Origin of the sequence: Bradyrhizobium sp. SZCCHNR1053 (genome assembly GCF_032381235.1) — a bacterium.
Lineage (GTDB): Bacteria > Pseudomonadota > Alphaproteobacteria > Rhizobiales > Xanthobacteraceae > Bradyrhizobium.
In genome coordinates this window covers 346,028-461,370 of the sequence record NZ_JAUHJM010000004.1, presented here as the reverse complement: position 1 = coordinate 461,370, position 115,343 = coordinate 346,028, and the positions used below count along the sequence as shown (strand labels likewise).

General features: G+C 65.5%; 93 protein-coding genes (1 of these 93 cut by a window edge). 40 read left to right on the top strand and 53 right to left on the bottom strand.

Features of this window, described 5'->3' with window-relative positions; all coding sequences use genetic code 11:
* Nucleotides 1-100 precede the first annotated feature (100 nt).
* Complete coding sequence (purL, locus tag QX051_RS14080) at nt 101-2,308, bottom strand: phosphoribosylformylglycinamidine synthase subunit PurL (RefSeq protein ID WP_315776527.1); 2,208 nt, start codon at nt 2,306-2,308, stop codon at nt 101-103.
* 196 nt (nt 2,309-2,504) lie between these two features.
* Between purL and QX051_RS14075 the strand changes: the two genes are divergently transcribed.
* Complete coding sequence (locus tag QX051_RS14075; RefSeq protein ID WP_315776526.1) at nt 2,505-2,987, top strand: PaaI family thioesterase; 483 nt, start codon at nt 2,505-2,507, stop codon at nt 2,985-2,987.
* Between the two features lie 99 nt (nt 2,988-3,086).
* On the opposite strand, the gene QX051_RS14070 is transcribed toward QX051_RS14075, so the two are convergent.
* From QX051_RS14070 to purC, 5 genes are all read right to left on the bottom strand, one after another.
* Entirely contained in the window at nt 3,087-3,824 is a 738-nt protein-coding gene (locus QX051_RS14070) for a tetratricopeptide repeat protein (protein ID WP_315776551.1), read from the bottom strand.
* Between the two features lie 237 nt (nt 3,825-4,061).
* Complete coding sequence (locus QX051_RS14065) at nt 4,062-5,267, bottom strand: DUF1236 domain-containing protein (RefSeq protein ID WP_315776550.1); 1,206 nt, start codon at nt 5,265-5,267, stop codon at nt 4,062-4,064.
* A 198-nt stretch (nt 5,268-5,465) separates the two neighbouring features.
* On the bottom strand, nt 5,466-6,167 hold the full coding sequence (gene purQ, locus QX051_RS14060) for a phosphoribosylformylglycinamidine synthase subunit PurQ (protein ID WP_315737352.1): 702 nt from the start codon (nt 6,165-6,167) through the stop codon (nt 5,466-5,468).
* A 188-nt stretch (nt 6,168-6,355) separates the two neighbouring features.
* Nucleotides 6,356-6,598 carry a phosphoribosylformylglycinamidine synthase subunit PurS gene (gene purS, locus QX051_RS14055; protein ID WP_315759032.1) on the bottom strand — a complete coding sequence of 81 codons (243 nt, stop codon included), beginning with the start codon at nt 6,596-6,598 and terminating at the stop codon, nt 6,356-6,358.
* A 13-nt stretch (nt 6,599-6,611) separates the two neighbouring features.
* Entirely contained in the window at nt 6,612-7,379 is a 768-nt protein-coding gene (gene purC / locus QX051_RS14050; protein ID WP_208866972.1) for a phosphoribosylaminoimidazolesuccinocarboxamide synthase, read from the bottom strand.
* Nucleotides 7,380-7,690: 311 nt separating this feature from the next.
* On the opposite strand from purC, the gene QX051_RS14045 reads away from it, so the two are divergent.
* Nucleotides 7,691-8,014: a DUF1476 domain-containing protein gene (locus QX051_RS14045; RefSeq protein ID WP_315776525.1), complete on the top strand. Its 324-nt coding sequence runs from the start codon at nt 7,691-7,693 to the stop codon at nt 8,012-8,014.
* Between the two features lie 74 nt (nt 8,015-8,088).
* Here QX051_RS14045 and cynS read toward each other — a convergent pair whose 3' ends face one another.
* The 7 genes from cynS to QX051_RS14010 form a co-directional block, all read right to left on the bottom strand.
* Entirely contained in the window at nt 8,089-8,577 is a 489-nt protein-coding gene (gene cynS / locus QX051_RS14040; RefSeq protein WP_315776524.1) for a cyanase, read from the bottom strand.
* Between the two features lie 50 nt (nt 8,578-8,627).
* Nucleotides 8,628-9,530, bottom strand: a complete 903-nt coding sequence (locus QX051_RS14035) for an ABC transporter ATP-binding protein (RefSeq protein ID WP_315737348.1) — start codon at nt 9,528-9,530, stop codon at nt 8,628-8,630.
* A gap of 158 nt (nt 9,531-9,688) precedes the next feature.
* Nucleotides 9,689-10,528, bottom strand: coding sequence for a nitrate ABC transporter permease (ntrB, locus tag QX051_RS14030; protein ID WP_315776523.1), 840 nt, complete (start codon nt 10,526-10,528; stop codon nt 9,689-9,691).
* 211 nt (nt 10,529-10,739) lie between these two features.
* Complete coding sequence (locus tag QX051_RS14025; RefSeq protein WP_315776522.1) at nt 10,740-12,125, bottom strand: CmpA/NrtA family ABC transporter substrate-binding protein; 1,386 nt, start codon at nt 12,123-12,125, stop codon at nt 10,740-10,742.
* Between the two features lie 106 nt (nt 12,126-12,231).
* Nucleotides 12,232-13,107: a sulfurtransferase gene (locus tag QX051_RS14020; protein ID WP_315776521.1), complete on the bottom strand. Its 876-nt coding sequence runs from the start codon at nt 13,105-13,107 to the stop codon at nt 12,232-12,234.
* 50 nt (nt 13,108-13,157) lie between these two features.
* Complete coding sequence (locus QX051_RS14015; RefSeq protein WP_315776520.1) at nt 13,158-14,279, bottom strand: acyl-CoA dehydrogenase family protein; 1,122 nt, start codon at nt 14,277-14,279, stop codon at nt 13,158-13,160.
* Between the two features lie 34 nt (nt 14,280-14,313).
* Nucleotides 14,314-14,856 (bottom strand): OsmC family protein, encoded by a 543-nt coding sequence (locus tag QX051_RS14010; RefSeq protein ID WP_315737343.1) that lies wholly within the window; start codon nt 14,854-14,856, stop codon nt 14,314-14,316.
* Between the two features lie 257 nt (nt 14,857-15,113).
* On the opposite strand from QX051_RS14010, the gene QX051_RS14005 reads away from it, so the two are divergent.
* Nucleotides 15,114-15,794: a TetR/AcrR family transcriptional regulator gene (locus QX051_RS14005; RefSeq protein ID WP_315759043.1), complete on the top strand. Its 681-nt coding sequence runs from the start codon at nt 15,114-15,116 to the stop codon at nt 15,792-15,794.
* 225 nt (nt 15,795-16,019) lie between these two features.
* Here QX051_RS14005 and QX051_RS14000 read toward each other — a convergent pair whose 3' ends face one another.
* From QX051_RS14000 to QX051_RS13985, 4 genes are all read right to left on the bottom strand, one after another.
* Nucleotides 16,020-16,235 carry a hypothetical protein gene (locus QX051_RS14000; RefSeq protein ID WP_315776519.1) on the bottom strand — a complete coding sequence of 72 codons (216 nt, stop codon included), beginning with the start codon at nt 16,233-16,235 and terminating at the stop codon, nt 16,020-16,022.
* 39 nt (nt 16,236-16,274) lie between these two features.
* Nucleotides 16,275-17,393, bottom strand: coding sequence for a DUF2336 domain-containing protein (locus QX051_RS13995; RefSeq protein WP_315737340.1), 1,119 nt, complete (start codon nt 17,391-17,393; stop codon nt 16,275-16,277).
* A gap of 207 nt (nt 17,394-17,600) precedes the next feature.
* Entirely contained in the window at nt 17,601-18,383 is a 783-nt protein-coding gene (locus tag QX051_RS13990; RefSeq protein ID WP_315776518.1) for a hypothetical protein, read from the bottom strand.
* Nucleotides 18,384-18,690: 307 nt separating this feature from the next.
* Nucleotides 18,691-19,890, bottom strand: coding sequence for a TrmJ/YjtD family RNA methyltransferase (locus QX051_RS13985; RefSeq protein ID WP_315776517.1), 1,200 nt, complete (start codon nt 19,888-19,890; stop codon nt 18,691-18,693).
* Between the two features lie 300 nt (nt 19,891-20,190).
* Between QX051_RS13985 and QX051_RS13980 the strand changes: the two genes are divergently transcribed.
* Nucleotides 20,191-21,405 (top strand): NADP-dependent isocitrate dehydrogenase, encoded by a 1,215-nt coding sequence (locus QX051_RS13980; RefSeq protein ID WP_315759047.1) that lies wholly within the window; start codon nt 20,191-20,193, stop codon nt 21,403-21,405.
* 98 nt (nt 21,406-21,503) lie between these two features.
* A complete protein-coding gene (locus tag QX051_RS13975; protein WP_315774261.1) occupies nt 21,504-22,010 on the top strand; it encodes a DUF3455 domain-containing protein in 507 nt (168 codons plus the stop codon).
* A 6-nt stretch (nt 22,011-22,016) separates the two neighbouring features.
* Here the strand turns inward: QX051_RS13975 and QX051_RS13970 are convergent, their stop codons facing one another.
* A complete protein-coding gene (locus QX051_RS13970) occupies nt 22,017-23,675 on the bottom strand; it encodes a copper resistance D family protein (RefSeq protein ID WP_315776516.1) in 1,659 nt (552 codons plus the stop codon).
* Nucleotides 23,676-23,677: 2 nt separating this feature from the next.
* Nucleotides 23,678-24,043 (bottom strand): copper resistance protein CopC, encoded by a 366-nt coding sequence (locus QX051_RS13965; RefSeq protein WP_315776515.1) that lies wholly within the window; start codon nt 24,041-24,043, stop codon nt 23,678-23,680.
* Between the two features lie 322 nt (nt 24,044-24,365).
* Between QX051_RS13965 and ilvD the strand changes: the two genes are divergently transcribed.
* Together ilvD and QX051_RS13955 are read left to right on the top strand one after the other, a co-directional pair.
* Nucleotides 24,366-26,207 carry a dihydroxy-acid dehydratase gene (ilvD, locus tag QX051_RS13960; protein ID WP_315737333.1) on the top strand — a complete coding sequence of 614 codons (1,842 nt, stop codon included), beginning with the start codon at nt 24,366-24,368 and terminating at the stop codon, nt 26,205-26,207.
* A gap of 216 nt (nt 26,208-26,423) precedes the next feature.
* A complete protein-coding gene (locus QX051_RS13955) occupies nt 26,424-27,389 on the top strand; it encodes an amidohydrolase family protein (RefSeq protein ID WP_315776514.1) in 966 nt (321 codons plus the stop codon).
* A 283-nt stretch (nt 27,390-27,672) separates the two neighbouring features.
* Here QX051_RS13955 and QX051_RS13950 read toward each other — a convergent pair whose 3' ends face one another.
* Together QX051_RS13950 and QX051_RS13945 are read right to left on the bottom strand one after the other, a co-directional pair.
* On the bottom strand, nt 27,673-28,797 hold the full coding sequence (locus QX051_RS13950; protein ID WP_315737331.1) for a fatty acid desaturase: 1,125 nt from the start codon (nt 28,795-28,797) through the stop codon (nt 27,673-27,675).
* A gap of 301 nt (nt 28,798-29,098) precedes the next feature.
* Nucleotides 29,099-30,178, bottom strand: a complete 1,080-nt coding sequence (locus QX051_RS13945) for an AI-2E family transporter (protein WP_315776513.1) — start codon at nt 30,176-30,178, stop codon at nt 29,099-29,101.
* Nucleotides 30,179-30,203: 25 nt separating this feature from the next.
* Between QX051_RS13945 and QX051_RS13940 the strand changes: the two genes are divergently transcribed.
* The 8 genes from QX051_RS13940 to QX051_RS13905 all read left to right on the top strand — a co-directional run bounded on the left by QX051_RS13940 (nt 30,204) and on the right by QX051_RS13905 (nt 38,505).
* Nucleotides 30,204-30,389 carry a hypothetical protein gene (locus tag QX051_RS13940; RefSeq protein WP_315737329.1) on the top strand — a complete coding sequence of 62 codons (186 nt, stop codon included), beginning with the start codon at nt 30,204-30,206 and terminating at the stop codon, nt 30,387-30,389.
* 572 nt (nt 30,390-30,961) lie between these two features.
* Nucleotides 30,962-32,137 (top strand): transporter substrate-binding domain-containing protein, encoded by a 1,176-nt coding sequence (locus QX051_RS13935; protein WP_315776512.1) that lies wholly within the window; start codon nt 30,962-30,964, stop codon nt 32,135-32,137.
* Nucleotides 32,138-32,151: 14 nt separating this feature from the next.
* Complete coding sequence (locus tag QX051_RS13930) at nt 32,152-32,775, top strand: ANTAR domain-containing response regulator (protein WP_231326261.1); 624 nt, start codon at nt 32,152-32,154, stop codon at nt 32,773-32,775.
* A 240-nt stretch (nt 32,776-33,015) separates the two neighbouring features.
* Nucleotides 33,016-33,891, top strand: coding sequence for a nitrilase family protein (locus QX051_RS13925; protein ID WP_315776511.1), 876 nt, complete (start codon nt 33,016-33,018; stop codon nt 33,889-33,891).
* 46 nt (nt 33,892-33,937) lie between these two features.
* On the top strand, nt 33,938-35,098 hold the full coding sequence (locus QX051_RS13920; protein ID WP_315776510.1) for a substrate-binding protein: 1,161 nt from the start codon (nt 33,938-33,940) through the stop codon (nt 35,096-35,098).
* A gap of 62 nt (nt 35,099-35,160) precedes the next feature.
* Entirely contained in the window at nt 35,161-35,997 is an 837-nt protein-coding gene (locus tag QX051_RS13915) for a branched-chain amino acid ABC transporter permease (RefSeq protein WP_315776508.1), read from the top strand.
* Between the two features lie 34 nt (nt 35,998-36,031).
* Nucleotides 36,032-37,807 carry a branched-chain amino acid ABC transporter ATP-binding protein/permease gene (locus tag QX051_RS13910; RefSeq protein ID WP_315776507.1) on the top strand — a complete coding sequence of 592 codons (1,776 nt, stop codon included), beginning with the start codon at nt 36,032-36,034 and terminating at the stop codon, nt 37,805-37,807.
* Nucleotides 37,804-38,505, top strand: coding sequence for an ABC transporter ATP-binding protein (locus QX051_RS13905; protein WP_315737322.1), 702 nt, complete (start codon nt 37,804-37,806; stop codon nt 38,503-38,505). Before QX051_RS13910 ends, QX051_RS13905 begins: the two co-directional genes overlap by 4 nt.
* Here QX051_RS13905 and QX051_RS13900 read toward each other — a convergent pair.
* The 6 genes from QX051_RS13900 to QX051_RS13875 form a co-directional block, all read right to left on the bottom strand.
* Nucleotides 38,502-41,624 carry a CusA/CzcA family heavy metal efflux RND transporter gene (locus tag QX051_RS13900; protein WP_315776506.1) on the bottom strand — a complete coding sequence of 1,041 codons (3,123 nt, stop codon included), beginning with the start codon at nt 41,622-41,624 and terminating at the stop codon, nt 38,502-38,504. The genes QX051_RS13905 and QX051_RS13900 overlap by 4 nt on opposite strands.
* Nucleotides 41,625-41,666: 42 nt before the next feature.
* Nucleotides 41,667-42,905 (bottom strand): efflux RND transporter periplasmic adaptor subunit, encoded by a 1,239-nt coding sequence (locus QX051_RS13895; RefSeq protein WP_409998095.1) that lies wholly within the window; start codon nt 42,903-42,905, stop codon nt 41,667-41,669.
* Between the two features lie 1,140 nt (nt 42,906-44,045).
* Nucleotides 44,046-44,573: an REP-associated tyrosine transposase gene (locus QX051_RS13890; protein WP_316227545.1), complete on the bottom strand. Its 528-nt coding sequence runs from the start codon at nt 44,571-44,573 to the stop codon at nt 44,046-44,048.
* Nucleotides 44,574-44,685: 112 nt separating this feature from the next.
* The gene (locus QX051_RS13885; protein WP_315776502.1) at nt 44,686-48,312 is read right to left on the bottom strand and encodes an error-prone DNA polymerase; all 3,627 of its coding nucleotides are present in this window, start codon (nt 48,310-48,312) and stop codon (nt 44,686-44,688) included.
* 340 nt (nt 48,313-48,652) lie between these two features.
* Nucleotides 48,653-50,236 carry a DNA polymerase Y family protein gene (locus QX051_RS13880; RefSeq protein ID WP_315776501.1) on the bottom strand — a complete coding sequence of 528 codons (1,584 nt, stop codon included), beginning with the start codon at nt 50,234-50,236 and terminating at the stop codon, nt 48,653-48,655.
* On the bottom strand, nt 50,136-50,924 hold the full coding sequence (locus QX051_RS13875; protein ID WP_315776500.1) for a DNA repair protein: 789 nt from the start codon (nt 50,922-50,924) through the stop codon (nt 50,136-50,138). The genes QX051_RS13880 and QX051_RS13875 overlap by 101 nt, the downstream gene beginning before the upstream one ends.
* A 173-nt stretch (nt 50,925-51,097) precedes the next feature.
* On the opposite strand from QX051_RS13875, the gene QX051_RS13870 reads away from it, so the two are divergent.
* A complete protein-coding gene (locus QX051_RS13870) occupies nt 51,098-52,336 on the top strand; it encodes a putative DNA modification/repair radical SAM protein (RefSeq protein ID WP_315776499.1) in 1,239 nt (412 codons plus the stop codon).
* Nucleotides 52,337-52,490: 154 nt separating this feature from the next.
* Complete coding sequence (locus tag QX051_RS13865; protein ID WP_315776498.1) at nt 52,491-53,975, top strand: UdgX family uracil-DNA binding protein; 1,485 nt, start codon at nt 52,491-52,493, stop codon at nt 53,973-53,975.
* A gap of 19 nt (nt 53,976-53,994) precedes the next feature.
* On the opposite strand, the gene QX051_RS13860 is transcribed toward QX051_RS13865, so the two are convergent.
* The 3 genes from QX051_RS13860 to QX051_RS13850 all read right to left on the bottom strand — a co-directional run bounded on the left by QX051_RS13860 (nt 53,995) and on the right by QX051_RS13850 (nt 57,501).
* Nucleotides 53,995-54,735 (bottom strand): methyltransferase domain-containing protein, encoded by a 741-nt coding sequence (locus QX051_RS13860; RefSeq protein WP_315757705.1) that lies wholly within the window; start codon nt 54,733-54,735, stop codon nt 53,995-53,997.
* Between the two features lie 40 nt (nt 54,736-54,775).
* Nucleotides 54,776-56,128, bottom strand: a complete 1,353-nt coding sequence (locus QX051_RS13855) for a coproporphyrinogen-III oxidase family protein (RefSeq protein ID WP_315776497.1) — start codon at nt 56,126-56,128, stop codon at nt 54,776-54,778.
* 170 nt (nt 56,129-56,298) lie between these two features.
* Entirely contained in the window at nt 56,299-57,501 is a 1,203-nt protein-coding gene (locus QX051_RS13850; RefSeq protein ID WP_315772534.1) for a class I SAM-dependent methyltransferase, read from the bottom strand.
* On the opposite strand from QX051_RS13850, the gene QX051_RS13845 reads away from it, so the two are divergent.
* Nucleotides 57,472-58,017, top strand: a complete 546-nt coding sequence (locus tag QX051_RS13845) for a hypothetical protein (protein WP_315776496.1) — start codon at nt 57,472-57,474, stop codon at nt 58,015-58,017. The two genes, QX051_RS13850 and QX051_RS13845, sit on opposite strands and share 30 nt — an antisense overlap.
* Before the next feature lie 53 nt (nt 58,018-58,070).
* Here the strand turns inward: QX051_RS13845 and QX051_RS13840 are convergent, their stop codons facing one another.
* From QX051_RS13840 to QX051_RS13830, 3 genes are all read right to left on the bottom strand, one after another.
* Nucleotides 58,071-59,003, bottom strand: coding sequence for a hypothetical protein (locus QX051_RS13840; RefSeq protein WP_315776495.1), 933 nt, complete (start codon nt 59,001-59,003; stop codon nt 58,071-58,073).
* Entirely contained in the window at nt 59,003-59,923 is a 921-nt protein-coding gene (locus QX051_RS13835) for a DUF692 family multinuclear iron-containing protein (protein WP_315772530.1), read from the bottom strand. The genes QX051_RS13840 and QX051_RS13835 overlap by 1 nt, the downstream gene beginning before the upstream one ends.
* 757 nt (nt 59,924-60,680) lie before the next feature.
* Nucleotides 60,681-61,850 carry a M20 aminoacylase family protein gene (locus tag QX051_RS13830; protein WP_315757710.1) on the bottom strand — a complete coding sequence of 390 codons (1,170 nt, stop codon included), beginning with the start codon at nt 61,848-61,850 and terminating at the stop codon, nt 60,681-60,683.
* Between the two features lie 174 nt (nt 61,851-62,024).
* On the opposite strand from QX051_RS13830, the gene QX051_RS13825 reads away from it, so the two are divergent.
* Complete coding sequence (locus tag QX051_RS13825) at nt 62,025-63,644, top strand: GMC family oxidoreductase (RefSeq protein ID WP_315776493.1); 1,620 nt, start codon at nt 62,025-62,027, stop codon at nt 63,642-63,644.
* Nucleotides 63,645-63,911: 267 nt separating this feature from the next.
* On the opposite strand, the gene QX051_RS13820 is transcribed toward QX051_RS13825, so the two are convergent.
* Nucleotides 63,912-65,084, bottom strand: a complete 1,173-nt coding sequence (locus QX051_RS13820; protein ID WP_315776492.1) for an acyltransferase — start codon at nt 65,082-65,084, stop codon at nt 63,912-63,914.
* 202 nt (nt 65,085-65,286) lie between these two features.
* Between QX051_RS13820 and QX051_RS13815 the strand changes: the two genes are divergently transcribed.
* The 4 genes from QX051_RS13815 to QX051_RS13800 all read left to right on the top strand — a co-directional run bounded on the left by QX051_RS13815 (nt 65,287) and on the right by QX051_RS13800 (nt 68,000).
* Entirely contained in the window at nt 65,287-66,231 is a 945-nt protein-coding gene (locus QX051_RS13815; RefSeq protein WP_315772526.1) for a metallophosphoesterase family protein, read from the top strand.
* A gap of 14 nt (nt 66,232-66,245) precedes the next feature.
* The gene (locus QX051_RS13810) at nt 66,246-66,563 is read left to right on the top strand and encodes a cupredoxin family copper-binding protein (protein WP_315776491.1); all 318 of its coding nucleotides are present in this window, start codon (nt 66,246-66,248) and stop codon (nt 66,561-66,563) included.
* Between the two features lie 97 nt (nt 66,564-66,660).
* Nucleotides 66,661-67,215: a sigma-70 family RNA polymerase sigma factor gene (locus tag QX051_RS13805; protein WP_315737716.1), complete on the top strand. Its 555-nt coding sequence runs from the start codon at nt 66,661-66,663 to the stop codon at nt 67,213-67,215.
* On the top strand, nt 67,212-68,000 hold the full coding sequence (locus QX051_RS13800) for an anti-sigma factor (RefSeq protein WP_315776490.1): 789 nt from the start codon (nt 67,212-67,214) through the stop codon (nt 67,998-68,000). Before QX051_RS13805 ends, QX051_RS13800 begins: the two co-directional genes overlap by 4 nt.
* A 110-nt stretch (nt 68,001-68,110) precedes the next feature.
* Here the strand turns inward: QX051_RS13800 and hpnO are convergent, their stop codons facing one another.
* Nucleotides 68,111-69,502 carry an aminobacteriohopanetriol synthase HpnO gene (gene hpnO / locus QX051_RS13795; RefSeq protein WP_315737300.1) on the bottom strand — a complete coding sequence of 464 codons (1,392 nt, stop codon included), beginning with the start codon at nt 69,500-69,502 and terminating at the stop codon, nt 68,111-68,113.
* Between the two features lie 101 nt (nt 69,503-69,603).
* Between hpnO and QX051_RS13790 the strand changes: the two genes are divergently transcribed.
* On the top strand, nt 69,604-70,230 hold the full coding sequence (locus QX051_RS13790) for a DUF2147 domain-containing protein (protein WP_409997722.1): 627 nt from the start codon (nt 69,604-69,606) through the stop codon (nt 70,228-70,230).
* 62 nt (nt 70,231-70,292) lie between these two features.
* Here QX051_RS13790 and QX051_RS13785 read toward each other — a convergent pair whose 3' ends face one another.
* Nucleotides 70,293-72,893: an MMPL family transporter gene (locus QX051_RS13785; protein ID WP_315776489.1), complete on the bottom strand. Its 2,601-nt coding sequence runs from the start codon at nt 72,891-72,893 to the stop codon at nt 70,293-70,295.
* Between the two features lie 488 nt (nt 72,894-73,381).
* On the opposite strand from QX051_RS13785, the gene ispH reads away from it, so the two are divergent.
* Together ispH and hpnH are read left to right on the top strand one after the other, a co-directional pair.
* Nucleotides 73,382-74,314 (top strand): 4-hydroxy-3-methylbut-2-enyl diphosphate reductase, encoded by a 933-nt coding sequence (gene ispH / locus QX051_RS13780; RefSeq protein WP_315776488.1) that lies wholly within the window; start codon nt 73,382-73,384, stop codon nt 74,312-74,314.
* Nucleotides 74,315-74,348: 34 nt separating this feature from the next.
* On the top strand, nt 74,349-75,497 hold the full coding sequence (hpnH, locus tag QX051_RS13775; RefSeq protein WP_315714889.1) for an adenosyl-hopene transferase HpnH: 1,149 nt from the start codon (nt 74,349-74,351) through the stop codon (nt 75,495-75,497).
* A 108-nt stretch (nt 75,498-75,605) separates the two neighbouring features.
* Here the strand turns inward: hpnH and QX051_RS13770 are convergent, their stop codons facing one another.
* From QX051_RS13770 to QX051_RS13750, 5 genes are all read right to left on the bottom strand, one after another.
* On the bottom strand, nt 75,606-76,370 hold the full coding sequence (locus QX051_RS13770; protein WP_409998094.1) for a phosphorylase: 765 nt from the start codon (nt 76,368-76,370) through the stop codon (nt 75,606-75,608).
* A 344-nt stretch (nt 76,371-76,714) separates the two neighbouring features.
* Complete coding sequence (gene hpnE, locus QX051_RS13765) at nt 76,715-77,965, bottom strand: hydroxysqualene dehydroxylase HpnE (RefSeq protein ID WP_315776487.1); 1,251 nt, start codon at nt 77,963-77,965, stop codon at nt 76,715-76,717.
* Nucleotides 77,965-78,804: a presqualene diphosphate synthase HpnD gene (hpnD, locus tag QX051_RS13760; protein WP_315737295.1), complete on the bottom strand. Its 840-nt coding sequence runs from the start codon at nt 78,802-78,804 to the stop codon at nt 77,965-77,967. The genes hpnE and hpnD overlap by 1 nt, the downstream gene beginning before the upstream one ends.
* A complete protein-coding gene (gene hpnC, locus QX051_RS13755; RefSeq protein WP_315737294.1) occupies nt 78,801-79,679 on the bottom strand; it encodes a squalene synthase HpnC in 879 nt (292 codons plus the stop codon). The genes hpnD and hpnC overlap by 4 nt, the downstream gene beginning before the upstream one ends.
* A gap of 224 nt (nt 79,680-79,903) precedes the next feature.
* Entirely contained in the window at nt 79,904-80,140 is a 237-nt protein-coding gene (locus QX051_RS13750; protein WP_315714894.1) for a hypothetical protein, read from the bottom strand.
* Nucleotides 80,141-80,616: 476 nt separating this feature from the next.
* On the opposite strand from QX051_RS13750, the gene QX051_RS13745 reads away from it, so the two are divergent.
* Complete coding sequence (locus QX051_RS13745) at nt 80,617-81,111, top strand: hypothetical protein (protein ID WP_315737293.1); 495 nt, start codon at nt 80,617-80,619, stop codon at nt 81,109-81,111.
* Nucleotides 81,112-81,411: 300 nt separating this feature from the next.
* On the opposite strand, the gene QX051_RS13740 is transcribed toward QX051_RS13745, so the two are convergent.
* The gene (locus QX051_RS13740) at nt 81,412-83,769 is read right to left on the bottom strand and encodes an efflux RND transporter permease subunit (RefSeq protein ID WP_315776486.1); all 2,358 of its coding nucleotides are present in this window, start codon (nt 83,767-83,769) and stop codon (nt 81,412-81,414) included.
* A 393-nt stretch (nt 83,770-84,162) separates the two neighbouring features.
* Nucleotides 84,163-85,749: a B12-binding domain-containing radical SAM protein gene (locus QX051_RS13735; protein ID WP_315776485.1), complete on the bottom strand. Its 1,587-nt coding sequence runs from the start codon at nt 85,747-85,749 to the stop codon at nt 84,163-84,165.
* 583 nt (nt 85,750-86,332) lie between these two features.
* Between QX051_RS13735 and QX051_RS13730 the strand changes: the two genes are divergently transcribed.
* From QX051_RS13730 to QX051_RS13700, 7 genes are all read left to right on the top strand, one after another.
* Nucleotides 86,333-88,069, top strand: coding sequence for a methyl-accepting chemotaxis protein (locus tag QX051_RS13730; RefSeq protein ID WP_315776484.1), 1,737 nt, complete (start codon nt 86,333-86,335; stop codon nt 88,067-88,069).
* Nucleotides 88,070-88,158: 89 nt separating this feature from the next.
* The gene (gene folE / locus QX051_RS13725) at nt 88,159-88,779 is read left to right on the top strand and encodes a GTP cyclohydrolase I FolE (RefSeq protein ID WP_315776483.1); all 621 of its coding nucleotides are present in this window, start codon (nt 88,159-88,161) and stop codon (nt 88,777-88,779) included.
* A 203-nt stretch (nt 88,780-88,982) separates the two neighbouring features.
* Complete coding sequence (locus QX051_RS13720; protein ID WP_315776549.1) at nt 88,983-89,528, top strand: sigma-70 family RNA polymerase sigma factor; 546 nt, start codon at nt 88,983-88,985, stop codon at nt 89,526-89,528.
* A complete protein-coding gene (locus QX051_RS13715) occupies nt 89,525-90,175 on the top strand; it encodes a ChrR family anti-sigma-E factor (RefSeq protein WP_315737288.1) in 651 nt (216 codons plus the stop codon). Before QX051_RS13720 ends, QX051_RS13715 begins: the two co-directional genes overlap by 4 nt.
* A 486-nt stretch (nt 90,176-90,661) precedes the next feature.
* Nucleotides 90,662-91,945, top strand: a complete 1,284-nt coding sequence (gene nhaD / locus QX051_RS13710) for a sodium:proton antiporter NhaD (protein ID WP_315776482.1) — start codon at nt 90,662-90,664, stop codon at nt 91,943-91,945.
* 13 nt (nt 91,946-91,958) lie between these two features.
* A complete protein-coding gene (locus tag QX051_RS13705) occupies nt 91,959-94,007 on the top strand; it encodes a PQQ-dependent sugar dehydrogenase (protein WP_315776481.1) in 2,049 nt (682 codons plus the stop codon).
* 217 nt (nt 94,008-94,224) lie between these two features.
* A complete protein-coding gene (locus QX051_RS13700; RefSeq protein WP_315776480.1) occupies nt 94,225-95,118 on the top strand; it encodes an SMP-30/gluconolactonase/LRE family protein in 894 nt (297 codons plus the stop codon).
* Nucleotides 95,119-95,850: 732 nt separating this feature from the next.
* Here the strand turns inward: QX051_RS13700 and QX051_RS13695 are convergent.
* From QX051_RS13695 to QX051_RS13680, 4 genes are all read right to left on the bottom strand, one after another.
* Nucleotides 95,851-96,231 (bottom strand): hypothetical protein, encoded by a 381-nt coding sequence (locus tag QX051_RS13695; RefSeq protein WP_315714907.1) that lies wholly within the window; start codon nt 96,229-96,231, stop codon nt 95,851-95,853.
* A gap of 100 nt (nt 96,232-96,331) precedes the next feature.
* Nucleotides 96,332-97,210 carry a transglutaminase family protein gene (locus QX051_RS13690; RefSeq protein WP_315737284.1) on the bottom strand — a complete coding sequence of 293 codons (879 nt, stop codon included), beginning with the start codon at nt 97,208-97,210 and terminating at the stop codon, nt 96,332-96,334.
* Nucleotides 97,207-99,741, bottom strand: coding sequence for a circularly permuted type 2 ATP-grasp protein (locus tag QX051_RS13685; RefSeq protein ID WP_315776479.1), 2,535 nt, complete (start codon nt 99,739-99,741; stop codon nt 97,207-97,209). Before QX051_RS13685 ends, QX051_RS13690 begins: the two co-directional genes overlap by 4 nt.
* Nucleotides 99,742-99,771: 30 nt before the next feature.
* Nucleotides 99,772-103,086, bottom strand: coding sequence for a transglutaminase family protein (locus QX051_RS13680; RefSeq protein ID WP_315776478.1), 3,315 nt, complete (start codon nt 103,084-103,086; stop codon nt 99,772-99,774).
* Nucleotides 103,087-103,520: 434 nt separating this feature from the next.
* On the opposite strand from QX051_RS13680, the gene QX051_RS13675 reads away from it, so the two are divergent.
* Nucleotides 103,521-103,718: a hypothetical protein gene (locus tag QX051_RS13675; protein WP_008964013.1), complete on the top strand. Its 198-nt coding sequence runs from the start codon at nt 103,521-103,523 to the stop codon at nt 103,716-103,718.
* Nucleotides 103,719-103,913: 195 nt separating this feature from the next.
* Here QX051_RS13675 and QX051_RS13670 read toward each other — a convergent pair whose 3' ends face one another.
* From QX051_RS13670 to hpaR, 4 genes are all read right to left on the bottom strand, one after another.
* On the bottom strand, nt 103,914-105,437 hold the full coding sequence (locus QX051_RS13670) for an altronate dehydratase family protein (RefSeq protein WP_315776477.1): 1,524 nt from the start codon (nt 105,435-105,437) through the stop codon (nt 103,914-103,916).
* A 111-nt stretch (nt 105,438-105,548) separates the two neighbouring features.
* Nucleotides 105,549-106,328 (bottom strand): HpcH/HpaI aldolase family protein, encoded by a 780-nt coding sequence (locus tag QX051_RS13665; protein WP_315776475.1) that lies wholly within the window; start codon nt 106,326-106,328, stop codon nt 105,549-105,551.
* Between the two features lie 132 nt (nt 106,329-106,460).
* Nucleotides 106,461-107,546 carry a malate/lactate/ureidoglycolate dehydrogenase gene (locus QX051_RS13660; RefSeq protein ID WP_315776474.1) on the bottom strand — a complete coding sequence of 362 codons (1,086 nt, stop codon included), beginning with the start codon at nt 107,544-107,546 and terminating at the stop codon, nt 106,461-106,463.
* 158 nt (nt 107,547-107,704) lie between these two features.
* Complete coding sequence (gene hpaR, locus QX051_RS13655) at nt 107,705-108,160, bottom strand: homoprotocatechuate degradation operon regulator HpaR (protein ID WP_409977900.1); 456 nt, start codon at nt 108,158-108,160, stop codon at nt 107,705-107,707.
* A gap of 177 nt (nt 108,161-108,337) precedes the next feature.
* Here hpaR and hpaH point away from each other — a divergent pair, with 177 nt between their 5' ends.
* The 5 genes from hpaH to QX051_RS13630 are packed head-to-tail and all read left to right on the top strand — an operon-like array spanning nt 108,338 to nt 113,632.
* Complete coding sequence (gene hpaH / locus QX051_RS13650) at nt 108,338-109,144, top strand: 2-oxo-hept-4-ene-1,7-dioate hydratase (protein ID WP_315776473.1); 807 nt, start codon at nt 108,338-108,340, stop codon at nt 109,142-109,144.
* A 24-nt stretch (nt 109,145-109,168) separates the two neighbouring features.
* Nucleotides 109,169-109,567 (top strand): 5-carboxymethyl-2-hydroxymuconate Delta-isomerase, encoded by a 399-nt coding sequence (locus tag QX051_RS13645; RefSeq protein WP_315737276.1) that lies wholly within the window; start codon nt 109,169-109,171, stop codon nt 109,565-109,567.
* Nucleotides 109,560-111,098, top strand: a complete 1,539-nt coding sequence (gene hpaE / locus QX051_RS13640) for a 5-carboxymethyl-2-hydroxymuconate semialdehyde dehydrogenase (RefSeq protein WP_315737275.1) — start codon at nt 109,560-109,562, stop codon at nt 111,096-111,098. The genes QX051_RS13645 and hpaE overlap by 8 nt, the downstream gene beginning before the upstream one ends.
* 12 nt (nt 111,099-111,110) lie before the next feature.
* Nucleotides 111,111-111,983 (top strand): fumarylacetoacetate hydrolase family protein, encoded by an 873-nt coding sequence (locus QX051_RS13635; protein WP_315776472.1) that lies wholly within the window; start codon nt 111,111-111,113, stop codon nt 111,981-111,983.
* Nucleotides 111,984-112,006: 23 nt separating this feature from the next.
* Nucleotides 112,007-113,632, top strand: a complete 1,626-nt coding sequence (locus tag QX051_RS13630) for a thiamine pyrophosphate-dependent enzyme (RefSeq protein ID WP_315776471.1) — start codon at nt 112,007-112,009, stop codon at nt 113,630-113,632.
* A 15-nt stretch (nt 113,633-113,647) separates the two neighbouring features.
* Here the strand turns inward: QX051_RS13630 and QX051_RS13625 are convergent, their stop codons facing one another.
* Both QX051_RS13625 and alkB read right to left on the bottom strand, forming a co-directional pair.
* Nucleotides 113,648-114,877, bottom strand: a complete 1,230-nt coding sequence (locus QX051_RS13625) for an MFS transporter (RefSeq protein WP_315776470.1) — start codon at nt 114,875-114,877, stop codon at nt 113,648-113,650.
* Nucleotides 114,878-114,951: 74 nt separating this feature from the next.
* On the bottom strand, nt 114,952-115,343 hold the 3' portion of the coding sequence (gene alkB / locus QX051_RS13620; protein WP_315776469.1) for a DNA oxidative demethylase AlkB. Its footprint extends 262 nt past the window's final position; 392 of the gene's 654 nt are visible here — the last part of the coding sequence; its start codon lies beyond the right edge, outside the window; the stop codon is at nt 114,952-114,954.

Sequence of the window (115,343 nt, the reverse complement as noted above, 5' to 3'; positions counted from 1 at the left end):
CCAGCGTGCGTGACAACCGCGGCCGCGGAGTCTGGGTCCCGGATCGGCGCCGCGACGGCGCCTTGCGCCGTCGTGGCTTGTCCGGGACGACAGGGGTGAGTTAGGCGGCCCCGCCCATGTAGCCGGGCAGCCAGCTCTCGAAGCGGGTCTTGAGCGCAGTGACCTCGACCGACGCGTCGCCAGCGATGGCAAGCGCTGTGCCGCCGGTGGTGCCGATGCGGGTGCACGACACGCCGGCGCCGCGCATCTTGGCGAGCACGCGGCCAGCCTCGGTCTCCGGCACCGTCACGAGATAGCGCGCCTGGTCCTCGCCGAACCAATAGGCATGCGGCACGATCGACGCAGGCGCGGCCAGCAGCCGCGCGCCGATCCCGGAGGCCATCGCCATCTCGGCGAGCCCCACCAGCAGGCCGCCGTCGGAGAGATCGTGTGCGGCCGTCGCTGTGCCCGCATGGATCATGCCGCGGACGACATCGCCGATGCGCTTCTCGGCGGCGAGATCGACCGGCGGCGGGGCGCCCTCCTCGCGGCCGCAGATGTCGCGCAGGTAGACCGACTGGCCGAGCCAGCCATGGGTCTCGCCGATCAACAGGATCGCCTCGCCCTCGGCCTTGAACGCGATGCTCGCCGATTTGGTGAAATCATCGAGCAGGCCGACGCCTCCGATCGACGGCGTGGGCAGGATCGCGCGGCCATTGGTCTCGTTGTAGAGCGAGACGTTTCCGGAGACGACGGGGAAGTCGAGCGCGCGGCAGGCTTCCGAAATGCCCTTCAGACAGCCGACGAACTGCCCCATGATCTCGGGCCGCTCCGGGTTGCCGAAATTGAGATTGTCGGTGATGGCGAGCGGCCGGCCGCCGACCGCGGTGATGTTGCGCCAGGCCTCCGCGACGGCCTGCTTGCCACCCTCGAACGGGTCGGCCTCGCAATAGCGCGGCGTGACGTCGACGGTGAGCGCAAGCCCCTTCGGGCCATCCTGCACGCGCACCACTGCGGCATCGCCGCCGGGGCGCTGCACGGTGTTGCCGAGGATCACATGGTCGTACTGCTCCCAGATCCAGCGCTTGGAGCACAGATCGGGCGTTGCGACGAGCTTCTCCAACGCCGGGATGATGTCCATCGGCGACTTGACCTCGCGGGCGTGGATCACCGGCAGCGCCGATGAGGCCACATGCGGACGGTCGTACAGCGGCGCCTCGTCACCGAGCTCCTTGATCGGCAGGTCGGCCATGACGTCGCCGCCATGCTTCACCACGAACCGCTTGCTCGGCGTGGTGTAGCCGACCACCGCGAAATCGAGCCCCCATTTGCGGAAGATCGCTTCCGCCTCCTTCTCCTTCTCCGGCTTCAGCACCATGAGCATGCGCTCCTGGCTTTCGGAGAGCATCATCTCGTAGGCGCTCATGCCGATCTCACGGGTCGGCACGGCATCGAGATCGAGATCGACGCCGAGGTCGCCCTTGGCGCCCATCTCGACCGCCGAGCAGGTCAGGCCGGCCGCACCCATGTCCTGGATCGCAATCACGCAGTCCGCGGCCATGATCTCTAGGCACGCCTCCAGCAGCAGCTTCTCGGCGAAGGGGTCGCCGACCTGCACCGTCGGGCGCTTCTCCTCCGAGGAATCGTCGAACTCGGCCGAGGCCATCGAGGCGCCATGAATGCCGTCGCGGCCGGTCTTGGAGCCGAGATAGACGATCGGCATGTTCACGCCGGAGGCCGCTGCATAGAAGATCTTGTCGGCGTCGGCGAGGCCGACCGCCATGGCGTTGACCAGGATGTTGCCGTCATAGCGGGTGTGGAAGCGGGTCTGGCCGCCGACCGTCGGAACGCCAAACGAGTTGCCATAGCCGCCGATACCGGCCACCACCCCGGACACCAGATGCCGGGTCTTGGGATGCTCCGGCGCGCCGAACGACAGCGCGTTCAGGCAGGCGATCGGGCGCGCGCCCATGGTGAACACGTCGCGCAGGATGCCGCCGACGCCGGTGGTCGCACCCTGGTACGGCTCGATGTAGCTCGGGTGGTTGTGGCTCTCCATCTTGAATACGACGGCCTGGCCGTCGCCGATGTCGATCACGCCGGCATTCTCGCCGGGGCCCTGGATCACCCAGGGCGCCTTGGTCGGCAGTCCCCGCAGGTGGATGCGCGACGACTTGTACGAGCAGTGCTCGTTCCACATCGCCGAGAAGATGCCGAGCTCGGTGAAGGTCGGCACCCGCCCGATCAGCTTCAGGATGCGCTCATATTCATCGGGCTTCAGCCCGTGGGCGGCGACGAGCTCGGGGGTGATCTGCGGTTCATTGCGCATGGAGAAATGCCTTTGCCCGTGGGCCGCTGGTCCCTTGAAGCCTGCTTCATAGAAAGATCGCCAGGGCGGGAAAAGGCCTTTTACGGCCCTATTCCGCCCTGTCCAGAGCTTTGGCCCGGACCGCCAGAAGGGATATTTGCAGATTGGCGACCAATCGGATTTAAGACGGTAAATCAACAGTTAAAGGCCCTGACACGTGCACGACCTGCCCCGTTCCGCCTTCGAGAACCGTCCTGGCATCCACATCGCGACCGACGGCGAGTTCGCCGGCTGGCGGACCTGGATGCGCGACAGCTACGAATCCCACACCGGGCCATTCTGGCACCGGATGGAGGACGATGGCTCGATCCGCTGCGCCTTCCGGGTCGAGAAGAAGCACCTCAACGGCGGCGGCAACGTCCATGGCGGCTGCCTGATGACCTTCGCCGACTACTGCCTGTTCGCCTTCGCCGCGCCGATCATGCAGGGCCCGGGTGTCACGGTCTCGTTCTCGAGCGAATTCCTCGACGCGGCGCGCGAGGGTGAGTTGATCGAGGCCACCGGCGAGGTCACCCGCGCCGGCGCCTCGCTGATCTTCCTGCGCGGCATGCTGCATTCCGGCCCGAGGCCGCTGTTCTCGTTCTCTGGGACCATCAAGCGGGTCAAGCGGCGGACGCCGGAGGCGGCGAACTCGCCGTAGCGGATGATGTCGTAGCCCGGATGAGCGCAACGATATCCGGGGTCTCACGCGCGCTGTCCGTGAACCCGGATATCGCTGCACTCACCCGGGCTTCCGGCGTCACCCCGCGAGCTGCTTCTCGGCGAGGGCGATCCACTCGGCCTGCGCCTTGCGCACATGTCGTGGCGCGCGCTTCATCTGGATCAGCAGCTCGGTGAACACGACCTTGGCCTCATCGATCCGGCCGACCAGCTTGAGCAGCGTGCCGTAGCGGACCTTCGCCTCGCTGCCCGGCGCATAGTCCAGCAGCGCCTGGTACTCCTCGATTGCCTCGTCGGTGCGGCCGGCTTCCTGCAAAGCCCGCGCATAGAGCAGATGCGCCTCGGCCGAATTGTAGTCCGGCCAGGCCTTCTGCAGCTCGTCGAGCGTCGCCAGCGCATCCGTGGGGCGGCGGCGCGCGAACTGCGCCTTGGCCTTGCCGAGCGCGAACAGCGGCTCGTGGCCCATCGGCAGGCTCAGGATGTGATCGTAGTGCTGCTCGGCCTCGTCATAGCGACCGACGGCGACGCATTCCTCGGCCAGCGCCGCGCGGTTGGCGATCGTGTCCGTGATCGCGACACGATCGGACAACTCGCGGTAGTACTTCTCCGGGTCGAGCTTGTTGGCGACGCGCTTGCGCGCCTTCTGGACGTCGTGGCTGCCCAGCCATTCCGGCACCAGCTCGACCACGATGTAGGCGAGCGCGCCGATCAAGGGGACCAGCAAAATGATGAACGCCCAGGGCTGCATCCGCCCGGTACGCGAGGCGTGGTAGATCAGCGAGATCTGAAGAAGTATAATGACGAGTGCAACCGGCACGACGGTCCCCACGGCCAATCCCTACACGCCGACGTTGATAGCGTGGCCGAGCGCGGCCGACAATCCCGCATCCGCCGGCTCAATTGACGATGCCGGTTGGACGCATCGGGACAACGGCCGGTTCAAACAACAGAGCAAGGCTTGTTCAATGGCCGTACGGAAGGCGATCCTGTCGCGCAAAAAGGGCGGAAGCGCGTCGCGCTCCCGCCCTCGAGCCGCCGTCGTATCGCCGCGCCGTTATTGCTGCTGGTCGATGACCTGCACCACCTTCTGATCGCGGGGGTCGACCAGCACGACCTGCTCGCCGATCGCCAGATACTGGTAGTTGGCGAGCTCCGGATTGCTGCGCGCGAGCTCATCGGGCACGCGGCGCAGGCTCAGGCAGCTCGGTCCGGACGAGGTCGATGACGATGTCGTCGAGCCCACAGTGCCTGTCTCGGTGGCGGCGCGGCGCAGGATCTGGCGCTGATCGTCCGACAGCACGATGCGGGTCGAGCTTACGCCGTAGCCACCGCGGTCATAGCCGCGATCGGCGCGCATGCCGTTTTGCGGGATCACGTCGACGATCTCGCGGCTGCGCGGATCGATGATGGCGATCTCGTCATGCACAACCGTGTACTCGTAGCCGCGATATTGCGGAACGATGGTGACGATCTCCGACGGCAGCGGACGCGGCCGCACGCGCTCCGGCAGGCGCTCGCCGATGTTGATCCGGATGTCGATGTCGGTGCGGGCACGATCGAAGTCGTGATCACGCTTGAGCTGGTCGACCACGCGGGTCTTCTGCTGCTCGTTGACCGAAACCTGCGTGCTCGAGCGGGTGCTGTTGGTCTGGGTCTGGTTGCTGGCCTGCCCGGTCGCATCCGGCTTGCCCGCGGTGGCGCCGGCCGGACCGGTCTGCTGGTTCTGCTGCGCGGTCGTGCTCTTGCTGTCCGTTGCGCCCGGCTGATTGGCCTGCCTGCCGCGGTCGGTCTGCTTGTCGGCCGCCTGGTCCGACGTGCCGGCCTTGCGCTCGTCCTGGCTCTGCCGGCTCTTGTCGATGCCGCTGCGATCGGCCTCGCGGTCGGATTTGCGGTCGGTTGCACCCGACTTGCTCTCGGCCGCGCGATCCTCGCCCTTGCGCGGTTCGTCGGCGCGTCCCTGCTGTTGCTTCGACTCGGCCTTGCCCTTGCTGTCAGACTGCTTGCTGTCAGCTTGGGACCTTGTCTCGGCGCTGTCCTTGGCATCGTGGTCGCGCTGCGCCGACGCCGGCCCGCGCTCAGCCTTGCTGTCAGCGCCCTGCTTGGTCTCATGCGCCGAGCGCTCCGAGGCTCGCTCCTGCGCGCTCTGCTTCGCATCGGACCCGGCGCGTTCCGCCGCGGCAGCGCCGCCGCCCTTCGACTCCGCGCCCGGACGGGCCGCCTCGCGCGGCGAGGCCGCCGCCGGGCCACCCTCGTGCTTCATTTCCGATTGCGCTGACGCGGCATTCGCACCCGCGCCGATCGCGAGAATGATGGCGGCAGTTCCCAGCCAATGTTTCGTCGTCATATAAGAACCTCCTTGGTTCATGCCCCATGGAATCGGGCGGACAACGCAAACAGCCGCCCGGTGTTGCCGGGCGGCGCGAGAAAAAAGCTACGGAACGATTTCGATGAACGGCCTTCAGGCCGCGCGATCGAGATGGGCGACGAGGCCGGCAAACAGGCCGCGGCCGTCGGTGCAGCCCATGATGTCCTCGACGTGATTCTCGGGATGCGGCATCATGCCGAGCACATTCCCGTTCTCGTTGACGATGCCGGCGATGGAATGCGCAGCACCGTTGATGTTGCTGATGTCGCCGACCTCGCCATCGGCCGAGCAGTAGCGATAGAGCACGCGACCATCGCCATTGAGGCGCTTCAGGGTCTCCTCGTCGGCCGCATAGTTGCCCTCGCCATGGGCGACCGGCACGCGGATCACCTGGCCGGCATTGTAGCCGCGCGTGAACGGCGAGTCGGAGCGCTCGACCCGCAGATGCACGTCCTTGCAAATGAACTTCAGCTTGTCGTTGCGCATCAGCACGCCCGGCAGCAGGCCGGATTCGCACAGGATCTGGAAGCCGTTGCAGACGCCGAGCACAAGACCGCCTTTGGCGGCGTGGTCGCGCACCGCGTCCATGACAGGTGCCCTGGCCGCGATCGCGCCACAGCGCAGATAGTCGCCATAGGAGAAGCCGCCGGGGACGACGACGAGATCGGTGCCCTTCGGCAGCGCCGTCTCGGCGTGCCACACCATCGCCGGCTCATGGCCGGAGATCATGCGCAGCGCGCGCGCCATGTCGCGTTCGCGGTTGATGCCGGGGAAGACGAGGACGGCGGATTTCATGATCTTACGTGCTTGCTCGAGGATCGCTCCCTCGCGGCCACGCGAGAGTGTTTGAGTCTGACGAGAGCTCCAAATTCAACGCTCGCACACCGGCAAGGAGCTCATCGACCGAATGTTCGACAAGGACCAGATCACGCGAGATCTCCAGCAGTCGCTCGTAGATCTCGCGCTCGGTCACGGCCATTGCCCTATCCCAGCAGCTCCACCCGGTAATTCTCGATCACCGTGTTGGCGAGCAGCTTGTCGGCGGCCGCCTTCAGGGCGGCCTCCGCCTTGGCCTTGTCGGCGCCTTCGAGCTCGATGTCGAACACCTTGCCCTGGCGCACGCTCGCGACGCCGTCGACGCCGAGCGATTTGAGGGCGCCCTCGATCGCCTTGCCCTGCGGATCGAGGATGCCGGATTTCAGCGTCACCGTGACACGCGCTTTCACGTCTTGTTCCCTTTTAGCTCTTGACGAGAACCGGACCGGAGCCCACCGGACGCTCGTTCTCCATCAGGATGCCGAGCCGCTTGGCGACCTCGGTATAGGCCTCCAGAAGGCCGCCAAGATCGCGGCGGAAGCGGTCCTTGTCGAGCTTCTCGTTCGACTTGATGTCCCACAGCCGGCAGGAATCGGGGGAAATCTCGTCGGCGACGATGATCCGCATCATCTCGTTCTCGAACAGCCGGCCGCACTCCATCTTGAAGTCGACGAGGCGGATGCCGATGCCGAGGAAGAGCCCGGTCAGGAAGTCGTTGACGCGGATGGCGAGCGCCATGATGTCGTCGATCTCCTGGGGGGTCGCCCAGCCGAACGCGGTGATGTGCTCCTCCGACACCATGGGGTCGTTGAGCTGGTCGTTCTTGTAATAGAATTCGATGATCGAACGCGGCAGCTGGGTGCCTTCCTCGATGCCGAGGCGCTGCGACAGCGAGCCCGCCGCCACATTTCGAACGACGACCTCGAGCGGCACGATCTCGACCTCGCGAATCAACTGCTCGCGCATGTTGAGCCGGCGGATGAAGTGAGTCGGTACCCCGATGTCGTTGAGGTGCTGAAACAGGTACTCCGAGATGCGGTTGTTGAGGACGCCCTTGCCTTCGATCACCTGGTGCTTCTTGGCATTGAAGGCGGTGGCGTCGTCCTTGAAGTGCTGGATCAGGGTGCCCGGCTCGGGGCCTTCGTACAGGACCTTGGCCTTGCCTTCATAAATGCGACGCCGACGGCTCATTGGGATGTACCGTGTTTTGTTGAAATCCATGAAATGGTGGGCTCCGGATGACTTTGGACAGGACCACGACGGAGCTGCCGCGAGGGCCCGGATGTTAAGGAAACAGAACGAGAACCGGGCCTGTGGGAAACCTATCTCATTGGTGTCCCGAGCACAATCGATCCGGGCCTCGGGAGCGGAGTTTTACCGCCCTTCCCTGCGGCCTCGTACCCGTTGTATTGGCAAGATGTTCCAATTATTTAGGCGTGCGGCCACCGCCCCGCAACCGCCTGCGCGGTTAACCCTCTTCGGCAACACTGGAAGTTCCGACCATGACCACGTTCGACAAGCGCGAGGACGCCTTCGAGAAGCAATTCGCCCATGACGAGGAATTGAAGTTCAAGGCAGAAGCCCGCCGCAACAAGCTGCTCGGCCTGTGGGCAGCCGAAAAGCTCGGCAAGTCCGGCGCTGACGCCGACGCCTACGCAAAGGAGGTCGTCGCGGCCGATTTCGAGGAAGCGGGCGATGCCGACGTGCTGCGCAAGGTGCTGGGCGACCTCACCGCCAAGGGCGCGGCCGTCACCGAGGCGGACGTGCGCGCGAAGATGAGCGAGCTGCTGTCGACCGCCGTCGCCCAGGTCAAGGCGGGACAGTGACAGGCGAATAGCGAATAGGGAGTGGCGAATAGGGATCTCCTGCCCCTATTCGCTACTCGCAATTCGCTACTCGCTTACTCCTCTTTGAATCCATATTCCGGCACGTTGCCGCTGGCGCCGTAATATTTGTACGGCAGGAACTTGCCCGACATCGTGATCTTGACGCGGTCGCCCTTGGCATTGGGCAGACGCTCCATCACCATGTCGAAATCGATCGCCGACATGATGCCGTCGCCGAATTCCTCCTGGATCAGCTCCTTCCAGGCCGGGCCGTTGATCATCACGAGCTCGTAGAAGCGGTAGATCAGCGGATCGGTCGGCGGCATCTGCACGCCCTCGCCGCGCATCGGCGTCTCGTTCAGCATCGCGATCTCGGACTTCGACAGGCCGAACAGCTCGCCCGCATTGGCGGCCTGCGGCTTGGTCAGCTTCATCTGGCCGAGAACGGCGCCGACGATCAGCACCTCGGAATAGCCGCCGATTGTCTCGCAGATGTACTGCCAGCTCCAGCCCTTCTCGCGCTTGATGTCGAGCAGCTTCTCGGTGAGGTCGGATCGCTTCATGCTTGGTCTCCCTTGAGAGTCTTCGTTGATGGGTTTCTTCCGGCGGGGCGTCAGCGGGCGATCGCCTGCGGCGCGTCGTTCTCGACCGGGTTGGACGCGACGATCGTCGGCTCGCTGCGCCCGATCTTCACCACCGGCACCTTGCGCGGGTCGTAATCGGGCGTCTCGGCGGTGAAGGTCTTGCTGCGGCTGACTAGGAAGTCGATGATGTGGTTGCGCAGCGCGTAGTACAGCGGATGGCGGTGCAGGTCGCCGCGCAGCCGGTCCTTCGGCAGCGGGTTCTCGACGATCTCCGCCAGCACCGCGCCCGGCCCGTTGGTCATCAGCACGATCTTGTCGGCGAGATAGATCGCCTCATCGACATCGTGGGTGATCATGAACACGGTCTGGCCGGTCTCGACGCAGATGCGACGGACCTCGTCCTGCAGCGTGCCGCGCGTCAGCGCATCGAGCGCTGAGAACGGCTCGTCCATCAGCATGATCTTCGGCGTGATCGACAGCGCGCGGGCAATGCCGACGCGCTGCTTCATGCCGCCGGACAGCTCCGACGGCCGCTTGTGCTCCGAGCCGGCGAGGCCGACGAGCTCGATATATTTCAGCGCATGCGCCTTGACCTTGGCGCGGTCCCATTTGCGCCACTTCGACGAGACCGCATAGGCGACGTTGCCGAGCACCGTCCGCCATGGCAGCAGCGCGTGGCTCTGGAAGATCACTGCGCGGTCGAGGCTCGGCCCCTCGATCGCCTGGCCATCGACGATGACGGCGCCCTCGCTCGGCACGTCGAGGCCGGCAAGAACATTCAGCACCGTGGTCTTGCCGCAGCCGGAATGGCCGATCACGCAGACGAACTCGCCGCGCGCCATCGCGAGCCACAGGTTCTCGAAGATCGTCGTGCTCCGCGCCCCGTCGTAGCGCTTGGCGATCCCTTCGATGGAGATGAACTTGTCGGTCATAGGAAGGTCTTTCCGTTCCCTCCCCCCTTGTGGGGGAGGGTCAGGGAGGGGGGTCCTCCACGAAGACTCGCGCCTGGGGCACCCCCACCCCTAACCCCTCCCCGCAAGGGGGAGGGGAACGGAGTTGCGCACCTTGCAGCAGTTCGCCTGATCATCCCCTACTCCGGAAACGTCACGAGCCGCGACACACGGGCCAGGATCTGATCCAGCACCATGCCGACGAGACCGATCAGCAGGATCGCGATGATCACGTTGGTGATCGACAGGTTGTTCCACTCGTTCCAGACGAAGTAGCCGATACCGGTGCCGCCGACGAGCATCTCGGCGGCGACGATCACGAGCCAGGCGATGCCGATCGAGATCCGCATGCCCGTCAGGATGGTCGGCGCCGCCGCCGGCAGGATGACGGTGAAGGCGCGGCGGAAATTCCCGACCTCGAGGGTGCGGGCGACGTTGATCCACTCCTTGCGCACGCTGGCGACGCCGAAGGCGGTGTTGATCAGCATCGGCCACACCGAGCAGATGAAGATCACGAAGATCGCCGACAGGCTGGAATCCTTGATGGTGTAGAGCGCGAGCGGCATCCAGGCGAGCGGCGAGATCGGCTTGAGAATCTGGATGAACGGATCGAGCGCCTTGCTCATCAAGGGCGACATGCCGATCAGGAAGCCGAGCGGGATCGCGACCGCGACCGCGATCAGGTAGCCGAGCATGACCCGCCCGAGCGAGAAGGCGAGCTGGATGCCGAGCCCCTTGTCGTTCGGACCATTGTCGTAGAACGGCCGCCGCAGATGCTCCCACAGCTTGGCGCCGACATCGAGCGGCCCGGGCATCGCCGACTTGCCTTGCGTCGCTGTCATGCCCATCAGCTTGGCGTATTCGGGGCTCATGTTGGCAGCCGTGCCCGTGCTACGGGTGGCGATATGCCAGGCGCCGAGGAAGACGGCCAACAAGACGATCGAGACGACGGCGGCGCGCAGGCGGAGCGAGGTGCTCATTCAGCAGCCCCACCACCGCTGTCGTCCCTGCGAACGCAGGGACCCATAGCCACCGTCGGCAGTTGGTGGAAACGATTGTCGCTACCGCCCCTGCCCCAAGACAGGTCACGGCGTATGGGTCCCCGCGTTCGCGGGGACGACACCGGTGGTGTGGTTGGGGGCGTGTTCATCACCATGGGTGGGGTCAGCAGCGTCGCCCTCGTCGCCCCCATCACGACGCCTTCTTGATCTTGAAGCTGGCGACGTAGTCGTCCGGCTTGGTCGGGTCGAACGGCTTGCCCATCACCGAGAACGATTTGTAGGAGTCCTTTGGCGGCGTCAGGCCCATGTCGGTCATGACCTTGCGGGTGTCGGTGGCGAGATAGATCTGCTCGGCGACCGCCTTGTAGTCGACATCGCCCTTGATCTGGCCCCAGCGCTTCATCTGGGTCAGCATCCACACCGCAAAGGACTGCCACGGGAACGGATCGAAATCGACGCGCTTCGGATCGGTCTTCACCCCGCCGAGGCCGTCGGCATAGGTGCCGGTCAGCACCTGCTCCAGCACCGTCACCGGCGCATTGATGTAGTTGGCCGGCGCGATCGCCTCGGCGATCTGCTTGCGGTTCTCGGCCTTCGACGCATAGGCGGTGGCATCGACGATGGCGCGGGTCAGCGCGGCGAAGCTGTTCGGCGCGGCCGTGATGAACTCGCGGCTCGCCGCGAAGCTGCAGCAGGGGTGACCGTCCCAGATCTCCTTCGAGAGAATATGCAGGAAGCCGACGCCGTCAAAGATCGCACGCTGGCAGATGTTGTCCGGCGCGAGGAAGCCGTCGATGTTGTCGGCGCGCAGGTTCGCGACCATCTCCGGCGGCGGCACCGAGCGCAGCTGCACGTCGGTGTCGGGGTCGATGCCGTGCTCGGCGAGATAATAGCGCAGCAGATAATTGTGCATCGAATAGTCGAACGGAATGGCGAACTTCATGCCCTTCCAGTCCTTCGGGTCGCGTTTGTCCTTGTGCTTCATCGCAAGCACGATGCCCTGCCCGTTGATGTTCTCGATCGCGGGCACGGTAAACGGGATCGGCTGCGCGCCGAGTCCGAGCGAGATCGCGATCGGCATCGGTGCCAGCATGTGCGAGGCGTCGTATTCCTTGTTGATGGTCTTGTCACGAATGACGGCCCAGCCGGCGGTCTTCACCACCTCGACGTTGAGCCCGGCCTTGGCATAGAAGCCGAGCGGCGCGGCCATGATGATCGGCGTCGCGCAGGTGATCGGGATGAAGCCGACCTTGAGATCCTTCTTCTCGGGCGCGCCCGCTTCGGCAAAGGCTTCGGTCGCCGTCTTCAGCGGAAAGAATTGTGAGACCGCGGCGAGCGCGGTGGCGGCGCCCACCGACTTCAGGAACGCGCGACGGGTGGCTGCTTCCGGAAACACCGCGCGCAGCACGGCTGACGCGACCACGTTCTCGTAACGCTTCTCGGTGGAGTCCGTCACGGGCTCGCAGCGCAGCGCCAGCACGGCGTGCTCGTGTTCGGCCGGACTGCGATGCTGGCCGCAGATACAACCGGCATTCACGCTGGCCTCGGCATCGAACGGATCATCGAAAATCGACATGTGCTGCGCCCCTTTGTCACACCTGCGCGAACTGCGCCTTCGAACTGCTCATCCGGCCGCATTTTTCAGCGGCCGGACGTGCCCTTGCGAATTTTCTATGCAGCTTTTATGCCGCCTTGCTGGTCATCGCCGGCATCGGCAGACCTTCCTCGATCGGCAGCGACGGGTCGCGCGACCACTCGTTCCACGAGCCGAAATACATCCGCACATCCTTCACGCCGGCGTTCTTCAGAGCGAGGAAGGTGTTCGACGCACGCGCGCCCTTGAAGCAGTAGAGATAGACCGGCGTGTCCTGGGTGATGCCGACGGTGGCGCATTCGGCGAGGATCTCGTCCTTCGACTTGAAGCGCGGACCTTCGGCGGTCGGCTTCATCATGCGGTACCATTCGAGCCAGACGGCGCCGGGGATGCGGCCCTTGCGCGGGCAGAAATCCTTGCCGTAGGGCGAGGAGGAATCGCCGATCCACTCGTCGACATCGCGGACATCGAGAATGGCGATGGCGGGATTGCCGACCGCCGCCAGCATGGCCTTGGCGTCGATCAGGATGCTGCCCGCCTCCGGCACGATCGCGAACGAGGCCTTGGCCGGCGACGGCACGTCGGTCGTCACCGGCATGCCAGCCGCGACCCAGGCATCATAGCCGCCATGCAGCACCTTCACCTTGGGATAGCCGAGCATCGTCAGCAGGAAGTAGCCGCGGCACGACTGGCCGAAGCCGGAGTTCATCGACTGCTCGTAGACGACCGCGGTCTCGGCACCCGACAGGCCGGCGGCGCCGAACGCGTCGGCGAATTTCGTCTTCAGCTCCTCGATGCCTTCCGGCGTCGACGTCGCGAGATAGGTGAAGATCTCATGGACGTTGACCGCGCCGGGAAGATGTCCCGCGCCATAAGCATCCGGATTGCGGGTGTCGATGACGACACACGGTTCTTTCTTGATGAAATCAGCGAGTTCGCCGGCAGTAATCAGAACGTCCGTCATGGCAGGCCTCTCCTGGTCTAAACTTTGTTGGTTTGCCGTTCTCGCCGGCGTCAGCCGTCGGCGAGCATCTTGCGGAGCTGCTTGGTCGCGGGGGTGACGATCGCGACGAAATAGGCCTCGCGCAGGCGACGTTCGGCGCGATTGCCCTTGATGTAACCGCGCGCTCCGCAATGGAGCATCGCGGCGTGAGCCGCAGCCACGCTGGCCTCCCCGGCCCGGAGGCGCAGCGCGACGACCTTGCGCCAGGTGGTCTCGTCCGTGTTGAACGGATCGCTGGCGAGGATCATGGTCTCCCGTGCGAGCTCGTCGGCGAGCGCGCTGAAGTCGACCGGCTGCTGCGGCAGATAGCGGTTGACGTGGCCGAGCGGCGCCTCGACCTCCTGCATGATCTTGATGCAGTCCCTGATCAGGCCGAGCGCCATGCCGGCCTGCAGAAGAATGAAGCCGGCGCGGATCTTCTTCACGAAGGGGCCAGCGGGGTCGGCCAGAATCAGCTCGTCCGGCACGAACAGGTCGCGGAGCTGGATGCCGTAGGTGCCGGTGCCGTCCATTGCGAGAAACTGCTGGCACGGCTGCAGCGTCACCGCCGGGTCCGAACAGTCGACGATGAACATCACGATCTCGCCGGGCGCATCCTCGCGCTCGAAGATCGTGCCGAACATGTGGTCCGGCCCGAGGTTCGAGACCCAGGGCAGCACGCCGCGCACGACGTAGCCGCCCTCCACTTTCCGGCCCTTCAGCTTGAGCTTCTCGATGCCGAAGAAGCTCTTCATCGGGTTGGAAAGGCCGGTGCCGCCGAGCAGCCTGCCGCTCGCGGCATCGTCGAGCAGACGCATTTTGAGCGCCTTGTTGTCCGAATTGGCGATGTACCAGACCAGCGTGTTCTGGCACCACGCCATGAAGGCGGAAGCGCCGCAGACCTCGCCGATCGCCGAGATCGAATCGATGGCGCAGTTGAGATCGGCCTTGCCGCTCTCAGGCACGTGGCTGCTCCACGCACCGACCTCGCCGAAGCGGCGGAGAACGTCAGCCGGATACACCGTTCCGGCGTCGATTCCGCTGGCCAGCGGCGCAAGCTCGTTGCGCGCGATCGCCGCGACCTGCTCCACGGTCGACGGCACGGGCACCACGCCCGCACTGTCGATCGCCAGATGCTGTCCGAGTGAACCCATGACGTCCTCCGCTCCACATGGCCTCGAGCCAGGCTCAGACGCCGACCTCGAGATTGACGGGACGCGTGAAGGTGTTGGCGACGGGCGACCACTTCTTCACGTGGTCGACCAGGGCCTGGACCTCCTCCTTGGAAATGCCTTCGCACTCCATGTCGACCTTGACGCGCACGTCGGTGAAGCCGACCGGCTTCTCGCTGACGTCGCCGGTGCCCCAGACAGCGGTGATGTTGAGGTCGCCCTCGAGCTCCAGCTCGAGCTTGTTGACGGTCCAGCCGCGATGCACGGCATTGGCGTGCAAACCCACCGCAAGGCAGGAGCCGAGCGCGGCCAGCGAGGCCTCCGACGGATTCGGTGCGGTATCGTCGCCGAGCAGACCGGGCGGCTCGTCGACGATATAGGGCGCGAGGTTGCGGATGTAGTTGGCGTGGCGGAACTTGCCTTCCGCCACGGTCTTGCACTTCAGGGTCTTGATGACCTTGGGGTTGGCCTTGCCGTTGACGATGAGCTGTTCGAGCCCGTTCTTATCGATGGGTGCGAGGCAGCCCGTCAGCGCCGTCTTCTGAACCACAGCGGTCATCTCATTTCTCTCCCTGGGATGAGGATACCGAACGGTCTGTATCCTGCACGAAGCGTGCCAGAGAGGCCGAAAATCAAAAGCCGGAATGATCCTCGCGGCTTATGCGATCAGGGAGGCGAGCAGCGCCCCGCCACGACCCAGCCGCTGCCCAAGTGCGATGCAGAATGCCGCCTTCAGCGATCAAATTGAGCGCAACGCTGCCTCGACCGCATCAGCAGCCTTGCTGACTCACGCGCACAGCGATTAAGCTCGTACACATGGGCAAGTCAGCTGCGGGCAAACAAACCGGCAAGAAGCAGGCGATCGCAAGGACGATCGCGGCCAGCGATGACGAATCCGCGCGCGGCCGTCTGCTCGGCGCCGCCACGCGGCTGTTCTGCAAGAACGGCATCAATGCCACCGGCATCGATGCGATCATCAGTGAGGCGGGCACCGCGAAGACCACGCTCTACAAGCTGTTCGGATCAAAGACCGCGCTCGTCACAGCCGTGCTCGAAAGCGAAGGCAAGCAGTGGCGTGAATGGTTCATCGCGGAAATGGAGAGCGGCGGCGGTGACGCCGAGACCAAGCTGGCACGCATCTTTCCGGCGCTGAAGAGCTGGTTCGGCGAGGAGCGCTTCTACGGCTGTCCCTTCATCAATGCAGTCGGCGAGCACGACAAGGACCAGAAGCAGTTTCGCACCATTGCAATGCGCCACAAGAAAGTGGTGCTGGCGCATATCGAGAAGCTCGCCCGTGAGATGGGCGCTGCCGAGCCGGAGAGCTTCTCGCATCAGCTCGCACTGCTGATCGACGGCGCGATCGTGGCGGCAATGGTGTCACGCAATCCCGAGGTCGCGGACACGGCCGGGCTGGCGGCGAAGGCGCTGATCGAGCCGGCGAAGCACAAGACGGGAAAGCGCGTCGGCAAGGCGGACACGCAGCTCGCCGCTGTGTGAAGCGGCCTGCTCGCCCTGAGTCCCACCCACCGTCATTCCGGGGCAAAGCCGCAGGGCTTGAACCCGGAATCTCGATCTTGTCTTGCGTCCATTCCTCACAATCTCGAGATTCCGGGTTCAATCGCCAACGCGCAAGCGCGTTGGCGATTGCCCCGGAATGGACGGGGAGGACGGAGCCGTCAACTCGTGACGCCGCGGAGCGCCCGTGCAAAGCCATCAATCGAACTAACGGAAGTACTCTGTCACAAGCTTCACGTCGGCCTGATCCGCGACTGCGCCGTTCAGGCTCGAATCGATCACGCGGCGGCAGGCGGCGACCGCAGCCTCGTCGCCGAGCTCGTTGGCCGCTTCGAGCACATGCCAGGCCGCATCGACTGCCGCGCCGTCCGCAGGCGCCTCGCGATGGCCGAGCCGTTGCTCTCCGCGAAGAGGAAATCCCATGCCGCTCATCCGCGATCACCTCCGTCCGTCGCTGCAGGTTCAATACGCCGCGGCGCGCGGCGCGGACGCCTTGCCGCCTTTGCCTGGATTCTTGCGGGACTGATAGAATTCGAGCACGCTGCGCGACGTCTGCGACTGGAGCTTGGCATAGTCGCGCTCCAGCTCCTGCAGCTCGCCGGCCGTGATGCGATGTTCGCGGGCGCCGAGGAAGGCGAGCGCCATCATCGTATCCCAGGTAAAGCCAAGCGCCTTGGCGAGCATCAGCAGCATCTCACGGTTACGGTCGAACAAGGCGCGCTCGACGACGTCGACCGGCAGTCCCGACAGCAGCGCGAGGCCGATCGTCACCTCCTCGACCTTGTGTGCCGTCGCATAGCTGGCAATGGTGCTCTCGTGCAGATTGCCGAGGCGGTGCTGGATCGTCACGGTGCGCTTGGCGACGAAGTAGTTGCGCGAGCCGGGGCCGAACTTCGACTGCAGGTCGCCGGCGATGTTGGCGACCGAGCTACTGATCTCGCCAAGCAGCTCCGGCCGCTCCCCGGCCAGCCGCTTGCCGACATCGTCCGAGGCCTTGGCGATCAGTTGCTGGAACAGGTGGCGCGGGATGTCGAGCCGCCGGCCGAGATGCTCGGCGAGGATCGAGTCGTTCTCTGCTCGCTGGACCATGTGCAGGAAACCGGCACCGGAGAACTGGGCGCCCTGATTGCGCGCCACCGCCGTGGCGACGTCACGGTTGCCGCGCGTGGCCAGCACGTCGGTCACCGCCGGGCTCAGCGTTCGGCGTTCGGCGATCGCGAGCAGATGGTCCTGGCTCTTGGTGCTGGCGTTCTCGACCAGCGTGGCGTCATCGAGCCGCTCGGACTCGCGCAGCACTGGACCGGCGACCCAGATCTCGTCGTCGAAGGCCAGCTTGCGGATGACGCTGGCCGGCGAATATTCGATCCTGGCGAGGCGATCCGCAAGCTTGGCGCGCGCTTCGATCTCGATCTCGTCGGCGAGCCGGCCGATCACCTCGCCGAAGGTGGCGATCTCCTCCTCGCAGTAGCGCCCCGCGATCAGCAGGTCGGTCGCATGCCACAGCGCGCGCTCGCGGCTGTCCGCGGTCCCCCGCGCAATCGCATCCTCGAGGTCCCGCAACACCGATCTGGTTTCGTTCATGATGAAAGGCCGCACAGTTGCAACGATGAAAGGGCAATGCGCAGATCATAGCGTTCGAACCCGAGCGTTCCGTAACCCGCGCCGTGCGGATTTGACCGGGCATTTTCACTCAAATGCGCGCGTGCGCGTTAAGCATGCGGCCGGGGATCCGGTCGCGGCGCGATCGCCGCGCCGATCCGTTCTTCCCGCGCGAGCGACGCAGGAGGCCTACGGCATGACGCGGAGCGCGCGCGCCTCGGCCTCCGCGACCGAGCGTTCGCGCGATGTCCACGGGCACTCGGCGAGAGCGCGGTCGATCAATTGCATGGCATCACGCTCACGACTCTGGTCGAGCATCAGCTCGCCGGCGAAGAAGCTCGCCTCGCAACGCCGTGCCCTGCGCGTGGCGGGAGCACCACGGTCGGCCGCCGCAAGCACAGCCTCTGTCGTCTCCTGCCCGAGGAAGAGACGGACGATCGGGGCCGGCCATTTGCCCATGTCGAGCCGCTTCGCGTGGTCGGCGAGCTCGCTCGGCAGGCCGGCGCGGCGGCGGGCCAGATCCAGCCACAGGGCCGCATCGGCATTGTGGGGATCGATCTCGCTGAGCCATCTGAAATCGTCGTGCGACTGCTCCAGAAGACCCGCCTGGAAGCTTGCGATCCCCAGCGCGCGATAGGCTTGCGCCCGGTAGCCGTTGCGCCCGAACGCCCGCCCGAAACCCGACCCCGGCTGCGGCTCGCTCTCGCGCAGATCAGGAGCGGCGCGATCGAATGCGGCAAGAAGACCGGCCGAGGACTGCTCGATGACGATCTTGTAGTCGTCGATCGCATGCTCGACGTCTCCCTTGCGGAAATAGGCTCCGGCGCGCGCGAAACGGGCCTCGATCACCTGCGGCGTCGCCGGCTTGCCGTGCTCGATCACGACAGTGCAACCGGCAATGCGCTCATCGGCGCCGAGATCGGCCGCGGTCGTGCACCGCTTCGCGCCGGCTGCGTGGGCGCTTGCCGACAAGCCGAAGATCGAACCGATGATCAACGCACAACACAGAAACGAGCGCCATCGTCGCGTAGTCATGAATGCCCCCTTGGTCTTGCTCTTTGTGCTGCGATCTAACCAAAACCGATCGGGCAAACCACAATCTGGAATTGCGATCGCAAATCATCCTTCAGCCGGTGTAAACGGGATCGCAGACTCGGCCTGCCCTGGATGTTTGGATCAACTGCTACGGCGGTGTGAGCCACGCGACGGCGCAATCGGCGATTGCGCTCACGCGGGGAGCTGGCAGTCGGCGCCATGCAGCCGGCAATGCGACCGTCAGCTACTTCGTCTCGGCGATGAGCGCCTGCAGCCGCACCAGCTCGGCCTCGAGATTCCCTTCGACATCCGCCGCCTTCACTTCGGTGACGCGGTAGTCGCGGCTTTCCAGCCACGCCCGCCGTGCGCTGCGGTCGGCGACGACGCCCTCGCTCTCGTCGGGGCCCACCAGCTCGATCGCCAGGCGGTGGATGAAAGAGACGAAGTCGGGGATGTGGCGGCCGACCGGGGTCTGGCGCTTGAACTGGCCGGCGAAGCGGCGGTCGCGCGACAGCGCGTGCCACAGCGCGCGCTCGGCGTCGGTCGGGTTGCGGCGGAGCAGCCGCGCCAGCCCGCGCAGCGAGCCGCGCGAATCCGGCAGGTTCGCCACCGTGCCCTGCTCGGCGATCAGGGCGCGCAGACGCGTCGCCTGCTCGCTGTCGAGCACGCCGCCCTTGGCCGGCCCCTTGCGCCCCTCGGCGATCGCCATGACCACGCCGTGCAGGGTGTGGATGTCCTGCCGCGACGGCTCCATGCGGAAGAAGATGTTGCGCAGATTGACCAGCATGGTCTCGCGCTTCTCGGCCGGGCGCAGGAATTCGACCCGGTCGAGCTCGCGCACCAGATTCTCGAAGAACGCCTCCATCTGCTCCTGGGAAGCGCGCTCCGAGCGCTCGGGCATGGCGAAGGGCAGCGCGCCCGCTGTCACCAGCTTGAACCATTCATAGCCCATCAGCAGCACCGCCTGGGCGAGGTTCAGCGAGGCAAAGCCTGGATTGACCGGATAGGTGACGATGCGGTTGGCGCGGGCGACCTCCTCGTTGGTCAGGCCCGCGCGCTCGCGGCCGAACAGGATGCCAGCCCGGCCGCCAGCGGCGATCTGGCCCTGCATCTCGCGGGCGGCCGCTTCCGGCCCCATCACCGGCTTGGCCTGGTCGTGGGCGCGGGCGGTGGTCGCGAAGACGAGGTCGAGGTCGGCGATCGCCTCCGGCAGGGTGTCGAACAGCCGGACATGATCGATGATGTGGTCGGCCCCGGCGGCCGCCCGCTGGGCGGCGATGTTCGGCCAGCCGTCGCGCGGATTGACCAGGCGCAGCTCGGACAGCGCGAAATTGCCCATGGCGCGCGCGGCCATGCCGATGTTCTCGCCGAGCTGCGGCTCGACCAGGATCACCACCGGGCCAGCAATCTCCAATCCCACCTTGGTCTTGTCGGTGCCCGACACGCTCAATCCTCGCCCTCTGAATCCGGTTGAAGCGCCCGCGGCGCGCCCTGCCCGCTCCGTTGACCTGACCGGGGAGAATTCTCAAGCAAAATAATCGGCTTAGCCAAGAATTTTAGGGTTTGCTCGAACCTGCAGGCCGGCCGGCAGCCGCCGTTGCCCACCGCATGAGCGGGCTGCGAAAATCGGCACCGGGCGCATACCGGGTGCGCTTCCGCCCGCGGTGCAGCAGTGCTATGACGCGCTTGATTTCACAAGCGCTTTCCACTCCTGGCGCGCTGTTCCCAAGAGGCCCCATCGATCATGGCAAAAATCAAGGTGACCAACCCGGTCGTCGAGCTCGACGGCGACGAGATGACCCGGATCATCTGGCAGTACATCAAGGACAAGCTGATCAACCCGTTCCTTGACATCGACCTGATGTATTTCGACCTGGGGATGGAAAGCCGCGACAAGACCAACGACCAGATCACGATCGATGCCGCCAACGCCATCAAGAAGGTCGGCGTCGGCGTCAAGTGCGCCACCATCACCCCCGACGAGGCGCGCGTGAAGGAGTTCGGCCTCAAGGAGATGTGGAAGTCGCCGAACGGCACCATCCGCAACATCCTCGGCGGCGTCGTGTTCCGCGAGCCGATCATCTGCAAGAACGTGCCGCGCCTCGTTCCCGGCTGGACCAAGCCGATCATCATCGGCCGCCACGCCTATGGCGACCAGTACCGCGCCACCGACTTCAAGTTCCCCGGCAAGGGCGTGCTGACGATGAAGTTCGTCGGCGACGACGGCACCGTGATCGAGAAGGAGGTCTTCAGGGCGCCCGGCGCCGGCGTCGCGATGGAGATGTACAACCTCGACGAGTCGATCTACGATTTCGCCCGCGCCTCGCTCAACATGGGCCTCGCCAAGAACTATTCGGTCTACCTGTCGACCAAGAACACCATCCTGAAGGTCTATGACGGCCGCTTCAAGGACATCTTCCAGGAGGTGTACGACAAGGAGTTCAAGGACAAGTTCGAGGCCAAGAAGATCACCTATGAGCACCGCCTGATCGACGACATGGTCGCCGCGGCGCTGAAGTGGTCGGGCGGCTATGTCTGGGCCTGCAAGAACTATGACGGCGACGTGCAGTCCGACACCGTGGCCCAGGGTTACGGCTCGCTCGGCCTGATGACCTCGGTGCTGATGACCCCGGATGGCCAGACCGTCGAGGCCGAGGCCGCCCACGGCACGGTGACCCGCCATTTCCGCGAGCACCAGAAGGGCAAGGAGACCTCGACCAACTCGATCGCCTCGATCTTCGCCTGGACCCGCGGCCTGTCGCACCGCGCCAAGCTCGACAACAATGCCGAACTGGCGAAGTTCGCCGCCACCCTGGAGAAGGTCTGCGTCGACACCGTCGAGTCCGGCTACATGACCAAGGACCTCGCGCTCCTGGTCGGCGCCGACCAGCGCTGGCTGTCGACCACCGGCTTCCTCGACAAGATCGCGGAAAACCTCACCAAGGCGATGGCGGCGTAAGTTTCCCCACTTTCGCCTTCTGGTTTCGTCACCTATCAACGGGCCGCGCCACCAGCGTGGCCCGTTTCCGTTTTCCCCTGCCGTCGAGGAACCTGATCATGCGCTTGACCTCATCGCTCGCCCTGCTGTTGCTCGGGGCCCAGATCGGCTCCTCCCACGCCGCAGAGACCACGATTCCCGATGCGCTGGTCGCCGCCGGCGAAAAGGCCGTGCTGACGCTGCATGCCGAGGGCGCGCAGGTCTACGACTGCAAGACCGACAAGGACGGCAAGCTCGCCTGGACCTTCCGTGAGCCGATTGCCACCCTGTTGGCGGACGGCAAGACCGTCGGCCGGCACTATGCCGGGCCGAGCTGGGAGCACCAGGACGGCTCGATCGTCGGCGGCCGGGTGCAAGGCACCGCCATCGGCGCCACCGACAACGACATCCCCTGGCTGAAGCTCGCCGTCATTTCTCACCGCGGCGCTCAGGGCGTGCTCTCCGACGTCACCACCGTGCAGCGGATCAACACCGCCGGCGGCAAGCTGGAAGGCACCTGCGACACCGCCGGGCAATTCCGCAGCGTCGCCTATTCCGCGGATTACGTGTTCCTGCGGAAGGAGTGAGGCTCTTTACGCCTCGCGATAATCCAGCAGGATCAGCCCGACCAGCACGAAGGCCACCGGCCAGACCCAGGCGGCGGCACGGCTGATGCGGCCGTCCAGGCGCAGCTCGAGCCAGCGCGCCCAGCCGGCGGTGATGCCGCACAGCGCCAGCGGCGTGTGGCTCATCTCGATCAGCAGCTGGTCCTTGATGTTGGCGATGGCGTGCGAATGCGTCAGCAGCAGCGCGCCGCCGGCGGCGACCGTCAGCGGAAACACCAGCGCCGCCCGGCCCGCCGCCTGCCCGCGCAGCCGCACCCGCCATTCGAACAGGCCGAACAGAATGATCAGCACCACGAACAGCCGGTGCTGCGCCACTTCGGGATCGCGCAACGAGGCGAAGAAGCCGATCGGGCCGAGCGGCCAGGCCATCTCGTCGGCGCGCAGGAATAGGAACGCCGCCATCCCCAGGAACAACAGCGGCCAGTGCCGGGCCCAGCGGCCCCAGGAGAAGCGCTCGATCAGCGCGAGCACGCCGATCAGCACGACGAAGATGCCCGCCCAATGGTGGTTGTATTCCGACCAGGCGATGTCGGCGGCGCTGCGCGGCAGGATCACGCCCTCGCCGGGGACATAGGCCTGCGGCGCGGTCACGCGCTGCGCGTCGGCGGCATCGATCCTGGCCTGCAGCTGCGAGATCGTGAGCTGGTCGACCGAGGGGCTCGTCAGCCGCGGCCATTGCGGCGCGGCGCGCGCGACGATCTCCTGCCAGCTCAGCCGGTCCTGGCTGAGATCGATGCCCGGCGGCAGCGAGGTCAGCGAGCCCGCGGTGAGCAGCACCGTCAGCCCGATGCCGAGCTCGACCTCGACGAAGCGCCTCATGCGCGAGAGCGGTGCGATGGGATCACGACGGCGCAGCCGCTCCACGGCGAAGAAGTTGGCTGCCCCGAGCGCGAGCAGCATCAGCAGCATCGCGACCTTGGCCGAGGTCATGACGCCGTAAGCGGTGCCGTAGATCGCCGCGAACGCGCCGAGATAGGCGATCGCCATCACAATGCCGCCGATCACGATGGCTGCCACCGAGACCATCGACATCAGCGAGTAGCGCCGGCCGATCAGGCGCTGATCGTCATCCGCCTTGCAGCCGTTCAGCGCCATCATGAAATACGGCAGGCCGCCGATCCAGACGCCGGCGCCGAGCATGTGCAGGAAGTCGGCGGCAAGCAGCGGCCAGCGTACCTCGAGCCGGCTCGCCGCGTGCGTCAGGTTGAGCTGCAGCAGCAGCGCTGAGACGACCAGCACGGTCAGCGCCAGGACGCGCCAGGCGGCCCAACTGCCGGTCCGGGCGAGCACGGCGATGCCGAGCGCGCAGGCGGCAACGGCCATGCCGGAGCGGGCGAAATCCGCGCTCGCCGCCGCGCCGAGCGACAGGTCGAGCGTCCCGATCAGCGCCGCCATGTTGACCGCGAGCGAGGCCAGCACCACCGCGAACCAGCCGAATGCGCTTCGGCGCAGGAAACGCTGGCCGCGCTTGCCGACCACGATCGCGTCAGCGGACAGCCTTTGCTGTAGCGGGCGCAGCAGCAACAGCAGAAATGCCAAGCCGCCGATGGTGAAGGACTGTGCCAGCAGGGTCAGGCCGCGCAGCACCACCGAGAGATAGCCGAAGATGTCGAGCAACAGCGACACGGCTAGCGCACGTTGAAAGGAATGTCGCCACGGGTGATGTGGCCATCGACGCTGAGCACCTGCCATTGCAGATGCCAGGCGCCGGGGCTGAGCGCCTTGGCCTCGGCGTCGATCTCGTCGGCCGGCGCGTCGGCTGCCGGAGTAAGCGCCTGCTCGGCTCCGTCAGGCGCGCGCAGCTTCAGCCGCGAGCGGGCGTGATCGATGCGGCTGTTGAAGCGCAGCCGGATCAGTGTCGCCTGCGTCTCGATGGTGCCGCCCGCCGCGGGCTGCGACGAGACGATGATGGCATGGGCCGAGGCGGCGCCGGGAACGCCCAGAAGCAGCGCGGCAAGGGTCGGCAGGTGGCGGAAGCGGATGACGGACGGCATGGGACGCGCGGGCGGCGAAGGCTGCGGCAGGAACGTTCGAGGACAAGACCGGGACGAACAAAACTCTACCGTTCTAATCTAAGCGACCTTCCTGTTCCCGACGTAGCCACAAACGCGTGACCGGGGCCGGCCGGAACCTGCGGGAGCGGCACGAGGCCCCGGCCCTGCCCGCAGGGCATCCCGGAACAGCGAAATTTAGGGTCGAATCATCAAGCACTTCGCTGTATGCCTCGCCGCATCATTGCCGTCCGTCGGTTGTCGGGACCCTTTCCGCCCGCGGACCAACATTGCCTGATCCCGAGGAACGCCTAAGGAAACCGTCATGCCCGCCTATCGCTCCCGCACATCAACCCATGGCCGCAACATGGCCGGCGCCCGCGGCCTGTGGCGCGCCACCGGCATGACCAACGAGGATTTCGGCAAGCCGATCATCGCCGTCGTCAACTCCTTCACCCAGTTCGTGCCCGGCCATGTGCATCTGAAGGATCTCGGCCAGCTGGTCGCGCGGGAGATCGAGAAGGCCGGCGGCGTCGCCAAGGAGTTCGACACGATCGCCGTCGACGACGGCATCGCGATGGGCCATGACGGCATGCTCTACAGCCTGCCCTCGCGCGAGCTGATCGCCGACAGCGTCGAGTACATGGTCAACGCGCATTGCGCCGACGCCATGGTGTGCATCTCCAATTGCGACAAGATCACCCCTGGCATGCTGATGGCCGCGATGCGGCTCAACATCCCGGCCGTGTTCGTCTCGGGCGGCCCGATGGAGGCCGGCAAGGTCAACATCGCGGGCAAGCTGCGCAAGGTCGATCTGATCGACGCCATGGTGACCGCCGCCGACGACAAGGTGTCGGACGCGGATGTCGAGGTGATGGAGCGCTCGGCCTGCCCCACCTGCGGCTCCTGCTCGGGAATGTTCACCGCCAATTCGATGAACTGCCTGACCGAGGCGCTCGGCCTGTCCCTGCCCGGCAACGGCTCGGTGCTGGCGACCCATGCCGACCGCAAGGGCCTGTTCGTCGAGGCCGGCCATCTCGTCGTCGACCTCGCCCGCCGCTATTACGAGCAGGACGACGCGTCCGTGCTCCCGCGCAACATCGCCAACTTCAAGGCGTTCGAGAACGCGATGAGCCTGGACATCGCGATGGGCGGCTCGACCAACACCGTGCTGCATCTGCTCGCGGCCGCGCATGAGGGGGAAATCCCCTTCACCATGACGGATATCGATCGCCTCTCGCGCAAGGTCCCTTGCCTGTGCAAGGTCGCGCCCGCTGTGGCCGACGTGCACATGGAGGACGTGCATCGCGCCGGCGGCGTGATGGGCATCCTCGGCGAGCTCGCCCGCGCCGGCCTGCTGCACACGGAATTGCCGAGCGTGCATTCGACTTCGCTGGCGGCTGCGCTGGAGCGTTGGGACATCCGCCGGACCGCGAGCGAGAGCGTGAAGAACTTCTATCAAGCCGCGCCCGGCGGCGTGCCGACGCAGGTCGCCTTCAGCCAGGACCGCCGCTACGAGGAGCTCGATCTCGACCGCGAGAAAGGCTGCATCCGCGACATCGAGCACGCCTATTCCAAGGACGGCGGCTTGGCCGTGCTGACCGGCAACATCGCGCGCGACGGCTGCATCGTGAAGACCGCGGGCGTCGATGCCTCGATCCTGAAGTTCTCCGGCCCTGCGCGCGTCATGGAGAGCCAGGACGCCGCGGTCGAAGCCATCCTGACCAACAAGATCAAGGCAGGCGACGTCGTCGTCATCATCTATGAGGGCCCGCGCGGCGGCCCGGGCATGCAGGAGATGCTGTATCCGACCAGCTATCTGAAGTCGAAGGGCCTCGGCAAAGCCTGTGCGCTGATCACCGACGGCCGCTTCTCCGGCGGCACCTCGGGGCTCTCGATCGGCCACGTCTCGCCGGAAGCTGCCGAGGGCGGCCTGATCGGCCTCGTCCAGGACGGCGACCGCATCGAGATCGACATCCCCAACCGCACCATCCATCTCGCAGTGTCGGATGAGGAGCTCGCCAACCGCCGCGCAGCGATGGCGGCGAAGGGCGATCAAGCCTGGAAGCCGAAGACGCGCGCTCGCAAGGTCTCGACCGCGCTGAAGGCCTACGCCGCGTTCGCGTCGAGCGCCGCCAAGGGCGCGGTGCGCATCGTCAAGGAGTAAGACCGATCTGTTCGGTCGGCAGCACCGGTCCTTTCCGACCGGTTGCTGCGGCCGGCGGCCGCGGCCTCACCATAGACTTCCTCGTCTCGCTCTCGTCCTGCGAACAGCCATGCCGCACTTCGTTCTTGCCCACTGACGACAGCGGGTTCAGGCTCCCTTCATCGACAATGAGCGCGTCAGCCACAATGCACGCGCCAAGCCCTGGGAAGGATCGCCATGCTGAACCGCCGCAGCCTGCTGCTCGCCTCGCTTGCCGCCGGAGTGACGATGACCACGACAGCCGCGCGCGCCAAGCCGGCGCAACCTTCGACCCCGGTCGATTTCGACGTGCCGCCACAGGCCTGCGACTGCCACACCCACATCCACGGCGACCCCGAAAAATTTCCGTTTGCGGCGAGCCGGGTCTACACGCCGGAGCCGGCCCTGCCCGACGAGATGGCGGCGCTGCACAAGGCTCTACATATCCAGCGCGTGGTGATCGTGACGCCGAGCGTCTACGGCACCGACAACTCTGCGACGCTGTACGGCATGAAGGCGCGCGGCAATGACGCGCGCGGCGTCGCGGTCATCGACGACAAGACCACCGAGGCGCAATTGGATGCCATGCATGCCGAGGGCTTCCGCGGCATCCGCCTCAATCTCGCGACCGGTGGCATCAACGACCCCAATGTCGGCCGCGCCCGCTTCCATGTCGCGGTCGAGCGGATGAAGGCGCGCGGCTGGCATGTCCAGCTCTACACCAACACGGCGATGATCGCGGCCATCAAGGACCTCGTGATGCAATCGCCCGTGACGGCCGTGTTCGATCATTTCGGCGGCGCGCAGGCTGATCTCGGCCTCGGGCAGCCGGGCTTTGCCGATCTGGTCGAGCTCGTCCGCAGCGGCAAGGCCTATGTAAAGATCTCCGGCGCCTATCGCGCCTCGACCCGCGGCCCCGACTACGCGGACGTGATCCCGTTCGCGAAGGCCCTGATCGAAGCCAACCCCGACCGCATCGTCTGGGGCACCGACTGGCCGCACCCGGATTCGTCGCCGCATCCGGAGCTGAAGGTCACGGATGTCAGGCCGTTCTATCCGATCGACGACGGCCGGCTGATGAACCAGCTCCCGGTCTGGGCCCCGGATGCCGCGATCCGCAAGAAGATCCTGGTCGACAATCCGGCGCGGCTGTACGGGTTTTGATGGCGTTGTTAGTCCGTAGGGCGGGTTAGCGCAGCGTAACCCGCCGCACGATGCTACGCCGCCCATTGGCGGATTACGCTGCGCTAATCCGCCCTACATACTTTGATTGCGAGCGCAGCGGCGCAGCGAAGCAATCGTAGGGTGGGCAAAGGCGCGCTCCACCGCGATCTCGGCTTGCACCGCAGTATCGCGCGCCGTGCCCACCGCCGTCACTGAACGGCGCCGTCGGTGGGCACGCGCCGCCTGACGGCGTCGCTTTGCCCACCCTACGATTCCCGGGGCTCTAGCGCCTCGCCATCCTGGCTTCGCGGAACGACACCAGCCGGCGCTGCGACTCGTCCCACAGCACCAGCCGGACGCAGCGCAGGCTCTCCGGCAGCGTGATGCGGCCGATCTCGCGCAGCTCGGGATGATCGCGCAGCACGACCGGCAGCCGGTAATAGGGAATCCGGCTCGAGAGATGGTGGACGTGGTGGATGCCGATATTGGCGGTCAGCCAGTGCAGCCATCCCGGCAGGTCGTAATGTGAGCTGCCGTAGAGCGCGGCCTGCTGCATCGTCCAGCGCTCGTCCCGCTCCCAGACGGTGTGCTCGAACTGATGCTGGACATAGAACAGCCACACGCCGGCCATGGCGGCGAGCAGCATGATCGGGAGATGCACGACCAGGAACGCCTGGATGCCGATGAGCCACATCAGCCCGGCAACCACCAGGGCAATGCCGAAATTGGTGGCCATCGTGCTGATCCAGGGCGACCAGCCGGCCCGCATGAGACCGAACGGCAGACGGTGCTGCAGGAAGAACAAATACGCAGGCCCTGCCACGAACATGACCAGCGGGTGGCGGTACAGCCGGTAGCGCAGCCGCGCCCAGGCCGACCGCGCCTGATATTCCCGCACGGTCAACGTATCGATGTCGCCGATTCCGCGCCGATCGAGGTTGCCGCTGGTGGCGTGGTGGATCGCATGGGTGCGCCGCCACCAGTCGTAGGGCGTCAGGGTCAGCACACCGAGGACACGGCCGACCCAGTCGTTCGCCTGACGCCCGGCGAAGAAGGTGCCATGGCCGCAATCGTGCTGGATCATGAACAGACGCACCAGGAAACCGCCGGCGGGGATCGCGATGAGCAACGAAGCCCAGGCATGGCCGAGCGAGAACGCGAACCAGGCGGCCGTCCACAGAGCCACCAGCGGCACGGCGGTGATCACCAGCTCGGTCACGCTGCGCAGGCGGTTTGGCGTGCGGTAGCTGCTGAGAATCTGCATCCAGTAGCGGGCATCGGCCGCGGCGCGGCCCTCGTTATCGCCGGCGCGCAGCGTGGCGCGGTCCTTGGGCGGCACAATCGCCATCGCGACTGGCTGATCGAACTGCAATGTCGTCTCCACCTTGTGTTCTTGGCGATCGCGCATGGCGAGACCGCGGCCAAATGGACCCCTGCGGACCGCCGAACAGGCTGCAGGAGTTCGAAATCACGAGCTATCGTCGGTTTAACCGCCGTCGAAGCCAAATGGTTCATCGTGCGCCCGACGATGAACCTCTCTGGAAGAGAAAGTCTGGGACGTGGACGCCCGTCAGGAGACGGGTAAAGAGCGCGTGCGGCGGATCAATGAAACTTAACCCGTCGAACGCCTCATGGCTAGGAGAGGACGGGTTACGATCCGTTAATCCGCCCGATGAAATGCGCGCTCCACATTGTGCACCGCGTTCCCCTCATCCCGTCCCGCGCGTGGCATCCGGCGCCACGGCCCTCTCGCGGCGCGAGGTCGAGAAGATGTCCCAGATCGCGATGAACATTGCCGCGATCACCGGCCCGATGACGAACCCGTTGAGGCCGAACGCCTCGATCCCGCCCAATGTCGAAATCAACACCACATAGTCGGGCATCTTGGTGTCCTGTCCGACCAGGATCGGACGCAGGACATTGTCGACGAGACCGATGACGAGGGCGCCATAGGCGATCAGAACCACACCCTGCCAGATCGATCCGATGGCAAGAAGATAGAGCGCGACCGGAAACCAGACGAGGCCCGCTCCCACTGCCGGAAGCAAGGACAGGAAGGCCATCACGACTGCCCACAGCAGGGGCGCGTTGATGCCGAGGAACCAGAACATCAGGCCGCCCAGCGCGCCTTGCGCCAGAGCGACGAGCAGACTGCCCTTCACCGTCGCGCGGATGACCACGGTGAACTTCCGCAGCAGCGCATCACGTTGCTCCGGGCGCAGCGGAATGGCGCTCTTGATGCGCTCCGATAGCGTCTCTTCGTCACGCAGCAGGAAGAACAGCAGATAGACCATGATGAACAGATTGACGAAGACTTCGAACGTACCCTGTCCGATCACGAGCGCCTGGCTCGCAATGACCTCGCTGCCCTTCAGCAGGACGGCCGACAGCTTGCCCTTCATTCCGGCGAGGCTGCCGAGTCCGAAGCGATTGAGCAGATCGACCACCCATGTCGGAAGCGCGGCCAGCATCTTCTGGAAGTACTGTCCAATGTCGAGCTGACCGGACTGCATCTGTTTGTAGACTCCGGAGGCCTCCTGCGCCAGCGACGCCCCGATCAGCGACAGCGGAAGGATGACGATCACGACGAAGATCAACACCACGACGGCCGCCGCCAGGCCGTGTCGGCCGTGCATCGACCGCGCCAACCAACGGTGCAGCGGAACGAAGACGATGACGCCGATGACGCCCCACAGAACCGCGCCGTAGAACGGCAGCAGGATCCACCCGAACATCAGCGATATCGCGACGAGCAAGAGAAGCAGGGCTCGGTCTTCGAGGCTACGCATCTGGCTTTCCTAGCGGACCGGGACCATGAGTTGGACCGTTCCTTCCTCCACGGCGGACGGTTTGCCGCTTGGTCGCGAAATGGTCAACGTTCGAATTCGACTTTGGCCCCTGCCACGACGCGACATTGCCGGCGAAAACATGCTCCAGAACGCCGAATTTGTCTGCCGTTCCAGCAACAACGCCGATTTCAAGAGCCTGCTCGAAAAATAAAGCGCTTCTGAAAATCAGCAAATCAGGCGTATAAGGTCCGCGTTCCGGTCCGGATGAGGGGCGTACGCGTCGTCACGAGACGTTGGACCGGCAATGCGGTGGACGCGAGGGCATCGGCGCGCATCATGTGTGCGGACGAACGATGGCCTTGCGGACGTGAAATCGCGTGGTCCTGGCCTCCCGGTGCTGAGGCTGGAGGTTGCGGAGTCCTGATGAGCTCTGCGATCGACGGGGTCAATCAAGCCGGTCCCCGGGGAGATCGCGTATAAGCGTTAAAACCTCCGCGCAGGGAATGCCGGGATGTCTCGGCTGACCTGTGGTGACTGCCGCCTGCTTTTTTTCTGCAGGCGGGCCATGGGTGCGGCCAGCGCCCGGCATTCCCTGCGCCCTCATCATTGTCGAGGGCCCGCCTGATGCATGATCCGGACGCCCTGGCGTCGCGGCGATGCTGTGGCTTGCCTGATCGGGATCCCCGCCTGCGGCCCCGCCCCCGGTTGCCAACCGCACGGCGAGCCGCAATAGTCCGCGCTTCCGAGCCGGCCCGACCGGCCCGTTGACCTGGAGGCATGATGATGACGACGAGACCGGCCGCAAAATCATCCGACAAGGATGTCTGGCGCGTCGGCGTGCTGTTCTCGCGCAGCGGCCTGATGGAGGTCACGGAGTCCGAGCACTTCTTCGGCACCGCGCTGGCGATCCAGGAGATCAACCGGGACGGCGGCGTGCTCGGCCGCGAGATCGAGGTCATCGCCTATGATCCGGGCTCGCAGCCGGAAACGTTCCGCAAGCTCGCCGACCGCCTGCTCACCGAGGACGGCGCCTCCGTCATCTTCGGCTGCTCGACCTCGGCCGAGCGCAAGGCGGTGCTGCCGGCGATCGAGCGTCGCAACGGCCTGCTCTGGTACCCCTCGCTCTACGAGGGTTTTGAATATTCGCCGAACGTGATCTACACGGGACCGGCGCCGAACCAGAACGCGTTCCAGCTCGCCGAATACATCGTGCGCAAGCACGGCCCGCGCGTCTATATGATCGGATCGGACTACATCTACCCGCGCGAATCCAACCGCATCATGCGCGACCTCGTCGAGTCCTATGCCGGCCGCGTCGTCGGCGAGCAATATGTGACGATGGAGGCGACCGACGCCGAACTCGCACGCGGGCTCGACTCCATCAGGAACGCCGCGCCCGACGTGGTGTTCTCGACCATCGTCGGCCGTACCGCGCAGCGCTTCTACCGGATGTATGCACAGGCGGGCTTCGATCCGAAGCGGCTGCCCATCGCCAGTCTCACAATGGCTGAAGGCGAGGTCCGCGCCATCGGCGCCGAATACTGCGCGGGTCACCTCACCGCGGCGAGCTATTTCGGTACGCTCGCGCGCGACAGCAACGACCGCTTCAAGGCGGCGTTCGCCGCCGCCTTCGGCCCCGACAAGCCGGTCAGCATGTGGAGCGCCTCGGCCTATGCGCAGATCAAGCTGTTCGCGCTGGCGCTGGCGCAGGCGGGCAGCCTCGACACCCAGAAGCTGGTGGAAGCTGCGCTCGGCCTCAGCCTCGATGCGCCGGAGGGACCGATCCGGATCGATCCCGACAACAACCATGTCTGGGTGACGCCGCGGATCGGGCGCGTGCGCGCCGACGGCCAGTTCGACATCGTCTGGGAGAGCAAGAGCCCGATCAAGCCCGATCCCTACCTCTCGGTGTCGCCGATCGGCGGCCGCTGGCTGAGCGAAGAGGCGCTCTCAGCATGAGGCCGGATGACCGCATGAAGCCCGGCGTGCGCCGGCTCATCGAGGATCTGCGCGGCGCGCGCGTGCTGGTGATTCATCCGCGCGATGCCGAGGGCGACGCGCTGATCGACCAGCTCAAGCGGATCGGCTGCAACGTCCGCGGCGTCTGGCCGCCGCCGGCCGCGATCCCGCACGACATCGACACGGTGTTCCAGCTGATCGAGACGTCGGAGGAAATGATCTTCCCCGAGGGCACCAGCGATCATCCCCTCACCTTCATCGCCATCGTCGACTACGAGAACCCGACCATCCTGAAGCGACTGCTCGACAGCAATGCACATGGCGTCGTCAACAAGCCGATCCGCTCGTTCGGCATCCTGTCGTCGCTGGTGCTGGCGCGCTCGCTGCGCGGCTATACGCGGCGGCTCGAGGGCAAGGTGCAGAAGCTGGAGGAGACCTTGAAGGCGCGGCGCGACGTCGACAAGGCGGTGAAGATCCTGATGGGGCTGAAGCAGGTCGGCGAGGTCGAGGCTTACGAGCTGATCCGCGCGCAGGCGACGCAGAAGCGCGTCGCGATGGCCGACATCGCAATCTCCATCATCAATGCACAGGAGACGCTCGGAGGACTGGGGGTGCTGGATGCGCCGGCCTCGCGCTGAGCGGGTGTTTCCGCGCTCATGCGTTGGGCAGCCGCGGCCCGAAATTTTTGCAGCCGATGGCGTTGACTTCGTATCAAGCATGGGAATTACTTGAGGCCATCGCGGACATCGGATGTCCGCCAATGGCCGGTCGGCCATTTCACATCAGGCTATGCAGCCCTCGCATTGCGCCGCAAGGCGCAGTCGGGGGCTTTTTGTTTGGCGCGCGCGGACCTCGCGAACGCAACGGAGACTCGTGCCTTGACGACGGATGACGACAGCAAAGTGCGGATCGCCTGCATCCAGATGCAGCCGATGGTCGGCGAGTTGGCAACCAACCTCGCCCACAGCCTCGATCTGATCCAACAGGCGGTGGCGCGAGGCGCCAAGCTCGTGGTGCTCCCCGAGCTTGCCTCCTCCGGCTACGTGTTCAAGTCGCGCGAAGAGGCCTTCGCCGCCTCCGAGACTATCCCTGGCGGTCCCGCCGTGACGGCCTGGAGCGAGATCGCGGCCGAGCACGGCCTGCATCTCGTGGCCGGGATCTGCGAGCGCGACGGCGCAAAGCTCTACAACAGCGCGGTGCTGATCGGGCCGAAGGGCTATATCGGCACGTTCCGCAAGGTACACCTGTGGAACGAGGAGAACCTGTATTTCGAGCCCGGCAATCTCGGCTTCCCCGTCTACCACACCGAGATCGGCCGCATCGGCATGGCGATCTGCTACGATGGCTGGTTCCCGGAGAGCTATCGCCTCAACGCGCTGCAGGGCGCCGATATCGTCTGCGTGCCGACCAACTGGGTTCCGATCCCCGGCCAGGTGCCGGGCCGCGAGGCCATGGCCAACATTCTGGCGATGGCGGCGGCGCATTCCAACTCGATCTTCATCGCCTGCGCTGACCGCGTCGGTGTCGAGCGCGGCCAGCCGTTCGAGGGCCAGAGCCTGATCGTCAGCTACACCGGCTGGCCCGTCGCCGGCCCCGCGAGCCGCGATAAGGAGGAGATCGTGATTGCCGACGTCGCGCTCGGCGAGGCCCGCCGCGCCCGCAACTGGAACGCCTTCAACCAGGTCCTGCGCGACCGCCGCTCCGACGTCTATGACGAGATGCTCGGCAGCGAGGTCAAACGGGGTTGGTACTGACTGCTTCACGACAATTTTCATTTCGACCATTCACGGAGGACCATCGATGACGTCGCGTTTGATCACCACCTCGCTGGCGCTCGCCCTTGCGGCAACAGCCCTCTCGCCTGCTCTGGCTGCCGATCCGATCAAGATCGGCGTCCCCGTCGGCCTGTCCGGCGCCAACTCCGTCGTCGCTCCCTCGGTCGTGCAGTCGGCCGAGCTCGCAGTTGAGGAGATCAACGCCAAGGGCGGCGTGCTCGGCCGCAAGCTCGCGCTCGAGGTTGCCGATGACGCCTCGGGCGCCGCCGGCGCGCAGAAGGCATTCGACGCACTGATCTTCCAGAAGAAGGTCAACGTGCTGATCTCGATGGAGACCAGCGCGGCCCGCAATGCCGGCCTGCCGATCGTCGCCCGCGGCAAGACGCCCTACATCTACACCTCGTTCTACGAGGGCAAGTCCTGCAGCCCCTATCTGTATGTCAACGCCTGGGTGCCGGACCAGCAGGTGCCGCCGATCGTCGACTACTTCAACAAGGAGAAGAAGGCGAAGAACTATTTCCTGATCGGCTCCGACTACGCCTTCGGCCGCGGCATGCTCGGCTTCACCAAGAGCTACATCGAGAAGACCGGCGGCAAGGTGGTCGGCGAGGAATATCTGCCGATGGATGGCTCCGACTGGACGTCGATCATCTCCAAGCTCAAGGCATCGGGTGCGGACGCGCTGATCACCTCGACCGCGGGCGGCGCACCAAACGTGACACTGACCAAGCAGCTGCGCGCCGCCGGCGTGAATCTGCCTTACGGCAACCTCGCCGTCGACGAGGGCACCGCCAAGGGCATGGGCGCTGATGCCGCCGGCATCTTCCTCTCCGCCTCCTACGTAACCGGCATCGACACGCCCGCCAACAAGACGTTCCTGGCGGCGATGGCCAAGAAGTTCGGCGCCGAGCTCAAGACGCCGAACGATCTCTCGGTCCCGGAATATGAGGCGGTCTACGCCTACAAGGCGGCGGTCGAGAAGGCCGGCAGCACCGACCAGGACAAGGTCCTGAAGGCGTTGGCCGAGGTCTCGGTCGACGGCCCGCGCGGCACGATCAGGATGGACAAGCAGCGCCATGCGCCGCTGACCATGTATCTCGGCCAGGTCCAGGCCGACGGCAGCGTGAAGGTGATCCAGAGCTTCCAGAACGTCGATCCCGGCGCGCAGTGCCCGGGCAAGTCCTGATCGCGTATGCTCCCGCGGGGCGGACGCGCGTCCGCCTCGCAACCTCTCGACTGGAAATGACCATGCTGACCGTCGCCCTTGATGCCGTCACGACGGCCGCCATGCTCTTCATCATCGCCGCCGGTCTCCTGATCGTGTTCGGCGTCATGAAGATCATCAATTTCGCCCATGCCGCCTTTCTCACCATCGGCGCCTATGCCGCGCTGGTCGGCACGCAGTTGAACCTGCCCTGGTTCCTGATCCTGCCGCTTGCCTTTGCTGCCGGCGCCGTCTGCGGCGGGGTCACCGAGGTCGTGATCGTGCGGCGTCTCTACAAGCGCCCGCTCGATGCGATCCTCGCCACCTGGGGACTCGGAATCGTTCTCGGACAGCTCATTACGTTGATGTTCGGCCGCGAGGTCCAGTTCGTGCAGGCGCCAATCTCAGGCACGATCCATCTGTTCGGGGCGGACTATTCGGCCTACCGGCTGGTGATGATCGTCGCGGCCATCATTGTCGGCCTGCTGTTCACCGCCCTGCTCAACGGGACGCGGCTCGGCCTGTCGACCAAGGCCGTGATCATGAACGAAATGCTGGCGCAGGGCCTCGGCGTCGATTCCTCGCGCGTCAGGCTCATCACCTTCGCGCTCGGCAGCGGGCTCGCTGCGCTTTCGGGCGCGCTGATCACGCCGCTGTCGAGCGTCGATCCGAACATGGGCGTGCCCTGGCTGATCGGCGCGTTCATGCTGGTCATGGTGTCCGGCGGCTCGCTGCTGGCACTGGCCGGCTCCTGTGCCGTGCTCGGCACGCTGCAGGTGCTGGTCTCGACCTTTGTCAATCCGATCCTCGGCGGCCTTACCATTGCGATCTGCGCCGCCATCGTGCTGCGGATCCGGCCGGAGGGTTTTGCCCGTGCCTGATGCGCGCCCCCTCGCCTCGCCCGAGACGCCCGCAATGAGCCGTGCGATGCCGCGCATGATCGTCCCGGTGGTGCTCGTGGCCATCGCGGCCGGCGTGATCGTCATCGCGCCACTGCTGCTCGATACCTACCTCGTGAACATCCTGGTACGTGCCTGCTTCGTCGCCATCGCCGCCATTACCGTCGACATCATGTGGGGCTATTGCGGCACGCTGACCTTCGGCCAGTCCGCGTTCTTTGGCATCGGCGCCTATGCGCTCGCAATCATGTTCACCGAATATGGCTTCGGCACCTGGCAGGTGTGTGCAGCGATCGCCGCCGCGGTTGCCGTCGCTGCGGCGGTGGCTGCCTTCACCGGCTGGCTGTCGTTCTATCCCGGCTCGACACCGCTCTACGCCTCGGTGATCTCTCTGGTGGTGCCGATCGTGCTGGTGCAGATCCTCTATTCCGGCGGCACCTTCACCGGCTCGTCCAGCGGCCTCGTCGGCTTCGAGAGCTTCGATCTGGAGATCGAGACCTGGCTGCGCCTCGCCGGACTCGGGCTGCTTGCCACGGCCGTGCTGGCGCTCATCCTGATGCGCAGCGACACCGGGCGCCTGCTTGCAGCGCTGCGCGACAACGACGCGCGCTGCACCTATCTCGGCATCGACACCTCGCGGCTGCGCATCATCGTACTCGTGCTGTCCGCGATCGTCTCCGCGCTGGCCGGCTTCTTCTATGCCGGATTCGGCGGCGTCGCCGCGCCCGAGAACGCGAGCTTCGCCTTCGGAACCAACCTCGTGATCATGGTCGCGCTCGGCGGCCGCGGCACCGTGATCGGTCCGGTGATCGGCGCGCTTTGCATCGAGGTGGCGAGCGCCTACCTTGCCAATAGCCTCCCCTATGTGTGGGAGCTGATCGTCGGGCTTGCGCTGATCATCGTGATCCTTGTCTTCCCGGACGGCCTGCTTGGCGCTGTGATGCGCCTGTTCAAGCGCGGTGGTTCGGGACGGAGCACTGCGACGACGCTGCGCCCGGCCGCCGCCGCCACGGCGGTCAGCAATCCGGACGCCGTTGCAATCGAAGTTCGCGCACTCGGCAAGCACTATGGCAGTCTCGCAGTGCTGGACGGCGTGCAGTTCACGGCATATCGCGGCGAATTGCTGAGCCTCGTCGGTCCCAACGGGGCCGGCAAGACCACCTTAATCCGTTGCCTCTCCGACGGCCGCGAGCGCTCGACCGGCGACGTCGCGATCGCCGGCCGTGACATTGCGCGACTGCCGCCGGATCGCGTCGTCCGTTTTGGTCTCGGGCGCAAGTTCCAGACGGCTTCGGTGTTCGAGACGCTGACCGTGGCCGAGTGCCTGCGCGTCGCGCGGACACATGCTGATCCTCCTGCAATGACGTCGCGCGCGGTGACGCTGGCGCTGCCGCCTGCAGCCATGTCGGTCGTCGAACGCTCCGGGCTCAGCGAGCGGCTCGATGAGGAAGCGCGCAATCTGAGCCACGGGCTCAAGCAGGCACTCGAGCTCGCGATGGTGCTGTCGCTCGAGCCCGACGTGCTGCTGCTGGATGAGCCAACCGCCGGACTGACGCGCGCGGAACGGCAGAGCTTCGCAGACATCCTCACCGCCCTCGCCCGTCGCGACCGGCTCTGCATCCTCCTGGTCGAGCACGATCTCGATTTTGTCCGCGAGATCTCCTCGCGCATCATCGTGCTGCACCAGGGGCGCCTCGCACTCGACGGCTCGGTCGACGAGGTCGTGAACAGCGATCTGGTACGCGAGATATATACCGGCCAGCACGCGCCGCATGCGGAGGCCACGGCATGAGCGCGACGCTGGAAGTCACCGAGCTGGCGAGCGGCTATGGCTCGTCGGAGGTCATCAGCAATGTCGGCTTTGCACTGGCAAAGGCCGAGACGCTTGCCATCGTCGGCAAGAACGGCATGGGCAAGACCTCGCTGCTCAAGGCCATCGTCGGCTTCCTGCCGGCCTGGCGCGGCCGAGTGAAACTTGCAGGCAAGGACGTGACGCGGGTGGCGCCGCATCTGAAGCGGAAGATGGGGCTGGTCTATGTTCCCCAGGAACATGCGCTGTTCCAGGACCTGTCGGTGCGCGACAATCTCAGACTTGGGGTGCTCACGGACGATGACATGACCGCGCGTTTCGAGCAGGTCGGCGGCTGGTTTCCGGTGCTGACCAAGCGGCTGAGCCAGCGGGCCGGCACGCTGTCCGGCGGCGAGCAGAAGATGCTGATCGTGGCGCGCGCGCTGATGGCGAAGCCCGACGTGCTGCTGCTCGACGAGGTCACGGAAGGTCTGCAGCCGTCCGTCGTCGACCGGCTGTCCGAGGTGCTGGTGCGGGTCCGGCGCGAGATCGGCACCTCCATGATCGTGGTCGAGCAGCATCTGCCGTTCGCGCTTTCGATCAGCGACAGATACCTCGTGTTCAAGCGCGGCGAGATCGTCGATGCCGCCGCAGTCGATCGTGACTCCGCCGCGCGCATCGACGAGCACATGCGCATCTAGTGGACCCGTCGCCGCGAGAACAGCGAGATCAGGACCGGCAGCGTGATGAGGATGACCACCGGCGCCAGCATCATGCCGGTGACCACGACGATCGCAAGCGGCTTCTGCACCTGCGAGCCGATGCCGGTCGACACCGCGGCCGGCATCAGGCCGATGCCGGCGACGACGCAGGTCATCAGCACCGGACGAAGCTGCAATTCGCCGGTGCGGATGACCGCCTCGATGCGGTCGACGCCCTCGTCGATCAGCTGGTTAAACTGCGACAGGATGATGATGCCGTCCATCACGGCGATGCCGAACAGCGCGATGAAGCCGATCGCGGCCGACACGCTGAACGGAATGCCCGACAACACGAGGCCGACGACGCCGCCGAAGATCGCCATCGGGATCACGCTCATCGCCAGCAGCGTGTCGACCATCGAGCCGAAATTGAACCACAAGAGCACGCCGATCAGAGCGAGGCTGATCGGCACCACGATCGACAACCGTTTGATTGCGTCCTGCAGATTGCCGAACTCGCCGACCCACTCGACGCGTGAGCCCGGCGGCAACTGCACCTGCTCGGCGACCTTCTGCTGCGCCTCCTGGATCGCACTGCCGAGATCGCGCTCGCGGACCGAGAACTTGATCGGCAGATAGCGCTCCTGCTGCTCGCGATAGATATAGGCCGCGCCCGAGACCAGCTTGATGGTCGCGACCTCGCTCAGCGGAATCTGGGTGATGCCGTTCGGCCCCTGCGCGCCGATGCGCAAATTCTCGATCGCCTCCGCACTCTTGCGATATTCCGGCGCCAGACGGACGATGATCGGGAAATGCCGGTCGCTGCCCGGCTCGTAGAGATCGCCCGCAGTGTCGCCGCCGATCGCCACCTTGATGGTGGCGTTGATGTCGCCGGGCGCCAGCCCATAGCGTGCAGCCTTGGCGCGGTCGATGTCGATCTGGACCGTCGGCTGTCCGAGCGAGGTGAACACCGCAAGGTCGGTGACGCCCTGCACGGTGGACAGCACCTGCTTGATCTTGTTGGCGGTGTCCGTCAGCGCCTGCAGATCATTGCCATAGAGCTTGATCGAGTTCTCACCCTTCACGCCGGACACGGCTTCCGAGACGTTGTCCTGCAGATATTGCGAGAAGTTGAACTCGACACCGGGAAAGCGGTCGTCGAGCTGCTTCAGCAGCTCCGCAGTGAGCTGGTCCTTGTCCTTGGTGCCGGGCCAGTCCTTGACCGGCTTCAGCGGCGCGAAGAACTCGGCATTGAAGAAGCCCGCGGCATCGGTGCCGTCGTCGGGACGGCCGTGCTGCGAGACCACCGCATCGACCTCGGGCCGCGCGCGGATGATCTTGCGCATCTCGTTGACGTAGGCGTTGCCTTCCTGCAGCGAGATCGTCGGCGGCAGGGTCGCACGGATCCAGAGATTGCCCTCCTCCAGCTTGGGCAGGAATTCCAAGCCCAGCAGTCGGCCAACCACCACCGTCAGCAATACGAGGCCGATCGCGCCGGTCATCACCAGGTTGCGATTGCCGACAGCCCAGCGCAGCACCGGCGAATAGATCGCGTGCAGCAGCCGCATCAGCCGCGTCTCGGTCTCCTCGACATGCGCCGGAAGGATGATCGCACTGAGCGCGGGCGTGACCGTGAAGGTCGCGAGCAGACCGCCGGCGAGCGCATAGGCGTAGGTGCGCGCCATCGGCCCAAAGATGTTGCCCTCGACGCCGCTGAGCGTGAACAGCGGCAGAAACGCGGCGATGATGATGGCTGCGGCAAAGAAGATCGAGCGCGACACGTCCGCCGCGGCCGACAGGATCGCGTGGCCCTTCATGCCCATCATCGTTTCCGGTGAGATGTGGCTCTCCTCGGCTGCCGATAGCGGCGTGGTCTGCGTCAGCCGGCGGAAGATCGCCTCGACCATAATCACGGTGGCATCGACGATCAGGCCGAAATCGATTGCACCGACCGACAGCAGGTTGGCGGACTCGCCGCGCAGCACCAGGATGATGACGGCAAAGAACAGCGCGAACGGAATGGTGGCGCCGACGATCAGCGCGCTGCGCAGATTGCCCAGGAAAATCCACTGCAGCAGCACGATCAGGCCGATGCCGACGACCATGTTGTGCAGCACGGTATGGGTCGTGGTGTCGATCAGGTCCTTGCGGTCGTAGATGCGCTCGATACGCACGCCCGGCGGCAGGATCGTCGAATTGTTGATCTGATCGACCAGTTGCTCGACGCGGGCGATCGTCGGCGAGCTCTGCTCGCCGCGCCGCATCAGCACAATGCCCTGGACGATGTCGTCGTTGTCGTTGAGGCCGGCGATGCCGAGCCGCGGCTTCTCCGCTACCGTGACGTTGGCGACGTCCTTCACCAGCACCGGGTTGCCGCCGCTCTGCGACACCATGGTGTTGGCGAGGTCGTCCATCGAGCGGATCAGGCCGACACCGCGCACGACCGCCGACTGCGTGCCGATCTCGACCGTGTTGCCGCCGACGTTGATGTTGGAGTTGCCGACCGCCTGCAAGAGCTGCGGCAGGGTCAGGCCGTTCGCGACGAGCTTGTTGAAGTCGACCTGGATCTCATAGGTCTTGGTCTTGCCGCCCCAGCCGGTGACGTCGATGACGCCAGGCACCGCGCGGAAGCGGCGCTGTAGCACCCAGTCCTGCAAGGTCTTGAGGTCGAGCACGCTGTAGCCCGGCGGACCGCGCAAGCGATAGCGATAGATTTCGCCGACCGCGCTGAGCGGTGAGATCTGCGGCGTGACGTTGCCCGGCAGCGGCGACAGTTGCGACAGGCGATTCAGCACCTGCTGCAAGGCTTCATCGTAGGTGTAGTCGAACGAGAACTGCAGCTTGACGTCGGACAGGCCGTACAGCGAGATCGTGCGGATGGTGCGCAGGTTCTTGATGCCCGCGACCTGGGTCTCGATCGGGATCGTAATGTAGCGCTCGATCTCCTCGGCCGAGAGGCCGGGGCTCTGCGTCACGATGTCGACCATCGGCGGGGTCGGATCTGGATAGGCCTCGATGTTGAGCTGGCGGAATGCGATCAGACCTCCGATCAGGACGGCGACGAACATTCCGACCATCAGGAAGCGCCGCTGAACGGCGATGGCGACGAGACGGTCCATTCAGATCGGCACTTTCAGGAAGACAGGCAGGAGAAGCGCATGTCAGCTGCCCGAGGCTGCGCGATCGATGAACAGGCTGCCCTTGGTGACGATCTGCTCGCCGGCGCTCAGATTGCTTTCGACCGCGACCTGATCGCCATTGATCAAACCGGTCTTGATCTTGCGCAGCTCGATCGACTTGTCGGGGCGAGCGACCCAGACGCGGACCTGATTGCCTTCGTAGATCAGCGCCTGCCGGGGCACCGCGACCGCGGGCTGTTCGCCTGGCGAATAGATCGTCACGTTGGCGAACATCTCCGGCTTCAGCTGGCCATCCTTGTTGTCGATGGTGGCGCGGACCAGGAGCCGCCGGGTCGCCGGGTCGATCGATGCGGCGACGTAGTTGATGCTGGCCTTGAGCGGCCGGCCGGGCAGCGCCAGCACGTTGACGAGAATCTCCTCGCCGACGTTCACCAGCGCCGCATCGCTCTCGCGGACGAAGGCCGTCAGCCAGACGGTGGAGAGATCACCGATCACGAATACCGGGTCGCTCGCACCGGAATTGACATATTGTCCAGGGCCGACCTTGCGCTGCACGACCGTGCCGGCGATCGGCGAGTAGATGGTGATCTCGCGATCGATCACGCCCTTGCTCTGGAAATCGGTGATCGCGACCTCGGTGAAGCCGAGGATGCGCAGCTTGTTGCGCGCGGCCTCCAGCGCCGTTTGTGACGACCGCATGTCATTCTGAGCCTGAACGGAGGTCGCCTCCGCCTGCTGGAAATCCTTCAGCGGGATCGCCCGGCCTTCGAACAGGTCCTTGGCGCGCTTGTACTGGATGTCGGCGAGGTCGAGGGCAGACTTCGCCTTGTTCATCGCGGTGATGGCGGCGATGAAATCGTTCTGCGCCTGCACGGTGTCGGCGGCCTCGATCACGAACAGCGGCTGGCCCTGGCGCACGGTTTCGCCGGGACGGGCGAGCAGCTTGGTGACACGGCCGGCATAGGGCGAGAAAACCGGTGTCGAACGATCCTCGTCGACGGCAACCTTGCCCTCGGTAATATGCTCGGCACGAAATATCTTCTCGCACACCGGCTCGATCGTCAGCGTCGACCATTCCGCCGCCGATGGCGTGAAGCTGGTGCCGTTGCGTTTGGACTGGCTGGAGAGCTCGATATTGTCCTTCGCAGCCGTTCCCGACCGGAACTGCATGTAGCCATAGCCGCCCGCGCCGGCCATCGCCAGGGCAGCAAGGCCGATCAGCAGCCGCTTGGTGCTGAGCATCTGCGGAGATGGGTTCATGTCAGACGCCATGGCTGGTCAGATCGGCTCGCTTTATCGGTCGACGATTCCGGCTCTGGCGGTCTCATCGTTGCGCTAATAGTGCGGAACTGGAGCTTTAAACAACCTAAAAATCGCCCAACCCGCCTCTGTTTTGCTTTAAAAATTTGAAAGTTGAACGACAGCCGTTCAGCCTGCATTCAGCTGGTTCCGGGCAATCGCGGTTTCACCGCGACGCACCATGGACGCATCGAGCGCGCGGCGGATCGCCGTGACGGTGTTGCCAGTCTGTAGGCCAACCTCCGCGGGTACGCACCTACTCCAGCCTGACGCCCATGCTCCGGATTTGCGTTCCAGCTCGGACGGGCTCGCAACGTTGCGCGTGTCCGCAAAAATCGGGTCATGGTTTCCATGGCCCTGCGATGGGTGATGGTCCATCGTGCGATCATCCGTTGCAGCTTCGATCCGTTGACTGTGACACGCACATGAATACGTCGTCTCGCGGCGCGGATGCGCCCGAGTCTTGCCGATCGTTTCACCCTCTCGTGAAGAGGGCGCAGGGAAGGCCAGGCGCCGGCTGACGCCTGCGAGAAAAAATGCAGGCGGCAGGTACCACAGGTGCAGCCGAGAACGCCCGGCCTTCCCTGCGCGATGGTTTTCACGTTTACTGCGTACTCTCCCCGGTGTCCGGCTTTTAGCCACCGTCGCCGGCGGGATCATCACCCGCGGACTTGGCGCCAGCATCGGGGCGCCAGGACCATACGCCTTCACGTCCGCAAGCCTGCCGTTCGTCCGCGCAAGGCCTCGCCCCACGCTGCGGCATCTCACAGCCATCGCTCCCCGCCCCGCGTGTCGTGACGATCGCGCGCAACGCCCGCTTCTTCGATGGAGCGGGATGGGCGGAATAGAGCATAGTTTCTGAAAAAAAGAAAGTAGAATTTTGGGGCGCGCACGTCGAAATTTCTGGAACTCTGAATCGCGTCGCTGCGCTCCTCCCAGATGACGGTGGGTATCGTACCGCGGCCGGTGGGCACGTCGCGACGCGCGATGCGCGCAGCGTCTTTGCCCACCCTACGCACAGCGGCTCATGATGAAGCCGTAGGGTGGGCAAAGGCGCTTCGGGCGATGCGAAGCATCGCACGAGGTGCCGTGCCCACCGTCTCACTCCCCAAACGAACCAGCAATCTCCTTGACGTCTCCTCCCCAATCCGCAGCGAGCCAGCCGCGCTCGACGAAGCGATGGAAGCTGCTGTGCGGCCAGTCTGCGACCCGGGAGACATGACCATGCTTGACGGGATTGAAATGGATGTAGTCGATATGGCGCGCGAGATCGGCATCATCGCGAATGGCATGCTCCCAATAGCGGCGCTGCCAGATTCCCTTCTCGCGTTTGGCTGAGAGGCTGCGCGAATGCTTCTGAGACTTCAGACCACGAGAGAAGCCGCTCTTGATCAAAGCCCAGCGGATCGGATAATCGGCGTCGTCGTCTGGCAATGCCCAGACCACATGAAGATGATCAGGCAGCACGCAGATTGCGATCGTTTCGAAGGGGCGTCGTTCTTGGGCGACGCGATAGCAAGATCGGAAGCGATCGATCTGTTCGACGAGCAGATGACTCGTGCGATCTTTCAGGACGACGGTGAAGAAGAATAGGCCGCCTTTGATGGACGCTCTGCGATAGTTCGGCATCATCAGCTCCATCTCGCTCTGCGGCCGGTGGGCACGTCACGACGCGCGATGCGCGCCGTGCCTTTGCCCACCCTACGAGATCATGTTCAACCGGAGTGAACACGACAGCACCTCAATGAAAATCCCGCGAGCGCGGCAGGATGCGGACGTTGCGGGGGTGGCTGACGCGCTGGGAGGGAGTGTCGAGGTGATCGCGGCGGTCGTCGTTGAGCGGCTCGGCCGGCATCGGGCCGTGCGGCACGGCACCGAGACGATCGTTCGACAACAAGGCGAGATCGGCGCTGCGGTCGACCAGGCGCTCGGCGACGAGATGCACGACCTTCTCGGGGCTGCTCTGGATGCGGCCTTCGACCAGCACGAGGCGCGCGCCCATCACCTCCTTGCGGAAGGTCTCCATCACCTTCGGCCACACCACGATGTTGGCGATGCCGGTCTCGTCCTCCAGGGTCATGAACACGACGCCCTTGGCGCTGCCCGGCCGCTGCCGCACCAGCACCACGCCGGCGCAACGGACGCGACGGCGGTCGTTGGCGTGGTTGACGTCGCGGCAGGCCAGCACGCCTTCCGTAACGAAGCGCTGGCGCAGGAACTCCATCGGGTGGCCCTTCAACGACAGGCGGATGGTCTGATAGTCCGCGACCACGTGCTCCGGCAGCGGCATCTCGGGCAGCGGCTTGGCGCCCTCGTCCGGCTGCTCGCGGGCGATCGCGGCCTCGAACAGCGGCAGCGGCACATCGTCGGGCAGCCGGCGCACGGCCCAGAGCGCGGCACGACGGTCGAGCCCGAGCGAGCGGAACGCATCGGCATCGGCCAGCAGCAGCAGCGCGCGCTTGGGCAGAGCGGTGTCGCGGGCGAAGTCTTCCAGCGAGGTGAAGGGCCCGCGGGCGCGCGCCTTGATGATGCGGTCGGCCCAGTCGTCGTCCTGGAGAAAGATGCCGGCCTGTCCCTCGCTGTCATTCCTGGGCAACGCGACAGCGTCGAGCGCTCGAAACGTATCAACGGCTTGTGAGTAAAGAACGCCTCCTTCCGCAGCGTCATTCCGGGGCGCCCGGAGGGCGAGCCCGGAATCTCGAGATTCCGGGTTCGATGCCCCGGTCAAAACAGCTTCGCTGTTTTGACTCGTCGCATCGCCCCGGAATGACGGTGGGGAGAGAGCTTGCGCATCATCCTGCAATGACAATGCGGAAGCGACTTGAGCCTCGCTCCGCATCACCTCCGACAATCGCTTGATCCGCTCCTCGTCGCGGTCGATCCAGCGGAAACCGTCGATCTGGCGGAAGCCGAGGCGGACGGCGCAGTATTTGCTACCCATTTCCTCCAGCGTGTTGTCGGCGAAGCTGTGGGACACGTCGATGTTCCGGATCTCGACGCCATTCTTGCGGGCGTCGCCGACGATCTGCGCCGGTGCGTAGAAGCCCATCGGCTGCGAGTTGAGCAATGCGCAGCAGAACGCGTCGGGATGGAAGCATTTCAGCCAGGACGAGACATAGACGAGCTGGGCGAAGCTCGCGGCATGGCTTTCCGGAAAGCCGTAGGAGCCAAACCCCTTGATCTGGTCGAAGCAGCTCTTGGCAAAGGCCGGATCGTAGCCGCGCGCGATCATGTTGCCGACCATCTTCTCCTCGTAGGAGCCGATGGTGCCGACGTTGCGGAACGTCGCCATCGCGCGGCGCAGGCCGTTGGCTTCCTCCGACGAGAACTTTGCGGCCTCGATCGCGATCCGCATCGCCTGCTCCTGGAACAGCGGCACGCCGAGCGTCTTGTGCAGCACCTTGTAAAGCTCGTCTTTCGGGCCGTTTGCCGGCGATGGATAGCTGACCTTTTCGAGACCGTTCCGGCGCCGCAGATACGGATGGACCATGTCGCCCTGGATTGGTCCGGGCCGGACGATCGCGACCTCGATGACGAGGTCGTAGAAGGTGCGCGGCTTCAGCCGCGGCAACATGTTCATCTGCGCCCGGCTCTCGACCTGGAACACGCCGAGCGACTCGCCCCGCTGCAGCATTTGGTAGACTTCGTTGTCGTCCTCGGACCGGATATCGGAAAGCACGTATCGCTGGCCCTTGTGATCGGCGATCAGGTCGAAGCATTTGCGGATGCAGGTCAGCATGCCCAGCGCCAGCACGTCGACCTTCATCATGGACAACGCATCGACGTCGTCCTTGTCCCATTCGATGAAGGTGCGGTCGTCCATCGCGGCATTGCCGATCGGCACGTAGCTGTCGAGCCGGTCCTGGGTCAGCACGTAGCCGCCGACATGCTGTGACAGGTGCCGCGGAAAGGTGATCAGCTCCGATGCCAGCTCCACGGCGCGGCGGATCATCGGATTGGTTGGATCGAGCCCGGCCTGGCGCACCTGCATGTCGGAGAGGCCGTCGCCCCAGCTGCCCCACACGGTGTCGGCGAGCACCGACGTGACGTCCTCGGTCAGGCCCAGCGCCTTGCCGACGTCGCGGATGGCGCTGCGCGGGCGATAATGGATGACGGTGGCGATGATCGCCGCGCGGTGCCGGCCGTAGCGGCGATAGACATATTGCATCACCTCCTCGCGCCGCGAATGCTCGAAATCGACGTCGATGTCGGGCGGCTCCAGCCGCTCCTTGGAGATGAAGCGCTCGAACAGCAGATCGATCTTGGTCGGATCGACCGAGGTGATGCCGAGCACGTAGCACACGGCCGAGTTCGCCGCTGAGCCGCGGCCCTGACACAGGATGCCCTGGCTGCGGGCGTAGCGGACGATGTCGTGAACCGTGAGGAAATAATGCGCGTAGTTGAGCTCGGCGATCAGCGCCAGCTCCTTGTCGAGGACTGCGCGCAGGCGGTCGTCGAGATCATCACCGAAATAGGTTTTGGCGCCGGCCCAAGTCAGGTCCTGCAGATGCCCCTGCGCGGTCTTGCCCGGCGGCACCGGCTCGTCGGGGTACTGGTATTTGAGCTGGTCGAGCGAGAAGACGATGCGGTCGGTGAAGCGGATGGTCTCGGCAATCGCACCGGGATGATCGCGGAACAGCCGCGCCATCTCGTGTCCCGGCTTGAGGTGGCGCTCGGCATTGACTTGGAGCCTTCGGCCGATGGCCTCGATCGAGGCTTTCTCGCGGATGCAGGTCAGCACGTCCTGCAGCATCCGCTGCTGGGGATGATGATACAGCACGTCATTGGTGGCGATCAGCGGCACCTTGACCGATGCGGCGAGACGCGCCAGCCGCGCCAGCCGGCGGCGGTCGTCGCCACGATAGAGCAGGCTGCCGGCGAGCCACACGCCTTCGGCGCGGCTGTCCTTCAGCCGCGTCAGGACTTCGCTGATGACAGCCTCGTCGAAGCGATGCGGCGGCATCAGCACCAGGAGCTGCCCCTCGATTGAATCAAACAGATCCTCGAAGGTCAGGCGGCAATCGCCCTTGGCGACCTTGTCGAGATCGCTGCCGCGCTTGCCGCGGGTGAGCAGCTGGCACAGCCGGCCATAGGCCGCGCGGTCGCGCGGATAAACCAGGATGTCCGGCGTGCCGCAGCTGAAGACGAGCCGCGCGCCGTAGAGCAGCTTCGGCTTGTAGCTCAGCCGGTCATTGCCGAGCTCGCTATAGGCGCGCACGATGCCGGCCAGCGTGTTGTGGTCGGCGATGCCGATGGCTTCGAGGCCGTACGCGGCGGCCTGGTGCACGTAGTCCTGCGGATGCGAGCCACCCTGCAGGAAGGAGAAGTTGGTGGTGATGCCGATCTCGGCATAGGGGACGGGGGTCATGGCGCGACCGCGCAGGCTGTTTCCGTGACAGCGCGTTGCCCGCCTCCTGCAGGTGATTTGCCCCAACGCACCGGCTTGCACAGCTGCCCACCCTCCCCTGGAGGGGGAGGGTCGACGCGCGCAGAGCGCGCGGCGGGGTGGGGTGAGCCCAGCAACCGGTTGTCATTGCGCCAGCTCTTCTCAGCTGCCGGTAAGTTGGCCTCGAGGACAACGGGCAGCGCAAACGCGGATGGTCTGTCACCCCACCCCGGCTCGCATGCACGCATGCGAGCCGACCCTCCCCCTCCAGGGGAGGGTGAGCAGCGGGGTCGGCGCGGGATGTGTGCCATCTCCCCCACCCTCATGCGAACAGACCGTGCATGTACCAGGCGGGCTGTACGGGCAGGCCCTCCTGCTGATCGAGCTCGCGGTCATACAACCCGTCGCGGTAGAGCCAGAAGCGCAGGCCGTGCTCGTCCTCGACGCGGAAATAGTCGCGCGTCAGCCCCTGCCCGTCCGGCCGCCACCATTCCATGGCGATGCGCTCCGGGCCTTCGGCGCGCACCACCGCATGCGCGGCACGGCGCCAGACGAAGCGCGCGGGCGGGCCGTCCGGCACGCCCGCGATCACCTGGATCACTTCGGGGCGCGCGAACAGCCGCAGAGGCCGCAGCGGCGGCTCGCCCTCGCTGCGCTCCGGCCAATCGGCCGCCGTGGCGGCCGCAAGATTCTGCTGCGCCTGTAAGGGCAACGCCGCACGTTCCGGGATGTGGGTGTCGACCGGCAGATGCACGACCACACGCTTGCCGCCGATGCGCGCGGCGATGCGGTCGATCAGCGCCGACAGCTCGTCATTGTCGTGGACATGGGCGTCGAGATCGCGCTGCTGCTGCACCACGATCTCGCTGCGGCTCGCCGACAGCCGGATCATGTCGAAGCCGAAGCCGGGATCGAGCGGATCATTCAGGGCGTCGAGCCGCTCGCGGAACAGACGGTCGATGATTGCGGCCTCGGTGACCGGCTGGCCGGTGTCGACCGCGATGACGCGCACCAGGCCGTCGGTGCGGAAGAAGCAGGCCTCAAGCCGCCGCGCGCCCTTGCCCTGCTGTGCCATCGCCGCCACCAGCATCGCGGCGAGACTGGAGAGACTGGCCGCGATCACCGTGTCGGTCGCGACCGGCTCGGCGAAGCGCTTGTCGACGATGTAGTCCGGCGGGACTTTTCGCGGGCTGATCGGCGCATCGGCCTCGCCCAGCGCCTGGGCCAGCACGCGGGTGAAGGCGACACCGAACCGCGCCGTGATCTCGTTGCGGCCGCGCGACGCGACGTCGCCGATCGTCTTCAAGCCGGCGCGGCGCAGGCCGAGCGTGATCGCCTCGCTGCCGCCGAGCGCGGCCACCGGCAGCGGCGCGACCGCGGCCGCCTCCTCGCCGTCAGGCACGATGCGGCCATGCACCTGCCGGTTCAGCGTGCGCGCACACACGGCGTTGGAGGCGATCGCTGCCGACACGGTGAGACCGTGCGCGGTCAGCGCATCGCAGAGCGACCGCATCAGTTTGGCTTCGCCGCCGAACAGATGCACGCAGCCGGTGATGTCGAGCGAAAGCCCATGCGGCGGATCCAGCGCCACCAGCGGCGTGAAGCGGTCGCACCAGTCGGCGATGCCTTCGAGCATCTTGGCGTCAGCCGCGAGGTCGGCCTCTTGGACGACGAGGTCGGGACAGACCGCGCGGGCGTTCGCCAGCGGCTGGCCGAGGCTGACGCCATGGCACGCCGCCGCCTCGTCCAGCGCATGGATCAAGAGCGCATTGGCGTCCTTGATGACGACGACCTGCGGCAGGTCGTCACGCCGATCGGCGGAGCAGTTTCGCTTGATCCGATCGATGGGCAGGCGCGGCAGCCACAGGCTGAGGATCCGCCGCCGGTTCGCTGAAACGGCACGCATCGGGGGTCCACTCCATGATCCATCGTCCGGTCTGGCCGTGACGATTGCGAATGAGCTCGGCGTCGAGACGCGGCGCGCCCCAGGCCATCCAGGGCGCCGAGGGCAGCGACGGCGCGGTGCGGACGATCCAGCGCGTCTCGGCGGTCGAAGGTTCGGGTGTGGCTGCAATGCGCAACACGAGCGCGGTCACGCCGGACTCCTGCGCGGCCAGGGTCAGCTTGCGGCTGGCGACGAGATCGAGCTTTTGCGTCTCGCCCCACACCTCCAGCATCATCCCGCCCAGCGCATCGCAGGCGAGCGCATCGGCCGCGGTGCGCAAGCCGTGATCGAGATCGGGCGCCCGCACGATCACGATGCGGCGCGGGTCGAGGCCAAGCTCGGCGAGCCCGCTCATCGACAGCGCGCCCATCTCGCGCTCGGCGAAATCCTGCCGGATCCAGATCAGCGGCCGGCGCGCCGCGACGCGCGCCGCGAGCCCGCACAGGAAGCCGGTCGCGGCCGTCGCCTGACGGCCGGTCTCGGCGAACACCTCATGCAGCGCGCCAGTGGCCAGGCCGCCCTGCAGCACGGCGTCGGCCTCGTCATGGCCGAGCGCGACCCGGCGCAGGTCATGTGCGCCATCTCCCGCCTCGAGACGGGCAATGCGGCCGCGCAGACGCGCGAGCGTATCCATGCGTGCGCCGGTCATCCGTCGCCGCTCCTCTTCCATCCATCGTGCGGGCGCTGCCGTTGTTGCAGTTGAACCCACGACGGCCCTCTTTGTTCATGATACGTTCTAATATAAAGCTAACGCCTTCGAGAGAGTCAATCGGGATTGCCCCGGATGTGATTCAGCGAATGGAATCAAAAGGATTCAAAGGTATGGAGCTGCTCCGCAAGCTGGAGATCCTGGCCGATGCCGCCAAGTACGACGCCTCCTGCGCCTCCAGCGGTACCGAGATGCGGGATTCCCGCGACGGCAAGGGTCTCGGCTCGACCGCGCCGGGCATGGGCATCTGCCATTCCTATGCGCCGGACGGCCGCTGCATCTCGCTGCTCAAGGTTCTGCTGACAAACGCCTGCAACTACGACTGCCTGTATTGCGTCAACCGCGCCTCCTCCAACGTGCCGCGCGCGCGCTTCACGGTCGACGAGGTGGTGAAGCTCACCATCGATTTCTATCGCCGCAACTACATCGAGGGTCTGTTCCTGTCGTCCGGCATCATCCGCAGCCCGGACTACACCATGGAGCAGGTCGTCTCGGTCGCGCGCAAATTGCGCGAGGAGCATCGCTTCCGCGGCTACATTCATCTGAAGACGATTCCGGAGGCTGACGAGGCGCTGATCGCCGAGGCCGGCCGCTATGCCGACCGGCTCAGCATCAACATCGAGACGCCGCTGGAGGCGAGCCTCACCAGGCTGGCGCCGGAGAAGGACCAGCGCGCCATCCGCCGCACCATGGGCCGTCTCCGGCTCAAGCTCGACGAGACGGTGGAAGCCAAGAAGACGGTGCGGAAGGCGCGGCCGCCGCGCTTTGCCCCTGCAGGCCAGAGTACGCAGATGATCGTCGGCGCCGACGACGCCAATGACCGCGTCATCCTGTCGACCTCGGCCAATCTCTACGGCGCCTACAAGCTCAAGCGCGTCTATTACTCCGCCTTCAGCCCGATCCCCGATGCCAGCCGCGCGCTGCCGCTGCAGGCGCCGCCCTTGGTGCGCGAGCACCGGCTGTACCAGGCCGACTGGCTGATGCGCTTCTACGGCTTCGACGCCGATGAAATCGTCGAGGAGAGCGAGGGCATGCTGCCGCTCGACATCGACCCCAAGCTCGCCTGGGCGCTGCGCCACCGCGACCGCTTTCCGCTCGACATCAACACAGCAAGCCGCGAGGAGCTGTTGCGCGTGCCCGGCTTCGGCACCCGCACGGTGGAGCGCATCCTCGCGACCCGCCGCACCACCACGATCCGCTTTGCGGATCTGGCCCAGCTCAACGTCATCAGGAACAAGGCGCTGCCGTTCATCGTTCTTTCCGACCACCGGCCACAGCCGTCCCTGCTCGACGGCGCCAGCCTCAGAGCCCGGCTGCGGCCCAAACCGCAGCAGCTGGGATTTGGATTCTAATTGAACGTCGTGGCGAAGAACGAAGCCAGGAAGCAGCCGTCATTCCGGGGCGATGCGAAGCATCGAACCCGGAATCTCGAGATTCCGGGTTCGCCCCTGCGAGGCGCCCCGGAATGACGGCGGCGGCTTTGCTCGCAATGACGAGAGAGGTGAAATGCACGTCGTAACCCTCGACAGCAACACCGATTTCGATGGCTGGCGCAAGGCGGCGCGGGCGCTGGCGATGAACGACGTCAAGCCGGCCGAGGTGAGCTGGCGCGTCAAGGGCGCGGCGGCCGATCTGTTCGACGATGAAGCCGAGACGACGCTGCCCGAGGTGCCGGAGGGCGCGTTCTCGGTGCCGGCGAGCTTCATGGAGCTCGCCGAGAGCGCGATCCTGCACAGTGACCCCAACCGCTTCACCCTGCTCTATCGGCTGCTGTGGCGTCTCAGGACCAACCACCACCTGATGGAGATCACGACCGATCCTGATGTCGCGCAGGCCAACGCGCTGGCGCGAGCGGTGCGCCGCGACGTCCACAAGATGCACGCCTTCGTCCGCTTCCGCGAGGTCGGCCGCGAGCGCGAGGCGCGCTACGTCGCCTGGTTCGAGCCCGAGCACCACATCGTCGCGCGCGCCGCGCCGTTCTTCGCCCGCCGCTTCGCCGACATGCCGTGGTCGATCCTGGCGCCCGAACTCTGTGCGCATTGGGACGGCAGCCGCGTCAGCTTCACGCCCGGCGTGAGCAAGGCTGACGCGCCGTCGGAGGACCGGCTCGAAGAGCTGTGGCTGCGCTATTACGCCAGCATTTTCAATCCGGCACGGCTGAAAGTGAAGGCGATGGAAAAGGAGATGCCGAAGAAATATTGGCAGAACCTGCCCGAGGCGAAGCTGATCCAGCCGCTGATCGCGGCCGCCTCCCGGCGCACCACGGAGATGATCGCCGAGCCCGGCACCTCACCGCACAAGCCGCAGAAACGCGTCGAGGAGAGCGAGATGACCCGCAAGCCAATCACACACGCGCATGCTGCTGAGACCTCACGTGATGTCGAGTCCACCGATCTCGAGACCTTGCATGAAGAAGCCGCCGGCTGCCGCGCCTGCCCGCTGTGGAAGGACGCCACGCAAACCGTGTTCGGCGAAGGCCCCGCGCATGCGCCGCTGATGCTGGTCGGCGAGCAGCCCGGCGACAAGGAGGACCTCACCGGCCATCCCTTCGTCGGTCCCGCCGGCCAGATACTCGACCGCGCGCTGGCCGAGGCCGGCATCGACCGAGCCAAGGTCTACGTCACCAATGCGGTGAAGCACTTCAAGTTCGTGCCCCGCGGCAAGATCCGGCTGCACCAGAAGCCGAACACGCCGGAGATCAAGGCCTGCCGGCAATGGTACGAGCGCGAGCTCGCCACCGTCCGCCCGGCCTTGGTGGTCGCGCTCGGTGCCACCGCGGCGCAAAGCGTGTTCGGCAGGATCACACCGGTCAACAAGAGCCGCGGCCATGTCGTCGACCTGCCCGACGGCCCCAAGGCGATGGTGACGGTTCACCCGTCCTACCTGCTGCGGCTGCCGGATGCCGACGCCAAGGCGCGGGAGTATGAGCGCTTCGTCGAAGACCTGAAGATCGCCGCCGCCGCGATCAAGCGCGCCGCGCACGCGGCATGAGGCTGACCGCAACCGGCCCTTACTTGATCGCCAGGAAGCCCTCGAAGCAGACGTGCTTGTAGATCGTCATCGTGTCCACGAACCCGGCCCGCCGCAGCATGTCGAGATTGCCCTGGGTCGAGAACGGTTCCAGCACGCCCTTGAGGCTGCTGGCCTTGCCCAGCACCTCGTCCGGCGAGTAGCCGTTGTCGAGCTTGTAGTCGATATAGACCGACGTCATGATGTCCTGGAACCGCGCGTCCGGCGCCCTGACCTTCTCGAAGAACAGGAACGCGCCTCCCCAATTGAGCGACCGATAGATCGCATCGATCAGGGTCTGGCGATAGCGCGGCGGCACGAACTGCACGGTGTAGTACGACACGATGAAGTCGCTCGCCTCGTAGCCGACCTCGCAGGCATCGGCCGCCAGGTATTCCACGTTCGCCACATCCCTGCTGTGCGCCCGCGCGTAATCGATCATGGCCCGCTCGGTATCGATGCCGATCCAGCGCGTGCCGTGCGGATGGCGCTTGGCGAGTTGCCGAAGCAGCGTCCCCGTCGACGTTCCGATTTCATAGGCGACGGAATCCCGCTTCACGAAGAAATCGCTGACCTGCTCGACCAGCTTGTGGCCGGCTTCGTAGTTCGGAACCGACCTCGCGACGTGGAGATCGAAGTGCTGAGGCGTGTCGCCGCCGAAGCTCCAGCCGGCACGCGCGGCGCGGATGCCGTCACCGGTCGCGTTGTCCCGCTCGAGGGTTGCTTGCCCAGACACAACCATGACGTTCCTCCCTGGTCGACGACGTGTTGAAACTCCCGATCTAACCGTATTGAAGCGCGCGCTCCGTCACTTTCGGCGACAACGCGTCCTTGACGGCCGGACTGAAGAACAGCGACAGCATCTCATCCTCGAACAGCCGGCCGAGCTCCGAAAGCCGCAGCCCCGCATGGCCGTCGCCATCGCGATACGCTTCCAGGGCGCCGACGCTGCTCAGCCTGGCAACGAGCTTGTCATAATGGGCGGACAGCTCCCAGTTGTCGGCGCGCATGGCGCGGCGATCGGCATCCTCGACCCGGCCGGTCCGGAGCCCTGTGGCATAGGACGTCGCCAGCAATTCCTGCCGGTCGACGGCGCGCCCCGCCGTGATCGGACTGTTGCCAGCCAGGACGGCTTCGACATAGGCGCGCACGTCGGGAACATTGCGGAAGACGTAGCCGCTCTTCGCGGCCCCGGCACTGACATGCGAATACGCGCCCGCACCGATCCCGAGAAGATCCCGTGATGGCGAGGTCCGGATCGTCTTGAACGGATCGGCATAGCGGCGCGCGCGCACGAAGCGGTTGCCGTCGGTCAGGTCATATCCGAGCGCCGCCATCTCCTGCCAGATCAGCATGCGTCCGAACAAGGTCGCGAACTCGCTCTCGAAGCTCGCCTGCTTCAGGTCGGATTTGAGCCAGTGTCCCTGGGGGCGATCGGCAAACCGAGCGTGATACCAGGTGAGGTGCGGGGGCCGGATCTCGGCGACCATCGCCAAATTGTTCCAGGTCTCGGACGGCGACCCCTTGTACAACCCCTGGATCAGATCGAGATTCCAGTTCTCGAAGATGTCGGCGACGATCGAGCACGCGAGAAGTGGAACGTCCCGCTTGTAGCCGCGCGCGGCATATTTGAGCACGGTATCGTCGAACGATTGCACGCCGAAACTGAGGCGCGTGACGCCCTGCTGCTTCAGAGAGCGCAGCTTCTGCTCTCCCTCGGGCGCGGTGATCGTGAGCGGGCTGCCCTCGATGCAGATCTCGGCGCCGGGCCGCACGTCGAACGTATCGCGGATCGTCGCGATCAGATCCGTCAATGCGTCCTCATCGAGAACGAGCGGTGTGCCGCCCCCGATATAGATCGACGACACCACCGTTCCGGATCGGCGCAGCTGCGGCTCCCAGGCCGCCAGCTCGCGCTTGAGCGCATCGAGGTAGCGAACGACCTTGTCGTCGTCCGTGGCGGACTTGCTGTTCCGTCCGGCGTAGTGCTCGACCGTATAGTGACAGAACGTGCAGCGCGTCTCGCAGAACGCGATGTGCACGTAGAGGCTGATCTCGCGGCTCCAGTCGATCCCCCGCTCCAGGCAGGACGGATCGAGCGGCGTCAGCGAGTTGATCGGCGGATAGATGGCCACCGAATGCGAGCCGCCCAGGACCGTCCGGCTGATCCCCACGCCGGCTGCGTGGAGCGCGGGAAGGACGAGCGGAATTCCAAGCCGATGCAACGACGCGCGGGCTCGTTCGAAGGCGGTTTCTTGCGATCGCATATGAGCACCTCGAGCAATCACCTCAATGAAAACGAACGTCAATTTCGTTGCGCAATGATCGTCAGGTAAACGTCGGCACGCGTATCCGGATTCTCGTCCTGTCTGTACGTCACGTCGAAGGGATTGATCAGCCGCGGCATGTATTGCTTGCGCCACAGCGTGGCGTTCTCGCCCACCAGCGACGGCACGATCTGCCCCCATATGCGCTCGGTCACGATCGTCAGCTCCGGCTGCGCGAAGGCTTCGCGCATCCAGGCATAGATCCTGGCGTACTGCACCCAGGGCTGCGCCAGGGCCGACAGCTGCAGCTGGACCAGCCGATGCGTCGCCGCGATGCGGCCGCCGGGACGAACGACCCTGGCCATTTCCCTGACCATGATCGGTCCCATCCCGAGCTCCCAGATGCCGCCGGTCCACTCGTTGACGGCGGCGTCGGCGGTGGCGTCGGGCAGCGGAATGCGCTGCGCCAGGCCGGGACGAAATTGCAGATTGGTGATGTCCCGTTCGCATGCGAAGCGACGAGCCCGATCACTCAGACAGCGGAACATCTCGATGGAGATGACCAGTCCGTCCCTGCCGACGGCGGGCGAAAGCCGCCTCGCAACGCGACCGAGGCCGCCGCACACGTCGACCACGATGCTGCCGGGCTGGAGCTTCAGCAGCTCCGGATGATTGGGCAACAGGTCGTCCCCGGCGCGGACCAGCTTGTCTTCGACTTCGGGCGTCTGGCTCCAGCTATTATCGTTCTCGCAAGACTTGAGCAGAGGCAGGCGCCAGCGCAGATATGACCGCCGAAAACGATCGGCGAGTTCGAGACCAGGACCGGACGGCAGACTCGTCGCCGTGTTTCCGAGCAGCACCTCATCGCTCGGCAGGTTCTCGATCAGAACATCTCCGAACTCGTTCTCGATGATGCTCAGCGCGTCGAAGACGCGGGCAAAGTCGTCGTCGCCGGCATCGCCATCCGGCCATAGCGTCCGCACGTCCAGAACGAGCCGGAGGCCGGAGATGAACCTGGATGCTGCCCAGCCGAGCATCCGGCTTCGCGCCGCCTCGTCGCAGATCGATTGATCCGGCGCCATCAGCACATGCACGGGAATGCAGGCCCGGACGATCTCGTCGAGCCCTGCGATCGGACGATCGGGGACGGGCCAGGCCACGTCCTCGACAGTCACTGACGCGCCGAGATGCAGCAGCGATTGGCGCAATTGGTGATCGGCGACCAGATCGCGCGTCTGCACCACCGTCTGGTGCATCCGCAATGCACCGCCCTGCCGCAACCTTGCCAGTCGATCGAAGCATTTGCGATGGTCCGACAACCTCGAGCAACGCAGCAGAACTTCCGGGGGAAGCGGCTCAGCGCTCAGGCGCTCGGTCAGCTGCTCGATCGATTCCAGAGTATCCAGATCGACGACAATGGACCGGCGCAGCATCGGCTCTCGCATCTGCCATGCCTTGCGCCGAAGAAGCGCGAGCTGTTGCGCCGATGGCGTTTCAGCCGAGGTGACATGCATGAAGCCCTGGCCGTGCAGGGACGCCAGCATCTTGTCGATCATCCCTTGATCGTCATATTGCGCCCGCAGCGCGGCAAGCCTGATCGGCCGCGGCATCAGCGTCGTCACGAAATCGAGCAGACCATCGCCGGGCGGCACGACCATCCCCGCATCGAAATGGCCGTGGCTCAACAAATGATGGCCCGAAACTGTAGCGTCCACCACCTCGACGGCCGGATCCAGCATGACGAAGGTATCGTCTGACAGCCGGCCGGGAAGGCTGTCGGGAGCAGAACGCAAGGGCTTTTCAAGCGGTCTCATGGGACTGGCGCCCATTCGATGCGCGACTGAACTGAACGGTCGGTGCAGCCCTCCATCGTCAGGATGTTTCCCGATGCTAGCCCGTCCGCCCCGCTCGTCAGGACGCCCAATTCCGCCAGCGATCCGACCACGGCCTGCACGTCGTCACGCGAGAGATCGCGCATTTCCAGAGCCAACTCGTCAACGGTCCGCGGCGTGCCGAGCAGGTCGAACGCCCGGGCCCCCCGCTCCGACAGTTCTGCATATTCATGCGCTAGCTCGGGCCCCGGGAAATACACCAGCCAATGGCGCGACGAGGCCTCGAGATCGTCGGACGGATCGAACTCGAATGGGTCCTCGATCCAGGGCGTGAGATCGCAGGATGACGAAACCACGACCGCAGCCGGATTGCGACGGACGCGAGCCGCCTCACCCTCGCTGCGCGCCGCCACGCCCGCGTGGCGGGCCGCGTCGACGGGCCACGCCGGCGGCGCCGACCGGCCGAGCCTGCGCGCCAAGGCGATCGTCGCGTCATCAATCGCCATGACGTCCTGATGGGCGCGGGACGCAAATTCCGGAAGCCTGGTCAGATAGGCGACGAAGCCGGCCGCACAGCGCCAGAAATTCGGTCCGTCGTCCGGATAGCCGGTCGATCTGACGAAATCCTCAGCCACAATGTCGACGTCGCGACCGCTCATGTTCAGAAGGCGGCGTGTCAGCGGCACCAGATCGAGCGCCCCCAACGCATTCCTGACGAGTCCGCGCCGGTACATGCCGATATTGGCGTTCGTGGCCTCCGGCGTGCCCGCGTAGTCAGTGACAATCGCTCTCTCCTCCACAGAGAGGCCATCCGGATCTGCGGTTCGGGCGTCGGATCGGGTGATCCATGTGACGAGACCATCGTCTCTCAACACGCGACGCCAAGTGCTCCATACCAGCTCGGCATTCATCACGCGGCCTCGCTGCGGGTGGTACGGCGGCTCGCCGGTCCATAGGCGCGATCCCAGGCATTCCGCGCCCGCTCCAGGTCGGAGAGGATCAAGTCAGTGGTGCGGTCCGTATCGACCCGCTCCCCCGCGCAATAGAGGGATTGCGTCTCGTATTCGAGGATGACGGCCCCGGGGCGCGCCCGCGCCAGAACGTCATCGAGAAGGTCCCACACCTCTTCGGTGACCTGCGTGTCGTGAAGATCGTGATACTGGCCACCGATCCAACGCCCGCCTGCGAGGTGGATGGAGATGATGCGCTCGGACGGGATCGTCGCCAGGAAGCGTTGAATGGAGTAGCCGCGTGAGCCGTGGTTCTGCGCATTCGCATACAGATTGTGAAGATCGAGATGCAGATAGGTCCCCGATAGTTCCAGGATTGCCGCGAGGAACTCTTCCTCGGGCATCTCGCTGCCGGGACAGGTCCGATAATAGGCTGCGTTTTCGTGCGCGAGCGGGACGCCATAGAGCGCCTGCAGCGTGCGCGCCCGCTCGGCGAGCCGCACGACCTCCGCGCGAGAAAACTGCAGCGGACTGCTCCACACATCCGCCCAGGACGCATCGCTGTAGAAGCAGTGATTGGCAACCCAGGCCACGCCGAACTTCCTGGCCAGCGGCACGTGTCGGCGCACCGCGGCTGTCGCCGTCAGATCCTCGAAGCCGAAATCTCCGCCATAGTTCGAATGTCCGAGCAGCGGAAACTTGCCTGAGACATCACGGACGAGTTCGATGGCACGGGGAGACAACACCCCCGGGCCATCGAGGGGGCTCATGATCGAGTCGAACAGGATTTCGAGCGCATCAAGCGGCTGGTCGAGGAAGGGAAACCAGCCGATCAGTTCCGGGTTGAATTGGAGTCCCACTCCAAGACGCGGAAAGCTCATAGGTCTCATCTCCGACCAGCCCGACCACGCCGGCTCAGCCAGCGGGCCGGATTTCTTGCAGGAGATCTGCTTCAGGAGGCAGCACACTTTGCGGCTGTGGCCGCACAGCGCGCCGCAGTTGCTGCGCATCGCGCAGCGGTGGCCGCACACCGTGCCGACGCCGCCTTAGCCTGGGCATGCGCTGCCGTCGCAGCGCACTTGGCCGAGTTTGCCGCGCATTGCGCCGCAGTTGCCGCACACTTGGCCGCGGCCGCAGCCGCTTCCTTCACGGAGAGCTTCTTGACGTCCATGGGGGTTCTCCATCTGTGGAATCGAACTGGTGAACAAGGAAATTTCAGACAGGCAATGAACGCTCGATCACGAGCAGTGAGCAGAAACGCGAATGACTATAACTTACTCGCTTTCGTTGTAAATACCTTAGGTTGTGTCTTTGAAAACACTTGCCTGTTACGACAGTGACGCTGGCGGAAATTTATTTCAGCTCCGCAGACGGGCGCGCGTCGTCAGCTGCGCATCGCGTGACGCGCGCCGATACAGATCATCGTTGCAGCGATGCCTGTCGTTGGGACGTGAGGAGAATTCGTAACAAACAAGCCGCACGATCGATGCAGGCGGATCGAATCAATACGCGCTGCGCCTGTCAGCGCCAGAGGCGGCAAAATAACAAACAGGCGCCCCATCCATAAGACAGGGGCGCCGACTCCGGTCGGCGCCCCTGTCTGGCGGATCAGTTCATCTGAGATGGCTGGGCCGCGGCTCACGCCGCCAGCGTGTTCTCCACCACCTTGATGAAGAACGAGGTGCCGTAGACGATCGCCTCGTCGTTGAAGTTGTAGGCGGGATGATGCAGGCCGGCGCTGTCGCCGTTGCCGACGAAGATGAAGGCGCCGGGACGAGCTTCGAGCATGTAGGCGAAGTCCTCGCCGCCCATCATCGGCGGCATCTCGTGCACGTTGGCATCGCCCGCGACCTCCTTGGCGGCGCGGATCGCGATCTCGGTCTGCTCGGCGTGATTGATGACGACGGGATAGCCGCGCGCATAGTTCAGGTCGATCTTGGCGCCGGTCATCTGGGCGACGCCGGTCACGACCTCGCGCACCCGCTTCTCCATCAGCTCGCGCACCTTTGGCGTCAGCGTCCGCACCGTGCCGCGCAGCACCGCGCTCTGCGGAATCACGTTGCGGGCGTTGCCGGCGTGGAACTCGCAGATCGACAGCACCGCGGCCTCCAGCGGATCGACGCTGCGCGACACGATCTGCTGCAGCGCCGTGACGAGCTGGGCGCCGACGAGAAGAGAGTCGATGCAATTATGCGGCTTGGCGGCATGACCGCCATGGCCCTCGATGGTGATGTCGACCGCGTCGGTCGATGCCATCAGCGCCCCCTGGCGAATGGCGAACGCGCCGACCGGCAGGCCGGGGCCGTTGTGCATGCCGTAGACCTGATCGATCTTGAAGCGGTCGATCAGCCCGTCCTTGATCATCGCGTCCGCACCGCCACCGCCCTCCTCGGCCGGCTGGAAGATCACGGCGACCTCGCCGGCGAAATTGCGCGTCTCCGCGAGATAGCGCGCCGCGCCGAGCAGCATCGCGGTGTGGCCGTCATGGCCGCAGGCATGCATCATGCCCGGGGTCTTCGAGGCATAGGGCAGCCCGGTCGCCTCCTCGATCGGCAGCGCGTCCATGTCGGCGCGTAGTCCGAGCACCCTCACCTCGCCATGGCCGGGCTTCCGGCCCTTGATGACGCCGACCACGCCAGTCTTGCCGAGGCCCGTCACGACCTCGTCACAGCCGAACTCGCGCAGCCGCTCGGCGACGAAGGCCGCCGTCCGGTGCACGTCGTAGAGCAGCTCCGGATGCGAATGGATATCCCGCCTCCAGGCCTGGATATCGGGCTGCAGATCGGCGACGCGGTTGACGATGGGCATGGGAAATCTCGTAACTCCTGTGGGACTTTGCGCCTGTTTAGCATGCAAAAGCCGCACCGCCCAAGATAAGGGCTGCGCCCGTCTCATGGCTCGGTCAACCAGCCATGAACGTGGCGCTTGTCCGGGCCCGTCCGGGCTGACTAAAAGCCTGGCAATGATGGGAAGGGAATGCCGATGCCGAGACAGCTCGAGGGGGATTTCGACTATATCGTGGTGGGCGCCGGCACTGCCGGCTGCATCCTCGCCAACCGGCTGTCGGCCGATCCGAACAGCCGCGTCCTGATTCTCGAGGCCGGCGGCAACGACAATTGGATCTGGTTCCATATTCCGGTCGGCTACCTCTTCGCGATCGGCAATCCACGCTCCGACTGGATGTTTCGCACCGAGGCCGAGCCGGGCCTGAACGGCCGCTCGCTGGCCTACCCCCGCGGCAAGGTGATCGGCGGCTGCTCGGCGATCAACGCCATGATCTCGATGCGCGGCCAGGCCGCTGACTACGACCATTGGCGCCAGCTCGGTCTCGCCGGTTGGAGCTATGCCGACGTGCTCCCGGTGTTCAAACGGCTGGAGGATCATTTTCTCGGCGAGAGCGAGCATCACGGCACCGGCGGCGGCTGGCGCATCGAGGCGCCCCGGCTGTCCTGGGCGGTGCTGGACGCGGTCGGCGACGCCGCCGAGCAGATGGGCATCCGCCGCATCCCCGACTTCAATACCGGCGACAATGAAGGCATCAGCTATTTCCACGTCAACCAGAAGCGCGGCCGGCGCTGGTCCTCCGCGCGGGGCTTCCTCAAGCCGGCGCTGAAGCGGCCTAACCTGCGGCTCGAAACCAACGTCCTCGTCGACCGCCTGATCGTCGAGAACGGCCGTGCCACAGGCGTGCGCTTCCAGCAGAATGGTGAGACCATCGAGGCGCGCACCAAGGGCGAGGTGATCCTCAGCGCCGGCTCGATCGGCTCGGTGCAGGTGCTGCAGCGCTCCGGCATCGGCCCGGCCGAGTGGCTCGGCGAGCTCGGCATCGACGTCGTCCTCGACAAGCCAGGCGTGGGGCGCAATCTGCAGGACCACCTGCAACAGCGCGCGATCTACAAGGTCACGGGCGTGAAGACGCTGAACGAGACCTATTACTCGCTGGTCCGCCGCGGCCTGATGGGGCTCGACTATGCGTTCCGGCGCCGCGGGCCGCTGACCATGGCGCCGTCGCAGCTCGGCATCTTCACGCGCTCGGACCCGAGGCGCGACCGCGCCAACATCCAGTTTCACGTGCAGCCGCTGTCGCTCGACAAGTTCGGCGATCCCCTGCATCGTTTTCCCGCGATCACCGTCAGCGCCTGCAACCTCCGCCCGACCTCGCGCGGCACGGTGCGCATTCGGTCAGCCAGGATCGACGAGGCGCCGTCGATCGCACCGAACTATCTGGCGACCGAGGACGACCGCCAGGTCGCGGCCGATGCCATCCGCGTCACGCGCCGGCTGATGAAGCAGAATGCGCTTGCGGCCTACAGGCCGCAGGAATACCTGCCCGGCCCGTCGGTCGGCGATGACGACGCCGCGCTGGCCAAGGCCGCCGGCGACATCGGCACCACGATCTTCCATCCCGTCGGCACCGCCAGGATGGGCACCGCAGACGATCCGATGGCGGTCGTCGACGAGCGGCTGCGCTTCCGCGGCATCGAACGGCTGCGCGTCGCCGATGCCTCGATCATGCCGACCATCACGTCAGGCAACACCAACACGCCGACGGCGATGATCGCGGAGAAAGCGGCGTCGATGATCTTGGAGGATGGGCGCTAGGCGCTCACGTCCGACTCCTCATTCCCGTCATTGCGAACGCAGCGAAGCAATCCAGGGTCCCGACCCCACTCTGGATTGCTTCTTCGCCTTGGGCTCCTCGCAATGATGCGGGAATCGTAGGGTGGGCAAAGCGGCGCCGAAGGCGGCGCGTGCCCACCGTCGTGCGGCAGACTCGGCGGCACGGCGGCGGGCACGGCGCCACTAATATCTCGGATGTGAGAGAGCACGGCATCGCCTTTGCCCACCTACGCATCGCCGCATGCTGACCTAGATGATCCGCGCCACCAGCGGAACCCGGCGCAACAGTGCTGCTGCGAGCCAGCTCACCGACAGCGTGCCGATCAGCACGGTCGCGAACTTCACGGCGGCCGGCCACGCCGGGTCGTAGACCAGATATTGCAGCCATAGCAACGGCAGGAAGTGCAGGAGATAGATGCCGTAGGCCTCTGGCTGGATGCGATCCATCAGCGTCAGCGGCGCCTTCGCCCAGCGCAGGAAGAAGGTCGGCACGCCGAACGCCATCGCGGCGCAGAAGCTCGCCACCGCCATGCCATAGGCCGCGCGCCACCACAGTGGCGGGGAATCGAAATCGGCGATCCAGTTGTGATGCGCGTAGGCCAGCAACAGGATCGCGCCATAGCAGCCGTAGGAAAGACCGAACCAGATCCACCAGCGCCGCACCAGCGCGCCGTCGGCTGCGAACGGCCCCGTCCGCAGCCCGGCGGCGCCGATCGCGACGCCGCCGACGAAGAAGGCCGGATAGAGCAGCACGCGGCTCGCCTGCAGCGGCAGCGGAAAATGTCCGGGCATGAACCAGAATCCGTCACCGAAGCCGAGATGCGGCGGCAGATAGACCAGGTTGGCGATCACGAGGAAGATCAGGAAGCCAGTGAGCGGATAGTGCAGCACCATTCCGGCCCAACGCCCGAGTGCGCCGACCGCCTGCGGTGCCAGGACCCAGACGAACGCAGCCAGCATATCAAACCCCAGCAGTACGCAGAGAAACCAGGCCGAGCCGGACGGCCACGGCCCCTCTCTGATCATCCGCCACCACACCGCGCTGAACTGATCCTCCGCCACGTAGTAGCGGTAGTAGGCGATCGGCATGATCACGAAGATCGACACGATATAGGGCACGCCGAGCCGCAGCGCACGGCGCCCGACATAGTCCGACGCGCCCCTGCCCGCCAGGCTTGCCGGCACGAACAGGCCGGAGATGAAGAACATGCACGACATGAAGTAGCTGTCGTTGAACAGCGCGACCAGATCGAATCCGAGCCAGTGCATGCGGTCGCCGCCCTGGCCGAAATCGGTGTAGTTGATCGCGGAGTGATAGAGCACGACCGAGAGCGTGATGAAGGTCCTGGCGCGGTCGAGCGCCACGATCCGATCGCGCGACGTCTCGGTTCGTTGCAGGGTCGGGGTCACGCGCTCATGCATCGACGTCGCATCCGGTCCATCAGCCGCTCATATCTTTCGCGCGGCCCTGCGCCACATCCTGCGTGAACAGGTGAGCCGTCGGCCATTGCCGGCATGATCACGAACACGTCATCGCTTTTGGATCGCGAGAAGCCGGGAATAAACCCGGGCCACCACCGCTCTTCTCACCCGCAAGCTCGATGACGGGCAACGGGAGATGACGATGAGCCTTGGTGATCATGACGAGAACGGCGTCAGCCGCCGCAAGGTGCTGGAGTGCATGACATGGGCGGGCACGGGCGTGCTCTGGACGCTGTCGGGCGGCGTGCCACGCTCGCTCGGCCTGGTCGACGCGGCGCGGGCGGCCGAGCAGCCCGCCTCCGGCCTGACCTTCCTGCAGATCAGCGACAGCCATGTCGGCTTCGACAAGCCGGCCAATCCCAACGCGATCGGGACGTTGGAAGAGGCCGTAAATCGCATCAAGGCGATGCCGGTGAAGCCGGCCTTCATGATCCATACCGGCGACATCTCGCATCTGTCGAAGGCGGCCGAGTTCGACGATGCCGACCGCATCATCTCGCAATCCCGGCTCGACGTGCACTACGTGCCGGGTGAGCACGACTTCCTCGACGAGGACGTCAAGCTCTACAAGGAGCGCTACGGCAAGGGCAGCCGCGGCGCCGGTTGGTATTCGTTCGACGCCAATGGCGTGCACTTCATCGGCCTCGTCAACGTGGTCGATCTCAAGGCCGGCGGGCTCGGCAATCTCGGCGCCGAGCAGCTTGCCTGGCTGGAGCAGGATCTCAAGGGCCGCTCCAGATCCACGCCGATCGTGGTGTTCGCGCACATCCCGCTGTGGACGGTGTATCCGCAATGGGGCTGGGGAACCGAGGACGGCGGCCGCGCGCTAGACACCCTGAAGGGGTTCGGCTCGGTGACGGTGCTGAACGGCCATATCCACCAGGTGATGCAGAAGGTCGAAGGCAACGTCACCTTCCACACCGCGCGCTCGACCGCGTTCCCGCAACCGGCGCCGGGCACGGCGCCCTCGCCCGGCCCGATGAAGGTCGAGGACGCAAGGCTGCGCAGCCTGCTCGGCATCGCCAGCATCGATTTCAAGGTCGGTGACGAGCGCCTCGCCATCATCGATACGCCGCTTGCGGGCTGAGGGACGAAAACGCGATGATCCAGCTTGTTCTTCGCGGTGCCGGCTTGGCCGCCGTACTGCTTGTTTGCGCCACGCCGGCGCGCGCCGAGACCATCAAGGTCACGATCGACAATTTCACCTTCACCCCGGCTGCGCTGACGGTGAAGGTCGGCGACACGGTGACCTGGACCAACCATGACGACATCCCGCACACGGTGGTGTCGGCCGGGAAATACAGGTCGAAGACGCTCGATACCGACGACAGCTTCTCCTTCACCTTCGCAGCCGCCGGCGACTACAAATATTTCTGCTCGCTGCATCCGCACATGACGGGACTGGTCAAGGTTGAGTAGCATCGCGAACCAGGGCATGAGCATCGTCACATGGACCGGTCGGCGGCGCAGCGCCGGCCGCGCCGTGCGACCGCGAACCGAGCCGGAGACCACGCCGGTGACAACAGCCAATGACGATCCCGAGAGGGCGCGACGCTTCCGCGAGGCGGCGCTGCCCTATCTCGACGACGTCTACACCCTGGCGCGCTATCTCCTGCGCAACCCTGCCGACGCCGAGGACGCCGTGCAGGAATGCTACCTGCGTGCGCTGAAGCATTTCGACACTTACCGTGGCCCGGCGATGAAGCCGTGGCTGTTCGCGATCCTGCGCAACGTCTGCCACGCCGAATTCGCGCGCCGCGCCGGCGCGCCGGCCAAGGCGCTCGACGACGCGCCGGAAGCGGCCGAGCAGCCGCCGCTGTGGCAGGAGAGCGCCGAGACGCCGGAAGGCGCCGTATTGCGGGAACGTGATGCCTCGGCGATCCGCCGGCTGATCGACACGCTGGCCGAGCCGTTTCGCGAGACCTTCGTCATGCGCGAGGTCAACGATCTGTCCTATCGCGAGATCGCGGCGGCGGCCGGCGTGCCGGTCGGCACCGTGATGTCGCGCCTCGCCCGCGCCCGCGCGATGCTGCGCGCCGCCTGGCTCGCGCGGGAGGAGCCACAACGATGACCTGCGATGAAGCCGAGATCCTGATCCACGCGCTGGTCGATGGCGAGCTCGACGCCGGCCACGTGCGCGAGGTCGAAGCCCATGTTGCGAGCTGCCCGCGCTGCGCCGCCGAGCTTGCTGCAATCCGGCAGATGAAGCAGATGCTCGCCGGCACCGACCTCAGCTACAAGGCGTCCCCTGCCTTGCGCCTGCGGATCGAAGCCACCCTGCCGCCGGCCGATGCGGCCTCCATCACCCCGCTCGCTGCAGTGCCGAGCCGACGTACGCTGCTGCGAGGCTTCGCCCTGGGCTCGGCGGTGTCGGCGCTGGCGGCCACCGGCCTCGTCGCCATCGTGCTGCGCAATGACGACCAGCAGCGGATCGAGGCCGAGATCGTCTCGGCGCATCTGCGCTCGCTGCAGGCCGGGCACCTCACCGACGTGATCTCGACCGATCAGCACACCGTCAAGCCCTGGTTCAACGGCAAGCTCGACGTCGCGCCACCGGTGATCGACCTCACCGCACAAGGCTTCACGTTGATCGGCGGGCGGCTCGACTACGTCGACGCACGCGCGATCGGCGCCGTGGTCTATCGCCGCCGCCAGCACGTCATCAACCTGTTCGTGGCGCAGACCGCGTCTACCGAGCGCCGCGCCGCACGGATGGACACCGTCCAGGGCTTCAACATTCGCTCTTGGCACGACCGCGGCCTGAGCTATTGGGCGGTCAGCGATATCGGCGCCGACGAACTCAACGAGTTCGGCGAGCGGTTCGAGCGCGCGATGGGTGCGAACAAGGAGGGATGACGCGCTCTCGCGCTTCAGTCATTGCGAGCGAAGCGTGCCCACGGTCTGTCCGGAGACGAACTGAAACGGTGGGCACGGCGCTACGCGCCTTTGCCCACCCGACGCGAACATCACGCCGATTTGCGGATCGCGTTGTCGACCAGGGTCTTGCCGAGCGACCAGATCGCGCCGGGGACCTTGTGGCTCTGCGCGATGACGTCGTCGAAGGCGCGCTCGATCCAGGCGCAGTCCTCTTCGGTGATGGTCAGCGGCGGCAGCAGCTTGATCGTGTGCAGGCCATGGCCGGCGACCTGGGTCAGGATCTTGTGATCCTTGAACAGCGGCACCGTGATGAGCTGGCAGAACAGGCCCTTGTTGGCGCTCTCCAGCATGGTCCAGGAGGCCTTGAGGCGCAGCGATTTCGGCGGACCGAACTCGACGCCGATCATCAGTCCCTTGCCGCGCACTTCCTTGAGCAGCTCGTAGCCCGGCACCATCCGCGTCAGCGCCAGCCGCAGCTCGGCGCCGCGCTTGGCGGCGGCCTCCACCAGCTTCTCGGCCTTCATCACCTCGAGCGTGGCAATGCCGGCGGCCATCGCGAGGTCGTTCTTGGCGAAGGTCGAGCCGTGCACCACGGCGCGGTCCATGCGGTTGAATATCTTGTCGAAGATCTGCTTGCGCGTCAGCAGCGCGCCGACCGGGACATGGCCGCCGGACAGCGCCTTCGACAGCAGCACCATGTCGGGCTCGACATTCCAATGTTCCACCGCCAGGAACCGGCCGGTGCGTCCCATGCCGGTCTGGATCTCGTCGGCGATGAAGATGGTGCCATATTTCTTGCAGAGCGCGGCGGCCCCGGGCAGGAACTCGTCAGAGGGCATGTTGACGCCCTTGCCCTGGATCGGCTCGACGATGAAGGCTGCGATCTCGCGCGACGACAGCGCCTGCTCGAGCGCGGCAAGATCGTTGAAGGGGATGGCCGTGCAGCCCGGCAGCAGCGGCTCGAAGCCGTTGCGGAAGTTCGAATCATCGGTCAGCGATAGCGCGCCGTAGGTGAGGCCGTGATAGGAGTGCCCGCAATAGACGATACCAGGCCGGCCGGTCGCGCCACGCGCGAATTTGATCGCGGCTTCCACGGTCTCGGCGCCGGAATTGGCAAAGAACACCTTGTCCAGATACGGGACATATTCCAGCAGCCGCTCGGCAAGAACACCCGCCAGGGTCGAGACGTCGAGCTGAACGAGATTCGGCAGATCGCTGTCGAGGACGCTTTTCAGCGCGGCGCGCAGCGTCGGATGATTGCGGCCGATTGCAAAGACGCCAAAACCGCTGAGCAGGTCAAGATAACGGGCCCCATCACGATCGTAGAGATATTGCCCTTGTCCCTTCTGGAACCCAACATCATATCCAATCGTCTTGAGAACGCGGACAAGCTGCTCGTTCAGATGCCGAGAATGCATCGTGCTGCGCTGCGCTTGGCGCTCCACAAACATCTCGGAAACGTCTAGATTGGGTTTTAGCATCGGCTACATACTTCGGTTGATGGACGTGACGTCAACTGAAAACGCGCAATGCGGCGTTTTGCCCTCATTCGCACCATCAAAGCAAGCACGGGTTTCTGCCAATGTTGCATCGCCTTAGATATCTCATGTCGACGACACTAGCATACTCCGCAGTCGTGTTCGCAGCAGGAATTTCTTCCGCGCTCGCGGCCGACCCCACCGGCGACTGGCGGGTCGCCGACGGCGTCGCGAACATCCGAGTCGCACAATGCAATGGCAGCATGTGGGGCGTCGTGGCCTGGGAGAAGACCCCGGGCGGACGCGACAGCAACAACCCCGATCCGGCCCGCCAGAGCCGTCCGACGCTCGGCATGCCGATCCTGATCGACATGAAGAAGAAGCCCGGCGCAGACGCGTGGGAAGGCCAAGTCTACAACGCCAAGGATGGGCAGCTCTACAGCTCGACCATCACGCCGATCGATCCCGATCACCTGGAGATCAAGGGCTGCGTGCTCGGCTTCCTGTGCGGCGGCGAGACCTGGACGCGGGTCGCTCCGCCGATCCCGTCGAGCCCCGTGAACAGCATGGCTAAAGGTACACAGAAACCAATCGCGCCAGCCCCTGCCCCGGCGGCCAAAACGACGACCGGCGTCGGCAGTGGCGCAACCGCATTGGCCAAGCCGGGACAAAAGCCCGCGGACCAGGTCGGCGATATCTGCCTGCTGCCCGATATCGCGCGCGCCCGTTAATTGGCGTCCGTCACCCGAACAAAAAAGCGGCCGAGAGATCGGCCGCTTTTTCTATTCCGGGATCACGAGCCCTCTTGCTCCTTGATCTCGCGAGGCTTGCCCATCAGCGCCGGCTGGAACAGCAGCACGGCGGCGAGCGTGGTGACCAGCGACAGCGCCAGCAGCTTGCCCATGCTGGACGTTCCGGGATGGCTCGACAGCCACAGGCTGCCGAACGCGGTCGCCGTCGTCAGCGCGCTGAAGAAGATCGCCCGGGTCAGGCTGGTCTGCAGCAGGTTGGTGCGGCCGCCGCGCCACGCCACCACGTAGTAGATCTTGAACGCGACGCCAATGCCAAGCAGGAGCGGCAGGGCGACGATGTTGGCGAAGTTCAGCGGCAGCTTGATCAGCACGCAGATCTCCAACGTCACGGCGCCTGCGACCAGCAGCGGCACGATCGTCATCAGCACGTCGGTGAAGCGCTTCAAGGTCACCCACAACAGGAGGCTGATCACGACCAGCGAGTAGATGCCGGCGTGGATGAATGCCTTCACGATCGTGTCACCTGACTTCAGGATCGACACCGGCCCGCCGATCGCATTGGGCTCGGCCGCCAGCACCGCGTTGGCAAATCGCCTGAGATTGTCGTTGTCATTCGGATCCCCCTTCGGCTGCGCCTCGACCCGAATCAATCCGTCCTTGCTCTTCCACTGCGACACCAGCTCCGGTGGCAGGTTCGCGAGGCTGACGGGCTGCGCCTGCAACGTGGCGCCAAGCTGCGCCAGCGTGATCTTCCACGGCTCGACGAACACCGCCTGCGCCTTGTTGCGCACCGCTTCGCTGGCGCCCGCGAGCCTGGCAAGCGCGTCGGCGAGCCGCCGCGACGCGACCGCGCCCGGCCCACTGCTCTCGCCCGCGGTGCGCCGGAGATTGTCGACGGTCGAGTTCAGGGCGTCCACATTCTCCTTGTCGCTTGGCGCCGCATCGATCTGGTCCGGATTGAGCGCAGGCCCCAGCACCTTCGCGCCCTGCGCGATCAGCTTCAGCTTGGCCGGCTGGTCCTCGGGGACGAAGCTGTCGAGCGACATCACGCGCGCCACTTCGGGGAGCTTCCCGAGCTTGGCCTCGATCGCCTTGGCCTCGGTCTCGGAGCGCGTCAGCACGTCGATCGCGTTGGCGCCCGTGTTCGGATCCTTTCGCAGGTCGAGATAGGTCGCGATCGACTCGGCGCGCGGATTGCGCAGGTTCATCGGGTTGAAGTCGAACTTCATGTAGTAGAGCAGCGGCAGGCCGGCGACGACCAGGCCGAGCGTGCCGACGATGATCGGCACCCGGTGCTTCTCCAGGAAATGATCGACAGGCGCCAGGAAGGCGTAGCCGACCGGCTCCTTCTCGCCGGGCGGATTGAGAATCCTCAGCAGGGCCGGCAGCACCGTGATCGACGACAGGAACGCGATGATCATGCCGGCGCCGGCGATGGCACCGAGCTCGGAGATGCCCTTGTAGTCGGTCGGCAGGAAGCACAGGAAGCCGGCAGCCGTCGCCATCGCCGCAAGCGACAGCGGCACGGCGGAGCGGCGCGCTGCTTCCGCCAGCGCCTCAGGCAGATTGTCGTTCTTGAAGCGCTCGGAACGGTAGCGGACGCTGAACTGGATGCCGAAATCGACGCCCAGGCCGATGAACAGCACGGCGAACGCGACCGACAACAGATTCAGGGAGCCGACCATCATCAGGCCAACGGCCGTGGTGAGGGCGAGGCCGATGAACAGGTTGATGAACACGGCCGAGATGATCTTGGCCGAATGCAGCGCCAGCCACAGGATGATCAGCACGACGATCACGGTGCCGATGCCGTTGACGACGGCGCCCTCCTGCACGGTGGCGTATTCCTCGTTGGCGATCGGCACCGGCCCGGTCAGCCGCACGCGCGCATGAAAACGGTTCGGGAAATCGAGCTCGACCGCGGCCTGCCGGATCGCATCGGTGGCGGCCTTGCCCGGCTCGAGCGCCTGGTAGTCGAGGATCGGCTTGAATTGGATGAAGGCGCGCTTGTCACTGTCTTCGAGCGGCTTGTCGGAGATCAACTGGCGCCAGGAGAAGGTCGCATCGCCCTTGTCGAGCACGGTCTCGACGGTCTGGGAGATGTAGTCGAACGGCCGCGCGACGTTGTCGAGCTTGACTTGCCCGCGCTTGACGCCGGCAAGGCCGGTCTCCAGCGCACCGGTCAGGCCGCGGATCGAGGGGTCCCCGGCCATGATCTCGACCAGCGGTGCCGCCGCCGCGAACTGGTCCGTCAGTTGCTTGACCTCCTCGGTCGGCAGGAACAGCAGGCCGTTCCTGGCGAAGAACTCGCCGCCGCCGAGCAGCTCGACCGATGAGAAGTTCGCGGTGTCGCCCTTGAGCTTCTTGGCGAGCGCATCGGCCGCCACACCTGTCATCTCGGGCGTCGCCGCTTCGACCACCGCCAGGATCATCCGATCGCGATCGAAGGCCTGCTCGTACTGCTGGTCGCGCTTGCGCCAGTCGAGCTCGGGCGAAATGAGCTTGTTGATGTCGGTATTGATGGAGAAATGACGCGCCGTATAGAAGCCCGCGCCTACGGAGAGCAGCAGGGCCGCAATCAATGTCGGCCAGGCAAACCGGGTGCAGGCCTTGACGATCGAGACGACAAACGTGGTCAGCACTTCGTGACTTTCTAATGTTTAGAGAGCTGGGCGGAAACGTCCGCTTCATGGCGGAGTTCCCCGATCAGGGCGAGCCCCGGACGCACACATCCTGAGCGGCGCCCCGACCCGGCCTGGCCCAACCTTTGAAGACGAGGATGGTCCCTCGACGGCGGATCAGGTCGAACGATGCACGGAACCGTCGGGGCGGCTGATATAGCGGCTGTTCTCGGCGGTAAAGTGACGAACGAGTGAGAGCATAACCAACTCAATTAATTGATCTAATTTATAATTACTAAATTACCTGCGGCCTGTCGCGGGCTGTGTGCGACGGGTCACATGCGAGCGACTTGCAGACTGGCTTTCCTCTTCGCTCGATTTTTGACACAAAGCCCTGCGCTTCCATCGGTGTGGCGGGCAATTGGGGCATTCGCTGGTGCGAATATTGCAGCCCCGTCGCACGCACGGAGGTGCCGGGTCGAAAGTGAGGCAACGTGGCTGGACGTCCCATGCAGGTGTATCTCGCGCAGCCGCGCGGTTTTTGTGCTGGAGTCGTGCGTGCGATCGAGATCGTCGAGCGCGCGCTGGAGAAGTATGGCCCGCCGGTCTATGTGCGTCATGAGATCGTCCACAACAAGCACGTGGTGGAGAGCCTGAAGGCCAAGGGCGCCATCTTCGTCGAGGACCTCTCCGAGGTGCCGCCGCGCGCCGTCACCGTGTTCAGCGCCCACGGTGTCGCCCGGACGGTGGAGGAGGAAGCCGCCGCCCGCGGGCTGCCGGTGCTCAATGCCACCTGCCCGCTGGTGACCAAGGTCCACAACCAGGGCAAGCGCTACATGTCCAAAGGCCGTACCCTGGTACTGATCGGCCATGCCGGCCACCCGGAGGTCGAGGGAACCATGGGTCAGGTTCCCGGCCCGGTCTATCTGGTCCAGAACGTCGCCGACGTCGCCGCCCTGCCCCTGCCCCTGCCGGTCGACACCCCCATGGCCTATATCACCCAGACCACGCTCAGCGTGGACGACACCAGGGACATCATTTTAGCCCTTCAAGCCCGCTTTACAGACCTTCAAGGTCCCGATATCCGGGATATCTGCTATGCGACACAGAACCGGCAATCTGCGGTAAGGGACTTAAGCAAGCTGGTGGACGTCATCCTGGTGGTGGGCGCCGCCAACAGCTCCAACTCGAACAGACTGCGCGAGATCGGCACCGAGGCCGGGGTCGCAAGCTATCTGATCGCTGATGGCAGCGAGCTCGATCCGGTTTGGCTGAAGGACGCCAAGGCCGTCGGCATCACCGCCGGCGCCTCGGCCCCCGAAGTCCTCGTCGACGACGTCATCGAAGCCCTGCGGCGCATCGGACCGGTTGAGGTCGCGGTGGTCCCGGGGCGGGAAGAAAACATCGAATTCCGCCTGCCGGCCGAGCTGGTCGCGGGCTGATCGGTCCTCGTTTGGTCCAGAAAGAAGAGACGTAATGGCAATCCCCTTCCATAAGGAACTGCGTATCGGGGCCTATCTGATGAAGCAGAAGCTTCTCGGCCGGAAACGCTATCCGCTCGTGCTGATGCTGGAGCCGCTGTTTCGCTGCAACCTGGCGTGTGCCGGCTGTGGCAAGATCGACTATCCCGATGCGATCCTCAACCGCCGCATGAGCGCGCAGGAGTGCTGGGACGCGGCCGACGAATGCGGTGCGCCGATGGTGGCGATCCCCGGCGGCGAGCCGCTGATCCACAAGGAGATCGGCGAGATCGTGCGCGGCCTGGTCGCCCGCAAGAAGTTCGTCTCGCTCTGCACCAACGCGCTGCTGCTCGAGAAGAAGCTCGATCTGTTCGAGCCCTCCCCCTACCTCTTCTTCTCGGTGCATCTCGACGGCCTGCGCGAGCATCACGATAAGGCGGTCTCGCAGAAGGGCGTGTTCGACCGCGCCGTCTCCGCGATCAAGGCCGCCAAGGCGCGCGGCTTCACCGTCAACGTCAACGCCACGGTGTTCGACGGCCATCCCGCCGAGGAGATCGCCAAGTTCCTGGACTTTACGACCGAGCTCGGCGTCGGCGTCACCATGTCGCCCGGCTATGCCTATGAGCGCGCGCCGGACCAGGAGCACTTCCTCAACCGCACCAAGACCAAGCAGCTGTTCCGCGACGTCTTCAAGCTCGGCAAGGGCAAGAAGTGGAATTTCATGCATTCCGGTCTGTTCCTCGACTTCCTGGCCGGCAACCAGGAGTTCGAGTGCACCCCCTGGGGCATGCCTGCGCGCAACATCTTCGGCTGGCAGAAGCCCTGCTATCTGCTCGGCGAAGGCTACACCAAGACCTTCAAGGAGCTGATGGAGACCACCGACTGGGACTCCTACGGCACCGGCAAGTACGAGAAGTGCGCCGACTGCATGGCGCATTGCGGCTACGAGGCCACCGCCGCCAATGCGGCCCTGACCAACCCGATCAAGGCGATGTTCGTGTCACTGCGCGGCATCAAGACCGAGGGTCCGATGGCGCCGGAGATCGATCTCTCCAAGCAGCGCCCGGCGCAGTACGTGTTCTCGTCGGAGGTGCAAAAGCGCCTCTCCGAGATCCGTCACGACGAGGCGATCGAGGCGCAGCAGAAGGCCTCGACGGCCGCCTGATCTTCACGGCTCTGATCAATCAAAAGGCCGCCGAGTGATCGGCGGCCTTTTTCATTGAACTGATCTCTGGATCGGGATGAACGCTACGCTCCGCGATGAGCAAACGGCTCACGCCTCGGCAGCGGCCAGCGTCTCGGTCTCGAGGAAATGCTCAGCTGCCAGCATGCCGCTCAGCAGCAGGTCGCGGGCGCCGCGCAGCGAGCGCAGGGCGCGATTGAACTCGATGCCCGTCGACACCAGGCCGCGCAGCACGGCCGGATTGCGGGCGACACCGCGCAGGATCATCGGCAGGTCGATGTCGCCGTTCGGCTTGATGGCGTCCTTGGCGAGCGACGGCAAGGTGCGATGGGCGGGATCGGAGATCACCCGCAGCGCCGCGAACGGCAACCCGTACTCGGCAGCATAGGCGGCGGCGATGTGGCTCTCCATGTCGACCGCGGCCGCCCCGGTCTTCATGCGCAGCGCCGCCTTGCGGGCCTGGGCCACGACAACCTCCTCGGCCCCGGCCAGCACGCCGCGCACGACGCGGCGCTTCTTCAGGGCGGCGCGGGCGATGTGCTCCTCACGCAGGGAGAGCCCAGACAGCCAACGGGCATCGCCCGCGGTCACCTCGGTGGCGACGACGATGTCGCCGGCCTTGAGGCTCGGGTCGAGGCCACCGGCCACGCCAAAGCTGACGACGCCGCGGATCGAGGTCGGATCGAACACGGTGAGCAGCGAGCGCAGCTGCCTGGGGTCGCTCGAGCTGCAGATCACCATCATGCCGGGCCCGGCAGCAATCCGGGCCTCCTGCACCAAGCCCGTCACGACCAAGACCGGCCGCGGATCAATCGGGCGATCCGCGGACGTATCGTCCCCCATCCCCAACTTCACAATCCGACCCCTGACACCTTCTCGGACGTCGCGTGATCCGACGTCTCCGTCTCTTGTTCCAAAGCCTCAGCCACGGCGGCGCCAGAGCGGAAAGGCCTTAACAAACCGAGGATTACGCAGAAAAAATCCGCGAGGAAACCCCGTTTGCGCCGCACTGCACCCGTACCCGATGCGTTTTTTGCCTGGTGTTGCCATTTGGCCCCGCCGATCCCTGTTCCGCCCTGGAACAAATTGCGCCGGCGCCACCAAGCGTGGAACTTTAAGCAAGAACTACGCCACGAAAATGTGAGACTCGCGGCGCGGGCGGCATGACGACGCGGCCAGATTCGGCCGCCGCTGCACCGTCAGCCGTGCCCGAGCAGGAGATTCGCAGCACGGTCGCCGGAGCGGACGGAGCCCTCGATGGTCGCCGGCAGGCCGGTATCGGTCCAGTCTCCGGCCAGAGCGAGATTGCCGAACGCCGTCTTCACTCCGGGTCGGAGCGCGTTCTGCTCCGGCGTCGCCTCGAAGGTGGCGCGACGCTCGCGCACGATCTGCCACGGCGGCAGCTCCGCCTTGATCCCGGCGGCCTTGCAGACGTCGGCCCAGATCGCGGCGGCGAGCTCCTCGCGCGGAATGTCGACCAGCCGATCGCCATTGCTGATGGTGACCGAGAGCCGCTGCGGGAAGGCGAACAGCCATTCGACCAGGCCGCCGACCACCCCGAGCAGAGCTGGTGCATCGCGCGGCGGCGTGATGCGGAAATGGGCATTGACGATGGCGCGATATTTCGTCGGCCCCGTGAGCCCCGGCAGCAGGGCCATCGCCGGCCGCGGCGGCACGGCGAGCACCACGACGTCGGACGGACCGAGCGCGACCGTTTCATCGCCGCCGAACCTGAGCCCGGTGACGCGACCACCCGCATCGTCGAGGCCACGCAGCTCGCGGCCGATCCGGACGCTGCCGCCCTTGCCTTCCAGGAATTTCACGGCCGGATCGATCAGCACGCCCGACAGGCCATCGCGCGCGATCAGGGGCCGGCAGGCCTGGCCGCCGGCGAGCAAGGTCTCGCGGACGATGGCGCCGGCAAGCCCCGCCGAGCCTTCCGGCGGATCGCAGTTCAGTGCCGCGAGCAGCAGCGGCTGCACCAGGCGGTCGTACAGCGTGCCCTTGCAGGGAATCGTGCTGCCGATCGTCTTGGACGTACCGGCCCAGATCAGCGGCGACAGCGCGAGGTAGTCGCCGAGCTTGGTATCCGGCACGCGGCGGCCCTCGTCGAACACCCACAGCGGCAGGCGGCCGTTGCCGAGATCGAGCAGCCAGCGCTGGCCGCTCCGGATGTCGACGAAGGCGAACTGCGCCTTCTCCGGCCCGACCAGCCCCGCTTCCGAGCCGATCGCGCGGGCATAGGACAGCACGTGATGATTGGCCGACAGCAGCAAATGGTTGCCGTTGTCGATCACCAGGTCGGTCGCGGCGTCGTAATAGGACCGGCAGCGGCCGCCGAGCTGCTGCGTGGCCTCGTGGACGTGCACGATGTAGCCCGCATTGGCGAGCCGCACGCCGGCGGAAAGGCCGGACACGCCGGCGCCGATGATGTGAGCGGTCTTTTGCATCAGATGATTGCGTAACGGAGGATGATGCCGATCTTCGTGAGCTTGCTCACGCGCACGGGCTCGCGCGGCAGCGCGAAGCCGCGCTCGAGCAGGAGGTCGAACACGGCGCGGTAGTATTTCGACATGATGCGCGGCGCCCGCACGGCGCGCCGGCGGTTGCGCCGCATGATCTCGTCGGCCTTCTCGAAATGCGTCTTGGCCCTGACGGCAACCGAGTTGCAGACCTTGGGCAGCGCCCGCTCCTGCGTCACCTTGGCCGGATCATCGCCGGTGATTCCGGCGAACAGCAGCGCCTCGCGCGGCAGATAGAGCCGGCCGATGGCCGCGTCCTCGTCGATGTCGCGCAGGATGTTGGTGAGCTGCAGCGCGCGGCCGAGATGGTGGGCCAGCAGGATGCCGTCCTCCTCGGGCATGCCGAAGATGCGCACCGAGAGGCGGCCGACCGCGCTCGCGACCCGGTCGCAATAAAGGTCCAGCGTGGCGAGATCTGGCGCGCGGATCTCCTGCGGCACGTCCATCTCCATGCCGTCGATGATGGCGAGGAAATCCTCCCGCTTCAGGCCGAACGTCTTCACCGCGGCGACGTAGTCGTGCAGCCGCGGCGGCGGGTTACCCTGGTAGAGCGCGTCGATGTCGTCGCGCCATTTCTGCAGCGCCGCCAGCCGCTCGGGCCGCGGCCCGTCGGAATCGGCGATGTCGTCGACCTCGCGGCAGAAGCTGTAAACCTGGAACATCGCATCGCGCTGGGCGCGCGGCAGGATGCGCATGGCGGCATAGAACGAGCTGCCGGACGCCGCCGTGCCGTGATCGATATTGTCTGCGGTCGCCTCGAGGGTCATGCGCCGGCTGCCGATTTGGTGGCGGGATGACGCCCGGCCACGCGGCGGCCGATCTCGCCCATCACCGACGTGAAGGTGAGACCAAGCATGCCGACGGGCGACAGGTGCACGCGCTCACTCAGTGGATCGCGCACCTTCAGCAGCGCCACGATACGGTCAGCGAAAGCCTGGATCACGGCGATCTCCAGTCCGAAACGGAAATCCTTGACGCCGCTGTTGAGGTCCCTGCCCTCATCGAGCAGCGCCGCGTTACGCACCGCGAGCTTCTGCAGGCAGGCCAGCAGTTGCGGCGGCGATCTGGACTCGCCGAGCATCTCGACGGTGGCGCCGGCTTCCGCCAGCGCATCGCGCGGCAGGTACACGCGGTTGAGCGCCTTGTAGTCCTTGCCGCAGTCCTGCAGGTGGTTGTTGATCTGCAGCCCGGCGCAGATCGCGTCCGAGGCCGGCCAGGTCGCGGTGGACTCGCCGTGCACATCGAGCATGAAGCGGCCGACCGGCATCGCCGAGTAGCGGCAGTAGTGGATGACCTCGTCCCAGTTCTCGTAACGCAGCTTGGTCACGTCCATCCGGAAGGCAACCAGCAGATCGAGCGCATGCCGGGGCGGCATGCCGCGTTCGGCGAGCGCCCGGCGCAGGCTGACGGCGACATCCTGGGTCTCGCCGGTCCCGGTCAGCTCGGCTTCGAGCAGATCGAGCAGCCGCAGCTTCTCCTCGCCCGGCAGGCTCGGATGATCGGCGATGTCGTCGGCGGTTCGCACGAAATTGTAGAAGGCGAGGATCAGCGCCCGGTGCTCTGGACGGATGATCCAGGAGGCCACCGGAAAGTTCTCGTCCCGGTGTGTCTTGCCGGATCGCAAATCGCTCGCGGTGGTCATGGACGAAACAGCTATCAGGTTGAAAGGGCGCTACCGAAAACAATGCCCGCCGCTTCGCTCATGCGAACGGATTGCTCGCCCCCATATAGGCGAAGATCCAGCCAAAACCAATGCAATCGATGTCGGGCAGCCCATAGGATCGAACCGCCGCCCCTTCCCTGAGGGGCGGGCCGGCGGTCGTTAACCAAAAGAGTTCGGAAACAACCGTTCCGAACGGCAACCGCTTACTGGTTGTGGGTCTTCAGCACCTGATCGCAGGCCGGGCTGATCTTGGGGCGGTTCTCCTTCAGGCACGCAAGGATCGTGAAGTCACCCTGATCGATGACGGCACGGCAGAACTTCTGAACGTCACGCGTGCAGGCCGCCTGCTCTTCGGGCGTGCCGCCGCGGCCTTGCGCGAACGCGCCGGTGGAAACGGACACCGACGACAGCAGGGAAAGTGCCAGGAAAATCTTACGCATCGTGTTCCTTCATTTTGACAGCAGAGGAGACCTCCCGGATCGCCGATGCTGCCCGGGAAACACCTGTTTGGTTTGGCAAGGACCGCAAGCCCCCCAGCGCCGGAGGTACGCTGCCAAATGCGGCCAAATTTGCGCCCTATGATCCCGAGCGGATCAAGCTCGGAGATCACAGCTTTGGCACAAACAAGGCGTTGATACTAGGGCGTTATTCTCGGAACACGTTTTTCGCATTTGGCTGTTGCAAGCATGCCGCGCGGACCGTTAGATGCAGCGCCGTCGAGGCGGCTTGCGTGCAGCCGTCTTGCGAGGACGACCATTCGGCGCCGACCCGTCGCACGGTGTCGGCGGGCATCATGGCATCCGGTCGCAGCGCCCGACCGGCCGTCATTTGAACCTAACCTTCGGCGAGAACACCAAGTGTTCGAAGCGGCGGCGTACGCCGACACAGCGGTGTCATTTTGGATGGGAAACTCGATATGAAACTGTTCGGCTCACCTTTCTCTGGGCGCGTCGTCAAGGCCGCCGGTCTCGGAGCGGCATTGTTCGTGGCGGCGACCGCGGTTCAGGCTCAGTCGGGCCCGTTCGCAGGCTTCGACGGGTCGTGGTCGGGCAACGGTACGGTCGCGCTGTCCGACGGCACCACCGAGCGCATCCGCTGCAAGGCCAGCTACAAGGTGGCCGGCGCCAATCTGAAGCAGAGTCTGCAATGCGCCAGCGACAGCTACAAGTTCCTCCTGACCAGTGACGTCACCAGCCAGGGCGATCGCATCTCCGGCAACTGGAGCGAATCCAGCCGCAACGTGAACGGCGAGCTGCAGGGCACCGCCGGCAACGGCCAGATCGACGTGTTCGTGCAGGCCGCCGGCTTTGCCGCCAGCATCACCCTGAGGACCAGCGGCAACAAGCAGGTCGTGCAGATCTCCTCCAAGGGCGAGATCCGCGGCGTCAACATCACGATGTCGAAGACCTGAACGGTCGCGACATCGTCAGCAACGGAATGCGCGAACGGCCCTGACGACGTCAGGGCCGTTTTGTTTTTTGAGACATCAGAGACCATGAGCATTGGGCCCCCCGCTGTCGTCGCCCGGCTCGCCGCCTTCGCTAAGGCTCCGGCGCGCCCTTGAACTCATGGCCGCGTCGAAGGCGCAGACGGGACCGGGCGACCCAGCATCCAGAGGCAGTCGTGACTAAGCCGATAAGCCGCGGCGTACTGGATCGCCCGCGTCGTACGCGGGCGATGACAGTGTTGGACTGGGCTTAGATCACGCCCCTCACACCGGCTTGCGCTTCAGCTTCTGCGACAGGTTGATCAGGAACATCGCGGTCGGGCGGAGGATGAAGAGGTCCGCGAACAGCGCCGCCACCATCGAGAACGCGCTGAGCCAGCCGAACAGCCGCAGCGACGGCAGATCCGAGAACACGGTGACGACGAGGCCGCAGGCCAGCACCACCGTGGTGAGGATCAGCGCCGGTCCGACCAGCACGGTGGCACGCTCCACCGCGACCGCGGCGCTGACGCCGGGCGCACTCTCCATCCGCAGCCGGTTCAGGAAGTGGATGGTGGCCGACAGGCCGAGGCCGAAGGAGACCGTGAGCGCCACCACGCTGGCAAATTGCAGCCCCTCCCCCATCGCCCACAACAACGTCCCGGACATCACCACCGGGAAGATGCCGGGCAGGATGCAGGCGAGCATCACCACCCAGGAGCGGAAGGCGAGCCCGATGAACATCGCCACCAGCGCGAACTCGATGGTGAGCCCGTGATTGAGCTTCTGGATCATGCTGGCGGAGTTGCGCGCGGCGATGGCGGCAAGGCCGGTGACCGCGATCTCAAAGCCGGGGTGCTTCTTCCTGACCGTGTCGAGCTCATGATCAAGCTTGTCGACCACCGGCAGCAGCTGGCTGGAATCCAGATCGGGAACGCGGCCGGCGACCACCACCGCATCCTGCTCCTTGTCGATGAAGCGGCGCACCAGATGCTCGGGGATCAGATTGACGTATTCCTGCAGCGTCGCCGTATCGGACGAGCCGGCCTTCTCGGCCAGCCAGCGCCTGAGCGTCTCGACCGACCAGACGTTGCCGACACCGGCAGTCTTCTCGACCGTGGCGTGGACGTCGGCGATGGTCTGCAACGTCTCCGGCGCATAGAGCGAGGCGCCCTTGGGAAACTGGATCAGCACATTGACCGGATTGGCGCCGGTGAGCTTGGCATCGAGCCGGTTGCTCGCCGCCACTGCCTGGCGCTTGTCCGGCACCTGGTCGGCGAGCCGGTAGCGCGGCTCCAGGCTCGCATAGACCACCGCGAGCGAGCCGACGAACACCACCGCGATCAGGCTGAACAGGCCGGGACGACCGACCATGCGCACCGCGATCCAGTAGCAGAAATTGCGCAGCGCCTGCACGCCGGCATCGGCCCCCTGGAATTTGACCGCGAACGTCTTCTCGTTGCGCACCAGCAGCACGCCGAACACCGGCACCAGCGACAGCACCGCGACCAGCGCGATGATGGTGGCGGCAAGCCCCGCCTCGCCGAACTTGCGGATCAGGTCGCTGTCGGAGAACTGCAGGGCGATGAAGGAAATGCCGGCGGTGGCGTGGGTCAGCACGCAAGCCGGGCCGACGACCAGCACGGCGTTCTTGAACGCCGTCACCTTGTCCTGCCCTGCGATCAGGCGGTCGCGGGCGGCGAAGGTGAGCTGCATCGAATCGGAGAAGCTGATGACCATGATGAGCGGCGTCATCACGTTCAGGAACATGTTGAGATTGAAATTGGCCCAGCCGAGCGCGCCGAGCGCGAGCATGATCGCGATCAGCGGCGGAAACGCCGCCGCGATCATGAAGGAGACCTTGCGGAAGAAGATGATGGCGATGATGCAGCCGGCGAGAATGCCGAGAATGTTGTAGGTCAGCCCGTCACGTTCCACCGCGTTGCGGATCTCGAGCTGCATGACCGGCACGCCGGAAAGCTGGACATTCAGGCCGGTGTCGGCGAGGTTCTCCGCCATCAGCTTCCGGATGTCGCCCACCACCTTCCCGAGATCGTTCGAGGCCACCACCTTGGGCTCGAGCGACAGCACGATCAGGGCGAGCGTGCCGTCCTCCGACAACAGCTTGCCGCGGATGATCTCGTTGGACTTCACCGTTTCGATGAACTTGTCGTAGGCCTCGCCCTCCGGCAGATCCGACGGAAACAGCGCTGCCGGCAGCTTGCCGGGCGCCGGCGCCTGACGGGCCGAGAACAGCGACACCAGGCCACGGGTGCCCTCGACCAGTTGCAGGTCGGTCACGAAGTCACGCAGCTTCTCGAGGTTCTGGCGGGCCAGCAAGGTCTTGCCCTCGACCACGACGAGGACGTCGAATTCCTCGGCCGGGAACTTCTTCGTCACCTCCTCGTACTGGTGGAATTCCTTGCTGTCGGAGCGAAACAGCTGGCTGAGCGAATCGTCGATCTGGATCCGCTTGATGCCGAACACCGCCGCCACGATCAGGACGAGCAGGACGACGCAGGAGAAGATCGGCGCCTTGACCGCGAGGAGGCCGAGCCGCTCGATGCCGAAAGCGATGCTGTCGGCCGGCCGGTGCTCGACCTTCTCGACATGGACTTCGTTGTCGTGCCTGACTTCCAGCATGCGGTGTCCAGTGGTTGGGGGCGGCCTAATTCGGAAGGCCTGAGCGCATAGGGCAGAAATAAGGCCGCTCAGCGAAGCAGAGATGACCGCATTGTGGCCCGCAGCCGAAGCTAATCCTTGAAAACACGTGACAATTCGTCGAGGCCGGGTCTAGCAGGGTTCACTCCCCGGCCGCAACCATGCCCGGCCACACAAGACGGCGAGCCGGTATGGCTTCCGATCACGCCACGATTCTGCCGTGCTTGAAAAGAGCGTGGACGACCCGGACGGACGCGGGGCTCAAAAACCTGAACGACTCAAGGACCGGTATCCGACCGAGCCGTCCCTTGCCCGGGGCAGGCCGCGGCCGGTGCTGGCGAGCGCCACTCGCCGCCCCTGTCCCAGAGAGGACCATCACCCTGCGGGAAGGGCGGCCTCGCGCAGCCGGATCGAGTAGTTCGACGCGTTCTGATTCCCGCGCGAGGCGGCGCGCGCAAACATGATGAGGTGATGCGCGATCAGCGCCACGGCGATGAAATTCTCGATCTCGCCACGCTTGAGCTGGCTCCAGGCAAAGCGCCAGAACGGCCGCTTGTAGTCGCCGAGCACGCCCACCTTCCAGAAGATCTTGCCCATCATGACCAGGCCGCGCCTGATGTTCGGCCAGCTCTTCATCTCGTCGCTGACCGGCACCTTGATGCGTTTGGCGTAGGTGGTGTCGCATTGGTGCTTGTAGCGCGCGAGCAGCCGCTCCGGCTCATAGGCCACCTCCATGCAGCGCCGCCACGCCGTGACCACCTCGTCATAGGGCATCAGGAATTTCACGTTGGAGTCGCGGCCGTCATCGTGGACCAGCCTGCCCTCGCGCTCGAGGCGATCCCACAGCGGCGTCTTCGGCAGCGCCTGCAGCAGATTGATCGTGAGCAGCGGGATCCGGCTCTCCGCGACGAACTGCAGCAGCGCGTCCGCGGTCTGCGGCGTATCGGTGTCCAGCCCCATGATGATACCGGAGACGACCTCCATGCCATAGCCGTTGATGGTCCTGATCCCCTCCAGGATCGGCACCATCATGTTGTGGTCCTTGTGCATCGCCGTCAGCGCATCCGGGTCGGGCGTCTCGATGCCGCAGAAGATGGTGATGAAATAGGCCTCACGCATCTTCTCCAGGATCTCGGGCCGCTTGGCGATGTTGAGCGTGGCCTCGCAGGCGAGCCGCATCACATAGCCGGTGCGCTTCTGCCATTCGATCAGATGCGGCAGCAGGTCCATCGCCGCCTTGCGGTTGCCGATGAAATTGTCGTCGACGAAATAGACCGAGCCGGTGACGCCGCATTCCCTGAGCTTGTCGAGCTCGGCGATGATCTGCTGCGGCGACTTGATGCGCGGGTTGCGTCCATAGAGGCCGGGGATGTCGCAGAACTCGCACTGATAGGGGCAGCCGCTGGAATACTGGATACTGCCGAGAAAGTACTTCTTCACCTCGGCGAGCTCATAGGCCGGCACCGGGAAATCGGTCATCGCCACCCGCTCGTCGGTCCGCAGCACGACCTGCTGCGCAGGCCGCGACGGATCCCGCGCCAGCCGCGCGATCAGCTCGTCGGTGGCATCGCCGAGCTCGCCGACATGCAGATAGTCGAAGCTCGGATAGTAGTCCGGACAGGCGCTGACGGAGGGGCCGCCCAGCGCGACCGGCAGGTCGAACGCATGCGCCCTCTGGCAGATGTCGTTCATCTGCTGACGCTGGATGTGCATTCCGCTGACGAACACCGCTTCGGCCCAGGAGAAATCCTCGTCCTGCGCCGGGCGGATGTTCTCATCGATGAAGCGCACCTGCCAGGAACTTGGAAGATAGGCCGCGATCAGCAGCAGCCCCTGCGGCGGCATGAAGGCCTGGACGCCGTCGGTGAGCGGATAGGCATGCTCGAAGGTTCCGAACGACGAGGTGTAGCGCGGAAACACACAGAGAATGCGACGTACCGTTTCGATGCCCTCGAATCTCATCGACTGCCCCTCGCGACAACCCGCTAACTGGTTACCTTACGGCCGAAGATAAGGCTTCGCCACCCCTTCCGGAAAAGTTGAGTGCGATCGAGCCTTCCGCTCCTGTCGCAGGGCGCAACGTCCCCTCCGCATGCCGGATGCTCGCGCCGTCTGGCCCGATCAGACGCGACCCGACGAGGCGACCTGATCCGATGCATCGCAATGCGGATGGCGGAATGCGAAGGGCGATCTAAAGTTCCAATCAGATGGATCATTGATCGATCGAGCGCAACGACCGTTCCCGGCCGGTCTCCGATCGGCGAACCAATTGGGGAGCGCGTGCGCGGCCGGCCACCGGTTGCAATGCATTTGCAGGGGAACGAGGGGCCTCGAAATGGCGCATGCCCTCCGTAGTCAACCGGATGCCCCGGCGCCCGCCCCTGCTGCGGAGCACCAACTAATCGATTGAAACGCCAAGCGAAGTACGCGGGGGTTGCATAATACTGACGGTGTCAACTTAACGCTTTCTCCATGAAGGTTTTGCATAACTATTAACAATCAAGCGCCTCCTGCGTCGTAGCAAAAACTCGCGGTATCTCACCTCATGACCTCACGCCCGACGTCAACGAATACGGCCACGCGCCAATCCATCGCAGTCAAGCTCTATGCAATCTTCGCGTTGTTTGCGCTATTGACCGCCGCAATCACCTGGCTGTCCGACTACAACTCGCGGCGAGCCACGGAGCTCATCAAGGCCATCGAGACGGCCAATCTCGCCGCTCACAACGTTCAGCTGGTCAACGGCCTCGTCTATGCCGTCGTCATGGAGTCCCGCGGCGTCTATATGTCGACCGACCCCGCCGTCGTAAAACAATACGGCAACGGCTTGCTCAAGTTCAATGCCGACATCCTGAAGGTCGTCGACAAGTGGCAGGCGATCGTACAGGCCGACGACGCCCAGCAATTCGCAACATTCAAGAAGCGGATCGAGCAATTCGTCGAATTCCGCGCCGAACTGGTCCGCCGCGCCAATGAAATCAGCCCGGCCGCGGGACGCGAGTGGGGCGACAACGACGCCAATCGCTCCGTGCGCAAGGCGCTCAACACGGATCTCGAGGCGCTGTCCAAAGTCTATGTCGAGCGCGCAGGAAAGATCGCCGAGGAAACGGCGCTGAACAACAAGCTCTCGCTCGTGCTGACCGGCCTTGGCGGCTTGATGTTGGTTCTGGTCGCAGCCGGCGTGGTGATCATCGCTCGCTCGATCGCTCGGCCGCTGTCTCAGATCACCGATACGATCCGCCGGGTCGCCACCGGCGCCGAGAACGTCGAAGTGCCGTATGCCGGGCGCGCCGACGAGATCGGCGAGCTCGCTCGCGCCATCGGCGTGTTCCAGCAGGCGATGGCCCATAACCGCGACCTCAATGTCCAGGTCTCGCAGGACTCCGAAATCCGCGAAGCCCGGGCCCGCCACATCGAGACCGCGGTCGAGCAATTTCGCACCGCGATCGGCAGCGTGATGCGGACCGTCACCGAGAACGCCGCCGCGATGCGCCAAACCGCCGAGATGATCACGCGGCTGACGGCCGATGCCAACGAGCGCGCGGTCACCGCCGCCGGCGCGACGTCGCAGGCGTCGACCAACGTCTCCGCCGTCGCGAGCGCCGCCGAGGAATTGTCGACGTCCGTCGAGGAGATTGGCCGGCAGATCCGGCAGTCGGCCGGCGCCGTCGAGCAGACCGGCCAACGCACCGAGAAGTCGGTCACGGAGATCGAGGGCCTTGCCGCCGCCACCCAGCGCATCGACGGCGTGCTGACCCTGATCCAGACCATCGCCGAGCAAACCAATCTCCTCGCTCTGAATGCGACCATCGAGGCCGCCCGCGCCGGCGAGGCCGGCCGTGGTTTTGCCGTGGTCGCTCACGAGGTCAAGGCGCTGGCCGGGCAGACGGCCAAGGCGACCGAGGAGATCAGCCAGAACGTCGGCCTGATCCAGGCCTCGACCAAGACCGCGGTCGACGCGGTCCGCGAGATCGGCCAGGCGGTCCGCGGCATCAACGAGATCACCTCGAACATCTCCAATGCGATCCAGCAGCAGGACCAGGCGACGCGGGAGATCTCGGCCAACGCGCAGTCGACCGCCCAGGGCAACCAGACGCTGGTCATGAACATCGACTCGCTCCGCGACGCCATCAGCGAGACCTCGACAGCCGCCGCCTCCGTCCTGTCGGCGTCCGGCGACCTCAACGCGACCGCGCAGACGCTCGCCAACGAGGTCGAGAAGTTCTTCCAGAACCTGCGCTCGGGTCCCTCCGCGGAGATGCGGCTGCGCAAGGCGAGCTGACGGCGGCGAGCCATCGGTTGCGGAAATCGCCCCACAAGACGTGATCCGTTCCGATACCGGAACCGTTTCTTGGTTTTTGGAGAGTCCTCGTGCGCCAGACAGCCAAGAAACTTCCGTTCGCCTGCGACCCGGTTGCGGTCACCCAGGATGACGTCGAGGACGCCATCCGCACCATCCTGACCTGGATCGGCGAGGACCCGTCACGCGAGGGTCTCTCCGAGACCCCGGCCCGCGTCGCGCGGGCCTACAAGAGCTATTTTTCCGGCTATGAGCAGAACCCCGAGGAGTATCTGCGCAAGACGTTCGAGGAGACCGCCGGCTACGACGAGATGGTGCTGTTGCGGAACATCCCGTTCCAGAGCCATTGCGAGCACCACATGGCGCCCATCATCGGCCGCGCCTGGGTCGGCTACGTGCCGCGCAACCGCGTGGTCGGGATTTCCAAGCTCGCCCGGGTCGTCGAGGCCTATGCCAGCCGGCTGCAGATCCAGGAACGCATGACCGCCGAGATCGCCAACATCATCGACGGGGTGCTGCAGCCGCAGGGCGTGGCGGTCGTGATCAAGGCAGCCCATCACTGCATCAGCTCGCGCGGCGTCAAGAAGCACGGGGTCGATCTCACCACCAGCCGCATGCTCGGCTGCTTCCGCACCGAGCCGATGAGCCGCCAGGAGTTCCTGGCGATGGTCAATTCCGACCTGAAGGATTGAGGGTCCGGAAAATCCTCGGCCCGCTGTGATCCAGCCGTCCATGGTCCACGTTATCCAGGATTAAGCAGCGTGCCGGGGACCATGACCACGCGATGAGAGCGGCTGGATTAGCGCAATGGAACGTGGCATCGTCCCGGCATCGATTTGCACGGGCCTTGGGCGCCCGTACCAAGGTGAATGTGAGCAGAGGGCCGAAGGCGACTGTGGATTGGGCTGAATTGATCGGACGCGTCGCCGCGCGCGGCGACCGCGAGGCGTTCAAGGCCCTGTTCGCGCATTTTGCGCCCCGCATCAAAGGTTTCCTCATCAAGACCGGCTGCAACGCCGACGACGCCGAGGAAATCGCCCAATCCACCATGGTGGCGGTGTGGACGAAGGCGGGGCAATTCGATCCATCGACGGCCGGCGCGGCCGCCTGGATCTTCACGATCGCGCGCAACCAGCGGATCGACGCCGCGCGCAAGGCCGCCCGCGACAGCCGGCTGAGCAAGGAGGTCGTGCGCCACGAGGAGGCCGATCCGACGCCCGCAGCCGACCAGATCGTCTCGCGTGTCGAAGATGCCACACGGGTGGCGGCCGCGATCGAAAGATTATCGGTGGAGCAATCCACCGTGATCCGCCTGTCGTTCGTTGAAGAACGACCGCATTCGGAAATCGCGGCAGTGCTCGGCCTGCCGCTGGGTACGGTAAAGTCACGAATCAGACTGGCGATGAATCGCCTGAGAGACCTGTTGGACGACGCGACATGACGATCAGCCACCACCCGCCGGAAGACCTGCTGGCCGACTTCGCCACTGGTGCGCTCGACGAGGCCGAGCGGCTGGTCGTTGGTGTCCATGTCGCCGATTGCGGCCGATGCCAGCGCTTCGTGCGCGCCATCGAGCAGCTCGCCGGCGCCTCGCTGGACGCGGCCGAGCCGGTCGCGACGGGCGCAGATGCTTTCGATGCCGTGATGGCACGCATCGATCGACGCCCGCAGGCGGCGCCGCAGGTGAGCGAGGTCGCCGAGCATGATCCCGAGCTCGCGGATCTGCCCGAGATGGTCAAGCGCTGCAAGATCGGCAAGCGCCGGCGCGTCGCGCCCGGCATCAGCATGCGCCCGATCCTGCTGCCGGGCACCGGCAAATCGCGCGCCTTCCTGCTGCGCTCGGAGCCCGGGGCGCGGATGCTGGAGCATACGCATTCCGGCAATGAGCTGACCTGCGTGCTGAAGGGCAGCTTCAGCCATCTCGGCGGCTATTACGGACCCGGCGACTTCGACTATGGCGACGACGAGGTCGACCATCGTCCGGTGGTCGGTGACGAGGGCCCCTGCCTCTGCCTCGTCGCGATGACCGGCGACCTGCGCATGCACGGCCTGCTCGGCCGCCTCATCAGCCCGTTCGTCCGGCTCTGAATTCCTCCGCCGTCCTTGTGAGCGCAGCGAAGCAATCCAGGGCGACGCGAAGGGCCTGGATTGCTTCGTCGCTTCGTTCCTCGCAATGACGACCGCAAGCATTCGGGTGATCCGCATCTGACTCTGACCCGTTTCCGCTCAGAGAGAGCGCATGGCGGAGAAGGATGCGATCAGCAAGCGCGGATCAGCGGATCAGAAGGATTACGTTGCGCATCTCGGCAGACTTCTGGCCCGTGCCGGACGCAACGATGAGCAAGCTTTTGCCGAGCTCCATGCTGCTACGATCTTGAAGATGCGGAAGACCGTGCGCGCCGCAGCGCGGCCGAGATCCGCGCCATCCGCAGCCACGCCGACGCGATCGCGTCGGCGCTGGTGTAGGACCCGACGCGGTTTCGGTCCCCTGCTTGCTGGCGGACCGCCGATCGGTCATATCTGGGGCGGTTCCACGCTGCCCATGCCGAGATTCATGACCGGAAATCCCCCGCGATGACCGCTGCCATCGTCGCCGTCTTCACGCTCGCCTATGCCGTGGTGGCGCTGGAACACCCGTTCCGGATCAACAAGGCGGCCACCGCCCTGGTCGGCGCCGGCCTGATGTGGACCGTCTACGCCGTCATGGGCGGGACGGCGCCGACGGTCGCGGCCGAGCTCAACGAGTCCGTGGCCTCGACCGCGCAGATCATCTTCTTCCTGATCGGGGCGATGACCATCGTCGAGGTCATCGACGCCCACAACGGCTTCGAGGTCGTGACCTCGCTGATCGGCACCCGCAACCAGGTCACCCTGGTCTGGCTGGTCGGCTTCGTCACCTTCTTTCTCAGCGCCATGCTCGACAACCTCACCACCGCAATCGTGATGGTGTCGCTGATGAAGAAGCTGTCCGGCCGCGACGAGGACCGCCTGGTCTTCGCATCGATCATCGTCATCGCCGCCAATGCCGGCGGCGCCTGGTCGGCGATCGGCGACGTCACCACCACCATGCTGTGGATCGGCGGCCAGATCACGCCGCTCGCGATCATGAAGTCGGTCTTCATCCCCTCGCTCTTGAACCTGCTGGTCCCGCTCGCCGTCGTCAGCTTCACCCTGCGCGGCAAGCAGCTGGTGCCGCCGGCGAGCGCCGGCCTCGCCTCGATCAGCCCGATCCTGCCGTTCGAGCGCAATTTGATGTTCTTCATGGGCCTTGGCATCCTGGTCGCCGTGCCGGTGTTCAAGGCGGTGACCCACCTGCCGCCGTTCATGGGCATCCTGTTCGGCCTTGGCCTCTTGTGGATGGTCGGCGAGATCGTCCATCGCGAGAAGGCCTCCGAGCAGAAGCAGCGCCTGACCCTGGTGCATGCGCTGACCCGGATCGACATGCCCTCGATCGTGTTCTTCATCGGCATCCTGCTGGCAGTCGCCGCGCTCGAGCACACCCACATCCTCGAGGCGCTGGCGCAATGGCTCGACCGTACCGTCGGCCGGCTCGATCTGATCGTGATCGTGCTCGGGCTCGCCAGCGCCGTGATCGACAACGTGCCGCTGGTCGCGGCGTCGATGGGCATGTACAGCCTGAGCCAGTTTCCGCCGGACAGTTTTCTGTGGGAGTTCGTCGCCTATTGCGCCGGCACCGGCGGCTCGATCCTGATCATCGGCTCGGCGGCCGGCGTCGCCGCGATGGGGCTCGAGAACATCCACTTCTTCTGGTACGTGCGCCGCATCAGCGGCATCGCCTTGCTTGGCTATTTTGCCGGCGCCGCCGCCTACGTCATCCAATACAATCTGCTTCATTGATCGGGACCAACGCATGAGATGGTCGTGGCACAGTCTTGCAGCCGTCGCGACTGCCATGCTCATCGGCATCGGAGCTTGCCGCGCCGACAACGCGACGGTCCGCAGCGGCTACGCGCTCGGCCCGGCCAGTTGCGGCGACGGCGCCCTCGCCTTTCCGCGCCTCCAGATCGACATGAAGCCCGGCTTCTGCGCCGGCCTCGTCGCCAGCCGCGACGACGGCCTGCGATTTCCGCGCGGCATCGTGCAGATCCCCGGCCATCGGCTGTTCGTGATCGCGGACATGGGCGGCTGGGGCCATGAAGACGGCCGGCTGCTGATCCTCGATCCCGCGGCGCCGGCCGGCCAGCGCCTCCGCGAGGCGATCACGCGGCTGTCCTATCCGTTCGGGCTTGCGGCCGGTCCCGACGGCAAGATCTACGCCGCCACCGATACGTCGATCTTCCGCTTCGATCCGCTCGCGAGCAATCCGAAAGCAACGATCGAGACCATCATCCGCGACCTGCCGGGACGCCGCCTCGCGCTACCCGACGGCACGCGCCTATCGGAAAGTGCGCATTCGCTGAAGGCATTCGCCTTCGACCGCACCGGACGGCTGTTCGTCAACATCGGCTCGCCTAGCGACAACTGCCTGTCGCAGGCGCCGATCACGCAGCCCTGCGCCGCCGGTGAAGGCACCTCGGCGCTCGCCGCGATCTGGCTGTTCACGCCACCGGCCGGCGGCGTCTTTGCGGCGCTGAAATCCGGCGATCCGTCGCCGCCGCACGAGGTCTACGCGCGCGGCCTGCGCAACTCAATGGCGTTGGCCCTGCATCCGCGCTTTCCCGATCCCGGCACCGCCTTGCTGCAGGGCGAGAACGCGCGCGATCTGCAGGACGTGTTCGCACCCAACGAGGAGATCAACGCCATCGAGCAAGGCCGCCACTATGGCTGGCCCTATTGCTACGACCTGACGACGCCGAGCCCGGAATTCAAGCGCGTGTTGCAATCCGGCGCGCTCAAGAACCTCTGCAACACCACCACGCTCTACAAGCAGCCCTGGTCGCTGCTGCCGCCGCATGGCGCGCCGCTCGGCATGCTCTACTACACGGGCGATCGCTTCGACGAGTTGAAAGGCAGGCTGCTGGTCGGCCTGCACGGCTACCGGCCGACCGGCAGCCGGCTGCTCGCCTATGAGGTCGATGAGCGTGGCTTCCCGAAAGTGAGCCCGGCGCCGGTGCGCTATCATGTGAGCTGCGCCGCCGAGCCGACCCGCGCTTTCCAGACCGCAGCCGGTCCCGCACCGGCCGCGGCGTTCGACGAGATCATCACGGGGTGGCATCGCGTCAACGGCATCCGGCCGCAAGGCGCGCCGGTCGGCATGACCGTGGCCGACGACGGCGCGATCTGGCTGGTGGAGGACAAGAACCAGACCGTGATCCGGATCGACCGCACGGACGAGGCTGCACCCGAGCCGTTGCCTTGCGACGTCAGGAGCAATGCGCTGATCGATCGGCTGGCGTCCCTGGTGATGGACGACTCTGCCAGCCGCGCGCGGTTGGCGATGGTGCGCAAGAACCTCGTCGAGAAACATTGTCGCGGCTGCCATTCGGATTTCGGCCTCGAGGCCGGGCAATCCGATCGAGACAAGGACCTCGCGGTGCTGCGCTTCATGCTGGCCCAGGACGGCTGGATCTATCCCGGCGATCCCGAAGCCGGCCGGCTGCGTCAGCGATTGCGCGGGTTGGGTGCCGAGCGGCAGATGCCGCCCGGGGCCGACCTGATCAAGACGGAACCAGGCTATGCGAAACTGCTTGATGTGGCCGACGACCTCGTCGCGCGCCTGGTTCCAGGCACGCGGATGCGGGTCAAAGCGGGTGGCCCGCCGCACCGCAAGTTCTTCGCCGCGGACGGCCGCGAATGCGGCGACATTCCGTTCGGCAAGATCGTCGTGGTGACCGAGAGGTCTGCCGTCAATAAGCCCGGCTTCAGCCGTTTCTTCCGGCCAGCCGACACCTATCTCAACGGCACCTGCACGGACGACGATGGCTATTACATCCAACAGCAGTTTCTGGTGCCGCTCTGACGGACGCGACGAGATGATCCCTGGGATGAGCAAAGCGACTGCCACAGGCGCAGTGTGCTCCCCTCCCCCTTGCGGGGAGGGGGCGGGGGTGGGGGTAGTCGCGAGCACCGCTGCCCGCGATGGTGGGCACGGCGCGCCGCACACGGTGTTGGCGCGGAAGCAGCGTCGCATCGCGCCCTTGCCCACCCTACGCATCCCGCGTTTGGCGGAACTCGCAATGCTCGTCCTTGCGACCGTCCCTGCTCTGGCCGCCCCAAAACTGTTCGAGAGCACGCAACTCACACCGTCAGGCGAATATACCTTCGGCATCGAAGGCCCCGCCGTCGACCGCGACGGCAATCTGTTCGTGGTCAATATCAGCAAACCCGGCACGATCGGCAGGCTGGCGCCGGAAGCGACGGCCTCGGAGAAATTCACCGAGCTGCCCGACGGCAGCATCGGCAATGCGATCCGCATCGACGCTGCCGGCGTCATGTTCGTCGCCGACTACAAGAAGCACAACATCTTCGCCATCGCGCCCGGCACCACCGAGCCCCGCCTCGTCTTCCATGGCGACGACATGAGCCAGCCCAACGACGTCACGCTGTCACGCGACGGCACCATCTATGCGAGCGATCCCAACTGGAAGGCGCGCAGCGGCCGCGTCTGGCGCATTGCGAAGGGCGCTGATGGCGTGATGCAGGGCGTGGCGATGATCGCGCCACGCGCCATGGGCACCGCCAACGGCATCGATCTCAGCCCCGACGGCCGCACGCTCTATGTCGGCGAATCCAACAGCGGCGAGATCTGGTCCTATGCGATCGACGGCGACGCGCTGACACGGCCGAAGCTGATCAAGACCTTCGAGCCGAACACGATCGACGGACTGCGCACCGACGCCAGCGGCCGGCTGCTGGTCGCGCGCATCCTCAAGGGCAGCATCGCCATGCTGGCGCCGGATGGGCGCATGATCAGGGAGATCGCGCTGAAAGCCAAGGAGCCGACCAACCTCGCCTTCGGCGGCACCGACGGCAAGACCGTGTATGTGACCCAGCGCCAGGGCGGCTTCATCGAGTCGTTTCGGACTGATGTCGAGGGGCGAGAGCATTGTTTGCAGATGCGGAAGTGCTGAGCTTCTCTGCTGGTGCCGGATTGAGCATGCCGCTCGCTGTCTGAACGACAACTAACAGATCGCGCATATCCGCCATGCCCGAATTGCCCGTCGTGCCAGTTTGTCGCACGCTTGCCCACTTGTGTCGTCGGGCAAATCAGACCGATGTTTCCGGCCATCCCGGGCTCGTGAGAGGGGCGTATCGCGGTCGTCACGAACGTGGAGCCTGGGGAGCGGTGGGCGTGTGGTGCTGCAGCGTGATCAGTCGCGCGGACGAACGGCATGATGCGCACGGTGAAGTCGTGATGTCCCGACACCCCGATGCTGGTGTCAACCTGGCGCAATGCGATCGCGCTGGGGATGGTGGCCAGAAAGCCCGGCGCACCAGGGAGACCACGTATAAGCCGTAAAGCCATCGCGCAGGGAATGCCGGTTGATCCGGCTTTGCCTGTGGTTCCTGCCGCCTGCATTCTTTTCGCAGGCGGGCCATGGGTGAGGCCATCACCCGGCATTCCCTGCGCCCTCTTGTTCTCAGAGGGTTCGAGCTATCCTTCATGACTCGGACAGATCATGTCGCGAGAACGCTGCCTCATACTCCGTGTCATGCCCGCGCAGGCGGGCATCCAGTACGCCGCGGCGTCTCGATTCGTCACCCCTTCCGGCGAGTACTGGATCGTGAGGCCGGCACCTTTCATCTCACCCGTAAATCAAGGCCCCCGCGTGCGCGAGGGCCTTGGTAGCAATGGCGATCGCTTATCGCCCGTACACGACCGGAGCGCGACGGACGATCAGCGGCGGCGGCAGGTCGCGCTCCCAGACGCGGCCGTCGTCGAACTGAATGCGCATGCCGTCGGGCGAATACACCGCGCTTTCGTCGCGCGCATCGATCCACAGCCGGCTATTGGGAGCATTCCAGTCCGGCCAAGCCTGGAGGGACTCGCCGGTCTCGGTGGTCAGGTTCACGGCATCGCCGTTCTGCGTCACGAAGGCCGGCGCGCCGATCATGCCGTCGCGGCACATCTGGATGCAGCGGTAGGTGCCGGTGAGGTTCGCACTCGGCTGGGCCGAGGCGCTGCCGGCGACGCAGGCGCCGACGAGGCCAATGACGATTGCAACGCGTTTCATGTCGATCACTCCATCGCTCGAAAGGGTCAGCCAGCCCCCATTTCGGGCCCCTCGGGCGGATCAAGTGCGATGCGGGAAAAATGTTCCGGCCGTTCCCGGTGAGGGAACCCTACTCGACCATCACCACATCGACGGCGACGCCGAGTTTCTGCTTGCGCGAACCGACGATGATGCCATCGACCGGCGAGACGTCGGAGAAGTCGCGGCCCATGCCGAGGATGATGTGATCATTGCCGACCAAGAGATCATTGGTCGGATCGAAGCCGATCCAGCCCAGCTCCTCGCCACCCCACAGCGACACCCAGGCATGGGTGGCGTCGGCGCCCTGCAGCGGCGGCTGGCCCTCGGGCGGGATGGTGCGCAGATAGCCGCTGACATAGGCCGCGGGCAGACCGAGACCGCGCAGGCCGGCGATCATGATATGAGCAAAATCCTGGCAGACGCCGTGGCGATTGTCGAACACCTCGCGCAACGGGGTCGAGATCACGGTCGCCTTCGGATCGTATCTGAACTCCTTGCGGATGCGCCGCATGAGGTCGGCCGCGCCGGCAACGATGCCGGTGCCGGCGCGAAAGCTTGCCGCGGCATAGTCTGTCACCGGCTCCAGCACCGGCACCAGCGCGCTGGCGAAGACGTAGCCGATCGGCGACGACGGGCCGAGGCTCGTCGCCTCGAAGGCGGCATCGCGCACGTCCTCCCAGGCCGCGCTCGGCGCATCGCGCTCCGGCGGTGTGCGCGACAGCTTTACCCGCGAGCGCGAGTCGATGCGCAGATGGCGGTGCTGAGTGTCGATCACGATGCTCTCGGTCAGCGTGCCGAAGAAATCACGCCGCGCCGTCCGCTCCGAGGGACGCGGGCGAATGTCGACGCTGTGCGAGATCAACTCCTGGCCGTCGCCGCTGAGCGGCTCCAGGCGCAGCGAGCAGCGCGCAAAGCTGACGGCGCTCTCATACTCATAGGTCGTGACATGCCGGATGTCGTAGATCACGCGAGGCCCGTCAGCTTTTCCGGCCGCGTCGCGTTCGGACCGTGCGGGAAATAGTGCTGGCCAATCGCCTCCGCCAGATTGAGCAGGTCCTGCTCCAGTGCAAACAGCGTGCGGCCGTCGAGATGGGCCGCCTCCGCTGCGGTCAGCCGCGCGCCCAGCGAGATCGCGAGGCGTTGCGGCCGCTCGATCAGCCCGTTCTCCTTCAGGACCGGCAGGCTCGCAATGTGCTCGTTCAGCAGCTCGACCTGGAACGCGACCGAGCGCGGGTTATAGAGGTCGAGCACGACGAGATCGCGGATCGGCGCCAGCGCCGGGCCGATCAGATAGCGCGAGCGATAGGTGATCTGACAATCGACCAGGGTGAGCAGGACGTCGAGATCCTCGGGCGTCGCCTCGTCATAGCCGAACTGCCGCGCGAACCGCGCGGTGTTGATGGCGCGCTCGGCGCGGCGACCCATGTCGAGGAAGCGCCAGCCGGCGGCGCGGTTCATGTTCTCCTGGGCAAGGCCGGCGAAGCTCGCGAGCCTGTCGAGCGTAAGCTCGGCGATGCTGACGACGGCGTCCTCATCCTCGGCCTCCTGCGCCAGCCGATTCGGCATCTCGGTGATGACCTGCCAGGCGTCGGGCGAGAGGCGCTCGCGCAGCGAGGTCGCGGTGCGCTGCGCCGATTTGAGCAGCGACAGCGCCGAGCCGAACTGCGCCTCGGCCTGCAGGGCCTCGGCAGCCACCTGGAATCCCTTGCTGCGCGAGGTCTGCTCAACAGCGCCCCACGCCAGCAACAGCCGCTGGATGCGCTCGGAGGTGTTGAGCTGCGCCGGCGATCCCTTGCCGGGATCACGATGCTGGGCTGCGAGCGCCCGGATCAGCCGCACGGTGGCCTCGGCGCGCTCCAGATAGCGTCCGAGCCAGAACAGATTGTCGGCGGCGCGGCTCGGCAGCACGCCGGCGATGCGGCGTATCCGCACGTTGTCGGAGCCCGGCAGCAAGGTGTGCGCCGCCACCGCCTTGTCGGCGACCACCCAGACATCGGCGGCGCGCGCGCCGTCGCCCATCGACACCGCGCGCGCATCGAGCTTGTCGGCGATGCGGCAGAAGCCGCCGGGCATCACGGTCCAGCCGTCGGGCGTGGCCGCCGCGAACACCCGCAGCACGAACGGCCGCGGCGCGATCCGGCCGTCCTGCCACACCGGCGTGGTCGACAGCCGCACTACCTCCTGGCCGACATAATCGATGCCGCGCTGGCTGATGGCAGCGCGCAGCCGCTCGCGCTCGGCGGCCGAGAGCTCGCCGGCCAGCACCGGACCGCTGCTTGCGAAGCCCGGTACGGCGCGGCCATAGGCACCTTCGATCGCGAACTCCTCGAGCCGCGACAGCACCTCGTCGCGCGCGGACTTCTGGCCGCACCACCACGTCGCGATGTGCGGGATATTGAGATCCTCCCCGAGCACGCGCCGGGCAAGGCTCGGCAGGAAGCCGAGCAGCGCGCGCGCCTCGAGCACGCCGGAGCCCGGCATGTTGGCGACTACGACGCCGCCCTTGCGCACGACGTCCATGAGTCCGGCAACGCCGAGCCGCGAGGCCGCGTCGAGCTCGAGCGGATCGAGCGAGTTGGAATCGAGCCGCCGCAGCAGCACGTCGACGCGCTTCAGGCCGGCGACGGTGCGGATGTGCACGCGGTCACCGCTGACGGCGAGATCGTCGCCCTCGACCAGCAGGAAGCCGAGATAGCGCGCCAGCGTCGCGTGCTCGAAATAGGTCTCGCTGAACATGCCCGGCGTGAGCACGCCGATGCGCGGCTCGTCACGATCGGCGCTGGCGCGCAGCGCATCGCGGAACGCTTCGAAGAACGGCGCGAGACGCTCGACGTTCATGGACTTGTAGATCGAGGAGAAGGCGCGCGACAGCACCAGCCGATTTTCCAGCGCATAGCCCATGCCGGACGGCGCCTGGGTGCGGTCGTTGAGCACCCACCAGCCGCCGTCGGGCCCACGGCCGATATCGGCGGCGTAGATGCTGAGGAAGCGGCCGCCGGGCGGTTTGACGCCGCAGACCGGGCGCAGATATTCGCTGGACCCGGCGACGGCAGCCGCAGGAAGCGCGCCGCTCGCGAGCAGCCGTCCCTCGCCATAGATGTCCTGCAGCACCCGCTCGAACAGCTCAGCGCGCTGGACGATGCCCTGGGACAATTGCGCCCATTCGGACTCGTCGATCAGCAGCGGCAGATGGCTCAGAGGCCACAATCGCTCGGCGTTATCGCCCGGCGAGCGATAGGTGACGCCGGCTTCGCGCAGATGGCGATCGGCGGAGGCGAAGCGGCGCTCGATGTCGCTCGGCGCGAGTGCGGCGAAGGTCTCGGCAAAGCGGGTCCAGACCGGCCGCGGCCGGCCGTCGGCCCCGATGAACTCATCGGGGATGCCGGGGAGCCGGGCATAGTCGCGCGCCCAATGCTCGGCGCGGCGCAGCGGAAAACGTGCCGCCGGCCGATCGGCGGCGGGGCTCGCTCCCTGGTCCTGGCCGCTCGAGCCGTCCATACCCTGGTCCTCCGCGCAAACTCCGTTTCATCAATGCAGGAGCGGCCTGCGCAAGTCGAGGGTCATCGGGAATTCATTTGTGCGTTCTTCCGGCGGCAGCGGGATTCGTCCGGGAGTGTGGCCGTGATCCTGGAAGCGGGCGAGCCGCCGCGCCTCCGCCTCGTAGGAGTTGATCGGCTTGGTGTCGTAGTTGCGGCCGCCGGGATGGGCGACGTGATAGACGCAGCCGCCGAGCGAACGGCCATTCCAGGTGTCGATCAGGTCGAAGGTCAGCGGCGCATGCACTGGAATTGTCGGGTGCAGACCGGAGGCCGGCTGCCACGCCTTGAAACGAACCGCCGCCACCGCCTCCGCCGAACGCCCCGTCAAGGTCATCGGCATTCTCCTACCATTGCAGGTCACGAGGTGGCGGCCTTCGATGAAACCTTCGGCTTTCACTTGAAGTCGTTCGACCGAGGAATCGACATAGCGCACCGTGCCGCCGGCCGCGCCTTCCTCGCCCAGCACATGCCAGGGCTCCAGCGCCTGCCGCAGCTCCAAGGTCACGCCGCCATGCTGCACGCGGCCGAAGGTCGGAAAACGGAACTCGAGCTGCGCCTGGTACCATTCCGGCGAGAAATCGTAGCCGGACGACCTCAGCTCATCCAGGACATCAAGAAAGTCTTCCCATATGAAGTGAGGCAGCATGAAGCGGTCGTGCAGCGCCGTGCCCCAGCGCACGAACTTGCCGTCCTGCGGCTCGCGCCACGATTTGGCGATCAGCGCACGGATGAGAAGCTGCTGCGCCAGCGACATGCGCGGATCGGGCGGCATTTCCAGCGCACGGAACTCCACGAGTCCGAGGCGGCCCGTCGGTCCCTCCGGCGAGTAGAGCTTGTCGATGCAGATCTCCGAGCGATGAGTATTGCCGGTGATGTCGACCAGCAGATGCCTGAACAGCCGGTCGACCAGCCACAGCGGCACGCTCTGCCCGATCCGTGGCACATTGGCGAGCGCGATCTCCAGCTCATAGAGACTGTCGTGGCGCGCCTCGTCGATGCGCGGAGCCTGGCTGGTCGGCCCGATGAACATGCCGGAGAACAAATAAGACAGCGACGGATGCCGTTGCCAATACAGGACGAGGCTCTTCAGCAGATCGGGGCGGCGCAGGAACGGCGAATCCGGCGGCGAGCTGCCACCGACCACGACGTGATTGCCGCCGCCGGTGCCGGTGTGGCGGCCGTCGATCAGGAAGCGATTGGCGCCGAGCCGCACCTTTGCAGCATCCTCATAAAGTCCGAAGGTGATGTCGACCGATTGCCGCCAGCTCGCGGCCGGCTGGATGTTGACCTCAATGACGCCCGGATCGGGCGTCACCTTGATCACCTCGATGCGCGGATCGAACGGCGGTGCATAGCCCTCCACGTGAACCTTGATCTGCATCACCTCCGCCGTCGCTTCGACCGTTGCGACCAGCTCCAGGTAGTCCTCGATGGTTTCGACCGGCGGCATGAACACGCAGAGAATGCCATCGCGGATCTCGACCGACATCGCCGTGCGGACGCCGAGCCCGCCCCAGTACTGATACTGAACGTCCTGCTGCGGCTTCGGCGCGCGGTCGAGCTTCGGCAGCGGCGGCACCTGTGGCACGATCACCGGCCGCCCCTGCGTGAACATCGGCAGCGGCCCGCGCTCCTCCATCGGGTCCTGCTCGTGGATATACGGGAAATCTTCCGGCGGAATGTAGGCCAGCGAGCCGATCGGCAACCGCAGGCCGAGCGGCGAGTCGCCGGGAATCAGGAACAGGCGCTTGCGCCGCAGGCCCCAGCGCTCGCTGCGCCAGCGCCTGGGCTGTGCATTCCAGCGCTGGATCGGCAGCACGAAGCCGCGCGGGATGTGCAGGCCTTCGTCGAACACCCGCGCCATGCGCGCGCGCTCTTCGGGATCGGCGAGCTTGGAGTCGAGTGCGTCGACGTTCTCGGGCAGGGCGGCTTCCTTCTGCAGCCAATGCGCGGGATCCTCGAACGCGGGCAGCACGTAGTCGGATTCGAGCCCGAGCGTCTCGGCGGCCGTGTCGAGGAAACGCTCCGCATCCTGGATCGTCGCCTTGCGCGGACCATCGACGCTGGCGATCAGGTCCGGATTGCGCCAGATCGGCTCACCATCCTTGCGCCAATACAGTCCGAACGCCCAGCGCGGCAGGCTTTCGCCGGGATACCACTTGCCCTGGCCGTAATGCAGCAGGCCACCGGGCGCGAAGCGCGCGCGCAGACGCCGGATCAGGCTGTCGGCGAGCCCGCGCTTGGCCGGGCCGACGGCAGCCGTATTCCACTCAGCCGATTCCATGTCGTCGATCGACACGAAGGTCGGCTCGCCGCCCATCGTGAGCCGCACGTCGTTCGCGGCGAGATCGGCATCGACGGCTTCGCCGAGGCGGTCGAGCCGGTCCCACGCCTCATCCGAAAATGGCCGGGTGATCCGCGGCGCTTCGCGGATGCGCCTCACATTCATCTCGAAGTTGAAGTTGACCTCGGCAACTCCGGCGCTGCCGCTGATCGGCGCGGCCGAGTGATAGTGGGGAGTCGCAGCAACGGGGATGTGTCCCTCGCCCGCCAGCATGCCCGAGGTGACGTCGAAGCCTATCCATCCAGCACCGGGCAGATAGACCTCGGCCCAGGCATGCAGATCGGTGAAATCATTCTCGACCTCGACCGGCCCCTCGACCGGATCAATGTCGGGACGGAGCTGAATCAAATAGCCGGAGACGAAGCGGGCGGCGAGGCCGAGATGCCGCAGCGTCTGGATCAGCAGCCACGCCGAGTCGCGGCAGGAGCCGGCGGCCGACGACAGCGTCTCCTCCGGCGTTTGAACACCGGGCTCCATCCGGATGATATAACGAATCTTTTTCTGCAACTGCGCATTGAGTTCGACGAGATAGTTGACGGTGTTGTCCGCATCGCGGGGAATCGACTTCAAGTATTCCGCGAACAACGGCCCCGGCTCGATCGTCTCGAGATAGGGCGCGAGTTCCACCTTGAGACCCTCCGGATAGGCAAAGGGAAAACTGTCCGCATAAGGCTCGACGAAGAAGTCGAACGGATTGATCACGGTCATCTGCGCCGTGAAGTCGACCTCGATTTTGAGTTCGTTCACCTTCTCAGGGAAAACGTAGCGGGCCAGCCAATTGCCTTGCGGATCCTGTTGCCAGTTCACGAAATGGTTGGGCGGCGTGACCTTGAGCGAATAGCTCAGCACGGGGGTCCTGGTATGTGGTGCAGGACGCAGGCGGATGGTCTGCGGGCCCAGTTCGACCGGACGATCGTATTTGTAATGGGTAACGTGATGTAATGCGACGTAGATTGACACGAGGTTTCGGCGCTCCAGCAACTTTTTTAAGCAGAACATTGCTGTGCTTAGGGATCAAGCACTAACAAAGGGCAGAGCTGCCTATTGAACTATCCTAAGCCCGAAAGGCGGCATTTGGGTCCGCGTAGGTCGAGTTGAGCCTCCCCTGTCAGGTGCTTCCGCTGCACGCACCGGTCGCTTTTCCGGCCGCTGCGCGCCCCAATCCGGCCCGTCACGAAGAACGAGAGAAGAACAAACAACCTCTCCAGCCGCACGCGGAGAGTTGTCCACAGGAAGGCGCGCAGGCGCTCACGGAAGATTGACCAGTCCCTCAAAGCAGGGATTAACCCCGAATGATGAACTAACAAGAACTAATAGCGTTGCATTTGCCGCAATCGCTTGATAGCTCGACTACACATGCTATTTAGGACCACCATTGCCAAAAGGAGAATCAAGTGGCGAAGACAGCTAAGAAGGCAGCTACCAAGAAGTTGGCGCGGAAACCCTACACGCCCGCCGACATCAAGCTGCTGAAGCAGCACTCGAAGTCCAAGACCCCGGTTGCCAAGATCGCCAAGGCCATGAAGCGGACCGAAGGCTCGCTCCGTCAGAAGGCCCTGGCGCTCGGCATCGGCCTGGGCCACCAGCGGTAAATTGCTCTGCGCCGCTGCCACGCGAGCGTCGGCACGGCCAGCCCATGACGGCCAGCAAATGGCGGCGCGCTCACCTGTCATCTGATCTCAGTTGCGATCCAGTCTCAGCTATTGGCGATCTCAGCTGCGATCAGATGCCGGGACATGTCAGACGGCAGCCCCGATATGGGGCCGCCGAATAGCTGAGTGATCCAGCTACATCGTCGCGCCGAGCACCCAGGGTGCGAACTCGGCCCCGCCGAAATCGAAGCTCTCGCTCTTGGTCGGCTGCCCCGAGGCGGTCTTCAGCATCAATTCGAAGATGCGCTGGCCGCACTCCTGCACCGTCTCCTCGCCGTCGAGGATGGTGCCGCAATTCACGTCCATGTCGTCTTCCATCCGCTTGTACATCGGCGTGTTGGTCGCGAGCTTGATGGACGGTGCCGGCTTGCAGCCGAACACGCTGCCGCGTCCGGTCGTGAAGCAGACGAGATTGGCGCCGCCGGCCACCTGCCCCGTCGCCGCGACGGGGTCGTAGCCGGGCGTGTCCATGAACACGAAGCCCTTCTTGGTGACGGCCTCGGCATAATGCAGCACATCGACCAGATTGGTGCTGCCGGCCTTGGCCATCGCGCCGAGCGACTTCTCGAGAATCGTCGTCAGGCCGCCGGCCTTGTTGCCCGGGCTGGGGTTGGCGTTCATCTCCGCACCCTCGCGCGCCGTATACTCCTCCCACCAGCGCATCAGGGAGACGAGCTTCTCGCCGACGTCGCGGCTGACTGCGCGGCGCGTCAGCAGATGCTCGGCGCCATAGGTCTCGGGCGTCTCCGACAGGATCACCGTGCCACCATGTCGCACCAGCAGATCGCTTGCTGCACCGAGCGCCGGATTGGCCGAGATGCCGGAATAGCCGTCGGAGCCGCCACACTGCAGCGCGACCGTCAGCTCGCTGGCCGGAACCGTCTCGCGCTTGACCCTGTTGGCGTCGGCGAGCGCTTCCTTGACGAAAGCAATGCCGGCCTCGACGGTCTTGCGGGTGCCACCGACCTCCTGGATGTCCATGGCACGCAGACGGCCGGCGAGCTTCTGCTCCTCCATCAGTCCGCCGATCTGATTGGCCTCGCAACCGAGGCCAAGGACGATCACCGCAGAGAAGTTCGCGTGACGCGCGTAGCCACCGAGGGTTCGCCGAAGCAGCTTCAGCGGCTCGTCGAGCGTCATGCCGCAGCCGGTCTTGTGCGTCAGCGCCACGACGCCATCGACGTTCGAGTAGTCGGCGAGCGGATCATCACCGGTGAAGGGATTCCGCTTGAAGACGTCGGCGACCAGGCCCGCGACATGCGCGCTGCAGTTCACCGACGTCAGAATGCCGATGTAGTTGCGGGTCGCGACCCGGCCATCGGGCCGGCGAATGCCCTCGAACGTCGCCGGAAGATCGAAGTTCGGCGTCGGCTTCACGTCGACGCCATAGGCATAATCCTTGGCGAAATCGCCCATGCCGCAGTTCTGTGTATGAACGTGCTGCCCCGGCGCGATCGGCGCGGTCGCGAAGCCGATGATCTGGCCGTAGCGGCGGATGGGCTCGCCCTGCGCGATCGGACGCACCGCGACCTTATGCCCCGCCGGAATGCGGTCCACCGTGGCCACGCCATCGGCAACCGCGAGGCCGGGCGGCAGACTCGCACGCGCGATCAGGACGCTGTCCTCGGGATGAAGACGGATGACGGGGGCGGGAGCCATGGCAGTCTCTCTTCGTTTGTATCGGTAGGTCGCAAACAGGCATGCGAATAGCGAGTTGCGAATAGCGAATGAATGAATCCCCTATTCGCTACTCCCTATTCGCAATTCGCCTCAGGCCTTGCCGCCGGAGTCCTTGCGGGTCCGCGCGACTTGCTGGCGGGCATAGACCTGCATCAGGCCGACCTCGTTGGACAAGGTCACGAGCTTAAAGCCCATGTTGATGGCGCGGACAGCGCCCTCGGCGCCGCTGCAATGAATACCGGGATTGAGCCCGCGCTTGCCGCATTCCTTCACGATCTTCTCATAGATCTTGAGGATCTCCGGCTCGTCACGATCGAGCTTCGGCACCAGGCCATAGGAAAAGCCGAGATCGGAGGGACCGATATAGACGCCGTCGATGCCTTCGACATCGAGAATGGCTTCCATGTTCTCGACCGCGGTCCTGGTCTCCATCATCGGCAGCAGCACGATCTCGTCGTTGGCCGTCTTCTGATACTCGCCCGCGCCGCCATACATGCCCGAACGGATCGGACCGTTGGAGCGCACACCCTTGGGCGGATATTTGGAATAGGAAACGAGGTTGCGCGCTTCCTGCGCTGTGTTGACCATCGGGCAGATGACGCCATAGGCACCGCCATCGAGCACCTTGCCGATGATGCCGGGCTCATTCCACGGCACGCGCACCATCGGCGTGACCGGATGGCCATGCATCGCCTGAAAGCACTGCACCATCGACAGATAGTCCTGTACCCCGTGCTGCATGTCCACGGTGACGCTGTCGAAGCCGCACTGAGCCACGACCTCCGCGGAAAAGCCCGAGGGGATCGCGAGCCAGGCATTCACCACCGTCTTGCCTTCGGCCCAGAGCTGCTTGACCTTATTGTTCGCCACGACTGCGTTTCCTTCCCTTGTTGTTCAACCGATCCGTCTCGTTAGAATTCGTTCTCGCCGATGGCGCAACGCAATGCAATCCCGCTCAATCTGAGCATGGATGCTTCGCGCCACCCGCAAATCACACTGATTTCACGATGTCGCCCGCTGAATGCTCGCTTCGCTGACACCCACTTCGCGTGCCGTGTTCACTATTGCCGCCCAGGTGTCATCGGGCAAGGGCACGCCATTGGCCGTACGCTCGGCCCGCATCTTGCGCTCGGGATCGCCCGGCACCAGCACCTGATCAACGCCGGAGACCGGCTTGGTCGCCCGGATGAAATCCGTATAGCGGGTGATCTCACCATCAAAGAAGCTCGCCGGATCGACCACCTTCGGGTCGATGTAGATCGCGAGCATGCCGTTGGCAAAGCGCCGATTTGCCGACGTCGCCCCGGTGCCGGTCAAGGCGCCGCCGAGCAGCTCGCAGATGAAGGCGAGACCGGAGCCCTTGTGCTCGCCGAAGGCGCGGATCGCTCCCGTCCCCTTGGTGTGGTCGCGCGTCCCCTCGGCCTCATAGGCTCCATAGAGCACCGCCGGATCCTCGCTGAGCGTCCCGTCGGCATCGATCAAGGCGCCCTTGGGCAGCTTCTTGCCGCCGCGGCTCGCCACCAGGACCTTTCCCTCGGCCACGATCGAGGTCGCGAAATCGAGCACGATGGGATCCTGTCCCTGGCGCGGGATGCCGACACAATATGGCGCGGTGGAGAACCGCTTCTCGACTCCGCCATAGGGCGCCACCAGCAGTGAACCTGCGGCCGTGACGAAATGAATGGAGACGAGTCCCTCAGCGGCGGCCATCTCCGCCCAGTCGCCGACCCGGCCGAGATGGCCGGAATTGCGCAGCGCCAAGGCGGCCAAGCCGCTCTTCTTGCAACGCTCGATGCCGATCCTCACGGCCTGTGGTGTCACGGTCTGGCCGTAGCCGAACTTGCCGTCGACGACCACCAGCGACGGGGTGTCGACCACGACCTCTGCGGTCTGATTGGGCACGATCGAACCCATCTTCTGCCAACGGATATAGACGGGCACGCGGATCACACCGTGGCTGTCATGCCCTGTCAGGTTGGCCGTCGTCAGATAGGTCGCGATCCGGCGGGCCTCCTCCGGCGAGGAATTGGCGTGCTCGAAGACGTCGGCAACGAAATCGATGAGATGCGCAACCTTGATAGTGACCATGACAACTCGCGGGTTCGATCAGCATGCGAAAACAGAGTTAGCATGGTTTGCCATGCCTGCGACGCACGCCCTCTCCGCTCGGCTGCATCGCTTCTTATCAAAACGCCGAACGGCCTGCCAAGCATGAGACCGCGCCATTGCGCTTGGTCCGCGGCATATCAGCCATCGCCGTCGTCGGAGGCGTCGAGATCGCCGCCGATGCTCTGCTCCAGCTCGCCCAGCATCTTGTGCAATGCGGCAAGCTTGCGGGCCCCATACCGGCTGGCAATCGATGCATAGATCGCCTCTGAGCTCGGCGCGACCTGTGCGATCAGCTTCATGCCCTTGGCGGAAATCGACAACACGCCCCTGCGCATGTCGCGGCTATCGACTTCGCGCTGAATCAAGCCGCGCGCCTCGAGATCGCGCAGGATGCGAGAGAGGCTGGGCCCGAGCAGGAACGCGACCCGCGCCAGCTCCGTCACCTCGATCACATCGACCGCCGCCAGCGCGCGCAAGATACGCCATTGCTGCTCGGTCAGGCCGTGCTGTCGCAGATTGGGGCGAAACTGCCGCATCACGGCCTCACGCGCCCGCAACAAGGCCATCGGCAGCGACTGCGAGAAGTCGCGCATCGGCACCTTGCGCGCTTCCTTCGCAGCCTGCCTGGCGACCTTGGCCCTGGTCTCGCTCACATCAATCTCCCGTGGGCCATCCTGAATATTTGCACTGCAGCAAACGCCGTTTCGGTTTGCCGGCTGAAACTTAACATGTTAATCATCTGCCGCCATCTCTTTTCTGAGCGATAGACCATGCCTCTTGCGAGTGACCAGATTCATAGCTGCGCCTTACGCCTGGATCAGGCCGAAAAGAGCCGCCGCCAGATCAGGCAGTTGTCGCAGGAGTTTCCCGATATCACCATCGCAGATGCCTATGCGATCCAGGAGGCCTGGATCAGCGTCAAGGTGGCCGCGGGCCGCGTCATCAAGGGTCACAAGATCGGATTGACATCGAAGGCGATGCAGAGCGCGCTGAACATCGATGAACCGGATTCGGGCGTGCTGCTCGACGACATGTTCTTTGCCGATGGCGGGCTGGTGCCGTCCGACCGCTTCATCGCGACGCGTATCGAGGCGGAGCTTGCCTTCGTCATGAAGCATCGTCTTTCGGGACCGGACTGCACTCTGTTCGACGTGCTCAACGCGACCGATTTCGTGGTGCCGGCATTGGAGATTCTCGACACCCGGATCGAGCGGGTTGATCAGGAAACGAAGGCGACGCGCAAGATCTTCGACACGATCGCCGACAACGCCGCAAATGCCGGCATCGTGCTCGGCGGCCGGCCGCTGCGGCCGCTCGATGCCGACCTGCGCTGGATCGGCGCACTCTGTTATAAGAACGGTCAACTGGAAGAGACCGGCTTGGCCGCCGGCGTGCTGAACAACCCGGCAACGGCCGTTGCGTGGCTCGCCAACAAGATCGCGGCAAATGGATTCGCGCTGGAGCCGGGACAGGTGGTCCTTGCCGGCTCGTTCATCCGGCCGATCGAGGCGCGCAAGGGCGACACGATCCAGGCCGACTACGGCCCGTATGGGACGGTGAGCTGTTACTTCGCCTGACGCCTGCCCCGGAGCGACCGCACCATGCCGCATTTCAGCATCGAATACTCCGCCAATCTCGACGGCTTTGTCATGATGGGCAACCTTTGCGAAGTGGTCCGCAAGGCCGCCAGCGAGACCGGGATCTTTCCGATCGGCGGCATCCGCGTGCGCGCGATCCGCTGCGAGCACTACGCGATCGCCGACGGCAAGCCCGATTCCGCCTTCCTCGCGATGCTGCTGCGGCTCGGCGAAGGCCGCGACCTCGCGGCACGGCAGAAGGCCGGCGAGCACGTCTTCAAGGCACTTTCAGATTACCTCGACCCAGTCTTCGCCAGTAGCAAGTTCGCGCTGTCCTTCGACATGCAGATCAACGATGCCGCGACCAGTTGGAAGCGCAACAACATCCACGACGCCCTGAAAGCGGAGGCATCCCATGGATAAGGCCAGTCCCAAAGCCGACATCTACAAGGCCAATCTCGACCGTGCCGCTCCCCTGCTCGCGAAGCTGAAGGACGAGGGCATCGGTCACTTCATCGACGGCAAGGTGGTGCCGGCGATCTCAGGCGCGACGTTCGAGACGAAGTCTCCGATCGACGGTGCCGTGCTCGCCAAGGTCGCGCGCGGCAATGCCGAGGACATCGATCGCGCGGCGACGTCGGCCGCCCTCGCCTTCAAGTCGTGGCGCGACATGGCGCCGGCGATGCGGCGCAAGCTGCTGCATCGCGTGGCCGACGCGATCGAGGATCATGCCGACGACATCGCCGTGCTCGAATGCATCGACACCGGTCAGGCCTATCGCTTCATGGCCAAGGCCGCGATCCGCGCCGCCGAGAATTTCCGCTTCTTCGCCGACAAATGCACCGAGGCCCGCGACGGCCTGAGCACGCCGAGCGACGAGCATTGGAACATCTCGACGCGGGTGCCGATCGGGCCTGTCGGCGTGATCACGCCGTGGAACACGCCGTTCATGCTGTCGACCTGGAAGATCGCCCCGGCGCTCGCGGCGGGCTGCACGGTCGTGCACAAGCCGGCGGAATGGTCGCCGATCACGGCGCAGTGGCTGGCCAAGCTCGCCAAGGACGCCGGCATTCCCGACGGCGTCCTCAACACCGTTCATGGCTTCGGGGAGGAGGCCGGCAGGGCGCTGACCGAGCATCCCGCGATCAAGGCAATCGGCTTCGTCGGCGAGAGCTCGACGGGATCTGCGATCATGGCGCAGGGCGCACCGACCCTGAAGCGGGTGCATTTCGAGCTCGGCGGCAAGAACCCGGTGATCGTGTTCGACGATGCCGATCTCGACCGCGCGCTCGATGCCGTCGTGTTCATGATCTACTCGCTCAACGGTGAGCGCTGCACCTCATCCAGCCGCCTGCTGGTGCAGCAGAGTATCGCCGAGACCTTTACGGCCAAGCTTGCGGCGCGCGTGCGTGCGCTGAAAGTGGGTCATCCGCTCGATCCCGCCACCGAGCTCGGGCCGCTGATCCACGAGCGGCATCTCGCCAAGGTCTGCTCCTATGTCGACGTTGCACGCGAGGACGGTGCGATCATCGCCGTCGGCGGCAAGCGGTTCGACGGCCCGGGTGGCGGGCATTACGTCGAGCCGACGCTGGTGACCGGCGCGCGCCAGACCATGCGCGTGGCGCAGGAAGAAGTGTTCGGGCCGTTCCTCACCGTGATCCCGTTCCGCGACGAGGCTGACGCGATCGCGATCGCCAATGACGTGCAATACGGCCTTACCGGCTATGTCTGGACCGGCGACATGGGCCGCGCGCTGCGCGTCGCCGACGCGCTGGAAGCCGGCATGATCTGGCTGAACTCGGAGAATGTCCGCCACCTGCCAACCCCGTTCGGCGGCATGAAGGCATCGGGCATCGGCCGCGACGGCGGCGACTATTCGTTCGACTTCTACATGGAGACCAAGCACGTCTCGCTCGCGCGCGGCACCCACAAGATCCAGCGGCTCGGGGTGTAAGGAGACAAGCCCATGACCTCCCCTCGCCTCGCCACCTATGTCGCCGATGGCTCGGTCCGCTACGGACTTGCGACCGACAAGGGCCTCATCGATCTCTCCACGCGTTTCGCCCAGGATTATCCGACCTTGCGCGAGGTGATCGCCGCGGGAGCCCTGCCCCGGCTGATCGATGCCGCAGCCGGGCTGTCGCCCGATCATGGCCTCGATGCCATCAGCTGGCAGCCGCCGGTCCCCGCGCCCGAGAAGATCATCTGCATCGGCGTCAACTATCCCGATCGCAACGCCGAGTACAAGGACGGCCAGGACGCGCCGAAATATCCGTCGATGTTCATGCGCACGCCGCGCTCCTTCGTCGGCCATGACACGCCGCTGGTGCGCCCGCGCGCCTCGCCGCAGCTCGACTATGAGGGCGAGCTGGTCCTCGTAATCGGCAAGGCCGGACGGCACATTCCGGAGAGCGAGGCGCTGGATCACATCGCCGCGCTCACGCTGTGCAACGAGGGCACGATCCGCGACTGGGTGCGGCATGCGAAATTCAACGTCACGCAAGGCAAGAACTTCGATTCGACGGGCAGCCTCGGGCCCTGGATCGTGCCCTACACCAATGAGAGCCAGCTCGCCGACATCAGGCTGACCACGCACGTCAATGGCGAATTGCGCCAGGACGACCGCACGTCGCGGCTGATCTTCGGCTTCCGCTACCTCATCAACTACATCTCGACCTTCACCACGCTTGTCCCCGGTGACGTGATCGTGACGGGCACGCCCACCGGCGCCGGTGCACGGTTCGATCCGCCGCGCTATCTGAAGCCCGGCGACGTCATCGAGATCGAAGCCGAGGGCGTCGGCACCTTGCGCAACGGCGTCGTCGACGAAGCCCTGTAGAAGTTCAGAAACGGAATGTCAGCATGACCACCATGACCGGCGGCGAAGCCATCGTCAGCGGGCTCGTCGCCCACGGCGTCGACACCGTGTTCGGCCTGCCCGGCGCGCAGGTCTACGGCCTGTTCGACGCCTTCCACCAGGCGCAGCTCAAGGTCGTCGGCGCCCGCCACGAGCAGGCCTGCGGCTACATGGCGTTCGGCTATGCGCGCGCCAGCGGCAAGCCCGGCGTGTTCAGCGTCGTACCGGGTCCCGGCGTGCTGAATGCTGGTGCTGCGCTGCTCACCGCCTTCGGCTGCAATGAGCCGGTGCTGTGCCTCACGGGCCAGGTGCCGACCGACTATCTCGGCCGTGGCCGCGGCCATCTGCACGAGATGCCAGACCAGCTCGCGACCTTGCGCACCTTCGTCAAATGGGCCGAGCGCATCGAATATCCCGACAGCGCGCCGACGCTCGTGTCGCGCGCCTTTCAAGAGATGATGTCCGGGCGGCGCGGCCCCGCGGCGCTGGAAATGCCCTGGGACGTGTTCACGCAGAAGGCTGAGACGGCCGCCGCAAAGCCGCTGGCTCCGTTCGCGCCGCCGCAGCCCGATCCCGACCGCATCGCCAAGGCCGCCGCGCTGATCACGGCTGCGAAGACGCCGATGATTTTCGTCGGTGCGGGCGCGATCGATGCGCGCGAGGAGATCCGCGAGCTCGCCGAGATGATCGACGCGCCGGTGGTCGCCTTCCGCTCCGGGCGCGGCATCGTCTCCAATGCGCACGAGCTCGGGCTCACCATGGCCGCGGCCTACAAGTTGTGGCCGACCACGGATCTGATGATCGGCATCGGCACCCGCATGGAGCTGCCGACCACGTTCCGCTGGCCGTTCAAGCCGGATGGCCTGAAGTCGATCCGCATCGACATCGATCCCGCCGAGATGCGGCGCCTGATCGTCGATGCCGGCATCGTCGCCGACGCCAAGGCGGGCACGGCCGCGCTCGCGGCCGCCGTCAGCAAAGCGGGCTATCGCAAGACAACAGGCCGTCGCGCGTCCATCCGCGACGCCAGCGCTGCGACCTTGCAGGAAATCCAGCAGGTGCAGCCGCAGATGGCCTATCTGAACGTGCTGCGCGAGGCGCTGCCGAAAGACGCCATCGTCACCGACGAATTGTCACAAGTCGGCTTCGCTTCCTGGTACGGCTTTCCGGTCTACGAGCCGCGCACCTTCATCACCTCGGGCTATCAGGGCACGCTCGGCGCCGGCTTCCCGACCGCGCTCGGCGCCAAGGTCGCGCATCCCGACAGGCCTGTCGTCGCGATCACCGGCGACGGCGGTTTCATGTTCGCCGTGCAGGAATTGGCGACCGCCGTGCAATACAACATCGGCGTCGTCACCCTGGTGTTCAACAACAATGCCTATGGCAATGTCCGGCGCGACCAGCGCGAGCGCTTCGACGGCCGCGTCGTCGCCTCCGATCTCGTCAATCCGGATTTCGTCAGGCTCGCCGAATCCTTCGGCGTCGCCGCCAGCAAGGTCACGTCACCCGACCAGCTCAAGTCGGCGCTGGAGACCGCGCTCGCCCATGGCGGGCCGTATCTGATCGATATCGAGGTGCCTCGCGACAGCGAGGTCTCGCCCTGGGCCTTCATCCATCCGCCGAAGCCCTGAAGGCACCGATCGAGCTCACGGCGGGGACGCGCGGCGTCCCTGCAATCCGGCCGCGGCCATCGCCAGCAGGCCGGCCCCGGCCACGAGCCAGCACGCGACCGGCGCCCATCGCACCAGTGGTGCGTAGTCGGGCAGCTTCTGCAGACCGCCGGCGACGGCGGCGATCCGCGCGAACGTGGCCAGCGCCAGCGCGGAGAACACGAGACCGGTCACCTTGCCCTCGGCACCTGACGTGCCGATCGCGAGCGCTGCCGAGATTGCGCTCATCATCATGCAGCCCCAGGCCGCACCGGCGATGAACTGCGCCACGATCAGCACGGTCAGCGCACCGGCGAGTTCGGCGATGACGATCGCGATCGCGCCCAGCAGGCCCGCGATGCCCATCACGATCAGCCCACCGCGATGCTTCACCACCACGCTGGCCGGAAACAGCACAAGGTTGAAGCCGATCCAGAACACCGGCATCAGCCAGGACAGATCCTCCGGCTTGGCGAAGCGGAGATAGAACGCCGAGCTGTTGATGCTGAAATGCAGCTGGTAGCCGAGCGCGAGGATCACCATGGCGCCGATGAACAGCAGCGGCAGTCCCCGCAGCGGCTTGGGCTCGGGCTTGGGATTGGCCGGCGCTTGCGCGGCCGGACCGGCATCCTGCGGGATGCGCGCGAGACCGAGTGCGGTCAGCAGCAGCACGGCTGATGAGATGATGAAAGGCAATCGCGGATCGTAGTCGCGCAGGATCACGCCGAGATACGGCGACACGGCGCCGGCCACGCCATAGCCGAGCATGACCAGCGCTGCCAGGAACGGAATGGCCGGCCGGGCCGCATGGCGCCCGAGCAGGGTCAAGGGCGGCGCGCGCAACACCGAGGAGGTCAGCGCCCAGATCGCGATCAGTCCGATGAAGACCGCTGGACCCGCCGACGCCGCCACGAACGGCAGCGCGACAAAGGCGGCGCAGGATACCGCAGCCAGCAGGCCAACGAATAGACCGAACCGCGCGGCGACGCGCCCGATGCGATCGGCCGCGATCCCCATGGCCGTATCCGAGAGCGTGAAGATCGCCTGGTCCAGCATCAGGATCAGAACGACGTCCGAGGGCGCGATGCCGGCCTGGGCCGCGAGCTTCGGCAGATAGATCACATAGGTCGTCCACAGCAGCGTGAACACCAGCTGCAGCAGCGCAAGGTGAAGTCCTATTCGCGTCGCCGCCGGCGCTCGCTCCTCCGCAAGTTCGACAGTGCTCATGGCCCCTCTCCCGGGGGCAGCATAGAGCCAAGGATGCCCGTTGCAAAACGAGGAAGGTCACAGACCGGCCAGGACTACCGCGCTCGGCGGAAGGTCAGGTTGATGCGCCGGCGGCCGAGCCGAGCATGCTCACCGTCGGCGAGCGGGGCAACGCCATGAAACGCGAGCCGCGCCGGCCCGCCCCAGACGACGACGTCGCCATGAACCAGCCGATAGCGTTGCGTCCTTTCGGTGCGTTTGAGCCCGCCGAACAGAAAGGTCGCGGGCAGCCCGAGCGACACCGAGACGATCGGCGCGCCGATGTCACGCTCATCGCGGTCCTGATGCAGCGACATCCTGGCGCCCGGCTCATAGCGGTTGATCAGGCAGGCATCGGGCGCGAAGCCTGCGAAGCCGGCCTCGCTTGCGGCTTGCTCGGCAAGTTGATGAAACAGCGGCGGCATCGCCGGCCATGGCTGGCCGCTGT

Excerpts from the sequence above, each read along its gene's own strand:
- QX051_RS13750 (WP_315714894.1), bottom strand. The coding sequence starts at position 80,140 with ATGCGTAAGATTTTCCTGGCACTTTCCCTGCTGTCGTCGGTGTCCGTT.
- QX051_RS13905 (WP_315737322.1), top strand. The coding sequence starts at position 37,804 with ATGAGCGCGACGCTGGAAGTCACCGAGCTGGCGAGCGGCTATGGCTCG.
- QX051_RS13950 (WP_315737331.1), bottom strand. The coding sequence starts at position 28,797 with ATGCGCGATCGCCAAGAACACAAGGTGGAGACGACATTGCAGTTCGAT.
- QX051_RS14010 (WP_315737343.1), bottom strand. The coding sequence starts at position 14,856 with ATGACCGCTGTGGTTCAGAAGACGGCGCTGACGGGCTGCCTCGCACCC.
- QX051_RS13660 (WP_315776474.1), bottom strand. The coding sequence starts at position 107,546 with ATGGTCACTATCAAGGTTGCGCATCTCATCGATTTCGTTGCCGACGTC.
- QX051_RS13900 (WP_315776506.1), bottom strand. The coding sequence starts at position 41,624 with ATGGACCGTCTCGTCGCCATCGCCGTTCAGCGGCGCTTCCTGATGGTC.
- QX051_RS13835 (WP_315772530.1), bottom strand. The coding sequence starts at position 59,923 with ATGAGCTTTCCGCGTCTTGGAGTGGGACTCCAATTCAACCCGGAACTG.
- QX051_RS13875 (WP_315776500.1), bottom strand. The coding sequence starts at position 50,924 with ATGACCGGCGCACGCATGGATACGCTCGCGCGTCTGCGCGGCCGCATT.
- hpaR (WP_409977900.1), bottom strand. The coding sequence starts at position 108,160 with ATGCGCGACTTCTCGCAGTCGCTGCCGATGGCCTTGTTGCGGGCGCGT.
- QX051_RS13825 (WP_315776493.1), top strand. The coding sequence starts at position 62,025 with ATGCCGAGACAGCTCGAGGGGGATTTCGACTATATCGTGGTGGGCGCC.
- QX051_RS13980 (WP_315759047.1), top strand. The coding sequence starts at position 20,191 with ATGGCAAAAATCAAGGTGACCAACCCGGTCGTCGAGCTCGACGGCGAC.
- QX051_RS13945 (WP_315776513.1), bottom strand. The coding sequence starts at position 30,178 with ATGCGTAGCCTCGAAGACCGAGCCCTGCTTCTCTTGCTCGTCGCGATA.
- QX051_RS13735 (WP_315776485.1), bottom strand. The coding sequence starts at position 85,749 with ATGAGATTCGAGGGCATCGAAACGGTACGTCGCATTCTCTGTGTGTTT.
- QX051_RS14000 (WP_315776519.1), bottom strand. The coding sequence starts at position 16,235 with ATGGGATTTCCTCTTCGCGGAGAGCAACGGCTCGGCCATCGCGAGGCG.
- QX051_RS13995 (WP_315737340.1), bottom strand. The coding sequence starts at position 17,393 with ATGAACGAAACCAGATCGGTGTTGCGGGACCTCGAGGATGCGATTGCG.
- hpnE (WP_315776487.1), bottom strand. The coding sequence starts at position 77,965 with ATGCAAAAGACCGCTCACATCATCGGCGCCGGCGTGTCCGGCCTTTCC.
- QX051_RS13940 (WP_315737329.1), top strand. The coding sequence starts at position 30,204 with ATGAGTTGGACCGTTCCTTCCTCCACGGCGGACGGTTTGCCGCTTGGT.
- hpaH (WP_315776473.1), top strand. The coding sequence starts at position 108,338 with ATGCCTCTTGCGAGTGACCAGATTCATAGCTGCGCCTTACGCCTGGAT.
- QX051_RS13880 (WP_315776501.1), bottom strand. The coding sequence starts at position 50,236 with ATGCGTGCCGTTTCAGCGAACCGGCGGCGGATCCTCAGCCTGTGGCTG.
- QX051_RS13705 (WP_315776481.1), top strand. The coding sequence starts at position 91,959 with ATGAGATGGTCGTGGCACAGTCTTGCAGCCGTCGCGACTGCCATGCTC.
- purC (WP_208866972.1), bottom strand. The coding sequence starts at position 7,379 with ATGAGCCGTCGGCGTCGCATTTATGAAGGCAAGGCCAAGGTCCTGTAC.
- QX051_RS13895 (WP_409998095.1), bottom strand. The coding sequence starts at position 42,905 with ATGAACCCATCTCCGCAGATGCTCAGCACCAAGCGGCTGCTGATCGGC.
- QX051_RS13685 (WP_315776479.1), bottom strand. The coding sequence starts at position 99,741 with ATGGACGGCTCGAGCGGCCAGGACCAGGGAGCGAGCCCCGCCGCCGAT.
- QX051_RS13670 (WP_315776477.1), bottom strand. The coding sequence starts at position 105,437 with ATGGCTCCCGCCCCCGTCATCCGTCTTCATCCCGAGGACAGCGTCCTG.
- ilvD (WP_315737333.1), top strand. The coding sequence starts at position 24,366 with ATGCCCGCCTATCGCTCCCGCACATCAACCCATGGCCGCAACATGGCC.
- QX051_RS13810 (WP_315776491.1), top strand. The coding sequence starts at position 66,246 with ATGATCCAGCTTGTTCTTCGCGGTGCCGGCTTGGCCGCCGTACTGCTT.
- QX051_RS13920 (WP_315776510.1), top strand. The coding sequence starts at position 33,938 with ATGACGTCGCGTTTGATCACCACCTCGCTGGCGCTCGCCCTTGCGGCA.
- purQ (WP_315737352.1), bottom strand. The coding sequence starts at position 6,167 with ATGAAATCCGCCGTCCTCGTCTTCCCCGGCATCAACCGCGAACGCGAC.
- QX051_RS13870 (WP_315776499.1), top strand. The coding sequence starts at position 51,098 with ATGGAGCTGCTCCGCAAGCTGGAGATCCTGGCCGATGCCGCCAAGTAC.
- QX051_RS13975 (WP_315774261.1), top strand. The coding sequence starts at position 21,504 with ATGCGCTTGACCTCATCGCTCGCCCTGCTGTTGCTCGGGGCCCAGATC.
- hpaE (WP_315737275.1), top strand. The coding sequence starts at position 109,560 with ATGGATAAGGCCAGTCCCAAAGCCGACATCTACAAGGCCAATCTCGAC.
- QX051_RS14015 (WP_315776520.1), bottom strand. The coding sequence starts at position 14,279 with ATGGGTTCACTCGGACAGCATCTGGCGATCGACAGTGCGGGCGTGGTG.
- QX051_RS14020 (WP_315776521.1), bottom strand. The coding sequence starts at position 13,107 with ATGACGGACGTTCTGATTACTGCCGGCGAACTCGCTGATTTCATCAAG.
- QX051_RS13860 (WP_315757705.1), bottom strand. The coding sequence starts at position 54,735 with ATGGTTGTGTCTGGGCAAGCAACCCTCGAGCGGGACAACGCGACCGGT.
- QX051_RS13745 (WP_315737293.1), top strand. The coding sequence starts at position 80,617 with ATGAAACTGTTCGGCTCACCTTTCTCTGGGCGCGTCGTCAAGGCCGCC.
- cynS (WP_315776524.1), bottom strand. The coding sequence starts at position 8,577 with ATGAAGCGATCCGACCTCACCGAGAAGCTGCTCGACATCAAGCGCGAG.
- QX051_RS13910 (WP_315776507.1), top strand. The coding sequence starts at position 36,032 with ATGAGCCGTGCGATGCCGCGCATGATCGTCCCGGTGGTGCTCGTGGCC.
- QX051_RS13815 (WP_315772526.1), top strand. The coding sequence starts at position 65,287 with ATGAGCCTTGGTGATCATGACGAGAACGGCGTCAGCCGCCGCAAGGTG.
- purL (WP_315776527.1), bottom strand. The coding sequence starts at position 2,308 with ATGCGCAATGAACCGCAGATCACCCCCGAGCTCGTCGCCGCCCACGGG.
- QX051_RS13885 (WP_315776502.1), bottom strand. The coding sequence starts at position 48,312 with ATGACCCCCGTCCCCTATGCCGAGATCGGCATCACCACCAACTTCTCC.
- QX051_RS14065 (WP_315776550.1), bottom strand. The coding sequence starts at position 5,267 with ATGAAGCACGAGGGTGGCCCGGCGGCGGCCTCGCCGCGCGAGGCGGCC.
- QX051_RS13800 (WP_315776490.1), top strand. The coding sequence starts at position 67,212 with ATGACCTGCGATGAAGCCGAGATCCTGATCCACGCGCTGGTCGATGGC.
- QX051_RS14005 (WP_315759043.1), top strand. The coding sequence starts at position 15,114 with ATGGGCAAGTCAGCTGCGGGCAAACAAACCGGCAAGAAGCAGGCGATC.
- nhaD (WP_315776482.1), top strand. The coding sequence starts at position 90,662 with ATGACCGCTGCCATCGTCGCCGTCTTCACGCTCGCCTATGCCGTGGTG.
- QX051_RS13830 (WP_315757710.1), bottom strand. The coding sequence starts at position 61,850 with ATGCCCATCGTCAACCGCGTCGCCGATCTGCAGCCCGATATCCAGGCC.
- QX051_RS13730 (WP_315776484.1), top strand. The coding sequence starts at position 86,333 with ATGACCTCACGCCCGACGTCAACGAATACGGCCACGCGCCAATCCATC.
- hpnC (WP_315737294.1), bottom strand. The coding sequence starts at position 79,679 with ATGACCACCGCGAGCGATTTGCGATCCGGCAAGACACACCGGGACGAG.
- QX051_RS14035 (WP_315737348.1), bottom strand. The coding sequence starts at position 9,530 with ATGACCGACAAGTTCATCTCCATCGAAGGGATCGCCAAGCGCTACGAC.
- QX051_RS13955 (WP_315776514.1), top strand. The coding sequence starts at position 26,424 with ATGCTGAACCGCCGCAGCCTGCTGCTCGCCTCGCTTGCCGCCGGAGTG.
- QX051_RS13645 (WP_315737276.1), top strand. The coding sequence starts at position 109,169 with ATGCCGCATTTCAGCATCGAATACTCCGCCAATCTCGACGGCTTTGTC.
- QX051_RS13790 (WP_409997722.1), top strand. The coding sequence starts at position 69,604 with ATGTTGCATCGCCTTAGATATCTCATGTCGACGACACTAGCATACTCC.
- QX051_RS13715 (WP_315737288.1), top strand. The coding sequence starts at position 89,525 with ATGACGATCAGCCACCACCCGCCGGAAGACCTGCTGGCCGACTTCGCC.
- hpnH (WP_315714889.1), top strand. The coding sequence starts at position 74,349 with ATGGCAATCCCCTTCCATAAGGAACTGCGTATCGGGGCCTATCTGATG.
- hpnO (WP_315737300.1), bottom strand. The coding sequence starts at position 69,502 with ATGCTAAAACCCAATCTAGACGTTTCCGAGATGTTTGTGGAGCGCCAA.
- QX051_RS13865 (WP_315776498.1), top strand. The coding sequence starts at position 52,491 with ATGCACGTCGTAACCCTCGACAGCAACACCGATTTCGATGGCTGGCGC.
- QX051_RS13840 (WP_315776495.1), bottom strand. The coding sequence starts at position 59,003 with ATGAATGCCGAGCTGGTATGGAGCACTTGGCGTCGCGTGTTGAGAGAC.
- QX051_RS14045 (WP_315776525.1), top strand. The coding sequence starts at position 7,691 with ATGACCACGTTCGACAAGCGCGAGGACGCCTTCGAGAAGCAATTCGCC.
- QX051_RS13740 (WP_315776486.1), bottom strand. The coding sequence starts at position 83,769 with ATGCTGGAAGTCAGGCACGACAACGAAGTCCATGTCGAGAAGGTCGAG.
- QX051_RS13935 (WP_315776512.1), top strand. The coding sequence starts at position 30,962 with ATGACGACGAGACCGGCCGCAAAATCATCCGACAAGGATGTCTGGCGC.
- QX051_RS13930 (WP_231326261.1), top strand. The coding sequence starts at position 32,152 with ATGAAGCCCGGCGTGCGCCGGCTCATCGAGGATCTGCGCGGCGCGCGC.
- QX051_RS13635 (WP_315776472.1), top strand. The coding sequence starts at position 111,111 with ATGACCTCCCCTCGCCTCGCCACCTATGTCGCCGATGGCTCGGTCCGC.
- QX051_RS13915 (WP_315776508.1), top strand. The coding sequence starts at position 35,161 with ATGCTGACCGTCGCCCTTGATGCCGTCACGACGGCCGCCATGCTCTTC.
- ntrB (WP_315776523.1), bottom strand. The coding sequence starts at position 10,528 with ATGAGCACCTCGCTCCGCCTGCGCGCCGCCGTCGTCTCGATCGTCTTG.
- QX051_RS13890 (WP_316227545.1), bottom strand. The coding sequence starts at position 44,573 with ATGCCGAACTATCGCAGAGCGTCCATCAAAGGCGGCCTATTCTTCTTC.
- QX051_RS13625 (WP_315776470.1), bottom strand. The coding sequence starts at position 114,877 with ATGAGCACTGTCGAACTTGCGGAGGAGCGAGCGCCGGCGGCGACGCGA.
- ispH (WP_315776488.1), top strand. The coding sequence starts at position 73,382 with ATGCAGGTGTATCTCGCGCAGCCGCGCGGTTTTTGTGCTGGAGTCGTG.
- hpnD (WP_315737295.1), bottom strand. The coding sequence starts at position 78,804 with ATGACCCTCGAGGCGACCGCAGACAATATCGATCACGGCACGGCGGCG.
- QX051_RS13700 (WP_315776480.1), top strand. The coding sequence starts at position 94,225 with ATGCTCGTCCTTGCGACCGTCCCTGCTCTGGCCGCCCCAAAACTGTTC.
- QX051_RS13630 (WP_315776471.1), top strand. The coding sequence starts at position 112,007 with ATGACCACCATGACCGGCGGCGAAGCCATCGTCAGCGGGCTCGTCGCC.
- QX051_RS13820 (WP_315776492.1), bottom strand. The coding sequence starts at position 65,084 with ATGCATGAGCGCGTGACCCCGACCCTGCAACGAACCGAGACGTCGCGC.
- QX051_RS14025 (WP_315776522.1), bottom strand. The coding sequence starts at position 12,125 with ATGTCGATTTTCGATGATCCGTTCGATGCCGAGGCCAGCGTGAATGCC.
- QX051_RS13965 (WP_315776515.1), bottom strand. The coding sequence starts at position 24,043 with ATGCCGTCCGTCATCCGCTTCCGCCACCTGCCGACCCTTGCCGCGCTG.